The organism is Pseudomonas sp. Pseusp10 (assembly GCF_059492225.1).
Genome location: NZ_CP168528.1, coordinates 6084879 through 6197139, shown reverse-complemented (window position 1 = coordinate 6197139; position 112261 = coordinate 6084879). Strand labels below are relative to the sequence as shown.

Below are 112261 nucleotides of genomic sequence, written 5' to 3'. Positions count from 1 at the left end.
TCGAGGGATCCAATAAGCGCGCATTATGAAATAAGCAGGGGCAACCTTACAAAGTCTTTACTCGTTTTTCTGCTGCGCGGGAAATTAATCGCCCACTTTGCGGGGGATTATTAGCAGGCGAGTAGGAAAAACCGTGGGAATGCAGGCGAAAGCTGACGCTGGCAATGGCCAACGTCAGCATTTCAGCGTTACTTCAAGGCCGCAAAGGCACGCTCGGCGGCATCCAGGGTCAGCTTCAGTTCGGCTTCACCGTGGGCAATCGAGGTGAAGCCGGCTTCGAAGGCGCTTGGTGCCAGATACACGCCACCTTCCAGCATCAGGTGGAAGAAACGGCCGAACAGGGCCGCATCGCTGGCCATCACGTCATCGAAAGTGACGATGTCGTCGGCACCACTGAAGTACAGGCCGAACATGCCGCCGGCTTGTGTGGTCACGAACGGAATGCCTGCCGCATCGGCGCGCTGTTGCAGGCCGTCGAGCAGGCGAGTGGTGTAGTCGGTCAGCTCGGCGTGGAAGCCCGGACGGCTGATCAGGCGCAGGGTGGTCAGGCCGGCGGCCATCGCCAGCGGGTTACCGGACAGCGTACCGGCCTGGTAGACGGGGCCCAGCGGGGCGATGCGCTGCATGATTTCACGCTTGCCACCGAAGCAGCCGACCGGCATGCCGCCACCGATGATCTTGCCGAAGGTGGTCAGGTCCGGGGTTACGCCGTAATAAGCCTGGGCGCCGCCGAGGGCGACACGGAAACCGGTCATCACTTCGTCGAAAATCAGCACTACACCGTGCTTGTCGCACAGGGTCCGCAGGCCTTCGAGGAAACCAGGTGCCGGCGGCACACAGTTCATGTTGCCGGCCACTGGCTCGACGATGATGCAGGCCACGTCCTGGCCGACTTCGGCGAGCATGGCTTCAACGGCGTCGATGTCGTTGAACGGCAGGGTCAGGGTATGTTTCGCGAATGCCGCCGGTACACCGGCCGAGCTCGGTACGCCTTGGGTCAGTGCGCCGGAACCGGCCTTGACCAGCAGGCTGTCGGAGTGACCGTGGTAGCAACCTTCGAACTTGATGATGCTGTCGCGGCCGGTGAAGCCACGGGCCAGGCGGATAGCACTCATGGTTGCTTCGGTGCCGGAACTGACCATGCGCACCATTTCCATCGATGGCACGAGTGAGCAGACCAGGTCGGCCATCTGCGTTTCCATCTCGGTCGGGGCGCCGTAGGACAAACCGTGCTCAAGCTGCTTGCGCACCGCGTCCAGCACGTCCGGGTGGCTGTGGCCGAGGATCATCGGGCCCCAGGAGCCGACGTAATCCACATAGCGCTTGTTGTCTTCGTCGGTGACGTAGGCGCCCTCGGCGTGTTTGAAGAACAACGGCGTGCCGCCGACGCTCTTGAACGCGCGAACCGGCGAGTTTACGCCACCGGGAATGTGTTTCTGGGCATTGGCAAACAGCGTTTCGGAACGAGACATGATCGGGCTCTCAAATCAGATTTTAAGCGACTTAAATAGAAAACAGTTCGTTGAAGGCGCGGGCACGGCGGGTCACTTCGGCCGTGCTCTGGGCGCCGAACAGGCCATGCACCACCGCCAGCAGATCGACGCCGTGGGCCACCAGCGGGGCGGCGTTGTCCAGGGTGATGCCGCCGATCGCGCAGATTGGCAAGTGCAATTGCTTGCGGGCCTGATCAAGCAGTTCGAGGCTGCAGGTCGGTGCGCCGGGCTTGGTGCTCGAATTGAAGAAGCGGCCGAAGGCGACGTAACTGGCGCCTTCTTTTGTCGCTTGTTCGGCCAGCTCGAGTTGCGCGTGGCAAGTCGAGCCGATGATGGCTTTGGAACCGAGCAGAGCGCGGGTCGGTGACAGTGGGCCATCGGTCTGGCCCAGGTGCACACCCACATTGAGGCGGGCGGCCAGTTCGGCGTCGTCGTTGATGATCAACCGTGTCTTGTAGCGTTCGCACAGCTCGCGCAGGGCTTCGGCCTCACGCAGGCGGCGGGCCTCGTCGCTGCTTTTGTCGCGGTACTGCAGCAAGGTGACGCCGCCTTCCAGCGCCGCCTCCACGTACTTGAGCAGCTTACCGTCCAGCAAATGGCTGTCGGTAATGGCGTACAGGCCACGTAGTTTCATCGGACAAGCCTCACCGCATTACAAATAGAAGTTACGAACAGAAATCCAGAGGCAAACGGCGCGGCACAAACTGGCCTTTGCCCAACTGCTCGGCGTCACGCAGGGTGCGCCATGTGTAGTTAAGCGCGGTCTGCACGGCGCTGGCGAGGTTTTCGCCCTGGGCCAGACGACCGGCCAGCGCGCTGGCCAGGGTGCAACCGGAACCGTGATAACTGCCGGGCAGGCGCTGGCAGGTAAAGGTTTGGCGCAGGCCGTCGCGGCTGTACAGGCGATTGTGGATTTCGGTTTCGTCGCCATGGCCGCCGGTGATCAACAGGTGTTTGACGAACGGCAGGAGTTTTTCAGCGCACTCGTCCGCGGTGCCTTCGGGCAGTTCGGCGAGGATACGGGCTTCGGGAAGGTTGGGGGTGGCAATGATCGACAGGGGCAGCAGGCGTTCGCGCATGGCGTAGCCGACTTCGTCCTTGCCCAGGCGTCCGCCACCGCCGGCGCGCAGTACCGGGTCGCAGACCACTGGCAAATGCGGGTGCGCCGAAAGCAGTTCAACCACGGTGTCGACCATTTCCAGTGAACCGAGCATGCCCAGTTTGACCGCCGCGACTTCGGAATCGTTGAGCACGGCATTGGCCTGGGCCAGTACCCACTCACGGTCGAGGACGCGGAAGTCAGTGACATTGACGGTGTCTTGCACGGTCAGGGCGGTGACGGCCGGAGCCGCATGGCATCCCTGAGCGAGCAGGGCTTCGATATCTGCCTGCAAGCCGGCGCCACCACTTGGGTCGTGGCCGGAGAGACAGAGGACAACGGGGCGAGAGCTGTAGATATTCATGGTGCGCGAGCTTACCACCAAACGTCGATTTTCGGGTGTGGTGATACCCAGTCTGCCTGTTCCATTGTGGCAGTGATTTGTTTGCCTCTGATTATGTCCTGGTAGTGCCTCTGGAACGCCCGTTCTAGAGCCTTTGTAGGAAATATTTCAATGGTATTTAATGGCCATCAACGGCTATGCTAGAGTGGATCCAAACCAATAACAGGTGATACCGGTTTACGTCTGCTCAAAAGGAATGGGGGGCTTCCTGACAGAACCGGACAGGCCACGCTGGGGCTTCAATGCGCTATTTGCTGATGTTGCTGTTGTGTTTGCCCCTCCTGGCAAACGCCGTCGAGTTCGATGAGTTCACTCAAAGTCTCCCCTTGGGCCGAACCCTGCAGGTCTATGAGGATGCAGGCGGTCAGGCGACCATCGCGGATATCCGTGCGCAAGCGGCGGCCGGCAACTTCAAACCACACCACAAAGACACGCTCAACGCCGGGTACTCGCGTTCGGTGTTCTGGCTGAAAATCGACCTGCATTACCGACCGACCAATCCGGCTGCGCAACGGACCTGGCTACTGGAACTGGCCTATCCGCCCCTCGATCATCTCGATCTCTATTTGCCCGATGCGGCCGGCAACTATCAGTTGGTCAGGCAGACAGGTGATGCCTTGCCGTTCGCCAGTCGCGAGATTCGTCAGAACAACTATTTGTTCGACCTGACGTTCAAGCCTGATCAGGCCGAAACCGTATTCCTGCGATTGCAAAGCGAAGGCTCGATCCAGGCGCCGGTGACCTTGTGGTCGAGCACCGCGTACCTCGAAGAGCAGCCCGTGCGCCTTTACGTACTGGGATTGATCTACGGCGTGTTGCTGGGGATGCTGGTCTACAACCTGTTCATCTACCTCAGCGTGCGCGACACCAGCTACCTCTACTACATCTTCTATATCGCCTCGTTCGGCTTGTATCAGCTGTCGGTAAACGGTGCGGCCGTGCAGTATTTCTGGCCGGACAACCCTTGGTGGGCCAACGCCGCGACGCCGTTTTTCATTGGCTGTGCGGGACTGTTCGGCAGTCAGTTCGCCCGCAGTTTCTTGCAGATGGCCACCCACAGTCGCTGGCTCGACCGCTTGTTGCTGGCGCTGGTTGGTTTCGGTGCGCTGGTGGTCGGCCTGTCATTGATGACCAGCTACGCTCTGGCCTTGCGCCTGGCCACGGCCCTGGCGCTGACATTCACTGTGGTGATCTTTGCCGCCGGGATCTTTGCCTGGTTGCGAGGCCTGCGCGTGGCGCGGTATTTCATCATTGCCTGGTCGGCGTTTTTGCTCGGCGGTATCGTCAATACGCTGATGGTGCTGGGCTACCTTCCGAACGTGTTCCTGACCATGTATTCCAGCCAGATCGGCTCGGCCATCGAAGTGGCATTGCTGTCCCTGGCGCTGGCCGACCGCATCAACGACATGCGCGAGCAGCAGGCACAAACGCTGTTCGACGCCAGCCAGAAGCTTGAAGTGCTCAACCAGCAACTGGCTCGCAGTAACAAGCTCAAGGACGAGTTCCTTGCCACCCTGACCCACGAACTGCGCACGCCCATGAACGGTGTGATCGGCTCGCTGGAACTGATGCAGACGGTCGAAATGGACCCGGAGCTCGAGCAGTATCAGCAGACGGCTGCGGGATCGGCCCGGGACATGATGCGCATGGTCAACGGCATCCTCACCCTCACCGAATTGCAGGCCGGCAAGCTCAAGGCCTCGACCGACACCTTCAGTTTGCGCGGTATGGTCGAGGCACTGCGCTCGCAGTTCGAGGGCAACGCATCGAGCAAGTCGCTGGACTTCAAGGTCGATGTCGCCACAGGTGTGCCGGATCGCGTGCACGGTGACAACGTCAAGATCGCGCAATGCCTGGAATGCCTGCTGGATAACGCCATCAAGTTCACCCGGGTCGGCGGCCTGGCCCTGCGGGTGACCGGCAAGGCCCTTGAGCCCGACCGGCTGGCGTTGACCTTTGCGGTGATCGATACGGGCATTGGCTTCACTGATTTGGGGGAGGCCACGATGTATCAACGGTTCTTCCAGCTCGATGGTTCGATGACCCGTGAATACGGTGGTCTGGGTGTTGGCCTGGCGATATGCCGACAGTTGGTCGAATTGCTGGGTGGACGCCTGACGCATCGCACCGAGCCAGGACGCGGCAGCCGGTTTCAGCTGGATGTCGAAGTTGGGCTGCCGGTGCCCGAACGTCCGGTGACGCCGTTGATGCCCCGGGATTTTCCGCGCCTGCGCTTGCCTCAGGATTGTGCCGTGCTGTTGGTGGATGACAACGGCATCAGCCAGTTGGTGATGCGCGGCATGTTGCTCAAGCTGGGGTTCCGCGTGCGTACGGCCGATAGCGCCGACGTTGCGCTCGATCTCTTGCAGCGCGAAGTGTTTGACGCAGTGCTGGTTGATTGTCAGTTGCCGCTTCAGGACGGTGAGTCGGTGTGCTGCCAGATCCGCGCGTTGCCGGGTTATGCCGAACTGCCGATGTTCATGATCGCTCTGGGCGGTGACCGTGAGCGCTGCCCAACCGGCGCGGTGATTGATCACTTGAGCAAACCGGTGAAATTCGAAGACTTGCAGGCCGCGCTCTACCGCCGTGTGCTTTGCCCGCGACAGGGCGAAAGCGCCGACAGTTAGGCGGATATGACACTTTGAACGACCGAGGGGCGGTGCTTAACTGAAGTCCCTTGGCCGACCAAAGGAGCCCTGTCATGAACCTGCATCAGTTCGCCGAAACCCACGAAGTCACCAACCAGCCACCGTCACTGGATGGCGCCAACCTGTACCGCATCGACTTGCCGTTGCAGGAGTGGTCGCGGCGGTTCGGGGCCGGTTGGGCCGAATCGCGGATCGACGCCTATGGCGCACTGGCCGGTGGCCCGTTGATGGAAGCCGGGTTCCTCGCCAATCAGAACAAGCCGGTGTTCAACAGCCATGACCGGTTTGGTCATCGCATCGATCTGGTGGAATTTCATCCGGCCTATCACCAATTGATGCGCACGGCGGTCGAGCACGGCTTGACCTCGCTGCCCTGGGCGCACCCGCAGGACGGCGCCCATGTCGCCCGCGCTTGCATGTCATATCTGCACAGCCAGGCCGAAGCCGGCAGTGGCTGCCCGTTAACCATGACCTTCGCCAGCGTTCCGGCCATGCGTCTGCAACCGGACCTGGCGGAAAAATGGCTGCCGAAAATCCTCGCCACCGAATACGACCCGCGCAACGTCGGCATGGCCCACAAGGCCGGGGTCACCATTGGCATGGCCATGACCGAGAAGCAGGGCGGCACCGATGTCCGGGCCAACACCACCAAGGCGTATCCGGTCGGTGCCAGCGGTCCGGGCCAGGCCTATGAGTTGGTGGGGCACAAGTGGTTTTGCTCGGCGCCAATGTGCGACGCCTTCCTGACCCTGGCGCAGACCGACAAGGGCCTGACCTGTTTCCTGTTGCCGCGCCATCGTCCGGACGATACGCGCAATCAGTTCTACATCCAGCGCCTGAAGAACAAGCTCGGCAATTGCTCCAACGCCTCTAGCGAAGTGGAGTTTCGTGGCGCACTGGCGTGGATGATCGGTGAAGAGGGCCGTGGCGTTCCGACGATCATCGAAATGGTCGCCATGACCCGCTTCGATTGCATGGTCGGTTCCAGTTCGCTGATGCGTCAGGCATTGACCCAGGCCAGCCATCACTGCGCCCACCGTTCGGTCGGCGGCAAGCTGCTCAGCGAACAGCCCTTGATGCAGAACGTGCTGGCGGATCTGGCGCTGGAAAGCGAAGCCGCCCTGGCCTTGAGCCTGCGCATGGGCCGGGCGCTGGATCATCTGGACGATTCACAGGAAGCCAAATTCGCCCGATTGGTGACGGCGGTGGGCAAGTACTGGATCTGCAAGCGGGCGCCAGCGATGATCAACGAAGCGGCCGAATGCATGGGAGGCGCGGGTTATGTCGAGGAAAGCATCCTGCCGCGGCTTTACCGCGAGGCGCCGGTGAATTCGACGTGGGAAGGTTCCGGTAACGTGCAATGCCTCGACGTGCTGCGTGCCCTGTCGAAGGAACCGGGCGTGCTCGATGTGCTGTTCAGCGAGCTGGGCGATGGCCATGGTGACAAGCGCCTGGCTGCGCACATCAATCAATTGCAGGCGGCCTTCAAGGACACCGGCGACATTCAGTACCGCGCCCGTCAACTCACTGAAGACATCGCTCTGGGGCTGCAGGCCAAGTTGTTGCTGGAAGCCGGGAATGCGGTGGTCAGTGATGCCTTCATCGCCAGTCGTCTGGAGGGTGGCGGCCGAGTGTACGGCGCATTGCCACGTGGTCTGGACGTGGAAGCCATTGTCGCCCGCTCGACCCCGCAAGCACTGTAAAGAACCTGTAGGAGCGAGCCTGCTCGCGATGACGGAGTAACATTCAACATTTGTGTTGGCTGATACACCGCTATCGCGAGCAGGCTCGCTCCTACAGTTGCTCTGTGGATACCGCAATGATGCATTGCCAACACACCACTGTTCCCGTGAAGCTACGATGCAGGCAAGATGAGGGTCTGCAAGTCAGAACACAGGATGCTGATCGTGACCGAAGCTTTTATTGTCGTTCAAACCGCCGAGCAAGCCGTGGATCGGCTTGCGCACTTGCACAATCGTGCAACCACCGCGCTGAGTCAGGCGCTCAAGCGCTACCTCAAGGATCGCGTCGAGCCTGATGCCGAACAGCGAGCGTTGTTCCGTTATCCCGAGCTGCGCCTGACCTACCATTGCCAGGGTGAAGTCCCACAGACCACCCGCGCCTACGCCAAGGTCCAACTGCCGGGCACCTATAGCGTCACCGTCACCCATCCGTCGGCTTTTCGTAAATACCTGCTGGAACAGCTTGTTCCGTTGATGCACGACTTCACCGTGACCGTGGAAGTCGGTGTCAGCCAGCAGAACATCCCGTATCCGTATGTGGTCGAGCAGGGCGATGAGCTGGGCGGTTCCGGCGTCACCGCAGCCGTGCTGGCGCGGGTGTTCCCGAGTACCGACCTGTCGGCCGCGACCGACGGCATTGCCGACGGCTTGTACGACTGGGAAAACACCGATCCGCTGCCCCTGGCCCTGTTCGATGCCGCACGGGTGGATTTCTCACTGCGCCGGCTGGTGCATTACACCGGTAGCGATTGGCGGCATGTGCAGCCATGGATCCTGCTGACCAACTACCACCGCTACGTCGACCAGTTCATCGTCCATGGCCTGGAGCAACTGCGCAATGACCCGCGTTTCGTGCGCATGGTGCTGCCGGGTAACGTGATCATCGAGAAGAGCATGGATCACGGCGAGGCTTCGGCAATCGCCGCCGGCGTGGTCTGGCACCGCTACCAGATGCCGGCCTATCACCTGATCGCCAGTGACGGCCACGGCGTGACCCTGGTCAACATCGGTGTCGGCCCGTCCAACGCCAAGAACATCACCGACCACCTCGCCGTTTTGCGCCCGCATTGCTGGCTGATGATCGGCCACTGCGGCGGCCTGCGTCAGTCGCAAACCATTGGCGACTACGTGCTGGCCCACGCTTACATGCGTCGCGACGGGATTCTCGACCGGGTCGTACCGCCGAACATTCCGATTCCGGCCTTGGCCGAGGTGCAGCTTGCGCTTCAACAGGCGGCGGCCAATATCACTGGCGAGAAGGGCGACGAGCTGAAGAAGCGCCTGCGTACCGGCACCGTGCTGACCTACGACGACCGTAACTGGGAACTGCGCTGGGCGCAGGAAAGGCCGCTGATCAACCTGTCCCGCGCCGTGGCAGTGGACATGGAAAGCGGCACCATCGCAGCGCAAGGTTATCGTTTGCGGGTGCCGTACGGCACGTTGCTGTGCGTATCGGACAAACCGCTGCACAGCGAAATCAAGCTGCCGGGCTCGGCCAACGCGTTCTATGAGCGCGCGGTCAGCCAGCACTTGAAAATCGGTATCGAGGCGGTGGATCTGTTGCGTACCGAACTCAACTCACTGCACTCGCGCAAACTGCGCAGCTTCGACGAGCCGCCGTTCCGCTAACGGTTGTCATGGTCATTTGGCGGTCAGGGCACTAGCATTAGCAGCCCTGACCGTTAGATGTTTCCTTTCTCATGTCTCGTCCTCCTCAACGTCCCGTTTCCCGCCGCCCTGGCACGAAACCGTCGCCTGCAGCCCCGCGCCGTGTTGCCAAGGCTCCGCCGGCCGAGCCGAAGCTGATCCTGTTCAACAAACCGTTCGATGTGCTGACGCAGTTCAGTGACGGCGAAGGGCGTGCAACGCTCAAGGATTACATCGACGTACCGGGAATCTATCCGGCCGGACGGCTGGACCGCGACAGCGAAGGCCTGTTGCTGCTGACCAACGACGGCCAGCTACAGGCGCGGATCGCCGACCCGAAACACAAACTGGCCAAGACCTATTGGGTACAGGTCGAGGGCGAGCCGGACGCGGAGCAATTGCAGCGCCTGCGTGACGGCGTCGAATTGAATGACGGCATGACCTTGCCCGCCGAGGCGCGGCAACTGGACGAGCCCGAACTATGGCCACGCAATCCGCCGGTGCGCTTTCGCAAAAGCGTGCCGACCAGTTGGCTGGAGTTGGTGATTCGCGAAGGGCGCAACCGGCAGGTGCGGCGCATGACCGCGGCGGTCGGTTTGCCGACCTTGCGCCTGGTGCGGGTCAGAATCGGTGACTGGACGATCGAAGGGCTCGATCAGGGGCAGTGGAAAGAAGTACCGGCGCGCTTATAAGGCGCCGGATTCGATCAGGCCGATCACCACGCTCTTGATGATGAACACGGCCACGCCCAGGCCCAGCACGAAGAACAGGATGAATGAGCCAAAGCGCCCGGCCTTGGACTTCTTCGCCAGATCCCAGACGATGAAACCCATGAAAATGATCAGGATCGTGACCAGACCGGTCATCATCCACTCTTCGAAAACGGCAGGATCCATCGAACATCTCCAGCGCGGGCGCGGCTAAAAGGGCGCGGGGAGTATACGCCTCGCAGGCTGCGTGCAGTATTGACCTGCGTCGGTGTGTCGCAGTCATTCGTCGCCTGTGCCGGCCTCATCGCGAGCAAGCTCGCTCCCACAGGTTTTGTATGGATCACAATACTGCAGTCAACACAAAACCTTGTGGGAGCGAGCTTGCTCGCGATGGCGTCTTCAGCTACGCAGATGAGTCAAAGGCAGTTCGGTGCTATTCAATACCTGGTTCAGCACAAAACTCGAACGCACACTGGTCACCCCTTCAATCCGGGTCAGATGCCCGAGCAGCAGTTTCTGGTAGTGATCCATGTCCGGCACCACGACCTTGAGTTGATAGTCGGCATCCATCCCGGTCACCAAGCTGCATTCGAGCACTTGGGGCAGGGTGCGGATGGCCGCTTCGAAATTCTCGAAACGCTCCGGCGTGTGACGGTCCATGCCGATCAGCACGTAGGCCGTCAGGCTCAGGCCGAGCATTTTGCGGTCGAGCAGGGCGACCTGACGGGAAATGTAGCCGTCGTCTTCCAGTTGCTTGACCCGCCGCGAGCACGGCGAAGGCGACAGGCCGATGCGCTCGGCCAGCTCCTGGTTGGAGATGCGCGCGTCGCGCTGCAATTCCGCCAAAATACTCAGGTCGTAACGGTCGAGCTTGCTCATCAATCGATCCTTTGTCGTAACTATTGCGGAGGATTATGTGTCAGGGGTTAAAAATTGCGCAAGTGATGTTTAATTCAGCAATCTTCGCAATCCTCTGCCGGCGCTCCCAGCCTATTCTTATCACCAGAATCACTGCTCGGACAAACAGTCCAGTGCGGCTCGCCCAATCAGGCCCGCCGCGGCCGCCACCCCCACCGGGGATGTGCCGGCCCCCGAGCTACACACTGTCCAGAAGACGGCGTGAGGTGAGCCGACGTCAAAAGCGTCGAGCCAGGACGAAGTTCTCTAAGGGGAGGCCGACGGGTCTCCCCTTTTTCTTGCCTGAAATTTGTTGCCGGCTCTCAATAAATAAGTTGCGCGACTGATAACCTGATGCAGAACCGGCCTGAGGTTTTCCAGTCTTACGTACAGGCCCTAACCCTCCGTGAGGAAAAGCATGAAGTCGCGCATCTGGCGTTTAGCCGGTGTCGGTTTGCTGTGTGCCAGCGTCGCTGCGCAAACGCTGGCCGATGAACAGCAAAACCGTGGTCATGATGGCGGACAACATGGCCAGGATGGTCGTCAGGGCAACAATCAGGGCCATGGCGGCAACAACCAGCCGCCGCCGCAAAACAGCCAGCAGCAAAATCAGCCCCGTGCGCAGAATGACGGCAACCGCCATGACGAGCACGACGGCCAGAATCAACATCAGAACAACGGACAGTGGCAGAACCGTCCAGCGCCGGATTTCAACAGCCGGGTTCGCTCGCCGCCGCCACCGCCGCAGTTGCCGGCCACTGACATGCCGATCCAGCCCCGTCCCGACACCGTGCACCAGACCCAGCAGCCGCAGCGCGGTTACTACCAGGACCAGCCACGTCGCAACAATTACAACCAGCACTGGAGTGGCTACACAAACGCACCCTCCTATGACAATCACTGGCAGGGGCGCTCGAGTGGCTATGGTAACGGCTGGGGGCCAGGCCCCAGGTATCGCCCCGGTCAGGTGATCGACCGCTTCCCCGAGCGCAACTTCCGCGTACCTTACCGTGGCATGGATTACTACTATTCCGGTGGCTACTGGTATCGCCCGCTGGGCCCGCGTTATGAGGTGGTACAGCCACCGCGCGGGATTCGCGTCAGATACCTGCCCGATTACGCCCAGCAGGTGTGGATCGGCGGGGTGTTGCTGTTCCTGGCGGCCGGTTCGTATTACGCCTACCAGGAGAGCACTCAGGACTACGTCGTGGTCGAGCCGCCAGTTGGCCAATCGCAACCGCCAGCCGGCAGCAATGGTTATGACGTGGAGGCGTATCCGGCCAACGGTCAGTCGCCGGAGCAGGTCAGCCGGGATGGCTACGAGTGTTATCAAGACGCGGTGCAGCAGAGTGGTTTCGATCCACGAACCGCCACCTACCAGCCAGACCCGTCGGTGGTGCAAGCCTACCGACAGGCTCAGGGCAACTGCCTGAGCAGTCGCGGTTATCAGGTGAATTACTGAGCCCGGGCGGCTTTCACCACTTCCCGCGGGTCGGCGTGCACCAGCACTTCGGCGCGCGGGTAGGCGCTGTGAATGGCCGCAGCAGCCTGATCGCTGATACCGTGGGCGACTGACAGCGTCAGTTCCCCCGGCAACTCCAGATGCAACTGCACAAACCACTGGTTGCCGGAGATCCGCGTACGCAAGTCATGGGCACCCAACACACCGGGCACGCTGCATGCCAGTTCCAGCATGTGCTGGCTGACATCCGGCGGCAGTTCTTCATCCATCAACACCGCAAAACTCTCCCGGGCGATCTGCACCGCGCTCCAAAAGATGTAAGCGGCGATGCCCAGACCAAACCAGGCGTCGACCTGATCCCAGCCAAACCCGGCCAGTACCAGCGCCAGCAGAATGCTGCCGTTGAGCAGCATGTCTGAACGGTAATGCAGCGAGTCGGCACGCACGGCGTTGGAGCCGGTTGCCTTGACCACCCGATGTTGCAGCATCAGCAAGGCCAGGGTCAGGGCGAGTGAGAACACAATCACGCCGATACTGATCCACGGCGCGCCGACCGGTTCGGGATGTTTCAGCCGATCGTAGGCCTGCAATGCAATCAGTACCGCACTGCCGCCAATGAACAGCGCCTGGGCCATGCCCGCCAATGACTCGGCCTTGCCGTGCCCGTAGCGATGATCATCGTCGGCGGGGCGCAGGGCGTAATGCACCGCCAGCAGATTGAGCAATGATGTGACGCCGTCGAGTGCCGAGTCGGTGAGCCCGGCGAGCATGCTCACCGAACCGCTCAGCCACCAGGCGATGGCTTTGGCTACGATCAAGGTGCACGCCACCGCCACCGAGGCACGGGTCGCCAGCCGCAGCAGGCGGGCGTGTTCGGAGCTGGAGGTCATAGTGGCCATCGTTTCTTGAGAGTCCTTTCTTGCGCAGGGATTACGCGGCCGGTTGCAGGCCGAACATCGCCAGTTGTTGGGCGCTGCCTTTGCTCTGGATCAGGCGTGGATCGTCCAGCGGGAAGCTGCGGCCCAGTTCGCTTTCCAGAATAGTCTGCAACTTGCGGTTATCGACCTTGCCGTCGGGGCCGATGGCGTCCTTGAGTTTTTGCGGGTCGACCTGGGCGGTCTTGCCCGGCTCGAAGTAAATCGCACCGGTGGCGAAGTCCACGGCAAACGCGATCAGGCCGGGGATGATGTAGAACAGCAGGCCCACGGCGTCGAGCGCGGCGATGGCCGGGTCGATCTTGCCTTCGATCTGGCCACGGCGATCGGGGTAGAAGATCGAACCGCAGGCGGTCACTTGAGTCAGCAAGGTTGCGACCAGAACACCGCCAATCAGGCGAAAGGGAGCACGCATATGAAATCTCCTGAGTAGAACGCCAAGAACGTTACTGGTTAGAGCCCAGACTACGCCAAACAGTTCGCCGTTATACTCGGCCCTCTGTTTTGGAGCCAGCATGATTTCTTTGCCGATCGATGAAGTTTTACCCGCCCTGCGTGAAGCCCTCGCTACACGCCACGAAGCCGTGCTCGAAGCGCCGCCCGGCGCCGGTAAAACCACCCGCGTGCCTTTGGCCTTGCTCAACGAACCGTGGCTGGCCGGGCAAACCATCCTGATGCTCGAACCACGGCGGTTGGCCGCACGCGCAGCGGCGGAACGGCTGGCCAGTGAGCTGGGGGAGAAGGTCGGCGAGACCGTGGGTTATCGCATTCGGCTCGATAGCAAGGTCGGCCCGAACACCCGTATCGAAGTGGTCACCGAAGGCATCCTCACCCGACGCCTGCAGGATGATCCGGCGCTGGAAGGCGTGGGCCTGCTGATTTTCGACGAGTTTCACGAGCGCAGCCTGGACGCTGACCTGGCCTTGGCCCTGAGCCTTAATGGCCGCGAACTGTTCCGTGACGATCAGCCACTGAAAATCCTCTTGATGTCCGCCACACTTGAAGGCGAACGCTTGTCCGGGCTGCTGGACGACGCGCCGATCCTGCGCAGCGAAGGGCGCATGTTCCCGGTGGCGATGCGCTGGGGCCGGCCGTTTCAGACCGGTGAATTCATCGAACCGCGTCTGGTGCAGACCATCCTCGAAGCCTTGAACGACGAGACCGGCAGCGTGCTGGTGTTCCTGCCGGGGCAGGCAGAAATCCGCCGCGTGCATCAGCAACTGGCGGATGCGCTGGGCGATAACCCACAGGTCCTGCTGTGTCCGTTGCACGGTGAACTGGACCTCGCCGCACAACGGGCGGCAATCGATCCGGCACCGGCGGGCAAGCGCAAAGTGGTGCTGGCCACCAACATCGCCGAAACCAGCCTGACCATCAATGGCGTGCGCGTCGTAATCGATGCCGGGCTGGCGCGGGTGCCGCGTTTCGACCCCGGCAGCGGCATGACCCGTCTCGACACCCAGCGCATTTCCAAGGCCAGCGCCACCCAGCGCGCGGGCCGGGCCGGGCGCCTGGAACCGGGCGTGTGTTATCGCTTGTGGTCACAGGATCAGCACGAGCAACTGGCGGCCTATGGCAGTGCGGAAATCCTTTCGGCGGACCTCGCCGGGCTAGCCTTGCAGCTGGGGCGCTGGGGTGTGACGCCGGGGCAACTGGTGTGGCTCGACGTGCCGCCCGCCGCCGCATATGCGCAGGCCCAGGACTTGCTCGAACGCTTGGGCGCACTGGAGGGCGAAGCGCTGACCCGTCACGGTCAGGCCATGGCCGAACTGCCGGCGCATCCGCGCATCGCGCATTTGCTGTTGCGTGGCCAGGCACTGGGTCTGGCGGACATGGCCTGCGACGTCGCCGCACTGCTCGGTGAGCGCGATATCCTGCGTGGCGCCGGAGCGGACCTGCACAGCCGACTGGTGCTGCTGTCTGGCGAAGAACGCGCCGCACGCGGTGCTCAGGGTGGCGTGCAGCGCGCACGGCAACTGGCACGGCAATATCGTGGTTATCTGCGAGGCAAGGCCTTGGATCCGGTCAGCGATCCGGATCACCCGCGTTGGCTCGGTGCATTGCTGGCGCTGGCTTATCCCGACCGCGTCGCCCAGCAGCGGCGGGCCGGTGGTGCGGAATATCGCTTGGCCAACGGACGTGCCGCATTGTTCGCCGAGGCTGACAGCCTGATGAAGCAACCGTGGCTGGTGATTGCCGATCTGGGCAGTCGTCAGGGGCAGCGTGAGGAGCGGATTTATCTGGCGACGGACTTCGATCCGGCGCTCTTCGATTCAGTGCTGGCCGAGCAGGTGCGCTGCGTCGATCAACTGGATTGGGACGAGCGCGAAGGCGTGCTGCGGGCCGAGCGTCAGCGCAAGGTCGGTGAACTGATCCTGAGTCGTGAGCCACTGACGGGCCTCGACGAAACCACCCGCAGCCAGGCACTGGTGAACCTGGTGCGGCGCAAAGGCCTGGAGCTGTTGCCGTGGACCCCGGAACTGCGTCAGTGGCAGGCGCGGGTCGCGCTGTTGCGGCAACTGGACCTCGCCGGCAAAGGCGAGAGCGAGTGGCCTGATGTCAGTGACGCTGCGTTGCTCAAGCATCTGGAGCATTGGCTGATGCCGTATCTGGGCAAGGTTTCCCGGCTCAGTCACTTCGCCAATCTGGACCTGTCGAGCATCGTCCACAACCTGCTCCCATGGCCGTTGCCGCAGCGACTCGACGAGCTGGCGCCGCATCATTTGAGCGTGCCGTCGGGATCGTCGATTCGTCTGGATTACAGTGAGCAGCCACCGATTCTGGCGGTGCGCCTGCAAGAGCTGTTCGGCCTGGCCGAAACCCCGCGCATCGCCGGGGGGCGGCAGGTGGTGAAACTGCACTTGCTGTCCCCGGCGCGGCGGCCGGTGCAGGTGACACAGGATCTGGCCAACTTCTGGCGCAGCACCTACGCCGAGGTGAAGAAGGATTTGAAGGGGCGCTACCCGAAACATTATTGGCCGGATGATCCGCTGGTGGCCGAAGCGACTGCGCGGATCAAACCCCGGAAATAACGTTTAACACTGGACTCTGTGGCGAGGGGGCTTGCCCCCGTTGGGGCGCGAAGCGGCCCCAAAACCTGCTACCGAGTGGTGTCAGATTCTCCGCATCCAATGTATTGCGACTGCTTCGCAGCCGAACGGGGGCAAGCCCCCTCGCCACAGTGGATCACTGTGATCTTTCGGATTTCGCGGTGAGCTGTTCGCGGCAGTAGTCAGCAAACAGCTGCGCCGGTTTGGTCAGTTGCCCGCGCTTGAGCCATGCCGCCACCAGTCCGGAACCGGTGACGTCTTCGGCGATGTCCACGCACACCACTTTCTGCCCGTCGTAGGTGCACTCCGAATGCGGTTTGGTCACCAGGATCGAAAACCCAAAGCCCTGGCCGACCATGCCGCGCACCATCTCGATCGATGGCGAGCTGAAGGCAATGCGTGGGGTCAGGCCCAGCTCATCGAACAGGCTGACGAAGTAGGTCCGGCTCGGCTGCACGTCCAGAAGAATCATCGGCTCCAGGTACAAGTCCCGCAACGACACCTGGGCCTGTTGGGCAAAGCGGTGATCCGCCGGCAGCAGCGCGTAAGGTCGTTGCGCCGGCATCAAGGGTTCGGTTGCGATGGTGCCGTCGAGGTCATGTTCATAGAGGATCGCCAAATCGAACGCGCCGGACGTCAGGCCTTGCACCAGCTCTTGCTGCTCGCCGTCGCGGATGCGGATTTCCACTCCCGGATACAACGCCGAAAACCCGGCGATCAATTGCGGCAGGTACAGCGGCGCGACGGTTTCGAAACAGCCGATATCAATCTGCCCGGACACCACGTCGTTGTCGGCCAGGGCGTTCTGCTCGAACTCCTTGGCCATGCGCAGCAGTTCCTGGGCCTTGCGGTAAAAGCGTGCACCGCTGGGGGTCAACGATACGCCCTGAGCGTGATGGCGAATCAGCAGTTGCACACCGAAGCTGTCTTCCAGCCCTTTGATGGCCGTGGAGATCGAAGGCTGGGCGATGTACAGCTTGCGCGAGGCCTCGGCGACGCTGCCGCACTCGACGGTGGTGATGAAGTATTTCAGTTGACGCAGATTGTAGGCAGCCACAGCAAACCTCGGGGGAGAACGGATCAGGCATCCTGGCAATTTGCGCGCCACCCCTATCCGCTCGGGTAACAATTTGTTGTGGTTGAACAATAACCACATGCTGCGCCAGAAGGGAGATTGGCTACGTAGTTTTTTCTTGGCCTGCGAACACATTTTTACTGGTTTTCCACCGCTTGGGCCTGAGCGACTATCCAATACACAAGAATGTCCTCTGGAGCATCTGAACGTGTTCGAGCTTGAGTATTGGCAACGCAAGGCCGCTTCCCTGCGGTTTCCCAACCAGGCCGTAATCGACGGCCAGCGCCGTGCGGCGCAGTCGGGGCAGACTTTCGCCGCAATCAATCCAGCCACCGGGCAATGCCTGGCCAATGTCGCGGCCTGTGGCGAGGAAGACGTGAACGCGGCGGTGCGCAATGCGCGGCAAGTGTTTGAAGCCGGCACCTGGTCGGCACGTTCGCCGACCGAGCGTAAACAAGTGCTGTTGCGCCTGGCCGAATTGATCCTTGAAAACCGTGAAGAACTGGCGCTGCTCGATTCGCTGAACATGGGCAAGCCCGTCGTGGATGCCTACAACATCGACGTGCCAGGTGCCTCTGGTGTGTTCCGCTGGTACGCCGAGAGCCTCGACAAACTCTACGACCAGATCGCTCCGAGTGCGCAGAACGTTCTGGCGACCATCACCCGCGAAGCCCTTGGCGTGGTGGCTGCCGTGGTGCCGTGGAATTTTCCGCTGGACATGGCCGCGTGGAAACTCGCCCCGGCCCTGGCCGCTGGTAACTCGGTGATTCTCAAGCCGGCCGAGCAGTCGCCGTTTTCGGCCTTGCGTCTGGCTGAGCTGGCGCTTGAAGCTGGTGTGCCTGCGGGTGTGTTGAACGTGCTGCCGGGCCTCGGCGAGCAAACCGGCAAGGCCCTCGGCCTGCACCCGGACGTCGATTGCCTGGTGTTCACCGGCTCCACCGAAGTCGGCAAATATTTCATGCAGTACTCGGCGCAATCGAACCTCAAGCAGGTGTGGCTGGAGTGCGGTGGCAAGAGCGCGAACCTGGTGTTCGCCGATTGTCAGGATTTGGACCTGGCCGCCGAGAAAGCTGCGTTCGGCATCTTCTTCAATCAGGGCGAAGTCTGTTCGGCCAACTCGCGGTTGCTGGTGCAGCGTTCGATTCATGACGAGTTCGTCGAACGCCTCAAGGCCCAGGCCGAGCGCTGGCAGCCGGGCGATCCGCTGGATCCGTCGAGCGCTGCTGGTGCCATCGTCGACAGCCGTCAGACTGCGCGCATCATGAAGTTCATCCAGCAGGCCGAGCAGCAAGGCGCAACCAAGGTTTGTGGCGGTCGGCAGTCGATCTTCAACGGCTCGGACAATTTCATTCAGCCGACGATTTTTACCGGCGTGACGCCGGACATGCCGCTGTTTCGCGATGAAGTATTCGGCCCGGTGCTGGCCGTCACGGCGTTCGACGACGAGGCCCACGCCTTGCACTTGGCCAACGACAGCGTCTACGGGCTGGCGGCTTCGCTGTGGACCGACGACCTCAACCGCGCCCACCGAGTGGCGCGACAATTGCGGGCGGGTACGGTGTCGGTCAACAGCGTCGATGCGCTGGACGTGACCGTACCTTTTGGCGGCGGCAAGCAGTCCGGTTTCGGCCGCGACCTGTCCCTGCATTCATTCGATAAATACACCCAGTTGAAGACCACCTGGTTTCAATTGCGCTGATAACAAAACGGAGAACTGGCGATGACCACACCACGTGAAACCCGCGACTACCAGGCCGCCGACGCTGCGCACCACATCCATGCGTTCGTCGATCAGAAAGCCCTCAACGACGAAGGGCCACGGGTGATGGTCCGTGGCGAACGCTTGCACCTGTGGGACAACGACGGCCGGCGTTACCTCGACGGCATGTCCGGGCTGTGGTGCACCAACCTCGGTTACGGGCGCAAGGACCTGGCGGCCGCGGCGAGCCAGCAACTGGAACAGCTGCCGTACTACAACATGTTTTTCCACACCACCCACCCGCAGGTGATCGAGCTTTCCGAGTTGCTGTTCAGCCTGCTGCCAGGGCACTACAGCCACGCGATCTACACCAACTCCGGCTCCGAAGCCAACGAGGTGTTGATCCGCACGGTGCGTCGTTACTGGCAGGTGCTCGGCAAGCCCGAGAAGAAAATCATGATCGGCCGCTGGAACGGTTACCACGGTTCGACCCTGGCCGCGACGGCACTGGGCGGCATGAAGTTCATGCACGAAATGGGCGGCATGATTCCGCACATCGAGCACATCGACGAGCCGTACTTCTTCGCTCACGAGGGCAACCTGACGCCAGCCGAATTCGGTCTGCGTGCGGCACAGCAACTGGAAGCGAAGATTCTCGAACTGGGTGCGGACAAGGTCGCAGGCTTCATCGCCGAACCGTTCCAGGGCGCTGGCGGCATGATCTTCCCGCCAGAAAGCTACTGGCCGGAAATCCAGCGTATCTGCCGCAAATACGACGTTCTGCTGTGCGCCGATGAAGTGATCGGCGGCTTCGGTCGTACCGGCGAATGGTTCGCCCATGAGTACTTCGGTTTCGAGCCGGACACCCTGTCCATCGCCAAGGGCCTGACCTCGGGTTACATCCCCATGGGCGGCTTGATCCTGTCGAAAAAAATGGCCTCGGTGCTGGTGGAGCAGGGCGGCGTGTTTGCCCACGGCCTGACCTATTCCGGGCACCCGGTGGCGGCGGCAGTGGCGATTGCCAACCTCAAGGCCCTGCGCGATGAAGGCGTGGTGACGCGGGTCAAGGAAGACATCGGCCCGTACCTGCAACAGTGCCTGCGCGAAGTGTTCGGCAAGCACCCGCTGGTGGGTGACATCCAGGGCACGGGAATGGTTGCGGCACTGCAACTGGCGGAAGACAAAAACAGCCGCAAGCGTTTTGCCAACGAGAACGACATCGCCTGGCGTTGCCGCACGATTGGCTTCGAGGAAGGGGTGATCATTCGCTCGACGCTGGGCCGGATGATCATGGCGCCGGCGTTGATTGCCAGTCGTGAAGAGATTGATGAGCTGGTCGGCAAGACCTTGAAAGCGGTGGATCGAACGGCGCAGGAATACGGCCGGCTCTGATCTCAACTGAAGGTCTGCGGACCTTAATCGCGAGCAAGCTCGCTCCCACATTGGCTTTGTGTCTGACACAGACCCCCTGTGGGAGCGAGCTTGCTCGCGATAGCTATTGCTCAAACAACACATTTCCCATGTCTTGCACCCACCCCGTGCATCCCCGCCCACAACGCCCGTTCGCGGTGCGCGCTAACGAGTTTTTTCATCGTTCGCATCCACATATTTCCTCATTTTCCTAATCCCGCCCTTGGGCCAACATCGATCTCGCCAGCCCGCCGAATGCTGCCCGCCGAAGGGTCCCTCAGAGACCACAGGTAGCAGCCGATTCAGGGCTTGCCGTACTGCCCATGACAAAACTAAATCAACAGCTTTGGGAGTGCTCCATGATCAAGTCCTTGCTTACGCGCGTTGCCCATCCACTGGCGATCACCGCCATCGCCGCGACGGTCGCCACCAGCGCCCAGGCCGGCACCCTGTCCATCGGTCATACCACCTGGGTCGGCTACGGCACCCTGTACCTGGCCCAGGACCTGGGCTACTTCAAGGAAAACGGTTTGACCGTCGAATTGCCGGTGGTCGAAGAAGCGGCGATGTACATGGCCGCACAAGCTTCCGGTGAGTTGTCCGGTTCGGCGTCGACCATTGACGAGGTGCTCAAGTACCGTCCGCAATTCTGCTTCAAGGCCGTGGCCGCGCTGGACGACAGCCATGGTGGCGACGGCGTGCTGGTGGGCAAGGACGTCAAGAGTCTGCAAGAGCTCAAGGGCCAGGCCGTGGCGGTGAACGAAGGTTCGACCTCGCAGTTCTGGTTGTCGTATCTGCTGAAAAAGAACGGCATGAAAATGAGCGACATCACCGTGCAGAACATGACGGCCGACGATGCCGCCACCGCGTTCATCGCCGGTCGTGTACCCGCTGCCGTGACCTGGGAGCCGCACCTGTCGATGGTGCGCGACAAGAAACAGGGCAAGGTGCTGGTCGACAGCAGCAGCACGCCGGGTGTGATCGTCGACGTGGTGGCATTGAACTGCACCGTCATCGAAAAACAGCCGGAAGACGTCAAGGCACTGGTGGCCGGTTTGTACAAAGCCGTGCAGTACACCAAGGATCATCCGCAGGAAGCCTACAAAATCATGGCCAAGGGAGTTGGCGGTTACCTGGCCGATCCGAAGGAACTCGAAGCGGCCGCCCAAGGCGTGCGGTTCTACGATCAGGCCATGAGCGAAAAACTGCTGGGTGCGCCGGGCAAACCGGGCGACAGCGCGCCGCTGATCAAGCTGGCCAACGAGACCGCCAGCGAGCTGCAAGGCAAGCCCTACAACGTCAGCAATGACGACCTGATCGACAACCGCTTCGTCACCCCGCTCTAGGAGGTTTGCATGTTCAAGCGCAATTCATGGCTGAGCCGCTGCATCACGCCCAAGACCGGCCTGCCGGTGTCGGTGATCTGGAGCGCGAGTGGTCTGGCCTGGGTGCTGCTGGTCGGCCTGTGGGCCGGCTTGTCCTACGGTGGCGTGGTGCCGGGCATGTTCCTGCCCACACCGGGCGCGGTGGTCGAGGCCGCCGTACGCCTCGGTCGCGACGGCACCCTCGGCCAGCATGTGTGGGCCAGCGTCGAAGTGGTGATGGTCGGTTTCATCGTGTCGTCCCTGGTGGCCGTGCCGCTGGGACTGTTGATGGGCAGCTTCCGTATCGTCCAGGCGTTCTTGGAGCCGATGGTCAACTTCATTCGCTATTTGCCGGTGACCTCGTTCGTACCGCTGTTCATCCTGTGGATCGGCATCGGTCTGGAACAGCGGGTTTCGGTGATCATCTTCGGCGTGTTCTTCCAGCAACTGGTGATGATCGCGGACGTGTCCAAAGGTATTTCCAAGGACCTGATCAATGCCTCCTATACCCTCGGTTCGAACCGTCGTGATGCGGTGCTGCACGTGATCGCTCCAGCTTCGCTACCCGGCGTGCTCGATACCCTGCGAGTGACCATGGGCTGGGCCTGGACTTACCTGGTGGTGGCTGAACTGGTCGCCGCTTCCAGTGGCCTGGGTTACCTGAGCCTCAAGGCCATGCGTGGCTTCCAGGTGGATGTGATTTTCCTCGCCATCGCGATCATCGGCCTGCTGGGCCTGGTCACCGATCAACTGTTCCGTTTTCTCCGTCTGAGGATCACCGCATGGGCTCAGTAACCGCCGCCACTCATCGTTTTGTCGCTCCTCAGATTGCCCCGGTGAACGCACCACGGCTGCAAGTGGACAAGGTCAGCCTGCGTTACAAGAAGCCCGATGGCGGAACCTTTACCGCGTTACAGGAGGTGTCGTTCGAGGTGCCGGACCAGCAATTCGCTGTCCTGGTGGGGCCTTCGGGCTGCGGCAAGTCGAGCCTGCTGTACCTCACGGCCGGCCTGGCCGAACCGACCTCGGGCGAGATTTACGTCGGCGGCCAACAGGTGGAAGGCCCCGGTGCGGATCGCGGCATGGTGTTCCAGAGCTACACGCTGTTCCCATGGCTGACCGTGCGGCAGAACGTCGAGTTCGGCCTCAAGCGTCGCGGCATGCCGGCGGCGCAACGCAAGGACATCGTCGACTACTACGTCAATGAAGTGGGCCTGAGCGGCTTTGCCGACAATTATGCCAAGCAGTTATCCGGCGGGATGATGCAGCGTGTCGCCATTGCCCGCGCGCTGGCCAATGACCCGCAGATCCTGCTGATGGACGAACCCTTCGGCGCCCTCGACAGCCAGACGCGCCTGCAAATGCAGCAGTTGTTGCTGCGGGTGTGGGGCAACAGCAAGAAGACCGTATTGTTCGTGACCCACGACATCGACGAGGCGATTCTGCTCGGCGACCGGGTCTATGTCATGGGTGCCAGGCCTGGGCGGATCAAGCAGATCCTCGATGTGCCGATCGAACGTCCGCGGAACCTGGACATGGTCATGGAGCGCTCGTTCATCGAGATGAAGCGCGAGATCTTCGGGCTACTGCATGATGATCTGGAAGAGGTGCATTAAACCTGATTCGAGCCGATGCACCATCCCTGTGGGAGCGAGCTTGCTCGCGATAGCGATTTGTCATTCAACAATGATGTCGACTGACACGAAGCCATCGCGAGCAAGCTCGCTCCCACAGGTTTTGCATCTGACTTGAATGAGGTGTTAAGGCGCAGCCGGCAACAGGAACCGGGCAATCACCGGCAAGTGATCGGAGATACGCAATGTATCGTCTTGCCTCACCATGGCTTCGACCCGTTTGATCCGCGGACTGTAGAACAGGTAATCGACGGTCCGGTCCGGGCCGTTCAGCCCGGGATCGTTCGGGTAATGCGTCAGCCAGCGCTCGCGGTCGATACCACTGGCTTCGTTGTTGGTCGGGATCATCGGGTACTTGTCCCACAGCACATGCAACGCACTGTCGGCGGAGTAGGGTGTGCGTTGCACATCGGGCAGGCGTCGATACTGGCCCAGCGGCAACAGGTTGAAATCCCCACCGATCAGCCACGGCGTGCCACGGCTTTCGAATTTATCGAGGGCCCTGGCCACGGTGTTCACCTGGTCTTGCAGGGCATTGTCGGCTTGGGTGGCGCGGTCCAGATGGGTATTGAGCACTGCCAGCTGCCCGCCATCACTCAACGGCAAGTAGCTCACCAGCAAGGCGTCTCTGGGTTTGAACTGGCGGCTGACCGGATTGCCCGAGGCGACGGGCAGTTGCAGACGTTCGGCATGTTCGATCTGGTAACGGCTCAGGGTTGCCAGTTGCCGACCGACGCTGCCGAAAATGTGCGGGTTCGGCACGAAGTCGGCCTTCCAGTCGAAGGCGCTGGTGCCACACGGATACAAGTCGGCGAGCCGTTCCTGCAGCAGTTTGAACTGGTGCTGGTAATCGCTGGCCTTGGCGCCGTCGTCCAGCTCCTGCAACAGCACGATGTCCGGTTGTTCGTCGCGAATCACCCGCGCCACTTCGTCAAGGCTGAAGGCCATGTCTTCCGCTGTGGGGCGTTCGTCGTTGCCGGCGGCCAGGTCATTCCAGAACACGTAACGCTTGCCGGCCAGGTACTGGACGTTCCAGGTCATCACCTTCAGCGCCTGCCCGGGGACCAGGGTGGGTGCCTGGGCACTGCAACTGACTGGCAAAACTTCTTTGGTGTCGGGGCGCCAGGTCAGGCTGTAGATCATCACGGCGGTCAGACCGGTCACGATCAGCAGGCCCAGCAGGGTGTAGCGCAGTAGACGGGTCATGGCTCGGCTTATTGGCGTTACAAAGTTGTTCCCGAGCATACCCGAGAGCGATGGTTGCGCCCTAGGTCAGAGCGAGCTGTCATTTCTCTCAGGCAACGGGTTGATCAGCATGAACAAACGGAACAGCACCACGCTGGTAAACAGCTGCAGGAAACTGTGGGCGCTGTCGATCAGCAGCGAAATCACCGGGTTTTGCGGTTCCGGATACACCGCCAGGGTCGCCCCCTTGAGCAACCACAACGGCCCCATCACACACAGAATGCACAGCAGGATGCGCAGAAAGTGACCTTGGGTCATGCGCAGGCTTTCCTTCATGGCCGCCAGCGGCGCCAGGCCTCGCAACACCAGCAGATACTCACCAAACGCCAGGGTCACCATCAGGTAGATACCCGGCAGGAAGTACAGCGACAGGCCGAGCAGAATCAGCACGGTATTGAGCGCCGTCAGCAGGGCGAAGCGTGGCCACAGGCTTGCCGCCATCGCCAGCAGGTCGCGGTTGCGCGGCGACTCGCCCCGGCTGCGGGCGTCGAGAAACAGAATCAGCGCGGCGGTGTACAGCGGGTACACCAGCAGGCCGACAATCACGCTGATGCCGGGGAAACTGTCCGGCTCCGTGGAGTGGTCGACCACTTGTTGCAGCAGCGCCTCAAGAATCACCAGCGGCAGGCACAGTTGCACGATCTGGCCCAGATTGCGCTTGAAAAAATACAGCGAGTCACGCAGGACATCTAACGGATTCATCAGTTGGTATCGCAGGTTGGAAGCAGTGGCTCACTTTAACCGATCAAACGCTCGGGGACGCAAACGTAAACGTTCGGTAAAGGTCATTGAAACATCTTGTTTCAGCCTCCATTAAGGTTGAGCACCTTATCCTCAGTGGATAAAGGCAACGATTTTCCCGGCAATCTACGAGGTCGCCATGAACAGCGAAGAACAAACCCTGATCGATGGACTGTTTTCCCGGCTGCAACAGGCCGAAACGGACTCAGCCCCGCGCGACGCCCAGGCCGAGGCGCGGATCAAGGAACACCTGACGCGCCAGCCTGCGGCAGGCTATTTCATGACCCAGGCGATTCTGGTGCAAGAGGCGGCGATCAAGAGCCTCGATGAACAGAACCAGCAACTGACCCGGCAAGTCCAGCAATTGCAGGCCGAGCTGCAACAGGCCAAGGCTCAGGCAACCCCGGCTCCGGCACCGGGTAGCGGTGGCTTTTTGTCGAGCATCTTTGGCGGCAGCTCTCGTGAGCCACAGCCGGCACCCACCCAGAGCGCACCACCATCGAGCGGTGGCTGGCGTGAGCCGGGGCGCTCGTCGTTTGGCGCACCACCGCCCCAACAGAACTTCGGCGCCCCGCAGCAAAACTTTCCACAGCAGGGCTATGCACCCCAGCAACAGGCCCCGGCAGCGGCCGGCAGCAGTTTCCTCGGTGGCGCATTGAAAACCGCGGCCGGTGTCGCCGGTGGTGTGATGCTGGCTCAAGGCATCAGCAGCCTGTTCCATCACAATCAGCAACCGGAAATCGTTGAAGTCATCAAGGAAGAGCCGGCCCAGGTCAACGACCAGGGCAACAATGGCTGGGGCGATGACCAGCGCATGGCTGGTAACGACTCCTACAGCAACGATCAGAGCGGGTTCAGCGACGCTGACTACAGCGATGACTCGTTATTCGGCGGCGACGACGATTCCTTCGTCTGACACACCTGTGGCGAGGGAGCTTGCTCCCTCGCCACATAGCCGATTATTCGCGGAACAATCCTTCAGGCTGGCATACTGGGCGACTTCTCGGGCCTGGTGCCTGATTCAGCCTTTGAGGAAAGCCGGTGAAAAAAATCGCAGTGTTCGCCGATGTCCAGAACCTCTACTACACCGTGCGTCAGGCCTATGGTTGTCACTTCAACTACGCCGCGCTGTGGGCTGACATCAGCAAACAGGGCGAGATCGTCGAAGCCTACGCCTACGCCATCGACCGTGGCGACAGCAAACAGCAGCAGTTCCAGCAGATCCTGCGCAACCTCGGCTTCACCGTGAAGCTCAAGCCTTACATCCAGCGCAGCGATGGTTCGGCCAAGGGCGACTGGGACGTGGGCATCACCCTCGACATCATGGATGCCGCCGATCATGTCGACGAAATCGTGCTGGCCTCCGGCGATGGCGATTTCGACATGCTGCTCGAACGCATCATCAGCAAACATGGCGTGCAAGCGGTGGCCTACGGCGTACCGGGCCTGACCGCCAACTCGCTGATCCGCGCCGCCAGCCGCTACGTGCCAATCGAAGGCGCGTTGCTGCTCAAGAATTGATTTTTACGGAGTTGAACCAGGTTTGGAACGCATAGCAGTCATCGACTTTGAAACCACCGGGATCTCCCCGAGCAGCAGCTGCCGGGCCACGGAAATTGCCGTGGTGATCCTTGAGCAGGGGCGCATCGTCGAGCGTTACCAAAGCCTGATGAACGCCGGCGTGCGCGTCCCGGCCTTCATCGAGCAGCTCACCGGCATCAGCAACGCCATGCTGCACACCGCGCCGTCGGCGGAGCAGGTGATGAACGAAGTGAATGAATTCGTCGGCACCACACCGTTGCTCGCGCACAACGCGGCATTCGACCAGAAGTTCTGGGACTTCGAACTGGGGCGAATCAAACGCACCCGCTTGCAGAACTTTGCCTGCTCGCTGCTATTGGCCCGGCGCCTGATGCCCGCCGCGCCGAACCACAAACTCGGCACCCTCACCACGTTTGCCAACCTGCCCCACACCGGCAAGGCTCACCGGGCCCTGGCCGATGCCGAGATGGCCGCCAACCTGACGGCGCACCTGGAGAAAGAGTTGCTCCAGAAGCATGGCCTGCGCGAGCTGTCCCATGACTTGCTGTGCAAGTTGCAGAAGGTCCCGGCGGCAAAAGTGGGCGAGCATCTCAAGCGCTATCGCGGGTTCTGAATACACCGCAAACCCCCTGTAGGAGCGAGCCTGCTCGCGATGAACCCGAGAACAGTGCGGGGTGTCAGGTTTCCCGCGTTATCGTTGGCGACCATCGCGAGCAGACTCGCTCCTACAGGTTCCGCGTTCGATCAAAGCTTGCCATTCCCTTCGATATGCCCCAACGGCACCCGCTTTTCTATCGCACTGGACAGCACGATCGACGTCTTGCTGAACCCGAACGTGGCGATCCGGTTGATCAGCTCTTCCAGCTCCGGCATCGAGCCCACCGCGGCTTGCATGATCACGCACGGGTCGCCGGTCACCCGATGGCATTCGGTCAGTTGCGGGATCTTGATCAGGTCGTCGTAGGCTTTCTGGTTGCCGTGCTGGTTCAGGCGCAGTTCGATCACGCACTGGATCGGCAGGCCCAGTTTGGCCATGTCGACCTTTGCCTGATAGCCGGTGATCACGCCGTTGGCTTCGAGCTTGGCCACGCGCTCGGCCACGGCCGGGGCGGACAGGTTGACCTTGCGCGCCAGGTCCGCGTAGGACGCGCGACCGTTTTCCAGCAACGCGCTGAGCAGCATGCGGTCGTATTTGTCCATGGGACGACTCCTGAAAATGACTGGCTTTCGAAAACACGGTTTATCGCAAGAAACTCCGTGTTTTGAAAAGTGTACCGGTGCGATAAACAGGTTTTGTAACTTATTTTCCGCTGTTGGCCTTTCTAGAATAGCCGTTCACTTGTCTTGCCTGCGAGCTGCCCCCATGCCTGCCCCACGTCGCTTTCCCTTGCCACTGATCGCCGCCTTCTTCGCGCTGTACGTGATTTGGGGTTCGACCTACCTGGTGATTCGCATCGGCGTGGAATATTGGCCGCCGCTGCTGCTCGCCGGGATCCGTTTCGTCATCGCCGGGACCATGATGTACGCCTTCCTGCGCTGGCGCGGGGCGCCGGCGCCGACCTGGGCGCAGTGGAAAGCCGCCGGGGTCATCGGCGTGTTGCTGCTCGCCTGTGGTAATGGTGCGGTCAGTGTCGCCGAGCACACCGGTGTGGCTTCCGGTGTCGCCGCGTTGGCGGTGGCGACGGTGCCGCTGTTTACCTTGCTCTGTGGGTATTTCTGGGGCGCGCGTAATACCCGTCTCGAATGGGCCGGGATTGTGCTCGGGTTGATCGGCATTGCCATGCTCAATCTTGGCTCCAACCTGCAATCGAGTCCGTTGGGCGCGGCGTTGCTGATATTCGCGGCGGCAACCTGGGCCTTTGGCTCGGTGTGGAGCAAACACTTGCCGTTGCCCCAAGGCGCGATGGCCAGTGCCGTGGAAATGCTGGTGGGTGGCGTGGTGCTGCTGATCGGCAGTGCGGTCAGTGGTGAACACCTGGAGAAAGTGCCGCCGATCGAAGGCTGGGCAGCCTTGGCGTACTTGACCGTCTTCGGTTCGATCATCGCCTTCAACGCCTACATGTACCTGTTGAAACACGTGCGTCCGGCGGCGGCCACCAGTTATGCCTACGTCAACCCGGCGGTGGCAGTGTTGCTGGGGATCGTGTTCGTCGGTGAAACCATCGGCATCGAAGAAGCCCTGGCGATGGCGGTGATCATCAGTGCCGTGGTGCTGATCGGATTACCGCAGTGGCGTCGGGCGCCGGTTAAGCCTGTGGTGACGGTGGTGCCGACAGAATCCCGTGTGAATTAGGGTAAACTGCGCGCCATTGCATCTCGTTTTGCACACTTGTTTTGAACAACCCGCGCTGATTTTTCCTACGGTACTCCCATGACTTTCGCCACCCTTGGCCTGATCGAACCCTTGCTGCGCTCCCTCGAGACGCTCGGCTACCAGACTCCGACGCCGGTTCAGGCGCAGGCCATTCCGGCGGTGCTGGCCGGTCGCGACCTGATGGCCGCCGCCCAGACCGGCACCGGCAAGACCGCCGGTTTTGCCTTGCCGCTGTTGCAACTGCTGGCCATGGAAGGGCCGAAAGTCACCGCCAACTCGGTACGCGCGCTGATCCTGGTGCCAACCCGCGAGCTGGCCGAGCAGGTTCACGAAGCCGTACGCCAGTACGCCGAGAACCTGCCGTTGCGCACGTATGCGGTATACGGCGGCGTCAGCATCAACCCGCAAATGATGAAGCTGCGCAGCGGCGTCGACCTGTTGGTGGCGACCCCGGGCCGCTTGCTCGACCTGTTCCGCCAGAACGCGCTGAAGTTCAACCAGTTGCAAACCCTGGTGCTGGACGAAGCCGATCGCATGCTCGACCTGGGCTTTTCCGAGGAGCTGGCGAACATTTACCGCGCGCTGCCGAAAAAACGCCAGACGCTGCTGTTCTCCGCGACCTTCTCCGACGACATCCGCCTGCTGGCCGGGCAGATGCTCAACGACCCGTTGAGCATCGAAGTCAGCCCGCGCAACGTCGCGGCCAACACCGTCAAGCAATGGATCGTGACGGTGGACAAGAAGCGCAAGCCGGAGCTGTTCGTGCACCTGATGCGCAAGGGCAAGTGGAAGCAGGTGCTGGTGTTCGCCAAGACCCGCAACGGTGTGGACGCGCTGGTGGAGAAACTTCAGGGCCTGGGCATCAATGCCGACGGCATCCACGGCGACAAACCCCAGGCGACCCGTCAGCGCGCACTGGACCGTTTCAAGGCAAGTGAAGTGCAGATCCTGGTCGCCACCGACGTCGCCGCCCGTGGTCTGGACATCGAGGACTTGCCGCTGGTGGTCAACTTCGACCTGCCGATCGTGGCCGAGGACTATATCCACCGCATCGGTCGTACCGGCCGCGCGGGTTCGACCGGTGAGGCGATTTCCCTGGTGTGCGCCGATGAAGTGAATCTGCTGTCGGCCATCGAGATGCTGACCCGCCAGACGCTGAAACGTCAGAACGAGCCGGACTTCGAACCTGAGCACCGGGTGCCGGATACCGATGCCAGCGGCCAGGTCGTCAAGAAGCCGAAGAAACCGAAGAAGCCTAAGGCTTCCGGCGGTGGCGGCAAGCGCAATCTGGGTAAATGGGTGGACAGCGGGGAAGTTGCTCCGGCGGAGCCTTCGATCAAGCCCGTGCGCAAAGTGCCGGTGTTCAATACCGGGCCGCGTAAGCGCAAACCTTAAAATACGCAGCGTTAATTAAGCCGCCTTCGCGAGCAAGCCCGCTCCCACAGGGGATTTGTGCACGACACAGATCCCCTGTGGGAGCGGGCTTGCTCGCGAAGGGCGCGCCTCGGTCTTCAAGCCTGGCGCTTCAGCCACTCCACCATCCCCAACCCCGCCGTTCGCCCACTGGCGAAACACGCGGTCAGCAGATAACCGCCTGTCGGCGCTTCCCAATCAAGCATTTCCCCGGCGCAAAACACGCCAGGCATTTGCTTGAGCATCAATCGCTCATCCATCGCCTCGAACAGCACACCGCCAGCGCTGCTGATGGCCTCGTCCAGTGGACGGGTTTTCACCAGTGTCAGGGGCAATGCCTTGATCGCATTCGCCAGCAAGGCCATGTCGGCAAAGCACTCGACGCTGGTCAGTTCACGCAATAGCGCCGCTTTTACCCCATCGATGCCCAACTGACTGTGCAGGTGTTTGGCCATGGAGCGCGATCCCCGGGGCTTGCTCAACGCCGCCTGAACTTTATCCACAGGCCGGCCGGGCAGCAGGTCCAGATGAATCGTTGCCGAACCGTGCCGGTTGATTGCTTCGCGGATGGGGGCCGACAGGGCGTAGATCAAACTGCCCTCGATCCCGGTGGCGGTGATCACACATTCGCCGAGTCGGGGCACGTCATCGTTGAGACCGATGGCGATATTTTTCAGCGGCGCGCCGGCGAATTTGCTGACCATCAATTCGCTCCAGGCCTGCACCTCGAAGCCGCAATTGCTCGGTTGCAACGGCGCCAGTCCTACGCCGTGCTGCTCCAGTGGCAGCATCCATGCGCCGTCCGAGCCCAGGCGCGACCAACTGCCGCCACCGAGGGCCAGCAGGGTGGCATCGGCTTGAACGGTCTTCTCGCCTTCCGGGCTGTCGATGCGCAATCCGCCAAGCTCGTCCCAGCCCAACCAGCGGTGGCGGGTGTGGATAACTACGCCGCTGTCGCGCAGGCGCTTGAGCCAGGCGCGTAGCAGCGGCGCGGCTTTCATGTCAGTGGGGAATACCCGGCCGGAGCTGCCGACGAAGGTTTCGATACCTAGCTCGTGAATCCACTGGCACAGCGCTTCGGCACCGAAGCCGCGCAGCAGCGGGGCGATCTGCGGGGCGCGTTCGGCGTAGCGCGAGAGAAACGCCGGGTAGGCTTCGGAGTGAGTGATGTTCATGCCGCCGACCCCAGCCAGCAGGAATTTTCGCCCGACCGAAGGCATACCGTCGTACAGGTCGACCTTGATCCCGGCCTGGCTCAACACTTCAGCGGCCATCAAACCGGCAGGGCCGCCGCCGATGATGGCGACGCGGGAAGGGGAAGCGGTTGAGGGCTGGGTCATGATGAGAGCTGCGGCATGGCTGGATAAGCCGCGCATTCTAGCAGCCCGAATCCCTGTGGGAGCGAGCTTGCTCGCGATGACGTCGGCACACTCAACGCCTATGTATCTGACACACCGCTATCGCGAGCAAGCTCGCTCCCACATTTGAGCTGTGGTGTTTTCAGAGGTGGTTAAAAAACAATCAGGATTCTGCAACCCATGGCCCGTGAGGGCTGTAAGCCCTTTCACTCAGGTTATCCACAGGCAGTTCCACAGGCATTGTGGGTAAAGCATCCACAGCTCAGTGACAACCTGATGACTGCCAGACGCGCTGCGCGCTGTGATGGAGGATGCCGTGACGGCGGGCCAGGGCCTGGCGGTCCTTGCTGTAGCCGCCGCCGATCACCCCGACCAGCGGAATGTCGCGGCCCAGGCAATGGCGCATCACGCTTTCATCGCGGGCGGCGACGCCTTCGTCTGTCAGCTTCAGATAACCCAGGGCGTCGTCCTTATGCACATCGACCCCGGCGTCATACAACACCAGATCCGGCTGGTAGAGCGGCAGCAGGTAGTTGAGTGCATCGTCCACCACTTTCAGGTAATCGGCATCGCCCATGCCGTTGGGCAGCGCAATGTCCCAATCACTTTCGGCTTTGCGTGCGGGAAAGTTCTTCTCGCAGTGCAGGGAAACGGTCACCGCCTCTGGAGTGTTGTGCAGTATTCGTGCAGTCCCGTCGCCCTGATGCACGTCGCAATCGAAGATCAGCACCCGATTCACCCGACCACTTTCCAGCAGGTAATGGCTGATCACCGCCAGGTCGTTGAAGATGCAGAACCCGGCCGGGTAGTCGTAGTGCGCGTGGTGGGTGCCGCCCGCCAGGTGACAGGCCAGGCCATGTTCCAGCGCCTGCTCGGCCGCCAGCAACGAGCCACCGACCGCCCGCACCGTACGCCGGGCCAGGGCTTCGTTCCAGGGCAGGCCGAGGCGGCGCTGGTCTTCGCGGGACAATTCGCCACTCATGTAGCGTTCGATATACGAAGGGTCATGGGCGAGGGCGAGAATGTCTGCGGGACACAATTCCGGGCGCAACAGGTCGGCGTCGCGGGTCAGGCCACTGTCCACCAGGTGATCGCGCAGCAGGCGAAACTTGTCCATGGGGAAGCGGTGGTCCGCCGGAAACTCGGGGCTGTAGTCTTCGTGATAAATCAGCGGGAGCGGCATGATGATTTCATTCAGGAATGAGAGAAGGATCCTACCAGCGTTGTAGACTTGCGGCATGCAATCGGAGGGCGGGGAGCAATGGAGCCAATACTGGAACTTGAAAGCGCTCGGCTGCTGTTGCGCCAGTGGCGTGATGAAGATTTGCCGGAGTTTGCGGCGATGTGTGCCGATCCGCAGGTCATGCGCTACTTCCCGGCGATCATGAGCCGACTGGAAAGCGCATCATTGATCGGGCGAATCCGTGGTCATTTCGCCGAGCATGGTTATGGTCTCTGGGCCTTGCAGCGAAAAGATTCCGGCCAGTTCATCGGGTTTACCGGGCTCAGCGTGGTCGGATTCGACGCGCCTTTCACCCCCGCCACGGAAATCGGTTGGCGCCTGGCCCGTGAGCACTGGGGGTTGGGTTATGCCAGCGAAGCGGCGTGGACCGCTCTGCGCTGCGGGTTCGACCGCTTGCCGCTGAAAGAGGTCGTGGCCTTCACCACGCAAACCAATCTGCCCTCAGAGAAAGTCATGCAGGCCATCGGCATGCACCATGATCCGGAAAATGACTTCGATCACCCGCGGCTCGAAGCCGATCATCCGTTGCGTCGGCACGTGCTGTATCGCATCAGCCGCGAGCAATGGCTGCAAACCTTGCATGGATAACCTGACACGGACGTTTACAATGGCCCTCATGGGCAGAGTCCAGAAACTGAATCGAGCGTTGCAGCCAAGGCTGCGCGGCAATGTTTTGCGTGAGGAGCATCTGAATGAGCCAAGTGTTGGATGATCTGGTCGACCTGCTGACCCTGGAACCGATCGAAGAAAACCTGTTCCGTGGCCGTAGCCAGGACCTGGGCTTTCGTCAGCTGTTCGGTGGTCAGGTGCTTGGCCAGTCGCTGTCGGCGGCCAGTCAGACGGTTGAAGAGGCGCGCCATGTGCATTCGATGCACGGCTATTTCCTGCGTCCGGGTGATGCCGGGTTGCCGGTGGTGTATCAGGTAGACCGAGTGCGTGACGGTGGCAGTTTCAGCACGCGCCGGGTGACGGCTATCCAGAAGGGCCACCCGATCTTTACGTGCAGTGCGTCGTTCCAGTACGACGAAGAAGGCTTCCAGCACCAGAGCGAAATGCCGCAAGTGGTCGGTCCGGAAAACCTGCCATCGGAGCTGGAGATCACCCAGCAGCGCGCGCACCTGATCCCCGAGAAAATGCGCGAAAAACTGCTGTGCCCGAAGCCGATCGAATTTCGCCCGGTGACCGAGAAAGATCCCTACAACCCGCTGCCCTCCGACCCGGTCAAGTACGTCTGGTTTCGTGCCGACGGCGCTTTGGCCGACTCGCCGGCGCTGCACAAGTATTTGCTCGCTTACGCATCGGACTTTGGCTTGTTGACCACCTCGATGCAGCCCCACGGCAAGTCGGTGTGGCACAAGGACATGCAGGTCGCCAGCCTCGATCACGCACTGTGGTTCCATCAGGATCTGCGCGCCGATGACTGGTTGCTCTACGCGATGGACAGTCCGTGGGCCGGCAACTCCCGTGGATTCTCCCGGGGCAGTGTGTTCAATCGTGCCGGGCAACTGGTGGCTTCGGTCACCCAGGAAGGCTTGATCCGTCACCGTAAGGATTGGGCATGAGTCTGGCCGACGTGCGTCACTGGGTGTTCGACATGGACGGCACCCTGACCGTGGCCGTGCACGACTTCGCGGCGATTCGCGTGGCGTTGGCAATCCCTGCCGAACACGACATCCTGACCCACCTCGCCGCACTGCCGGCCGATGAGGCCGCTGCCAAACATGCGTGGCTGCTGGAGCATGAGCGGGACCTGGCCCTCGGTTCACAACCGGCGCCGGGAGCGGTGGAGCTGGTGCGCGAGCTGGCCGGGCGCGGTTATCGCCTGGGCATTCTCACGCGCAATGCCCGGGAGCTGGCGCATGTCACGCTGGAGGCCATTGGCCTGGCCGACTGCTTTGCGCTGGAGGATGTGTTGGGCCGCGATGATGCACCGCCCAAACCGCATCCAGGCGGGCTGCTGAAACTGGCCGAAGCGTGGAAAGTGCCGGCGAGCGAGATGGTAATGGTGGGTGATTACCGCTTCGATCTCGATTGCGGGCGAGCGGCGGGTGCGCGCACGGTGCTGGTGAATCTGCCGGATAATCCGTGGCCGGAATTGACCGATTGGCATGCGGCGGATTGTGTCGAATTGCGGCAGATGCTGTCAGCTTGACGAATTTGTTGTCTGCCAAACCGCCATCGCGAGCAAGCTCGCTCCCACATGGATCTGGATGAACTCAAAGGTATTTGGAACACCAGAGAACCACTACTGTGGGAGCGAGCTTGCTCGCGATGGCGTCAATTCAGGCAGCCTGAAACTCACTGCCCAAACAACGCCTTCTGCCCCTCCGGCGACGTAAACATCCCGTCCCCGTTATGCCCGACTCCGGGTACTTCAATCAGTTGCTGATTCAACCCTTGCGGTTGCAGCCGCTTCAGATAGTCAAAGTAAAAACGCCCGCGGGCCAATCGATAAGGTCCCTGTGCCTTGGCTTCGCAGCTTTTATCCAGCGCCGGATGATTCGGGTCGGTGTCCTGCTGGCCCAGTAGATAAACGATGTCGCGCTTGAGGTACTTTTCCTGCAGTTGAGCGGGAGTTTGTCCTTCGGCGTAAGCGGGCAAATCCGTCAGCCCATATTTCCAGCGATTGAATTGCGGGCAACCGGCGTGGCTGAATGCCACCGGCCGGCGTTCATCGAAATAGGCGTAGGACGAGGGGTTGGCGATCACGTACCGCACCTCCACGCCTGCGGCTTCGAGGGCCGGCTGATCATGACCGAGCAACGCATAGCGCTGAACCACCTGCGCGCCGCCTGAGTGCCCGGCGATGATGATTTGCTTCACATCCGGAAACTGCTGGCGGTCACCCAGGCGGGCGATGATTTCGTCGAGCGCGGCGTAGGAACTCAGCCGAAACGGTGCCGTGGATTCGCCGCCAGCCATCCATTCATTGCCTTGCCAGCGCAAAACGGTGTCGGCCACCGGATGGACCGCAACATCGGTTTCATTGAGGAATTGCGGGGCGATCACCAGGGTCGTTGCACTTTGCCCGGCCAGTTCGGCCGCGTGCTCACCGCTTTGCAGATAGGTTTGCGCGTTGCGCAGGCGACCGTGGAGGATGATCAGCACCCGTTCGATTTTTGCCGGGGCAGGGCTGATGCCCACCGCGATTTCACCTGATTTCAACAACAGGCGCCCTGAGCTGAGGTCTTTGACCCCATGCTCGGCGGCCTGGGACGTTGCGCAAGTAAACAGAACAACCAACAACCACTTCTTCATTACAGATTTTTCGTCGCAAAGGTATCGCACTGGCTTACCTGGCCTTGGGCGAAACCGGTTTTGAACCAGCGCACCCGTTGCGCCGACGTACCGTGGGTGAACGAGTCCGGGACCACACGGCCCTGACCCTGTTGCTGCAAACGATCGTCGCCGATGGCGTTCGCTGCATTCAGTGCTTCTTCGATGTCGCCCGGTTCCAGCCAGTTCAGGCGCTTCTGCGCATTGTTGGCCCAGACGCCGGCCAGGCAATCGGCTTGCAGTTCCTGGCGAACCAGCAAACCGCCGTCGCCTTCCATCTGCCGGCCTTGTTGGCGTGCGGCCTGAATTTTCGCGGACACCCCGAGCAAGGTCTGCACATGGTGTCCGATTTCGTGGGCGATCACGTAGGCCTGGGCGAAGTCGCCCGCGGCGGAAAAACGTTGGGACATCTCCTGGAAGAACGCCATGTCCAGATAGACCTTCTGGTCGGCCGGGCAATAGAACGGGCCGGTCGCCGAGGAGGCCAGACCGCAGGCCGAATTCACGCGGTTGCTGAACAGCACCAGGGTCGGGTCTTTGTATTGGCGGCCGGCCTGCTGGAATATCGCGCCCCAGGTGTCCTCGGTGTCGCCGAGGATCGAACGCACGAATTCCGCGCTTTCATCATTGACTGGTGGTGCCTTGCGACTCTGGTTGGTGGCGGGTGCCGATTGCTGGCCCATTTGCCCGGTCAGTTGCCCGAGGATTTGCAGCGGGTCCTGGCCAGTGATCCAGCCGATGCCGACGATCAGGAGGATCGCCGCCAGGCTCAGGCCCTTGCCACCGCCGAAGCGCACCCCGCCGCCGCCACTGCCGACATCATCACCACGGGCATCGACCACGTTGTCGCTGCGTCGGCCTTTTCTCCATAGCATGTGGGAATCCTCTTCTGTTCCGGGTAAAGCATCCGTGCGATGAGTGTTGCTGCCAAGTGGGAGCGGCGCCACTCCGGTCGTCAGACTACCGGTTGTGCGACTGGTTCCGAATTTTGCTTCGTGGGGCTTCTCTTCTAGAATCAGCCAAATTTTGTTTGGGACCTACCATGGCTGGCAGTCAGATCGAACGTGTCTTCAGCGTGCTGGAAAGCCTGACCGGTGAACCGCAGGGTTTGCCGATGCAAACGCTGGCCGAGCAACTGGAAATCCCTAAAAGCGCGACTCATCGGTTGCTCGCCGAACTGATTCGCCTGGGTTACGTGCGGCAGAATCCGGACAACCTGCGCTATCACCTGTCGACCAAACTGGTGGCCATGGGCTTTCGATACCTGTCCGGCAGCGGTGCGGATATCGTTCAGCCGGTGCTCGATCGTCTGGCCGGGGAAACCGGTGAGCTGGTGCGTCTGGGGGTGATCCAGGGTGAACGACAGGTCTGGATCGCCAAGTCCCAGGGCGCCCGCTCGGGGCTGCGCTACGACCCCGACATGGGGCGCGATGCGCCTTTGTTCTACACGGCTTCCGGGCATGCGTGGCTGGCGTGCATGAGCGATGCCGAGGCGCTGTCTCTGGTCGAGCGGCAAGGGGCCGAATTGCCTCGGGACGTCGGGCCTAATGCACCGCGTTCGAGTATTGAGCTGCTGGAGCGTTTACGCCTGGCGCGGGAGCAAGGCTACGCGTGGGTCGAGGAAAGTTCGGCGGTGGGCACCTCGGCGATTGCCGCCGTGGTCCGTCATCCACTGGATGGGCGGGTCATTGGCGTGCTCAGTATTGCCGGGCCAAGCGCGCGAATGCCCGGTGCGCGTTTGCATGAGTTGGCGTCGACCCTGTTGAAGTACACCGAAGAGCTTTCGCTGGCGAGCCAGGCGTCAGAGTTGTTCAGTTGAACGCGATGTCCGCTTGAATAAACAGTGTGCGGTATTCGCACACTTTCTTGAGTCGTCGATGTCATAAAATGGAACCGGATTCTAAATTATTCAAGCCTCGCCTCCACTCATAAAAGGACCTCGTCTTGACGTCGCCCAGCAGCACCCCGCTTTCCGGCGTCAATCAGCCCTTCAAAGGGATCCTGCTGATCGTTGTCGCGACTTTCCTGTTTTCCAGCCATGACGCTTTATCGAAGTACCTTTCCGGGTTCTATCCGATTGTCATGGTGGTGTGGGCGCGCTATGTGGTTCACACCCTGCTGATGGCGGGGATTTTTCTGCCGCAATCCGGGTTGCGTGTCCTGCGCACCAAACGACCGATGCTGCAGTTGTTCAGGGCGTTGTGCCTGTTGGGCACCAGCCTGTTCTTCACCACGGGTTTGCAGTACATCCCGCTGGCCGAAGCCACGGCGGTCAACTTTCTTGCGCCAGTGCTGGTGACGGCGCTATCGGTACCGTTGCTGAAGGAGCGGGTGACGCGTGGTCAGTGGATCGCGGTGATTTGCGGATTCATCGGTGTGCTGATCATCGTGCACCCGGGAGGGGAGTTGTTCACCCCGGCGGTCTTGCTGCCGCTCTGCTCGGCGCTGTTTTTCTGCTTCTATCAACTGCTCACCCGCAAGCTCAGCGAAGTCGATAGCCCGACCACCAGCAACTTCTTTGCCGGCCTGTGTAACACCCTGGTGATGAGCGCGCTGGTGCCGTTCTTCTGGCAACTGCCGAGTCTGATGCACGGGGCGATGATGCTGGCGCTGGGCGCGTGCGGGATGACTGCGCATCTGTTTCTGACCCAGGCGTTCCGCCATGCCGCGCCGGCCTTGCTGGCGCCATTCGGCTATTGCCAGATTGTGTTTGCCGGGTTGTTGGGCTGGCTGCTGTTTGCGCACACGCCGACCCTGACCACCGTGGTCGGTATTGCGGTGATCTGTTGCAGCGGACTGGCGGCAGCGTGGCAGCAAAGCCGTCGCTGAAAGAGAGGCGTCAGGCCTGAAATCAGGCCTGACGCGGTAGGGCGTATTACTCAGTGATGGTCGGAATCTTGCGCGGTGCCATGAAGTACATCCAGGTCAGTGCGATGAAATACATCGCCGGAATCAGGGTGAACAGCACGGTGTAATTGTTGTTGGTGACGGTCAGGATGTGGCCGACCAATTGGGTCATGAACATCCCGCCAATCGCTGCGCACATGCCGCCGAAGCCGAATACCGTGCTCATCATGTGCTTGGGCGTGTAGTCCATCACCAGGCTCCAGATGTTCGCGGTCCAGGCCTGATGCGCGCCGATGGCCAGGGAGATGGCGAATACGGCAACCCACAGATTGCTGGAGCCGGCGGCCATGATCACGCCGATGATGCAGCAGGCGAACAGGAACATGGACATCAGTCGCGCCTTGATCGGGTTGACTCCGCGACCGATCAGGAACGAGGAGAGGATGCCGCCGCCGACACTGCCGAAGTCGGCGGTGAGGTAGATGATGATCAGCGGGATACCCATCTGGGTCACGTTGATGCCCAGGTTGTATTGCTGGTTGAGGAACGGCGGTAGCCAGTACAGGTAGAACCAGAACACCGGCGCGGTCATCGAGTAGGCGAGGGCGAAGGCCCAGGTGCCACGCATGCGCAGGATTTTCGAGAACGGTACGCGGGTTTGTTCCGGTTCGACTTCGTTCTGGATGTAGTCCAGTTCCGACTGTTTGACGCTTGGGTGATCCTCCGGGTTGAAGTACTTCAGCCCCCAGAACAGCAACCAGATTCCGCCCAGTGCCGACATGCACAGGAACGCGGCTTGCCAGCCCCAGACGTGCAGGATCAGTGGCAGCAGCATTGGCGTGAACATCGCGCCGACGTTGGTGCCGGCGTTGAAAATGCCGGTGGCTACGGCACGCTCGCCGGCCGGAAACCACAGCCGTGTGGTTTTCACGCAAGCCGGGTAGTTGGCCGCTTCGGTCAGGCCGAGGATGAAGCGACAAACCATGAAGCCAACCGCCGAAGTGGCCAGGCCGTGGGCGCCGGTCGCCAGACTCCAGAGCAGCACCGCGCAGAAGAACACGCGCTTGACACCGACCCGGTCGATCAAACGGCCTTGCAACACGAAACCGATCGCGTAACCGACCTGGAACCAGAAGTTGATGTTGGCGTAGTCCATCGCCGTCCAGCTCATTTCCTTGGCCAGGATTGGCTGCATCACGCCGAGGGCGGCGCGGTCGATGTAGTTCAGGGTGGTGGCGAAAAACACCAGTGCCAGCATGCCCCAACGGGTTTTGCCGACCGCCATGGCGCCGCGGATTTTGTCGCCGATGCCACCGGCAGTGATGTTCATGGCCGGAGCCATGCGTGAGCTTTGGGAAGGAATCATGTGTACCACCCGTTTTTTGAATTTGTTATTTGGTGTTTTGGACATCGCGGCCGGTGCTGCGTGTCCGGACTTAATGTGAGGACGATGTTGGGCAGTGGACAAAAAATCGTCAATTCGCCAACCACCATTGTGTTCGATAATCGAACACAAAACTAACTGGGTAGTACACTTTAAATTGCTCAATGGGCAACCCGGCTCAATAATCCGCTCACTCTTTTAAAAGCGGCGCAAATTCCCTGTAGCCGAAGCCTCCACCGGGAGCCTAAATATGCAGCGTTCCATTGCCACCGTGTCTTTGAGCGGCACCCTGCCGGAAAAACTCGAGGCCATTGCCGCCGCCGGATTCGACGGCGTCGAGATATTCGAGAACGACCTTCTCTACTACGACGGCAGCCCGCGGGAAATTAAACAGATGTGCGCCGATCTCGGGATCGCCATCACCCTGTTTCAACCGTTCCGCGATTTCGAGGGCTGTCGGCGTGATCGTCTGCCGCGCAATCTGGAACGCGCCGAGCGCAAGTTCGACCTGATGCAGGAGCTGGGCACTGACTTGGTGCTGGTGTGCAGCAACGCCTCGGCCGAGTCCATCGGTGATCAACAGATTCTGGTCGACGACTTGCGGCTGCTGGCTGAGCATGCCGGGGCACGCGGCCTGCGCATCGGTTACGAAGCGCTGGCCTGGGGGCGGCATGTGAACACGTATCAACAGGTGTGGAACATCGTGCGTCAGGCCGATCACCCAAGCCTTGGCGTGTTGCTGGACAGCTTTCACACCTTGTCGCTCAAGGGTGATCCAGGTGCTATCGCCGAGATTCCCGGCGACAGGATTTTCTTCGTGCAAATGGCCGACGCGCCGATCCTGGCCATGGACGTGCTGGAGTGGAGCCGGCATTTTCGCTGCTTCCCGGGCCAGGGGGAATTCGACTTGCCGGGGTTCCTCGCACCGATCATCAAGAGCGGGTACACCGGGCCATTGTCGCTGGAAATCTTCAACGATGGCTTCCGCGCAGCCCCGCCACGAGCCAACGCCGCCGACGGCTTGCGCTCGTTGTTGTACCTTGAAGAGAAAACCCGCGAGCGTCTGGCGCAGCAAGACAAGCCTGCGGCCAACCCCGGGATTCTGTTCGAAACACCCAAGGCCAGCGAGTACAACGGCATCGAGTTTCTGGAGTTTGCCGTGGACGAAAGCCTCGGCGCCAAGCTCTCCCATTGGCTGGAGCGACTGGGGTTCGTCAAGGCCGGGCAGCATCGCTCCAAGAGCGTCAGTCTGCTGCGCCAGGGCGATATCAACCTGATCCTCAACTCAGAACCTTACTCCTTCGGCCACAGCTTTTTCGAAGCCCACGGTCCTTCGTTGTGCGCCACCGCCGTGCGGGTCAAGGACAGCGCGAGCGCATTGGCCCGAGCCGTGGCCTACAAGGGCCAGCCCTATCGCGGACTGGTCGGCCCCAACGAATTGGAGCTGGCGGCGGTGCGTGCACCGGATGGCAGCCTGATTTATCTGGTGGATCAGCACGCCGACGTTTATGGCACTGACTTCAATCTGTACCCGCAAACTCCGGTCAGCGGCGGCCTCAAACGCATCGACCACATGGCCATGGCACTACCGGCCGACAGCCTCGACAGCTGGGTGCTGTTCTATAAGAGCCTGCTGGATTTCGAGGCGGACGATGAAGTCGTGCTGCCCGATCCCTATGGTCTGGTCAAGAGCCGTGCGTTGCGCAGCCGCGACAGTTCTATCCGCCTGCCGCTGAACATTTCCGAGAACCGTAACACCGCGATCTCACACGCGCTGTCGAGTTATCGCGGCTCCGGTGTGCATCACATCGCGTTTGATTGTGATGACATCTTTGCCCAGGTCAGCCGTGCGAAAGAGGCGGGCGTGCCGCTACTGGATATCCCGCTCAACTACTACGATGACCTGGCGGCGCGGTTCGATTTCGACGACGAGTTCCTCAGCGAACTGGCCTACTACAACGTGTTGTACGACCGCGACGCCCAGGGCGGTGAACTGTTTCATGTGTACACCGAGCCGTTCGAGGGGCGATTCTTCTTTGAGATCATCCAGCGTAAAAACGCTTATGCCGGCTACGGCGCGGCCAACGTCGCGGTGCGCCTGGCGGCCATGGCCAAATCCCGTAGCGGCGCACTGCGCCAGGCGAAGTTGTAGGAAATTCGTAAACGCGGGATTAAACGTGGGCTGCGCGGCTTCCTTCACCGTGTCGCGCAGCCCATAATCGCCAGCCTGTGCAGTGATGGCCGTGAGCCCGCAATGACAATGAACTCAGAACTCCCCGCAGCCTCCGTAGAACCGGGTGTCGAGCCGCGCAAGAGTCGCAAGAACAATCCGGAAAAGACCCGCGAGAACATCCTGCAGGAGGCGATCGTCGAATTCGTCCAACAGGGGCTTTCCGGTGCTCGCGTGGATGCCATCGCCGAGCGCATCCACACCTCCAAGCGCATGATCTATTACTACTTTGGCAGTAAGGAGCAGCTCTACGTCGAGGTCCTGGAGAAGCTTTACGGCGATATCCGCAGCACCGAAAGCCGCCTGCACCTGACCGAACTGGCGCCGGTGGAAGCGATTCGGCGGATGGTCGAGTTCACCTTCGATCACCATGATCGCAACGTCGATTTCGTGCGCATCGTCAGTATCGAAAACATCCACAACGCCGAGTATGTGAAGCGTTCCGAGGCGATCAGGGCGATGAACAACACCGTTCTCGATTCCCTCGATGTGATTTTGCGTCGTGGCGTAGAAGAGGGTGTCTTCCGCGCCGGCCTGGTGCCGCTGGATGTGCATCTGCTGATCAGTTCGTTCTGCTTTTATCGCGTCTCGAACCGCCATACCGTAGGTGAGATTTTCCAGATCGACTTGCCGGATGAGCGCATCAAGCAGCGTCATCGCGAGATGATTTGCGAGGCGGTTCTGCGGTACCTGCAGGCGTGACTCAGCTGTGTGAATCGCCTTTGCAGGAGCCGGCCTGTTGGCGATGGATGCAAGAGCGCCGCGTTCAGCCAGGCAGCCCGCATCATCGTTAACGTCCATCGCGAGCAAGCTCGCTCCTACAAGTTGCGTCAGTCATTCATGCTCTGGAAATGCTCAAGCATTCGCTGGGCATCCGGTACCACGCCGCTGAACAATTCGAACGCCTTCACCGCCTGAAACACCGCCATGTTGCCACCGTCCAGCGTCCGGCAACCGAGGACGCGGGCGTTGCGCAGCAGTTCGGTTTCCAGCGGGAAGTAGACGATTTCCGCCACCCACAATTCGGCCCGTAGCAGCTCGACCGGCACCGGCATGCCCGGCAGTTTTTTCATGCCCATCGGCGTGGTGTTCACCAGGCCGTCAGCCTGGGCCATGGCGCTCGGCAGGTCATACCCGGCCACCGCCAGAGCGACACCGAAATGCTGATTGAGGTTGTCGGCCAGATCCTGGGCGCGGCGGATGTCCACGTCAAAAATGCTCAGCTGCTGTACGCCTTCGCTCAACAACGCGTGGGCCACCGCCGCACCTGCGCCGCCGGCGCCCATCTGTACGACACGTTCAACGGCAACGCCCTTCAAGCCCCGGCGAAAACCCTCGGCAAAGCCCAGGCAGTCGGTGTTGTGGCCGATGCGTTTGCCATCCTTGAGCACCACCGTGTTGACCGCGCCGATACCGCGGGCCTCCGGCGAGAGTTCGTCGAGCAGCGGGATGATCGCCTGCTTGCATGGAAAGGTGATGTTCAGCCCGGTGAAGTTCATCCGTTCGGCAGCCATCAGCAGGTCGGGCAGGGCGTTGCTGTCGAGTTTCAACTGATCAAGATCTATCAGGCGATAGAGGTAGCGCAGCCCCTGAGCATCGCCTTCATGTTCGTGCATGGCCGGTGTGCGGGAAGCCTGGATGCCGGCACCGATCAGCCCGGCCAGTATCACGTGGTTCTGAGTCACGGCGATTACCCCTTCAAACGATGACTGAAGTGTTCCAGCGCCAGGCGATAGCCGTGACTGCCAAAACCGGCCATCACCGCCGTCGCAATGGCGGATACGAACGAGTGGTGGCGAAATGGCTCACGGGCATGCACGTTGGACAGATGGACTTCAATCACCGGCAGTTCGCTGGCGACCAGGGCATCGCGGATGGCGACCGAGGTGTGAGTCCATGCAGCAGGATTGATGATGATCCCGGCGCAGCGACCGCGGGCGGCGTGAATCCAGTCGAGCAGTTCGCCTTCATGGTTGGTCTGGCGAAACTCCACTGCCAGGCCGAATTCTTCGGCGGCACGTGCGCACATGGTCGAAATGTCTGCCAGGGTTTCGTGGCCGTAAGTCGCGGGTTCACGTGTGCCGAGCAGGTTCAGGTTCGGGCCGTTGAGCACCAGAACGATAGGGGACATCGGAATCTCTCCACTTATTATTTTTGGAATCGGCCGAGTGTTTCAGCCTGTGGAGATAAATTGTACTAACTGGTTAATTTGGTCAATTGAAGTGAAGGCATGCTGGCTGTTTGTGGGCGGTGATCGGACGCTTTCGCAGGTCAGCGCGGCAGGTGCTCCACGAGGAAATCGATAAACGCCCTCAATCGCAACGGCACATGGCGACTTTGCGGGTACAGCAAGGTAAACGGCCGCGAGCGCCCGCCATAGGGCTTGAGAACTTCCACCAGCGAGCCGTCGGCCAGTTCCTTTTCCACGATAAAACGATAGGTCTGAAACAACCCCGCCCCGTGTTTGGCCAAGGTGACACCGCCCAGTACATCATCGGAACAACTGAGGTTGCCCTCGGCCAGAATCTCCCGGGGCACGCCTTCATCGTTGAACAACCAGGCAATGCGCCGGCCGCTGCTGGGCAATTCGTACTGAATGCATTCGTGCTGTTCGAGATCGTCGAGGGTCTGCGGAGTGCCGGCCCGTTTCAGGTAATCAGGGCTGGCGATCATCACCAGGGCGGCATCTTCCAACTGGCGGGCGATCAGGCCGGAATCCGGGATGGCTCGCACGCGAATCGCCATGTCGTAGCCTTCGCCGACGAAGTCGATGTTGCGATTGCTGATATGCGACTCGACCTTCACCGCCGGATAGCGCGCGCGGAACCCGGGCAACAGCGGCAGGATTCGATGATGCGCGTAGGTCGTCGGAATACTGATGCGCAAAGTACCGGACGGCACTTGCTGCTGACCCATCACCTCGCGCTGAGCCTCGACCAGTTGCGCCAGGGCCTGGCGACATTCTTCGTAATAACGGCGACCACTGTCAGTGAGCTTCACGCTACGCGTGGTGCGCGCGAACAGGCGCACGCCCAGGCGTTCTTCCATGCGCGACACCGATCGGCTCACGGCAGCGGGCGTGACACCTGCCACCAGCGCCGCGGCAGTAAAACTGCCAGCCTCGGCGGCCAGGCAAAACAGCTCAATGCTGCCCAACTGAAGATCGTCGAATTGTCGCTGCATGATTGATTACACCGGGGATCAAATGAAGAAGCTGGATCAGTATTTATCAGGTGCCCGCGCTGTAAAGAAAGGATTTCTTACCAAATCGCGTAGTGTTCCGCAGGTCCGGGAATTGCCAGGACGCTAGCCTGAGGACGGAAGAAATGATTCGGCCGCCAATTCCAGTGGTCGGTTTTTCCAGGGAGTGTCGGGTCCTCGGATCCATTAACCTAACGGATGGGTTAACATGAAGGTATGCAGTTTCAAAGGACTGTCGGTAGTGATCATGTTGCGAGACGAGCATTGTCCGCCTCATGTGCATGTGGACGCGGGTACGTGGAGTGCGATCGAGTTATGAAAACGATAAAAGCCAAGGTTCAGGCCGATAACCCCGTAACGGAAAGTAGCCTGGGCAGAGCCATTGAACGTGGCGAATTACGCAGAAAAAACAGCCTGCAAGCGACAGCGGTTACCTACCTGGCTCCCTGTCTGGCCGTCTGCTTCGAAGACGGCAGCGGCGTTTTGTTGCCCGTGGCCAACTATCCGGAGTTCGATGATTTCGAAGTCGGTGATTTCGCCAGCCTGACCGTCGGCCATGCGGGTACTGCACTGTGCCATGACGGCAAGGACCTGCATGTATCTATTGCCGGGATGATTTCTGCGAGCAAGCCGCTGATGGCCATGGCGGCCTCGGTCGTCGCTTCGCGCAATGGTCGCCAGAGCAGCGCCGCAAAGTCTGAAGCCGCGCGGGCCAACGGCAGGAAAGGCGGGCGCCCGCGCAAGGTCGATGTTGTCGTGTAAGTGCCCACAAAAAAGCCGTCGTGAAGACGGCTTTTTTGTGCCTGGCAGGCGCCATCAACGGCGGGTCAGCATCACCCCGGATTCCATGTGATGGGTCCACGGGAACTGGTCGAACATTGCGCATCGGGTGATGCGGTGGGTGTCGTACAGTTGGGCGATGTTGGCTGCCAGGGTCTCCGGGTTGCAGGAGATGTACAGGATGTTGTCGAAGCGTCGGGTCAGTTCGCAGGTGTCCGGGTCCATGCCGGCGCGGGGCGGGTCGACAAACACACTGCCGAACTCGTAGCTCTTGAGGTCGATGCCGTGCAGGCGACGGAACGGACGCACTTCATTCAGGGCTTCGGTCAGCTCTTCGGCGGACAAGCGCACCAGGGTGACGTTATCCACCGCGTTTTCGCTGAGATTGCTCAGCGCCGCGTTGACCGAGGTCTTGCTGATTTCGGTGGCCAGCACTTTACGTACACGGGTAGCGAGCGGCAGGGTGAAGTTGCCGTTGCCGCAATACAACTCCAGCAAATCATCGGCGCGATCCCCGAGCACATCGTACGCCCAGTTGAGCATCTTCTGGTTCACGGTGCCGTTAGGCTGGGTGAACGCGCCTTCCGGCTGGCGGTAGCTGAAGGTGCGGCCGCCGACGTCCAGTTGCTCGACCACGTAATCGTGGCCAATGACTTCGCGCTTGCCCTTGGAGCGGCCAATGATGCTGACGTTCAGGTCCGCGGCCAGTTTCGAAGCCGCGGCGTGCCAGTGCTCGTCCAGCGGGCGGTGATAACACAGGGTGATCATCGCATCGCCGGCCAGGGTGGTCAGGAACTCGACCTGAAACAGCTTGTGGCTCAGGGCGGCGCTGGCTTGCCATGCAGCCTTTAGCTGCGGCATCAACTGGTTGATGCGCAGGCTGGCAATCGGGAACTCTTCGATCAGGATTGGCGTACGTTTGTCTTCCTGGGAAAACATCGCGTAATGACGCTCGCCGGCCTCGCGCCACAGGCGGAACTCGGCGCGCAGGCGGAAGTTCTGCAGCGGCGAATCGAAAACGGCTGGCTCGGGCGCATCGAACGGGGCCAGCAGGTCACGCAAGCGCGTGACCTTTTCTTCGAGCTGAACGGCGTAGGCCTGGGAATCAAAAGTCATGCGTTGAACCAACCCAGCTTGATCACGAACAGAATCGACAGGATCACCAGCGCCGGGTTCAGTTCACGGCCACGACCGGACATCAGCTTGATGGCGGTCCAGGAAATGAAACCGAAGGCGATGCCATTGGCGATGGAGTAAGTGAATGGCATTGCCAGCGCGGTGATCACCACAGGCGCGGCAACAGTGATGTCGTCCCAGTCTATTTCGGCCAGGCCGGATGTCATCAGCACGGCGACGAACAGCAGCGCCGGTGCGGTGGCGAAGGCTGGAACGCTGGCGGCCAGTGGCGAGAAGAACAGCGCCAGCAGGAACAGGATCGCCACCACGATGGCGGTCAGGCCGGTGCGGCCACCGGCACTCACACCGGCGGCAGATTCGATGTAGCTGGTGGTGGTCGAGGTACCCAGCAGCGAACCGGCCATGGCCGCGGTGCTGTCGGCGATCAGGGCGCGGCCCATTTTCGGCATGTGGCCGTCTTTGCGCATCAAACCGGCACGCTTGGCCACACCGATCAAAGTGCCGGAGTTATCGAACAGGTCGACGAACAGGAACGCAAAAATCACGCTGACCAGACCGATGTCCAGTGCGCCCTTGATGTCCAGTTGCAGGAAGGTCGGGGCCAGCGATGGCGGCATCGACATCACGCCGCCGAACGGAGTGAAGCCCATCACGATTGAAACGATGGTCACCACCAGAATGCCGATCAGCACTGCACCGCGCACTGCAAGGGCTTCAAGCGCGACGATCAGGGCAAAACCGAGGGTGGCGAGGATCGGAGCCGGTTGTTTCAGGTCACCGAGGCCGACCATGGTCGCCGGGTTGCTGACCACGATACCGGCGTTGTGCAGTGCGATCAGCGCCAGGAACAGGCCGATGCCGGCAGCGATCGCCGAGCGCAGTGGCAACGGGATGCTGTTGATGATCCATTCACGGATGCGGAAGATCGACAGCAGGAAGAAGCACACCGCCGAGATGAACACCGCGCCCAGTGCAACTTGCCAGGTGTGGCCCATGTGCAGGACCACGGTGTAGGTAAAGAAGGCGTTCAGGCCCATGCCCGGCGCGAGGGCGATCGGGTAGTTGGCGATCAGGCCCATGGTCGTGGAGCCGATGGCGGCTGCCAGGCAGGTGGCGACGAACACCGCGCCCTTGTCCATGCCGGTCTCGCCGAGGATGCTCGGGTTGACGAACAGAATGTAGGCCATGGCCAAAAAGGTCGTGACGCCCGCCAGAATCTCGGTCCGCACGTTGGTGTTGTGTGCCTTGAGTTGAAACAGCCTTTCCAGCATGTCTGCTCCCCGTGGCGCGCCGGGCGCCGTGAATGTATCGACCTCAACAGCAAAGCACAGGCAGCAGAACGCGCCTGGAAATTACTATGGGCCGGAAAAAGCCGCGCATCATACCAGTAGCTTGGGAATATGGCTGCTTATGGCGGTGATCGTCGTCGATGTTTTGCGACAAAGCCAAGTGCGCCATACTGCGCGCTGGTTTTTCAGGGGGGAAAGGTACTGCATGAAAAGGCGTCTGGTTAGCGTGTTCGGCGTATTGATGGCGTTGCTTCTCGGGACCCAAACGGCCGTGGCGGCCTCGGCTGCGCCACTGACGCAATTGAAAGTGCTCAAAGTCGCGTCGCCGTCCTGTGGCGTTGAAAACATCGACGAAGGGCAAACCCGGACTCGCTGCGATCACAATGGCCCGAACATCACGGTGTACGTGCTGGAAGTGGGCTATGGACGCGAGGCCCATGTCGCCCTGGACGGTTTCGAAGTGAATGGCACCCGCACACCGGTCTGCGCGTTCAAGAATGGCAATCTGACCAGTTGTACGCCTGGCGAGAAAACCGTCGGCTATTTGTATGCCCTCGATCTGGCTGGCAAGCAGGAAGGCACTCTGACCTTCAGCAATACCTCGATCAATGCGCCCGGCAATACGATGTCGACGCAGCTTTACATCCAGTAGCCACATGTCCCGAACAAGGCGCGGGAAAGCTGACTACGCTTAAAAGATCATTCCGTGGACAGTCCCCGATGACCTTTAGAGCCTTGATAGCCCTCGCCGAGGGTACCGATGACCTGCAAACCGTGACCCTGATCGACGTACTGCGCCGCGCCAAAATAGAAGTGGTGGTGGCCAGTATCGAAGGGCGGCGCATGCTTACCTGCGCCCGCGGCACTCGGCTGACGTCCGATGCGATGCTGGTGGACTTGCTGGCGCAGCCTTTCGACCTGATCGCCTTGCCGGGTGGCGCGGTGGGTTCGCAGCACTTGGCAGCACACCAACCCCTGCAACAATTGATCAAGGACCAGGCGGCAGCCGGTCGCCTGTTCGCCGGCATCGCCGAAGCGCCCGCCGTGGCGCTGCAAGCCTTTGGCGTTTTGCGTCAACGGCGCATGACCTGTCTGCCATCCGCCAGCCATCAACTGTTGGGCTGTAACTTCGTCGATCAACCGGTAGTGGTCGATGGCAACTGCATCACCGCCCAGGGCTCGGCTGGCGCATTGGCATTTGCCCTGGCGCTGGTGGAACAACTCTGCGGAAAAGCCACACGTGCGGCGGTGGCGGGGGAGTTGTTGGTTTAGACTTTCGCTTCTTCCTTCTCTTCATCTTTAGCCACGTGCATGCGATCGCGGCTGGCCAGGGTCGGGAATAGTTTGACCCACACCCCGGTCACCACCAGCGTGCCGATCCCGCCCATGACCACGGCTGGCACGGTGCCAAACCAGTGGGCGGTCAGGCCCGATTCGAATTCACCCAACTGGTTCGAGGCACCTATGAACAAGCCGTTCACAGCGCTGACCCGGCCACGCATTTCGTCCGGGGTTTCCAGTTGAACGAACGAGGCGCGGATCACCATGCTGATCATGTCTGCCGCGCCCAACACCACCAACACCGCCAGGGAAAACCAGAACGAGGTCGACAGGCCGAAGGCGATGGTTGCCACGCCGAAGATGCCCACGGCGGTGAACATCACCCGACCGACATTGCGTTCCACGGCAAATCGCGCCAGGAACAGCGACATCAGCAGCGCACCCACGGCCGGTGCCGAGCGCAACAGGCCCAGCCCCCATGGACCGGTCAGCAGAATGTCCTTGGCGAACACCGGCAGCAGCGCCGTGGCGCCCCCCAAAAGAACCGCGAACAGGTCGAGGGAGATCGCCCCGAGAATGTCCGGACGACTTCGGATAAAGCGAATGCCCGCGAGCAGTGAATCCAGTGTGGCCTTGCCCTTGTTCAGCGGCGTCTGCCGGGCCGGCAGGTTGAGCATCAGCGAACAGGCGATGACATACAGCAGCACCGTCGGGCCATACACCCAGACGCTGCCGAAGGCGTAGAGCAAACCGCCGAGGGCCGGGGCGACGATGGTGGCCGATTGCTGGGCCGATTGCGCGGCGGCCACCGCACGGGGAAACAGCGCGCTGGGCACGATGCTTGGCAGTAGGGCCTGGGTGGTCGGCATTTCAAAGGAGCGAGCGGCACCGAGCAGGAAGGCCAGGATAAAGATCATCTCCCGGGTGACATGGTCGGTCGCGCTGCCGATGGCCAGCGACAGGGCGATCAGTGCCTGCAAGGACTGGCAAATCGCCGCAACCTTGCGCCGGTCATAGCGGTCGGCGACGTGTCCTGTGTGCAGCATGAACAGCACGCGGGGGGCGAACTCGACCAGGCCGACCAGACCCAGGTCGAGCACGTCGCCGGTCAATTGATACAGGTTCCAGCCGATGGCCACGGTGAGCATCTGGAAGCCGCTGGCGGTAAATATCCTGGCCAGCCAGAACGCGAGAAAAGGGCGATGGTGACGTAACAGCAAGGGCTCTTGGCTGGGCATCTGCGGGGAAATCTGGGGGAGAGGGGAACGGCGAGATTATCACCAACCTGTAACAGGAAGTTGCCATTACAAAAAATTTAGTTAGCCAGACATCGATATCGAGAACACTGCCATTAACTGTGGGAGCGAGCCTGCTCGCGATAGCGGTGTGACATTCAGCGATGATGTTGACTGACAGACTGCTATCGCGAGCAGGCTCGCTCCCACAGGAATGTATTTCAGCTCGTGACCAAGGCCATGAGGCAACTTGTCACGCGGCAAAAGACCACGCGGTTCATCCCCGAAATTGGGACTACTCTTTCAACGTTGATTGATCCAGATCAAAACCCGCAAAAGGAATTGATCCGGCGGCCGCAAGGCCATACTCCCTGCGTTGTGATGCGTGCAAAAAAAGAACAAACAGAGATTCGCCACACTCCATATCCGTGGGGGCCGTGGGTGCAGGCTTCCAGCCAGCAGCCGTACTACCTGACAGAGGAAGACTTATGTTCGGTTTAGAGGCACTTGATCTCGCCCGAATTCAGTTCGCGTTCACCATCTCGTTCCACATCCTGTTTCCGGCCATCACCATCGGCCTGGCGAGTTACCTGGCGGTACTCGAAGGCCTGTGGTTGAAAACCCATAACGACACCTACCGTGACCTCTACCATTTCTGGTCGAAGATCTTTGCCGTCAACTTCGGCATGGGGGTGGTTTCCGGCCTGGTGATGGCCTATCAGTTTGGTACCAACTGGAGCCGCTTCTCGGACTTCGCCGGTTCCGTGACCGGGCCGTTGCTGACCTATGAAGTGCTCACGGCGTTCTTCCTCGAAGCCGGATTCCTCGGCGTCATGCTGTTTGGCTGGAACAAGGTCGGGCGCAAGCTGCACTTCTTTGCCACGGTCATGGTCGCCATCGGCACGCTGATCTCGACCTTCTGGATCCTGGCTTCCAACAGCTGGATGCAGACCCCGCAGGGCTTTGAGATCGTCAACGGTCAGGTCATACCCACCGACTGGCTGGCGGTGATCTTCAACCCATCGTTCCCATATCGCCTGATGCACATGGCCACGGCAGCCTTCGTCGCCACGGCCTTCTTCGTCGGTTCCTCCGCGGCCTGGCATTTGCTGCGCGGCAAGGACAACCCGGCGATCCGCAAAATGCTTTCGATGGCCATGTGGATGGCATTGATTGTCGCGCCGATCCAGGCGGTCATCGGTGATTTCCACGGCCTCAATACACTTGAGCATCAGCCAGCGAAAATCGCTGCGATCGAAGGCCATTGGGAAAACAAGGGCAACGAGGCAACTCCGCTGATCCTGTTCGGCTGGCCGGACATGAAGGAGGAGAGAACCAAATTCGCCGTCGAAATCCCGTACCTGGGCAGCCTGATCCTCACGCACTCCCTGGATAAACAGGTGCCGGCGCTCAAGGAGTTCCCACCTGAAGACCGGCCAAATTCGACCATTGTGTTCTGGTCGTTCCGGATCATGGTGGGCCTAGGCTTCCTGATGATTTTCACCGGTTTGTGGAGCTTGTGGCTGCGCAAGCGCGACACCCTCTACACCTCGCGGCCGTTCCTGTACCTGGCGTTGTGGATGGGGCCGTCAGGCCTGATCGCGATCCTCGCCGGCTGGTTCACCACGGAAATCGGCCGTCAGCCGTGGGTGGTCTACGGCCTGATGCGTACGGCGGATGCGTCGTCCAACCATAGCTTCATGCAGATGAGCATCACCCTGATCCTGTTTGTCGTGGTTTATTTCGCGCTGTTTGGCGCCGGTCTTGGCTACATGATGCGCCTGGTGCGCAAGGGGCCGAAGATCGACGAAGGCAAGGAAACCAACGACGGCGGCCCCGGCCAGAAACGCACACCGGCCCGTCCGTTGTCCGCCGCCGACGACGATCACGCCGATGCCGGCCACAGCCTGACGAAGGAGATTTGAATCATGGGTATTGATCTTCCGCTGATCTGGGCCGTGATCATCATCTTCGGCATCATGATGTACGTGGTCATGGACGGTTTCGACCTGGGCATCGGCATTCTCTTCCCGTTCATTCCGGGCAAGACGGATCGCGATGTGATGATGAACACCGTCGCCCCGGTCTGGGACGGCAACGAGACCTGGCTGGTGTTGGGGGGCGCAGCGTTGTTCGGTGCCTTTCCGCTGGCCTATTCGGTGGTGCTCTCGGCGTTGTACCTGCCGCTGATCCTGATGTTGATCGGGTTGATCTTTCGCGGTGTGGCCTTCGAGTTCCGCTTCAAGGCCAGGGACGACAAGCGCCACCTGTGGGACAAGGCGTTCATCGGTGGCTCGCTCACTGCGACCTTCTTCCAGGGCGTTGCGCTTGGCGCGTTCATCGATGGCTTGCCGGTGGTCAACCGGCAGTTCGCCGGTGGCTCACTGGACTGGTTGACGCCGTTCACGATGTTCTGTGGTGCGGCGCTGGTGGTGGCCTATGCGTTGCTCGGATGCACCTGGCTGATCATGAAGACCGAAGGCAAGTTGCAGGAACAGATGCATGACCTGGCACGGCCATTGGCCTTCGTGCTGTTGGCGGTGATCGGCGTCGTCAGCATCTGGACCCCGCTGGCCCACGCAGAAATCGCCGCACGCTGGTTCACCATGCCGAATCTGTTCTGGTTCATGCCGGTGCCGATTCTGGTGCTGGTCACGATGTACGGCCTGATCCGCGCCGTGGCCCGCAATGCGCACTACACGCCGTTCCTGCTGACCCTGGTGTTGATCTTCCTCGGTTACAGCGGGTTGGGCATCAGCTTGTGGCCGAACATCATCCCGCCGTCGATCTCGATCTGGGACGCTGCCGCGCCGCCGCAAAGCCAGGGCTTCATGCTGGTGGGAACGCTGTTCATCATCCCGTTCATCCTGGGCTACACCTTCTGGAGCTACTACGTGTTCCGCGGCAAGGTCACCCATGAAGACGGTTACCACTAGCCCTATAGAAAACCTGTGGGAGCGAGCTTGCTCGCGATGGCGTCCTGACAGACGCCATCGATCTAACTCGGAGGATTTATCAATGAACGGCAAACATTCCCTGCACGACATTGAAGAAGCCGAAAAAAAGCCGCTGTGGCAGCGGCTCGGCTGGTTGGCCCTGATCTGGGTCGGCAGCGTGGGCGCCTTGTTCATCGTCGCCAGCCTGATGCGTCTGTTCATGAACGCTGCCGGCCTGACCACGCACTGACATCTCTCCCGTGGCCTCAAGGCACGGATTTACGACCCTCCGACCGGAGGGTTTTTTTTGCCTGTTACTTGCGCGCCTTGAGAATCACGAATTTCGGATTGGCCGCCACTTGCTCGACACCACGGAACAATCGCGCCAGCTTGCTGTGGTAACCCAGGTGACGATTGCCGACGATATACAGCGCGCCACCCACGACCAGCGCTTCGCGCGCCTGCTGGAACATCCGCCAGGCCAGGAAGTCGCCCACCACTTGTTGCTGGTGAAACGGTGGATTGCACAGCACGACGTCAAGCGATTGCGGTTCCTGGCCGGCCAGGCCATCGCCGGCACGCACGATCACTTCCCGTTCACCCAGCGCTGCACGCCAGTTCTCGGACGCCGATTGCACGGCCATGAACGATTCGTCCACCAGCGTGTAGTGGGCCTCGGGGTTTTGCAGGGCGCTGGCGATGGCCAGAACGCCGTTGCCGCAACCGAGATCGGCGACCCGCGCCGAGCCGAGGTTTTTCGGCAGGTGTGGTAAAAACGCCCGGGTGCCGATGTCGAGGCCTTCGCGACAAAACACGTTCGCGTGGTTGATCAGTTCGATGGCCGGTTCGTCGAGTTGATAGCGGGTCGGGAAGGGGGAGGCGGCGGGCACTTTGGTTTCAGCTGTTGCGATCAACAACCGGGCCTTCTTCACCGCCAACGAGGCTTGCACCGGGCCGATGTAACGCTCCAGCAAATCCCCCGCTGCCCGGGGCAGATGCTTGATCATGGCCGCGGCAACCACTTGGGCGCCGGGTGCCAGTTGGCCTTGCAGGCGGATCAGTTGTTCTTCCAGCAGCGCCAGGGTTTTCGGTACACGGATGAGCACCCGGTCGAACGGCCCGACAGGGGCTTCGCTGGCGGGGACGCTCGGCACCGCATCAAACGCCAGGCCGTTGCGCACCAGGTTTTTTTCCAGTCCCTGGAAGGCCAGGAACGAGTCGCCGCTGCTGACCACCTGCACCTTGCCCGCCAGGCTGGCCGCCAACGCACCGAAACTGTCATTGAGCACCAACACTCGGGTGTCCGACGCTGGTTGTTGTTCGGCCAGATGATTGAGCAGGTATTCATCGGCCGCATCGAAAGCTTGCAGCGGTTCGTTCTGCTGTTCGGGCTGGCGGATCAGGTCGAGGCTGGCGAAGGGTGTTTCGAGCAAAGGCATGGGGCGGGGCTCTGGGTAATCAACGGATGTCCCGCTGCCCGAAGGCGTTGGAGCGGGCGGAGCTGTCCGAGTGTACTTCGTCGTGTAGGTCTACACGCCATCACTCAGGAAGGACCGCAAATGGTACGTTTTTTTTGACTGGATTACCCGCAGGTTTTCCCGCAATAGGGCGCTTTCAGATGGCTCCGGAGCGGGTCGCGGCGATGACTGCCGCAATCTTGTTGTTGACGCCGAGCTTCTCGATAGCCCTGTGCACATGAAAGTTGACTGTGCGTTCACTCAAATTGAGGATCCTGGCAATTTCATAGGCCGTCTTGCCATCGGCCGACAGTTTCAATACTTCGAGTTCCCGTCGTGACAAGGGAGGCGCCTGAGGGCGAGCCGGTTTTTTCGGTTGCATCCCGATCGCCAGAGCGTGCAGATGGCGACTGATGAACACCGAGAATCCAAGGTTCTCGTACAGCTCATAGGCTGAAATCGGGCAGTGGCTTCTGGCCAGACTGAGAATACTGCTCAGACCGGTTTTCTCATCGTGGATGGCATGGGACCAGCCATGCTGCAAGCCTTGTTGCTGCAGCAACTGCCATAGCCATGGCGTCCTGGAAAAAAGCTCTTCACTCCAGAGAACAGGCAACATTGAGTGATTGCAGTGCGCCACTATTGGGTCTATTTGCGTGATGCTGTTTTTTTTATATTGAAAATTCCACTCATGGGGAAAATTGTTCAGGTTTACCGTAGTGGCTTCGGCCCCGACTGAGTTCGAGGTAATTGAAAAGCCACAAAATTTATATCCAAGGTTTCTAGCAAAGTTGAGTGCGATTCGGTAGGCAGTATTGATCTCTTGTGTGTGTGACAATTGTTTGAGCTGTGACTCCTTCCAGATTTCCATACAATGATCTCCATTCGTGTGTGTTTCGGGTGCACATTGGATCCAAAATTCGGCACGTCACGGAGTGTAGGACAGTTCCTACGGCGATGCTTCGACAGTTTTGCTCTTTTGACTGTTGGAAAAGTGTGTTCCAGGTTCTTAGGCACTGGATCAGTTATAAATGCCATATGTCATTTTATACTTGCAGCTGTGTGTCGCATTTAGTCATCGATCATTAATGCCACTACAAATTGTCGGTGGTTACGCTGCTTTCTTTGCGGGACACTGGGGTATCTGTTGATTGGAGCCTTCCATGTCCGTCAGTGAAGAAAAATTTACGCGCCAGACTTTGCTCGAGGTTCATCCGTTGACCCCGAACCTGTTTACCCTGCGTGCCACGCGGGATGCAGGGTTTCGTTTTCGGGCGGGGCAGTTTGCCCGATTGGGCGTCACCAAGGCTGACGGCAGTACGGTATGGCGCGCTTATTCCATGGTGTCCTCTCCCTTTGACGAGTTCCTCGAGTTCTTTTCCATTGTTGTACCGGGCGGTGAGTTCACCAGCGAACTGAGCCGCCTGGGTGTTGGCGATTCATTACTGGTCGACCGCCAGGCCTTCGGCTACCTGACGCTGGACCGTTTTGTCGATGGGCGCGATCTGTGGTTGTTATCCACAGGCACGGGCGTGGCGCCGTTCCTGTCGATACTCCAGGACTTCGAAGTCTGGGAGAGATTCGAGCGGATCATCCTGGTCTACAGCGTTCGTGAAGCCCGGGAACTGGCTTATCAGGAGCTGATCGCGGGGCTGGCGCAACTGGAGTATCTGGCTGAGTACGCACACAAACTGCAATTCATCGCCACGGTCACTCGTGAGCAGCATCCTGACGCATTGAACGGGCGGATCACCACACTGATTGAAAACGGCGAACTGGAGTGCGTCGCGGGTGTTGCGCTGACGCCTGAGCATTCACGGGTCATGCTGTGCGGCAATCCGCAGATGATCGATGACACGCGCAAGCTGCTTAAGCAGCGTGACATGCACTTGAGCCTCAGTCGGCGACCGGGCCAGGTGGCGGTGGAAAACTTCTGGTAAGAAAACGGCGCCTCAAAGGCGCCGTTTTGTTCGTTATTGCGGTCAAGGCCGGTTGTTCTGGGCCTTGAGCAGGTCGCGGATCTCGCCCAGCAGCTCTTCTTCCTTGGTTGGAACCGGTGGCAGGCTAGGGGCCACGGCCTCTTCGCGCTTCAGGCGGTTGATGGCCTTGACGCCCATAAAGATCGCGAAGGCGACGATGACGAAATCGATGATGGTCTGGATGAATTTGCCATAAGCCAGCACCACTGCCGGGGTGGCGCCTTCCGCTGCCTTGAGCGTTATGGCCAGATCACTGAAGTCCACGCCCCCGATCAGCATCCCGATTGGAGGCATGATCAGGTCACCGACAAACGACGTAACGATCTTGCCGAAGGCCGCACCGATGATGATGCCGACGGCCATGTCGACCACGTTGCCTTTGACCGCGAAGGCCTTGAACTCATTTAGCACGCCCATAGGTTATTTCCTTGTTACAGATGAGGTTGATGAACGCAGTGTAAATCAGCAAATTGAATCTTGCTCAAATCAACTGCCTGCTGTGCTTGCCCACAGTCGACCTGGGCGGTGCTGAAAAACTCACCGATTGATCTCAACCGAGGGGCGGCCAGGCCTTCTGTGGCGGTTTGCATACAAGGTTTTTTCAGCGATATGGCGTCTTTTGTGTGAGAGAACCAGAGTTCAGAGGCCGTCCGGAGCCGGGACGTTGAAGTTGATCTGGCAGTTGTTGGTCAGACGGCTGCATTGAGAGTTAGTTAACTGTTTTGTTAGTTTGGGGGTGGTAAGTTGCATATTACTCGGAATTGATAGCTGCATTTTGTGTGAGTATTTTTTGGGGTTGTGCATCAAGTATGTAAATTAATAAAGTTTGTATAGGTTTTTAAGTCATGCAGTAAGGTGTGTCCCTAGAGTTTGTTGAGCGTGCAGAGAAAAAACTTATACAGATTTTAGTAGTGTGGGCGTATGTCAATATGTCTGAGTTTACTGAAATAATTTGAAACTATTAAAGGGGTTGCAAAATATCTAGCCTCACTCGCGCGCCTCAGCTGAGCTATCATCGCGTTTTTTCCGGGAGTTCCGATGGCCAAGGCCAAGCGCATGTACGGCTGCACCGAGTGCGGCTCAACCTTCCCCAAATGGGCCGGCCAGTGCGGTGAGTGCGGGGCCTGGAACACGCTCACCGAAACCATGGTGGAAAGTGGCGGGGCCGCCGCCCCCAGCGGGCGTACCGGCTGGGCCGGCCAGCAGGCACAGATCAAGACCCTGGCCGAAGTCAGTGTCGAAGAAATTCCGCGCTTCTCCACTGCTTCCAGTGAGCTGGACCGGGTTCTGGGTGGCGGTCTGGTGGATGGCTCAGTGGTACTGATCGGTGGCGACCCTGGCATCGGCAAGTCAACCATTCTGTTGCAAACCTTGTGCAACCTCGCCAAGAGCATGCCGGCACTGTACGTCACCGGTGAAGAATCCCAGCAGCAAGTGGCCATGCGTGCACGGCGCCTGGGGCTGCCTCAGGATCAACTGCGGGTCATGACCGAAACCTGTATCGAAGCCATCATCGCCACTGCCCGCCAGGAAAGGCCCAAGGTGATGGTGATCGACTCGATCCAGACGATCTTTACCGAGCAACTGCAATCGGCACCGGGTGGTGTATCCCAGGTGCGTGAAAGCGCGGCATTGCTGGTGCGTTATGCCAAACAGAGCGGTACGGCGATTTTCCTGGTGGGCCACGTCACCAAGGAAGGCGCGCTGGCTGGCCCTCGGGTGCTGGAACACATGGTCGACACCGTGCTGTATTTCGAAGGCGAGTCCGATGGGCGCCTGCGTCTGCTGCGGGCGGTGAAGAACCGTTTCGGTGCAGTCAATGAACTGGGTGTGTTCGGCATGACCGACAAGGGCCTGAAAGAAGTCTCCAATCCGTCGGCGATTTTTCTGACCCGTGCCCAGGAAGAAGTTCCGGGCAGTGTGGTGATGGCAACCTGGGAAGGCACGCGGCCGATGCTGGTGGAGGTACAGGCGCTGGTGGACGACAGTCACCTGGCCAACCCGCGGCGAGTCACGCTGGGGCTGGACCAGAACCGGCTGGCGATGTTGTTGGCGGTGCTGCACCGTCACGGTGGCATTCCGACCCACGATCAGGACGTGTTTCTCAACGTGGTCGGTGGGGTCAAGGTGCTGGAAACGGCTTCTGACCTGGCACTGATGGCGGCGGTGATGTCCAGTTTGCGCAACCGGCCGCTGCCCCATGATCTGCTGGTGTTTGGTGAAGTCGGGCTTTCCGGTGAGGTGCGTCCGGTGCCGAGCGGTCAGGAGCGTTTGAAAGAAGCCGCCAAGCACGGCTTCAAGCGGGCCATCGTGCCCAAGGGCAATGCGCCGAAAGAGGCGCCGGCGGGGTTGCAGGTTATTGCCGTGACTCGCCTGGAACAGGCGCTAGACGCACTGTTCGAGTGACTTGCAGGTGGAACACAAACCTGTGGGAGCGAGCTTGCTCGCGATAGCATTGGTTCAGACGATCTCTTTATTGACTGAACAGCCGCCATCGCGAGCAAGCTCGCTCCCACAATGATTTTCGCTGATGGCTAGATTTCGATCAGCGCACCGAGTTCTCGCTCCAGCTCCTGCGGATCAGCGAGGTTGAGCTCGATCAGTCGCCGCAGGCGCTCGATGGACTCCAGGCTGATGTGCAGGCAGACAAAGCCAAGTTGGCCATGGTCGTCGTGGGCCAATTGCACATCCATGGTGATGTCGGCCTCTTCGCTCAGATGTATATCGACTAAAAAATCCCGTTGTGGATTGCCCAACCACGGATCGGGTCGCTCGATCAGCAACCCCTTGAGCGACAGGTCAATCAACTTCACCGGCCAAGTGGATTCGCCCTGACTCAGCTCGGTTCGGGCATCGAACGCAATACGTTTGAAGCGGCGACGTTCGGCAGGGTGCTCGCTCATGGCGCGATCCTCGTAGATGTACGCTGACTATAGACCTGCATTCTTGAAGGCGGCCAGCACGCGCAGGTGTCTAGACCAATGTCGGGGTATGGTCTTTGCCGTCAGGAGCGCTAAACTCGGGGTGGCTGTCTTTCTTGTCCACTCTGGCTGGAATAATAAAATGAAAAATAATAATAGCCCGCTACGCCATCTGCCTTGGCTGGTGCTGGCAATCGTAGGTGCGTGCGCCCTGGGCGTCGTGGCATTGCGCCGAGGCGAGGCAATCAACGCCTTGTGGATTGTGGTCGCTGCCGTGGCCATCTATCTGGTCGCCTACCGCTACTACAGTCTGTTCATCGCTAACAATGTCATGCAACTCGATGCGCGACGGGCCACTCCCGCTGTGCTCAACAATGACGGTCTGGACTACGTTCCGACCAACAAACACATTCTTTTTGGTCACCATTTCGCGGCCATCGCCGGCGCCGGGCCCTTGGTCGGTCCGGTATTGGCAGCGCAGATGGGCTACCTGCCCGGCACGCTGTGGCTGATCGCCGGCGTGGTGCTGGCCGGTGCGGTTCAGGACTTCATGGTCCTGTTCATGTCCACCCGCCGCAACGGCCGCTCCCTGGGTGACATGGTCCGTGAAGAAATGGGCCGCATCCCCGGTACCATCGCGCTGTTTGGCTGCTTCCTGATCATGATCATCATCCTCGCCGTGCTGGCGCTGATCGTGGTGAAAGCCCTGGCCGAAAGCCCTTGGGGCATTTTCACGGTGATGGCGACCATTCCGATCGCGATGTTCATGGGCGTGTACATGCGCTACATCCGCCCGGGTCGCATCGGTGAAATCTCCGTCATCGGCGTGCTGTTACTGCTCGGTTCGATCTGGCTTGGCGGGCAGATTGCCGCGGATCCGGTGTGGGCCAAGGCGTTCAGCTTCACCGGTGTACAAATCACCTGGATGCTGATCGGTTACGGTTTTGTCGCAGCGGTGTTGCCGGTGTGGCTGATTCTGGCGCCACGTGACTACCTGTCGACCTTCCTGAAAATCGGCACCATTGTCGCCCTGGCCATCGGCATTCTGATCACCATGCCCGAGCTGAAAATGCCGGCGCTGACCCAGTTCATCGATGGTACCGGTCCGGTGTGGAAGGGCGGGCTGTTCCCGTTCCTGTTCATCACCATTGCCTGTGGCGCGGTCTCGGGTTTCCATGCGCTGATCTCTTCCGGGACTACGCCGAAGCTGCTGGATAACGAAACCAACGCCCGCTACATCGGTTACGGCGGCATGCTGATGGAATCGTTCGTAGCGATCATGGCGATGGTCGCCGCCTCGGTGATCGAACCGGGTGTGTACTTCGCCATGAACAGCCCGGCCGCTGTGGTTGGCGGTGATGTGGTGGCGGTTGCGACAGCAGTCAGCAACTGGGGCTTCGCCATCACGCCGGAAGCGCTGCAAGCCGTGGCCCATGACATCGGTGAAACCACCATCCTGGCCCGTGCCGGTGGTGCGCCGACCCTGGCGGTCGGTATCGCACAAATCCTGCACAGTGTTCTGCCGGGTGAAAACACCATGGCGTTCTGGTACCACTTCGCGATCCTGTTCGAAGCGCTGTTCATCCTGACCGCGGTCGACGCCGGTACCCGTGCCGGGCGTTTCATGCTTCAGGACTTGCTCGGTTCGTTCGTGCCAGCCCTGCGCCGCACTGAGTCCTGGACCGCCAACCTGATCGCCACCGCCGGTTGCGTGGCCATGTGGGGCTGGTTGCTGTACCAAGGGGTGATCGACCCGCTGGGCGGCATCAACACCTTGTGGCCGCTGTTCGGTATCTCCAACCAGATGCTGGCCGGTATCGCGCTGATGCTCGGCACCGTGGTGCTGATCAAGATGAAACGCCAACGCTACATCTGGGTGACCTTGCTGCCGGCAGCCTGGCTGCTGATCTGCACCACCACCGCAGGCTTCATCAAGCTGTTCGATGCCAACCCGGCGATCGGCTTCCTGGCCCTGGCCAGGAAATACAGCGATGCGCTGGCCAATGGTCAGATCCTCGCCCCGGCCAAGGACATCACGCAGATGCAGCACGTGATCTTCAACGCCTACACCAACGCAACGCTGACCGCGCTGTTCCTGTTCGTGGTGTTCAGCATCCTGTTCTATGCGCTCAAGGTCGGTATTTCCGCCTGGGGCAGCAAGGAGCGTACGGATAAAGAATCGCCATTCCAGGCGCTGCCGGAAGCGTGATCGAGGATTTGCACCATGTTCAATGACCTGAGTCGCCTCGGTAAATACCTCGGTCAGGCTGCGCGCCTGATGGTCGGCATGCCCGACTACGACAATTACGTCGAGCATATGCAGACCAAACACCCGGACAAACCGGTGATGAGCTATGAGATGTTCTTTCGGGAGCGTCAGGAAGCCCGTTACGGTGGCAAGGGTGGGCCGAAGTGCTGTTGATCCGGTTGTTGGATTAACAGCAAGCCCTGTGGGAGCGGGCTTGCTCGCGAAAGCGGTGTGTCATTCAACATTCATGTCGACTGACACGACCCCTTCGCGAGCAAGCCCGCTCCCACATTTGTTTTGTGTTGTGTTTTCATCTTGTGAAAAAGGAGATCCAGTTTGTCCTCTCCAATCCCGGTCACGATCCTCAGCGGCTTCCTCGGCGCTGGCAAGACCACTCTATTGCGTCACCTGCTAAAGGCCGAGCACGGTCTGAAAATTGCCGTGATCGAGAACGAATTCAGCGACGCCGGCATCGACACCCAGTTGTTGGGTGATGAACCGGTCCAAGTGATGACACTCTCCAACGGCTGCGTCTGCTGCACCATCCATACGGACCTGACCAAAGCGCTTTATCTGTTACTCGAGCGTCTGGACCAGGGCGACATCGCCTTCGACCGCCTGGTGATCGAATGCACCGGCCTGGCCGACCCGGCGCCCGTGGCGCAAACCTTTTTCATCGACGAAGAGTTGCGCGAGCGCTATATCCTCGACGGCATCATCACGTTGGTCGACGCGGCACATGCCGACTTGCACCTGACCCAGACCATCGCCCAGGCGCAGATCGGTTTTGCCGACCGCTTGCTGGTGAGCAAGCGCGATCTGGTGGACGAGCCGATCTTTACCGCATTGAGCGAACGCCTGACCCGCATCAACCGGCGTGCGCCGATCCGCGTGGTTGACCACGGCAAGATCGACCTGGCCGAATTGCTCGACGTGCGTGGTTTCAATCTCAACGCTGACCTCGGTGGCGGTGTGAGTTTGCGACCGGTCAGCCAGGCACCGTCCATCGACCGTATTTCCAGCCTGGTGCTGCGCACTGAAAAACCGCTGGATATCGATAAACTCAGCGAGTTCATGAACGAGCTGCTGGAGGAGCATGGCAAGCAGTTGCTGCGCTATAAGGGCGTGTTGAACATCCTCGGCGAGCCGCGGCGGATGGTGTTTCAGGGTGTCCTGAAGTTGTACGGATTCGATTGGGACACGGAGTGGGCTGACGATGAATCGCGTGAAAGCGTGATCGTGTTTATTGCTGACGATTTGCCGGAAGAGAAGATTCGTGAGGGGTTTGCACGGGTGGCAGCGGATTAAAGTCAGAAATTGCAGCGAGTCTTAAGCCGCGATCGCGAGCAGGCTCGCTCCCACATTTGAAGCGCAGCCCCCTGTGCGAGCCTGCTTCGCGATGGCGGTCTAACCTGCGGCACAATGTTGGCCCAGTGCCGATGCAGGGCTCAGCAACAAATCTTCCAGATAATCCAGATGCCGGTTGAGCGCGGCTTGCGCCGTCGCGGCATCTCCTCGCGCCAGTGCATCCAGAATCTCCATGTGCACTTGCCCCGCGCAATAATCCTTCTGCTGCAGATCAAACTGTGCAATCGCCAACGACGTCAGCGGCACCAGATTGCCCAGAAAGTGCGCTAGCGGTGCATTCCCCGCCATTTGCGCCAGCTGCAGATGAAACTCTCCCGACAAACGAATCGCCCGGCCACGCTCAGCGCATTGACGCTCGCTATCGACCAGCGCCCGCAGCTGCTTCAGGTCTTGCGCGCAGGGTCGCTGACACGCCAGCCGCACCAGCATGATCTCGGTCAGCCGCCGGGCATGCAGTGTCTGCCGGGTCTGCTCGGCATCAAGCTCGGCGACGCGGGGACGATGGTTGACTCGAAGGATGATGATCTGCTGATGGGACAGTCGCGTCAGCACATCACGCATGTCGCTGCGCCTTGCACCGAACATCTGCGCCAGGCTTTCTTCGGTAAAGCGACTGGCCGAATGGATGCGCTGTTCGAAAATGGCATCGAGGACCCGCGAATACAGATCATCCACCGAAGGGCGGACGGGCAGGGTAGTGAGCGTTTGTGGCGAAGCGAAGCTGTTCATGGCCAATCTCCAGTTCGAAGAGGTTTCAACTGCCGAGGTTGTCTTCCGGGATGTTCAGTTCGATGCCCATGCGCTGGCCTTCGCGCAAAATGTGCCGACGCATCTCGGCGCTGGCCTGGGCGCTGTTCTTGCTGCGGATCGCACGCACCACGGCTTCATTTTCTTCAAGGCGTTCGGCCAGGTGCTCCGGGGAGTTGCGCAACACTTCGGCGCTTTGCTTGAGGGCATTGCTGGTTTGCTGGACCACGCTCTGGAAGATCGGGTTCGACGTCAGCGTGAACAGCTCTTCGTGGAACGCGATGTAGGCGTTTACGCCGGCTTCACTATCATTGGCCTCCAGGGCTTCGCGCATGTCCATCAGGGTCAGGCGCAGTTGCCCGACTTCCTTGCTGCTGATGGACTGCGCCACAAGGCCGACGATGAACGGCTCCAGGGTGTAGCGCAGTTGCAGCACGTCTTCCAGGCTCGCTGCCGCCACTGCGCTGTCATGCACCTGGCTGTCGGCGAGATTGGCCTCAAGCACCACCACGCCTTTACCCGGCATCGAGCGCACCAGTCCGAGGGTTTCCAGAACGATGACGGCCTCACGCAGGCTCGGACGGCTGATACCCAGTTGTTCGGCCAGTTCACGTTGTCCCGGCAGCATTTCGCCGGAGCGCCACTGACCTCGGGCCAGCGCGGCCCGAAGTTTTTCTACGACTGAATTTACGACGGTCGACGAGGTAATCACTGTTCGCTCCATGAGCATTAAAAAGTGTTGAAGGTGTGCCGACGAGGCAGCCGGCACACCGTTGATTCAGAATTCCTGCTGATGGGCCGGTGCCACCGGTTTTCGCGGCTGGAAGGTATAACCCACCTGACCGGAAAGTACTTTGTTCGCCCGCTGCACGTCGATGTCCTTCTCCCAGCGGGCGATGGCCACGGTGGCGACGCAATTGCCGATCAGGTTGGTCAGTGCGCGGCCGATGCCCATGAACCAGTCCACCGCGAGCACCAGGACCAGGCCGACCACCGGAATCGCCGGGATCGCCGTCAAGGTTGCCGCCAGAATCACCAGGGCCGAGCCGGGAATCCCGTGGGCACCTTTGGAGGTGATCAGCGACACCAGCAAAATGGTCAGCAGGTCAGTCATGGCCAACGGCGTGCCGGTGGCGTTGGCGATGAACACGATGGCCAGGGTCAGGTAGATCGAGAAACCGTCGAGGTTGAACGAGTAGCCGGTGGGAATCACCAGCCCGACGGTCGAACTGCCGATGCCCAGATGCTCGAGTTTGCGCATGATTTGCGGTAGCACAGCGTCGGACGAAGCGGTGCCCATTACGATCAGCAATTCCTCGCGCAGGTACTTGAGCAGCGGCCACATCTTCAAGCCAGAGAGCCGCATCACCAGGCCGAGAATCAGGGCCACGAAGGCTACACAGGTCAGGTAGAACAGGCCGACCAGGCTGCCCAGGTGTTGCAGCGAGTCCAGGCCATATTTGCTGGTGGTGAAGGCGATCGCACCGAATACACCGATCGGCGCCAGGCGCACGATCATGCCCATGATGCGGAAGATCACGTGGCTGAGTTCATTGATCAGCCGCGAAATACCCGATGCCGCCTCGCCCACCAGATTCAGCGCACTGCCGAACAGCACGGAGAACAACAGGACCTGCAGGATGTTGTTATCGGCAAAGGCACCGATCACCGACGTCGGAATCAGTTCCATCAGGAACTGCGTGGTGGTGTGCATGTGCTGGCCGCGTTGGGCAATATCGCCCATGTCTGCCGCGGAAAGCTGCTCCAGGTGAATGTTCGCACCACTGCCGATGCCGGTGCTGAAGGCGAACACCAGACCGATCACCAGGGCGATGGTGGTCAGCACTTCAAAGTAGATCACCGATTTGAGGCCGATACGGCCAACCTTCTTCAGGTCGCCGGCACCACTGATGCCGCTGACCACTACGCAAAACACAATCAAGCCAATGAGCATTTTGATCAGCTTGATAAAACCGTCACCGAGCGGTTTGAGCTGAGCGGAGTATTCGGGAAGGGTCAGCCCGCAGACGATGCCGAGCACCAGTCCGAGAACCACTTGGAGGAAGATTGAACGCGAGCACCATCTGAGCATGGGAGGAATCCTGGTCGGTGTCCTGGCTGCCGTACGCTGCGCGTATCAGCTTCAGGACTTAATTATTGTGGTCTTACCGGTATGTCCAGTGCAGGCGCAGTCTAGGCGCTGTTTTTGGGTCTTCGCAAGTAAAAATTAGAAAATTGGCATGACCGGTCTTACCAGTTGATGGGTAAGCCCGGTATAGAGCCTTTCACCCCGGCAGAATAAAAAACGGGCGAAAAAAAACCGGCCATCTCTGGCCGGTTTTTATAGCTACGGTGTGGCGGGCTGATTAAGCGCCGTACACCGGCAGCTTCTTGCAGATGGCCTTGACCTTCTCACGAACGGCATCGATCACCGCTTCGTTGTTCAGGTCAGCCAGGATGTCGCAGATCCAGCCGGCCAGTTCCTTGCACTCTGCTTCCTTGAAGCCACGAGTGGTCACAGCCGGAGTGCCGAAGCGCAGGCCGGAGGTGACGAACGGGGAGCGAGGGTCGTTTGGCACCGAGTTCTTGTTCACGGTGATGAACGCTTTGCCCAGAGCGGCGTCGGCGTCTTTACCGGAGATTTCCTGCTTGATCAGCGACAGCAGGAACAGGTGGTTTTCAGTACCGCCGGAAACCACGTCGAAACCGCGCTCGATGAACACGCTGGCCATGGCCTGGGCGTTTTTCACCACTTGTTGCTGGTAAGCCTTGAACTCAGGCTGCAGCGCTTCCTTGAAGCAGATCGCCTTGGCTGCGATCACGTGCTCCAGCGGGCCACCCTGGGCACCCGGGAATACCGCGGAGTTCAGCTTTTTCTCGATGTCGGCGTTGGCGCGAGCCAGGATCAGGCCGCCACGTGGACCGCGCAGGGTCTTGTGGGTGGTGGTGGTCACCACGTCGGCGAATGGAACCGGGTTCGGGTAGACGCCAGCGGCGACCAGACCGGCCACGTGGGCCATGTCGACGAACAGGTAGGCACCAACCTTGTCGGCGATTGCACGGAAACGCGGGAAATCGAGGATCTGCGAGTAGGCAGAGAAACCGGCCACGATCATTTTTGGCTTGTGCTCTACAGCCAGGCGCTCGACTTCGTCGTAGTCGATCAGGCCGTTGGCGTCGATGCCGTACTGGATGGCGTTGTACAGCTTGCCGGAGGACGAAACGCTGGCGCCGTGGGTCAGGTGACCACCGTGGGCCAGGCTCATGCCCAGGATGGTGTCGCCAGCAGACAGCAGGGCCAGGTAAACGGCACTGTTGGCTTGCGAACCGGCGTGCGGCTGAACGTTGGCGTAGTCGGCGCCGAACAGCTCTTTGGCACGGTCGATAGCCAGCTGCTCGACGATGTCTACGTACTCGCAACCACCGTAGTAGCGCTTGCCCGGATAACCTTCGGCGTACTTGTTGGTCAGTACCGAGCCTTGAGCTTCCATCACCGCAGGGCTGGTGTAGTTTTCCGAAGCGATCAGCTCAATGTGCTCTTCCTGGCGCTGAGCTTCTTGCTCCATGGCGGCAAAGAGATCGGCGTCGTACTTGGCAATAGTCAAATCACGGCTGAACATGGCGGTCCTCAAGGATCGGGGGCGGAAAAGGGGGGCATTCTAACTCAATGGGTTTTAGATGGCATATGAAACGGCATCATGTCGCAGACAAGTGGGCTTCATGACGGGATCAGCGGTGATCGTGTCGGCCTCATCGCGAGCAAGCTCGCTCCCACAGTAGATCTTTGGTATTCACACATGGTGCGTACACCCCAAAAACCTGTGGGAGCGAGCTTGCTCGCGATGAGGCCAATTGCCGCGCCGCAAACCTCAGTCGAACATGAAGAGGGCATCATTGCTGAACTGCCCTTCGAACTGGCCCGCCGGCATCGGGCGCCCGAACAGGTAACCCTGCACCTCGTCGCAACCGTGCTCGCGCAGGAAATCCAGCTGCTCGTGGGTTTCCACACCTTCGGCGATCACCGCCAGGTTAAGGCTGTGGGCCATGGCGATGATTGCCCGGGCGATCTGCGCATCCTGCTCACCCGACGGCAAGCCGTCGACGAAGGTGCGGTCGATCTTCAGTACGTCGATCGGGAACTGCTTGAGGTAGTTGAGCGATGAGTAACCGGTACCGAAATCGTCGACCGCAATGCTCAGGCCGAGGTTTTTCAGGCCGTCGAGGATCTGCATCGCCTCGCTGACTTCGCGCATCAGGATGCTTTCGGTGAGTTCCAGTTCCAGGCACGCCGGCGACAGGCCGGTTTCCTTGAGGATGGTGGCGATTCGTGTGCCGAGCTGGCCGTCGGAGAACTGCCGCGCCGAGATGTTCACCGACACCTTCGGCACCCGTACCCTGGCCTGATGCCAGGCCTTGAGTTGGCGACAGGCCTCGCTGATCACCCAGTCGCCGACATCCACCACCAGCCCGAGCTCTTCGAGCACTGGAATGAAATCCCCCGGCGGCACCAGCCCGCGACGCGGATGACGCCAGCGCAACAAGGCTTCGGCGCCAGTCAGGCGCTTGCCGTCGCCGCTGAACTGCGGCTGGTAATACAGCACGAATTCGTTCTGCTCCAGGGCATGGCGCAAGTCGCTTTCCAGCTCCAGACGTTCCAGCGCACTGGCGTTCATGTCCGCCTGATAGAACTGGAAGTTGTTCTTGCCGCGCTCCTTGGCGTGGTACATCGCGGTGTCGGCGTTCTTCATCAACTGGCTGAGTTCGTTACCGTCCTGCGGGCTCAGGGCGATGCCGATACTGGCCGTGACGAAGAACTCGCGGCCTTCGAGCACGAAGGGTTTCACCAGGCTGGCAAGAATCTGTTCCGCCACATGAATTGCCCGGGTCAAGGCGACTTCACGGTTAGCTCGCGGTTGCAGGAGCAAGGTGAATTCGTCGCCGCCCATGCGCGCCACGGTGTCGTCATCGTCGACGCAACCGAGCAGGCGTGTGGCCATTTCCTTGAGCATGCGGTCGCCGGCGGCGTGGCCCAGGGAGTCGTTGATCGGCTTGAAACGGTCGAGGTCGAGGAACATCAGCACCACCCACGACTTCTGCCGTTCGGCCGATTGCAACGCCGTGTGCAGGCGATCCTGGAACAGCGATCGGTTGGGCAGGTGCGTCAGGGCGTCGTAGTAGGCGAGACGGTGAATCCGCTGCTCGCTGGCCTTGCGCTCGCTGATGTCGCTGAAGAAACACACATAGCTGGCCAGGTCGCCTTCGTCGTCGAGTACGGCGGTGATTCCGACCCAGGCCGGGTAATGCTCGCCATTACGGCGCTTGAGCCAGACTTCGCCTTCCCAGGTGCTGTGCTGGCTCAATTGTTTGAGCACATACCGCAGGTGGGCTTCCTGCTGATCGTCGACAGTCAGCATGTTCGGCAACTGGTCGAGGACTTGCTCCACGGCATAGCCACTGACTCGACTGAAGGCTTCGTTGGCCTGGACGATGTAGCCGGCCGGGTCGGTGATCAGGATCGCCGAGGTCGAGTGTTCGAATACCGTGGCCGCCATGCGCAGGTCTTTTTCGGCCCGGCGTTGCTGGCTGATGTCGCGACCGACGCCGAGCACGCCTTCGAACGTGCCGTGTTCGTCCCAAACCAATACCAGGCGCAGTTCGATCGGGATCTTGCGTCCGTCGGCCCGCAGGCAGTCGAACAGGAACAGTTGGGTTTGCACCTGGCTGCGTAACAGCGCCAGGTGGTCCGGTTGATCCAGCGCTTTGCTGACCCGGTCCATCAGGTGGTAGATGCCGGTCAGTTGTTGCGGGTTGGCGATGGTCGATTGCCAGCCGTTCTGGAAAATCCACTCGGCGTCGTAACCCAGCACGGCTTGCACCGAGGGGCTGACGTAATTGAGATTCAGGCGGCTGTCGGTGGAGAAGATCACATCGCTGATGCTTTCGGCGAGCATGCGGTAGCGCTGCTCGCTGTCGCGCAGGGATTCGCTGGCCTCGATCTGGTCGGTGATGTCCTTGGCCACGCCGATGATCCGCGTGACCTGGTCCTCTCTGTCCCGTGCCAATGCCTGCTCGCGAATCTCGAAACGTCGCCACTGGCCGTCCCGATGGCGGAAGCGCAACTGGCACTGCATCAACTGGTGATAACCGGCCTGGCGCTGGACCTGGCGGGAGCGGTGGTAATAGTCGGCGTCTTCGGGGTGCAGGAGGATTTCCCAGAAGTACTCGCCCATCTGGTGCAGCTCGGTGCGGTTGTAACCCAGCGTCTGGCCCAGATGGTGGTTGCTGAAGATCATGCGCTGGCTGATCACATCCTGCACATACAGGTGATCCGGCACCGTGCGCACCACGTCCGACCAGAACCCTTCGCGCTCCTGCAATGACAGTTCGATGAGCTTGCGGCTGGTGATGTCGGTGATGCTCAGGATCACCGCGTCATAGTCGTCCGGGGTTTGCGGCAGACGCAGCACGAGCCACAGGTGCTGGTCGCGACCGCTGGCGTCCTGGAGCTTGATTTCCAACTCAAACTGTTGCTGGCGGTTGAGCATCGCGTCGAGCACCTGGTTGCCGATGGCGGTGCCATCCTGCGGATTGCCGTCGACCAGCAGTTTCCAGGCGTTGTCGGTGCTATCGACATTCAGCAGTTGCAGCGCGACCTGGTTAACCTCGGTGATCCGCAGTTCCTTGAGCAATTGCCGGCGTTGCTCCGGGATCGCCAGCCACGCTTGCAGTTGCTCGCTGTCCTGCAGTTGTGCCTTGTCGAAAAAGACCTTGAGCCCCGACATGTCGAGCACGCACAAAGCCACGCCGGTGCCTTCGAAAATGTCCTGGTAACGTCGGCGACCTTCATTCAACTGGCGCTGACGCCGGCGCATGTTCAGCAAGGCGATGAACGGCAGCATGGAAAACGCCAGGCCCAGCAGGCATTTGCCGATGAACGCCGGCAGCAGTTCTTCCAGCACTCGCTGACGGTCGAACAAACCGCGCAGTTGCCAATCGCTGCTGCTCAGCGGAACCGTCAGCACGCTGTTGGCGACATCGTCCTCGGTCAGCGTACCCGGATTGACCGAGGGCAGCCCTTTGTCGCGGCTGACGATCTGATGATTGATGCGGTTCTCCACCAGCCAAAACGGGCGGTCGCCAGCCTCGCTCTGCTTGGTCAGGGACGAAAAGAAGGTGGGCGTCAGGCGCAAGGCCCAGTAGCCGCGGGAACTGCCGCTGGCCTGATGCAACAATAAATGCACCACAGAACCGTCGGTGGCATTGCTGAAGTAGTGCGCCTGGGCGTGGCTGCGGCGTACCAGTTCACCCAGGTAGTCGCTGTCATCGCTGTCGGGAGCGCTGTCACTGAGGACTCTTCCCGAAGGGCTGAGCAAAGCCAGGCTACGCAGATCAGGCAGCGACTGTTGCAGTTTGCGCAGCAGCGCCTGCAGTTCATCGGCGTCTTGCGGTTGCTCGACGATCGGCAACAGGTTGAGGGCGATCTGCGCGTTGAGTGCCATCTTCAGGCTGACCTGCGCGGCCAGATCGGCGGTGTAGTCGATGGTGTACTGACGCTGGTTTTTCTGGGTTTCGCGCAACTGGTCGAGCAACTGCCAGAACAGCAGGGCCAGCAGCAATAATGCGAGTGTCGCCAAGGTGCCCTTCAAGGTCCCGCGCAGGGGGGAGCCAGGCGCTGTGGCCGGCGCACTGGAAGTCAGAGGCGGAGGGACATTGGACAAGCTGTAATCCTGCGGTTTGGCTGGACTGGCGCGACGTGCACTATAAGCCGGACGCCCGAAGGGCGGCTAGCATGCCCTGAGTTGTGGCGAAGTGCCAGCCCCAGCCCGTCGGCTGGACTGCCATCTGTCATTAAGGTAGCTTTGCGGGTTACGCGGGAGCGTTCCAGCTCCTAGGCTTTTTCAGCGCGCCTGTATTGGAAACTCTCAATCGGACGACGCGCACAGCCTGGCCAGGCATCGCCTGTACCCTATTCATTCATCAGTCACTGACCCTAGGTTCTCCATGGCTCAATACGTATTCACCATGCATCGGCTGGGCAAAGTTGTTCCGCCGAAGCGGGAAATCCTGAAAAACATTTCTCTGTCGTTCTTCCCCGGCGCCAAGATCGGCGTGCTTGGCCTCAACGGTTCGGGTAAGTCCACGCTGCTGAAAATCATGGCCGGCGTCGACACCGAATTCGAGGGCGAAGCCCGTCCGATGCCGGAGCTGAACATCGGCTACCTGCCGCAGGAGCCGATTCTTGATCCGACCAAGACCGTGCGTGAAGTGGTCGAGGAAGCGGTCAGCGTGATCAAGGATGCCCAGGCACGCCTGGACGAGGTCTACGCGGCCTATGCCGATCCGGATGCCGACTTCGACAAACTGGCCGCCGAACAGGCCAAGCTCGAAGCGATCCTGCAAGCCAGCGACGGCCACAACCTGGAGCGTCAGCTGGAAGTCGCCGCCGATGCGCTGCGTCTACCGGCCTGGGATGCCAAGGTCGAACACCTCTCCGGTGGTGAGAAGCGTCGTGTGGCCCTGTGCCGTCTGTTGCTGTCCGCACCGGACATGCTGCTGCTCGACGAACCCACCAACCACCTGGACGCCGATTCCGTTGCGTGGCTTGAGCACTTCCTGCACGATTTCCCGGGTACCGTGGTAGCGATCACGCACGACCGTTACTTCCTGGACAACGTTGCTGGCTGGATTCTGGAACTCGACCGCGGCGCGGGCATTCCTTACGAGGGCAACTATTCGGGTTGGCTTGAAGCCAAGTCCGATCGTCTGGCTGCCGAATCCAAGCAGCAATCGGCCCACGAAAAAGCCATGAAGGAAGAACTGGAGTGGGTGCGCAAAGGCGCCAAGGCCCGCCAGTCGAAATCCAAGGCTCGTCTGCAACGCTTCGAAGAAATGCAATCGCAGGAATTCCAGAAGCGCAGCGAAACCAACGAGATCTACATCCCGGCCGGTCCACGCCTGGGCGACAAGGTCATCGAATTCAAGAACGTCACCAAGGGCTACGGCGACCGCGTGCTGATCGACAACCTGTCGTTTTCCATGCCTAAAGGCGCCATCGTAGGCGTGATCGGCGGTAACGGTGCCGGTAAGTCGACCCTGTTCCGTATGTTGATGGGCAAGGAAACTCCGGATTCGGGCAGCATCGAAGTCGGTGAAACCGTGCAACTGGCTTGCGTCGACCAGAGCCGCGAAGACCTGGACGGCAGCAAGACCGTGTTCCAGCAGATCTCCGACGGTTCCGACCAGATCCGCATCGGCAACTACGAAATCCCGTCGCGTACCTACGTCGGTCGCTTCAACTTCAAGGGCGGCGATCAGCAGAAGTTCGTCAAGGACCTGTCCGGCGGTGAGCGCGGCCGCTTGCACCTGGCCCTGACCTTGAAAGAGGGCGGCAACGTCCTGCTGCTCGACGAACCGTCCAACGACCTCGACGTTGAAACCCTGCGTTCCCTGGAGGAAGCCCTGCTGGACTTCCCGGGCGCCGCCATTGTGATCTCCCACGACCGGTGGTTCCTTGACCGCGTCGCGACGCACATCCTGGCGTACGAAGACGACTCGCAAGCGGTGTTCTTCGAGGGCAACTACACCGAGTACGAAGCCGACCGTAGAAAGCGCCTCGGCGATGCGGCTGCCCAGCCGCATCGTGTACGGCACAAGAAACTGGCCTGATTTCGGGTTGGTTGCATAAAGAGCGGAGCCTTCGGGCTCCGTTTTTTTTTGCGTTTTTTCAGTGAGACCGAGCAGCGGCCTTCGCGAGCAAGCCCGCTCCCACAGGGTTTTGTGAAGGGCACACCTCTGAATTCAACACCGACCTCCTGTGGGAGCGGGCTTGCTCGCGAAGGCGGTATTCCTGATGGTGCAGGAATTGAGTCGTGGCTCCCCATTCAGGTGCAATATCAGGCCAAAAAGCACTCTGCTTTATATCCTGTGCACCATTTAATTTCATAAATGCGACATTTTGCTCTGTTCTTGTGCGCGAATCGTTTGTTACAGTCCGGCCCAATCTCTCCCAACGACAATAAATTTGCCGAGACTTTTCCATGATCGAATCCGTCGAATCCTTCCTTGCGCGCCTGAAAAATCGCGATCCGGACCAGCCTGAATTTCACCAGGCCGTGGAAGAAGTACTACGCAGTCTGTGGCCGTTTCTTGAAGCGAATCCGCATTACCTGACCTCGGGCATTCTGGAACGCATCTGCGAGCCGGAGCGGGCGGTGGTGTTTCGCGTGTCGTGGGTCAACGATCAGGGCAAGGTCCAGGTCAATCGTGGTTTCCGCATCCAGATGAACAGCGCGATCGGCCCGTACAAGGGCGGCTTGCGTTTTCACCCGTCGGTGAACATGGGCGTCCTGAAATTCCTCGCCTTTGAACAGACCTTCAAAAACTCCCTGACTTCATTGCCCATGGGCGGCGGCAAGGGCGGTTCGGACTTCGACCCCAAAGGCAAAAGCGACGCGGAAGTCATGCGCTTCTGCCAGGCCTTCATGAGCGAGTTGTACCGCCACATTGGTGCCGACGTTGACGTGCCGGCCGGGGACATCGGTGTGGGCGCGCGGGAAATCGGTTTCCTGTTTGGCCAGTACAAGCGCCTGAGCAACCAGTTCACCAGCGTGCTGACCGGCAAAGGCCCAAGCTACGGCGGCAGCCTGATTCGCCCGGAAGCCACCGGTTTCGGTTGTGTGTACTTCGCCGAGGAAATGCTCAAACGCCGCGGTTTGGCAGTCGAGGGCAAGCGCGTGGCGATTTCCGGTTCCGGCAACGTTGCGCAATACGCGGCGCGCAAGGTCATGGACCTGGGCGGCAAAGTGATTTCGCTGTCCGACTCCGAAGGCACGTTGTATTGCGAAAGCGGTTTGACCGAGGAGCAATGGCTGGCGGTGCTGGAGCTGAAAAACGTACAGCGCGGGCGCATCCGTGAACTGGCCGGCCGTTTTGGCCTTGAGTTCCGTGCCGGTCAGTTGCCATGGAGCCTGAGCTGCGATATCGCGTTGCCGTGCGCGACGCAAAACGAACTGGACGCTGAAGCCGCTCGCACCTTGCTGCGCAACGGCTGCATCTGCGTGGCCGAAGGCGCGAACATGCCGACCACCCTTGAGGCGGTGGACCTGTTCATCGAGGCGGACATTCTGTTTGCGCCGGGCAAGGCATCCAACGCCGGTGGTGTGGCGGTGAGCGGGCTGGAGATGTCGCAGAACGCCATGCGCCTGGCGTGGACCGGTGGAGAAGTGGACAGCAAGCTGCACGCGATCATGCAGTCGATCCACCACGCTTGCGTGCATTACGGCGAAGAAAATGGCCGGGTCAACTACGTCAAGGGCGCGAACATCGCCGGCTTCGTCAAGGTCGCCGATGCCATGCTGGCCCAAGGCGTGGTTTAGGCGAAGCCTACGCCGGTTCGATACGAATCACTTCGATCAATTGATCCCCGGCGGGGCGCTGCCACAGCACTTCATCGTTGAGTCGTGCACCGAGCAGTGCCCGACCCAGCGGCGACCCCCAATTGATCAGGCCGTGGGCAGCATCGGCCTGATCTTCACCCACCAGTTGTACCCGGCGTTCGGTGGCGTGTTCATCGGCGTAAGTCACCCAACTGCCGATCTGCACCTTCTCGGTCGAAGTCGCGGCGGGTACCACCTGAGCGCTGCTCAGGCGCTGCTTGAAGTAACGCAAATCACGCTCGAGATCCGCCAGGCGCTGCTTGTCAGCCTGCTCGCCCTTGGCCGATTGTTCGGCGTGCAGGGTTTGCAATTCTGCGACTTTACCCTGCAACAGATTCAGGCCTTGCGGCGTGACGTAATTGGGCTGCGCGCTGACCTGCCGTTCGACAGGCTGATCGGCTTGCGCGGCGGCGTTATCTTCATTGACGAAGGCACGGCTCATGGAACTCTCCCGATATAGGGTTTGGGTCATGGTCGCAGGCATTTGGATTCAGCAAATGTCTGAAAGCGACTTACGGCGAGTGATAGGCCCGGGTGGCGTTCTGATCCTTCTGCTGCCAGGCCGATACGCGGCTGATAAGGAAAGTCTAGAAGTGGATGCGTCGGGTGGTTGTGAAAGGTGTGTGATCAATCCGTCGGAAACGACGATTCCCTGTGGGAGCGAGCTTGCTCGCGATGAGGGACTGACATTCAACAAGTGTGTTGGCTGAACGGCCGCTATCGCGAGCAAGCTCGCTCCCACAGGGATGTGCGGTACGTTCGGGTCAGTAGTGATACCACTTCAGCTCAAGCATCACTTCGTTCTCGGGCGTCGCCAAATGGCTGAACTCGCGCTGGGCGCTCAAGCGCAGTCCGAGATTGCGGGATATTTCCCATTGCTGATTCAGACTCAGGCCACGACGCACTTCACCATTGGTGAAAAAGTCGCCCTTGGCTTCCAGGCTCAAGTTGCCCAGCGGGTTTTTCCACAGCACACCACTGTTGAAACCGGCGGCCGGGGCAATGAATGCGGCGAAGTCGTTGTTGTGCTCGATACGCACGGTGCCCAGGGCAAAGCCGAGCAGATCGTCGTCCAGTTGCCAGGTACCGCCGCCGCCACCGTTGATGTGGCTGACCAGGGTTTGGTCATCATGCTTGCCCGGTACCCGTTCCAGACCGCCGGTGACTTGCCATGACAGCGGCTGCAGCAACTCGTTACGCGGGGTCAGGGAGCGAATGGTCGCCAGGTCCAGTCGCTGCACTTGCCAGTCATTGCCTTCGTACTGGCGCAGTTTCAATTGTAGGATTTCAATCTGCGCGCCAAGGGGAAAGCTTTCGCTGTTGTCATTGAGGTCGTGATAAGCCATGCGCAAGCCGTACTCGCCAAAGGCTTTATCTCCACGGATGCCAAGGCCGAGCTGCCAGGTGCGGGACTCGTGACCGTCTTCAGGCAGGCCAGGTTGCGGGATATCCAGCTCCGGCGCCGGGTTCTGGTTGATCGCCCGCAGCAGTTCGAAGCTGCGCTGGGCGCGCACGGGGTCGCGTTCCTGACCATTGGCGCGGTAACGCTCCAGACGATAGGCCGCATCGATGATCAGCGCCTGGCGTTCGCGGGGTTGTGCCTTGAACGCCGGGGCTTGCAATTGTTTCTGGTCGGCGCTGACTTTCAGCACCCATTGCTGCTCTTCGGGGTTCAACGGCTCGGCGCGACTGAGCAACTCGCGTTCCCGGGACGGACGATACTGGATGGATTCCACCAGACCGGCATTTTTCACGGCTTTGACGGTGTCGGTCGGAATGGCTGTGAGCGGGAATTGCTCGGTCAGGCGCAGGCTCGGGCGGGCCACCTGCAGCAGTTCCAGCAAGCGGTATGAGCAGTTCTCGTCGAAGAAGAAATAGTCGAATTTGATCTGTTTCAGCTCCCAGACGTGCTCGACCATGCGCGCGGTTTCTTGCCGGGTCAGGTTCAGGCGGTATTCCCACAGATCGCGGTTTTCCAGGCTGCGATATTCCGAGAGTTTTTCCTGATAGGGCACCAGCGCGAACAGGCCGGGATAACCGCCCATCAGGCCTTTCCAGGCATAGAGGATGCTGTTGTCCGAGCCTTCGATGTAGGCACCGAAGTTGATGGCATAGCTGAGCAGCGAAGTCTTGTCGCTCTTTACATCGGCCTGGTCGATGCGCAGCAGGGTGTGGCCGAACATCGAGGACGGGCTGTTCAGGTAAGCCGCCGGGAAGATCATCACCGCGCTGTCGGGCGAGACGTCCTTGAACCATTGCTTGAACCCGGCGCAGTCCGGTGTCGGCAGGCCGTTCAGGCCGAGTTGTTCTGTCAGCCAGCGGGTGCGGGCCGGGTAGACGCATTGCGCGTGTTGTTCACCTGCACTGGTCGGGGCGTACAAGGCTTGTACGGTCGCCGCCAGTTCATGGTCCGGATGTTCGTTGCCATCGGCGGCGAGGAAGAATTTCCTGTCGCTGACATAGCTGCGCCAGCCGCCGAGCTTGGCGGTTTCGTAATGGCCCAGGGATATCCAGAAAGGGTCGTTGGCCAGTTGCTGCAAACGTTGTGGGTCGATGTGAGGCGCGGCGGACAGCGGGGCGCAGGCACACAGCGCCAGCCAGGCAAGGCGTTTGGGCATAGGTGGCAACTTAAGTCGAAAAAAACAAAGACCCAACGAGGTGGATGCCTTTTACCTGTAGGAGCTGGCTTGCCAGCGATGGTCCTTAACGATTACGCGTGTTTACCGGATAAACACAGCGCCTTTGAAATCATCGCTGGCAAGCCAGCTTCTACAGTAGTCAGCAACATTACCCGAGGAGGGACAGGTCCAAAATACAAAACCCGCTTCCCGGAAGAAGCGGGGCGGGTCGAGCTTATGCCTGGGTGGCGTACTTGGCCAGTCGAGGGTCGGCTTTGAGCACGGCCAGGGTATTGGTATGCACGTCTTCGGCGGTAACGTCAGCCTTGCTGAAGATCTGCTGGAAGTGCTCGTGAGTGACGGCGGCGAAGTGCGCACGGTCTTCCGGCGCCACGCCCAGTACCACGGCGTAGGTGGTCAGCGCTTCGCCCTGACCTTTGGCCATGTCCTCGGACAGCTCATTCATCATGCCATTCATGGCAAACCAGGATTTGCCGCCATAGGTCAGCGACGCGTTGGTTGCGCAACCGTTGGTGCCGGAGGTCATACCGAAGGTTGCGTTGCCGGAAGTGCCGTTGGTGGTGGATGCCAGGAAGTGAGCCGGAGTACCACGCTGACCTTCGAACAGCATGTTGCCCCAACCGCAATCCGGGCCGCCCGGGGCCTGAGCCATGGCGTTGATGGATACAGCGGTGAAGAGAGTACCAAGAAGAATCCGTTTCATAGCGTTGTTCTCTTTTATGTGCGTACCAATAGACAAAGGGTCTGGCCCGTCTGGTGCCAGTGGGCCGGGCATTAGTCCAGCCGCGCAGTCTGGAGTTTAGGCACGATCATGGGGTTCCGTGATTTTTTGCAAAACATTCATGGGAAACCGCGGCGCAAGCCCGGGCCGCCTGGGGTTTGCGGATTGTCTATGCACAGGTCTGCGGCACTCCTTGCCAGTCGGGCATGGGCAGCGCCAGAATGCTGCAATCTGCCCCGCCTGATTGTTAAGGAAGCCCGATGCCTGATCCTGTTGCTGCCAGCTTGCGTCTAGCGCCCGAAGCGCTGACCCGTCCGTTTTCCGCTGAACAGTTCAGCTTCTCTACCACCAATGATCTGGAGCCCTTTCGCGGTGTGCTTGGCCAGGAACGTGCGGTCGAAGCCTTGCAGTTCGGTGTGGCCATGCCACGCCCCGGTTACAACGTATTCGTCATGGGCGAGCCCGGCACTGGCCGGTTCTCGTTCGTCAAACGCTACCTCAAGGCCGAAGGCAAGCGCCTGCAGACCCCGGCGGACTGGGTCTATGTCAACAATTTCGATGAACCGCGCGAACCACGTGCCCTGGAATTGCCGTCGGGCACTGCCGGTAACTTCATTGGAGATATCAACGGTCTGATCGACAACCTGCTGGCGACGTTCCCGGCAGTCTTCGAGCATCCGTCCTACCAGCAAAAGAAAAGCGCCATTGATCGCGCCTTCAACCAGCGCTACGACAAGGCCCTGGACGTCATCGAGCGTCTGGCACTGGAAAAGGATGTCGCGCTTTACCGCGACGCCAGCAATATCGCCTTCACCCCGATGGGCGACGGCAAGGCATTGGACGAAGCTGAATTCGCCCAGTTGCCGGAAACCGAGCGCGATCGCTTCCACGAGGATATTTCCGTGCTGGAGGAGCGCCTGAACGAAGAGCTCGCCAGCCTGCCGCAATGGAAGCGTGAGTCGAGCAACCAACTGCGCCACCTCAACGAAGAAACCATCACCCTGGCCTTGCAGCCATTGTTGTCACCGTTGTCGGAGAAGTACGCCGAGAACGCCGCGGTGTGCGGTTATCTGCAAGCCATGCAGGTGTACTTGCTCAAGACCGTGGTCGAGCAATTGGTGGACGACAGCAAGACCGACGCTGTCGCCCGCAAACTGCTGGAGGAACAGTACGCGCCCAGCCTGGTGGTCGGTCACTCGGCCAGCGGCGGCGCGCCGGTGGTGTTCGAGCCGCACCCGACCTACGAAAACCTGTTCGGTCGCATCGAATACAGCACCGACCAGGGCGCGCTGTACACCACCTATCGGCAACTGCGACCGGGTGCCTTGCACCGGGCCAACGGTGGTTTCCTGATCCTTGAAGCGGACAAAATGCTCAGCGAGCCGTTCGTGTGGGATGCGCTGAAACGCGCCCTGCAATCGCGCAAGCTGAAAATGGAATCGCCGCTCGGTGAACTGGGCCGCCTGGCCACCGTGACCCTGACGCCGCAACATATTCCATTGCAGGTCAAAGTCGTCATCATCGGTGCCCGTCAGCTCTATTACACGCTGCAAGACCTCGATCCGGACTTCCAGGAAATGTTTCGCGTCCTGGTGGATTTCGACGAAGACATCCCGATGGTCGACGAGAGTCTGGAGCAGTTCGCCCAGTTGCTCAAAACCCGTACTTCCGAAGAAGGCATGGCGCCGCTGACCGCTGATGCGGTGGCGCGCCTGGCGACTTACAGCGCGCGTCTGGCCGAGCACCAGGGGCGCTTGTCGGCGCGTATCGGTGATTTGTTCCAACTGGTCAGCGAGGCGGACTTCATCCGCCATCTGGCCAGCGATGAAATGACCGATGCCGGGCACATCGAACGGGCACTCAAGGCCAAGGCCACGCGGACCGGGCGGGTTTCGGCGCGGATTCTCGACGATATGCTGGCCGGGATCATCCTGATCGACACTGCTGGCGCGGCGGTCGGCAAGTGCAACGGCTTGACCGTGCTGGAAGTCGGCGACTCGGCCTTTGGTATTCCGGCGCGGATTTCCGCCACGGTGTACCCGGGCGGCAGCGGCATTGTCGACATCGAGCGCGAGGTCAACCTCGGCCAGCCGATTCACTCCAAAGGCGTGATGATCCTCACCGGGTATCTGGGCAGCCGTTACGCCCAGGAATTTCCGCTGGCAATTTCCGCGAGCATTGCCCTGGAGCAATCCTACGGTTATGTCGATGGCGACAGTGCTTCCCTGGGCGAGGCCTGCACCCTGATCTCGGCCTTGTCGAAAACCCCGCTCAAGCAGTGCTTTGCCATCACCGGTTCGATCAACCAGTTCGGCGAAGTGCAGGCGGTGGGCGGAGTCAACGAGAAGATCGAGGGCTTCTTCCGTCTGTGCGAAGCCCGCGGGTTGACCGGCGAGCAGGGGGCAATCATTCCTCACGCCAACGTCGCCACGCTGATGCTCGACGAGAAGGTGCTGGCGGCAGTGCGTGCGGGGCAGTTCCATGTCTACGCGGTCCGTCAGGCCGACGAAGCCTTGAGTTTGCTGGTCGGCGAGCCGGCCGGCGAGCCGGACGAGAATGGCGAATTCCCTGAAGGCAGCGTGAACGCACGAGTAGTGGAGCGCCTGCGGGTTATCGCGGAAATGGTCAGTGAAGATGATCTGAAGGAAGCCGAGAAGGAATTGGCGCAAGAGGCGTTGGCAGAAACCAAACCGGCTTGATACCTATTTGATTTGAAGCCAGGCAACTCCATTGTGGGAGCGGGCTTGCTCGCGAAAGCGTACTGTCAGCCAGCATTAATGTTGAATGATGTACCGCTTTCGCGAGCAAGCCCGCTCCCACATTTTGTATATGGAATCCCCCAAAAACGCCGTCGAAATGACGTCAATATTCACACGGTGACCGCTCGGCACCTTCTGGTCTCGCCTGGCTTACAGGCCAGACTTTTCTTCTATTCTCAGCTCAGGGATATCGACAGTAATCACAGGATCGAAACAGCCTTCACATGGGGGCTGAATACCGGATCTACCGAGGGTCGCCGCCATGTCGCGCAACCTCTGCCTTACCCGTCAATGCCTGGGCCTTGTGACCCGTATCGAGTGTGCCATCCGTCCATTGGCGGGAGATACGGGCATGTGGACTCTGCTGTTCGCCGCCGGAATGGCCGGTGAACAACCTTCGGCCATCAAGGCCCAAGGCCCGTTTCACGGTCCATTCGTCGCTGAATCAATCCTCGACACCATCGTTGAAAGCCTGACCTTGCACGGCTACGAGTTGGCCGATGATCCGCAAATCTGGTGCCTGCACCTGCAAGCCCAACTGCGGGAAATCAACGGTGGTCGCTGCCGAAACGTGGGCGGCTTCGAGTTTCACCCCGAGCACTGAGTCGCACTATTGATCAAGGCGCGTCATGTCGGCCTTGTCGAGTTTGACCTCGAAACCATATTGCACCGTGGCGAGGTCAGTGCGCCGATAGGTTTCCAGGCGCGTAGGCTGCCCGTAGAAGTAATGCACGGCAAACTGTGCCGGCCCTTGTGCGCTCGCGCCATGGCTGACTGATAGAATTTCCTTCAAGTAATTGCCAGTGTCGTCCTTGGCGAAAAAGCGCCAGTCCTGGGCGGGAAATTCCTTCAAATCAACCACCAGAGCATTGGCTTTGAGCTCAAGGCCTTTGGGCAGTTGGCGGGCATCGACGGTTTTTTGCTCGACTGTGGCCAGGAACAGCGGTATCGAGCCCACCGCATAGGCCGGTGTTTCCGGAAACAGATTCAGATCGTAGGTAATGGTGCCGCGCAGGGGATCGATCTGGTACGCCTGGGGCGGCAACTCGATCGGCTCGTCGCGTTTGCCGCTCGCGTCTTCGGTAAAGAAACTCACCGGACTTTCTCCGGGGTTGAACGATGTGCCGAGCAGTTCATCGTTGAAGCTGCGCAGATGAGTGAATTCGATTCGCGCCGCGCTGGGGTCGTCGACCGATTGATTGATGCTGACGTTCTTTTTCAGTTGATCCTCACTCAGCGTTGCCCCTTTCAGCCAGTCCACCGCCTGGTCGTCATAGACCACCACGGGCAGGTTCAGGGGCTGGATGGACTTGTCCGTGGTAATGGCGTCGAAGCGACGGATCGGCAGGTCGAGGTCCTTGCGGGTGACCGTGACGGCGGAAAAGTCCAGCATGCTGACTTCGAGCGTTTCGATCGTCCCGTTGAAGTACACCTTCGAATAATGTCGAGCCTGCTGTTTTTCAAAGTTGCGTTGTTCTTCGTCGAGCTGTTTTTCCAGGGTCTCGCTCCAGCTCTTTTGCTGCTGCATCTTGGCCAGCTGCTGCTGATAGAAGGCAATTTGTACCTCGGTTTCGTTGATTGAGCCGGCGCGCGAGATGAATTGCCCGGTGCTGTCCTTGGCCTGGACGATCAGCGGGTTCAGCGGCGTTTCACTGACTTCGGGGGCCAGCGGCGCGCTGTTGTTGTATTCGATTTCCGCGTAGTTGTTCGTCAATGTGAGCAGGGTGACGCTCAGGTTGTCATTGGTGCGAGTCTGGCCTACGTCCTTTTTCGTCAGGTCGAAGCTGTAGAGGCGGCGTGGCGCGATGACTTCGACTTTGCCTTGCAGGCTCACCGGTTGCGGTTGCTGCTTTCTGTCGATGTCGAGGCCTTCGATGAAGGGATAGGCCACGGTCAGGTCATCGGGGTTGGTCAGGTTGGAACTCGAAGGACTCAGCTGGATGCCGGGGTCGGTTTCCGACCATTCCGGCTGGAACGCAATCACTCGTTTGTTACTCAGGGTGACCGACTGCCATTCCAGGCCATGGGGAAACAAAAACGCGGCAGGAACGCTGAACGTGAAGGGAAACACCGGTTGCAGATCGGTCAGGTAGTCGGAGCTGGAGTCCTTCTGCAGCACGAACAACCCGTTGATGTAGGTGTCGACCAGGGCCTGCGGGCTCGGGTAGTGCTTGAGCATGGCGAGGGCGTCTTCGCCGTATTCGGTTTCAACCGGTTTGCTGTCGAGCTTGAGTTGTGCGCGTTCGAGCAGCAGCAGTGAGCCGCCCAGCTCCGACACGGCATCCTTGAGTTTCGGATCCTGGATGGCGTCCAGCGACTTTTCGAACTGCGCGGTTTTTTCTTCGAGGCTGACCTGACGTTTTTCATCGCTGGGTGAGCAGCCGCTTAGCAGCAGCGCCAGGCAAATTCCGGCACTCGTCAAAGGCAATCGCACATCCATTTCCAGTCTTCCTGTCCGACATCACTGAGCAGTCAATGATTTGGACACTAGCAGAAAAACTTTGATACACCGGCGCAGGTGGCGGATTTTTCGACGGTTTCTGACTGCTTCTGGGTATAGACGGGCGGCTGGTATACTCGCGGCCATTTTTAAGTCCGCATGTGAGATTCAATGGAACGCTTTATCGAAAATACAATGTACGCCTCGCGCTGGCTGCTGGCGCCGATCTATTTCGGCCTGTCCCTCGGGTTGCTGGCGCTGGCACTGAAATTCTTCCAGGAAGTCTTCCACGTCATTCCGAACGTGTTTTCGATGGCCGAATCGGACTTGATCCTGGTGCTGTTGTCGCTGATCGACATGGCCCTGGTGGGCGGTTTGCTGGTGATGGTGATGATTTCCGGCTACGAGAACTTCGTCTCGCAACTGGACATCGACGACAGTAAGGAGAAGCTCAATTGGCTGGGCACCATGGACTCTTCGTCGCTGAAGATGAAGGTGGCTGCGTCGATCGTGGCGATCTCGTCCATTCACCTGCTGCGCATCTTTATGGACGCCAAGAACGTCGATCCTGAGCATCTGCAGTGGTACGTGATCATCCACATGACTTTCGTAGTATCGGCATTCGCCATGGGTTACCTGGATAAGCTGACCAAGCACTGATTTCAACTTCCATTGTGGGAGCGTGGCTTGCCCGCGATGGCATCACCTCGGTCTAACGATGAACCGCAGTGATGCCATCGCGGGCAAGCCACGCTCCCACAGGGTTGCAAAACAGACGGGCGGCGTCGTTTGTGGCTTGTGCTTTGATGCGTCGAGGCCTATCCCTGTAACTATGTTGGCTCGCCACTGCGTGAGGTGCGTTCATGACCCTGCAAGAGTTGAATGCGTATGCCATCGCCGGGAAGGTCGATGAGCTGAACCTGATCTCCATGGAGGGGGGCATCTACCTGCTGGAAGCAAGGATGCATGGCGCGGCGTACCCCCTGAGCGATACGCACGGCCATATGGTGAGCCTGCGTTCGGTGGAGCACGCCCGTGATGTGCTGCGCTCCTTTCCCAAGTTGCATTTCAACCTTGTGCATACGGTCGTGCATGACGAAATGTGCGGGCTGGTTGCCGATGTGGAGGAAAACCTGAAGGTGCCGATCGCCTGACGCCCCTCATCAATGGCATGACATCTGTGCTAGTCTGCTGGCCCTTTTGGTTCCGGGCGCTCCGGGACGCGCTGTGCACGCATGGCAAGTTCCCGAGCCGTCCGCACAGCGGAGCAGTGTCATGTCCGAAGTAAATCTGTCCACCGACGAAACCCGCGTCAGCTACGGTATTGGCCGTCAGCTGGGCGATCAACTGCGCGACAACCCGCCACCAGGCGTAAGCCTGGACGCGATCCTGGCAGGTCTGACCGACGCGTTCGCCAGCAAGCCAAGCCGTGTGGGTCAGGAAGAAATGTCCGCCAGCTTCAAAGTCATCCGCGAAATCATGCAGGCCGAAGCTGCAGCCAAGGCTGAAGCGGCCGCTGGCGAAGGCCTGGCTTTCCTGGCTGAAAACGCCAAGCGTGAAGGCATCACCACTCTGGCTTCCGGCCTGCAGTTCGAAGTTCTGACCGCTGGCGAAGGCGCCAAGCCATCCCGTGAAGACACCGTGCGTACTCACTATCACGGCACCCTGATCGACGGCACTGTGTTCGACAGCTCCTACGAGCGCGGCCAGCCTGCGGAATTCCCGGTTGGCGGCGTGATCGCCGGCTGGACCGAAGCCCTGCAACTGATGAACGCCGGCAGCAAATGGCGCCTGTACGTGCCGAGCGAACTGGCTTACGGCGCTCAAGGCGTTGGCGGCATCCCGCCGCACAGCGTACTGGTGTTCGACGTCGAACTGCTCGACGTTCTGTAAGACCTGGCCCGATATAACGTCGGGCTGATGTGGGAGCGACGGTGCGGCGATCCGACTTGCTCGCGATGGCGGTGTGTCAGTCAATGTATCTGTGATGGAACATCCGCTATCGCGAGCAAGCTCGCTCCCACAGTTTTTTACGGTGATTCATATTTCGATCTTGTGGTGCCGTTCACTGTGCGGGCGCAATGCCCGGGCATAGCAGAACAGAAACAGATTGCGCACCAGTTCCTTGAGCACCACCGGCTCGCTGGAACTCAGGCTGCTGACGTCCAGGTCACCCTGATCCTGCAGTTCGTTCAAGGCTTCCTCCTCAAGCACGGCACAGACTTCCCCGGTTTCCCGATGCAGGATCCTGAGGTAAGGGTGTGGTCGGTCCAGCCAGGCATCGATCAAATAAGTCATGGTTCTCATCTCCACTGAGGGTTTTATGAGAATAATTCTTATTCATCAAATAGCAAGGGCCTATTGGCGGTTTGCACTTTTTTCCAGGTAAAGATTGCGTCAAGTCAAAACGACTGGCGTTTGGCTATTGTGAGGAGTTACTAGGCGAAGCGGGGGGGGAGGCACCATCCCACGCCGGGCGCGGGATGGAATACAGCAGGTTCAGACTTTTCTGACGAACTCGGACTTGAGTTTCATCGGGCCGATGCCGTCGATCTTGCAATCGATGTCGTGATCGCCATCGCACAGGCGGATGTTCTTGACCTTGGTGCCTACCTTGACCACCAAAGACGTGCCCTTGACCTTGAGGTCCTTGATCACGGTGATGGTATCGCCGTCCTGCAGGACATTGCCGACCGAATCCTTTTTCACTGCGTCATCGGACGCCGCTTCGGCTTCACCGCTGGCGGACCATTCGTGGGCGCACTCGGGGCAGATCAGCTGGGCGCCATCTTCATAGGTGTATTCGGAATTGCATTTTGGGCAGGGTGGCAGCGTGCTCACTAAGGCTCCTTGGATTCAGGATCGCTAAAAAGCGCACATTATATAGGGTTTTAAGCAGGAGAGGGCGGAAGGTGCGATGTGTTACCTGTGGGAGCGAGCCTGCTCGCGATAGCGGTGTGTCAGTCAGCATCAAAGTCGACTGTCAGATCGCAATCGCGAGCAGGCTCGCTCCCACAGGGTTTTGCAGTGTTTTCAGTGTGTACGCGCGACCGCGAACTCGCTCAGTTCAACCAGTGCATCGCGGTATTCGCTGGCAGGCAGCACTTCGAGGCACTTGATCGCGCGGGTCACATAATTGCGGGCCAGTTGCGCGGTGTACTCCAGCGAACCCGAGGCCTCCACGGCTTCGCGGATGCTTTCCAGATCTTCGATTCCGCCTTTCTGGATCGCCTTGCGCACCAGGGCGGCCTGTTCCGGCGTACCTTCGCGCATGGTGTAGATCAGCGGCAGGGTCGGCTTGCCTTCGGCCAGATCGTCACCGACGTTCTTGCCCAGGGTTTCAGCGTCGCCTTTGTAGTCAAGGAGGTCGTCGACCAGTTGGAAGGCCACGCCCAGGTGATCACCGAATGTACGCAGGGCTTCGGCCTGTTCCGGCGTGGCTTCGCACAGGGCCGCAGCACTATGGGTCGAGGCTTCGAAGAGCATCGCGGTCTTGCCGCGGATGACTTCCATGTAGGTTTCTTCGGTGGTGCTGGCGTCACGCACCTTCGACAGCTGCAACACTTCGCCTTCGGCGATGATGCGCGTGGCCTGCGAAAGGATCTTCATCACTGGCATGGAGCCCAGCTCGACCATCATTTCGAAGGAGCGCGAATACAGGAAGTCACCGACCAGCACACTTGGCGCGTTGCCCCACATGGCGTTGGCGGTCGAGCGGCCACGGCGCATGCCGGACATGTCGACCACGTCGTCATGCAGCAGGGTGGCGGTGTGCAGGAACTCGATGGTTGCAGCCAGCAGGCGCAGTTCGTCGCCTTCGCGACCCAGGGCCTTGCCACACAGCAGTACTAATAAAGGACGCAGGCGTTTGCCGCCGGCCGAGGTGATGTAATCACCGATTTTCGATACAAGCGGCACGCGCGAAGTCAACTGCTTCTTGATGATGTCGTCGACGGCGCTAAAATCGTCCGCCACCGCGCGGTAGAAAGCTTGGGGTTGCATCAGCGACAGTCCGCTCCAGAAGGGTTGCGCGGCATGCTAGGACCCACGTCCGGGCCTGTCAAGGCGCGATGGACGGCCCCTTGCAAGGCGCTCGTGCCTTGCGTACAATCGCGCACCCTGAACTTCCTGGGCAGCACCTGCCTTACGCAATTGCAAACGGGCCTCCAGCCCCATGCAGCCATGCCAGCCAATACCTCTTCTTATAAAGAGCTGGGTGAGCAGGATTATCGGAGAAATACCATGTCTTATGCAGTAATCGTTACTGGCGGCAAGCAGTACAAAGTCGCCCCAGGTGAATACCTGAAGATCGAAAAACTGGAAATCGCTACCGGCGAATCCGTTACCTTTGATCGCGTTCTGTTGGTTGCCAACGGTGACGACGTGAATATCGGCGCTCCAGTTGTTGCTGGCGCTACCGTTGTGGCTGAAGTGATCTCCCAAGGTCGTCACGATAAAGTCCGCATCATCAAGTTCCGTCGTCGTAAGCACCACATGAAGCGTATGGGCCACCGCCAGTGGTACACCGAGATCAAAATCACCGGTATTCAGGCTTAATTTCAGCCTAATTCCTCACTAGGAGAATTGAACTCATGGCACACAAAAAAGCTGGTGGTAGTACCCGTAACGGTCGCGACTCAGAAGCCAAACGCCTTGGCGTGAAGATGTATGGCGGCCAGGCTATCAAAGCAGGCAACATCATCGTGCGTCAGCGCGGCACCCAATTCCACGCTGGCTACGGCGTTGGCATGGGTAAAGATCACACCCTCTTCGCTAAAGTCGAAGGCGTGATCAAGTTCGAAGTAAAAGGCGCCTTCGGTCGTCGTTACGTGAGCGTAGTCGCGGCTTAATTGCGCGATCGCTGGAAAAGCCCTGTCTCGCGACGGGGCTTTTTCGTTTGTGGGGTGAGTCTCTTGCAAAGCTGTTTGCATGGGCTGTCGGCGTACGATGCAGGTGTCGTGGTTTGGGGTCGCTGCGCTCATTTTTGCAAGAGTCTTATGTCTTGATTGTTTTTCGGCTCGTCCGTATGGCGAGAGGCGTTTGTTATGAAGTTTGTTGATGAAGTATCGATTCGAGTAAAGGCTGGTGACGGCGGCAATGGCTGCATGAGTTTCCGTCGCGAAAAATTCATCGAAAACGGTGGTCCTAACGGCGGTGATGGTGGTGATGGCGGTTCCATCTACATGATGGCCGACGAAAACCTCAATACCCTGGTGGACTACCGTTACACCCGGCACTTCGATGCCGAGCGTGGCTCCAACGGCGGTAGCACCGACTGCACCGGCAAGAAGGGGGAGGATCTGATCCTGCGTGTGCCGGTTGGTACCACGGTGATCGACTCCGCCACTCAGGAAGTGATCGGCGACCTGACCAAGGCTGGTCAGAAACTGCTGGTTGCACACGGTGGCTGGCACGGCCTGGGCAACACTCGTTTCAAATCCAGTACCAACCGTGCGCCACGCCAGACTACGCCAGGCAAGCCGGGCGAGCAGCGTGACCTGAAACTGGAAATGAAAGTGCTCGCGGACGTGGGGCTGCTGGGCTTGCCGAACGCCGGTAAGAGCACCTTTATTCGTTCGGTGTCGGCCGCCAAGCCGAAAGTTGCCGACTATCCGTTCACTACGCTGGTGCCGAACCTGGGTGTGGTTAGCGTCGATCGCTGGAAAAGCTTCGTGGTTGCGGATATTCCGGGCTTGATCGAAGGCGCTTCCGATGGTGCGGGTCTGGGTATTCGCTTCCTCAAGCACTTGTCGCGTACTCGCCTGCTGCTGCATCTCGTCGACATGGCGCCGCTGGATGAAACCAGTGCCCCGGACGCTGCAGAAGTCATCGTTAGTGAGCTGACCAAGTTCAGTCCGTCTCTGGCGGAGCGCGATCGCTGGCTGATCCTGAACAAGTGCGACCAGATCCTTGATGAGGAGCATGATGCTCGCGTCAAGGAAATCGTCGATCGCCTGGAATGGACGGGTCCGGTTTACGTGATCTCGGCGATTGCCAAGCAGAACACCGAGCGCCTGTGCCACGACATCATGCGTTACCTGGAAGATCGTGCCGATCGCCTGGCCAACGACCCGGCCTACAAGGAAGAGCTGGCTGAGCTCGATCAGCGCATCGAAGACGAAGCTCGTGCCCAGTTGCAGGCGCTGGACGACCAGCGTGCCCTGCGTCGCAGTGGCGTGAAGTCGGTCCACGACATCGGCGACGATGATTGGGATGAAGAAGATGTGGATGATGAAGACGGTCCGGAAATCATTTACGTGCGTGACTGATTCGTTGCGATAAACTTAAGCGCCGCTCAATCGAGCGGCGTTTTGGTATCTGGAAATCGATTGTTGGTCACGAATAACCACGAATAACGTCACGGGCAGTGCTAGGTCGCGCTGCCCTCAAGCTAAGGTTGAAGATGATGCGGAGCAAGGTGACAGGTGCGCAGCGTTGGGTCGTGAAGATCGGCAGCGCTTTGCTGACGGCGGACGGCAAAGGCCTGGATCGCGCGGCAATGGGTGTCTGGGTTGAGCAGATGGTGGCCTTGCATGAGGCGGGTGTCGAGTTGGTGCTGGTGTCCTCCGGGGCGGTAGCGGCCGGCATGAGCCGTTTGGGCTGGACCTCGCGACCCAGTGCTATGCACGAGCTTCAGGCCGCTGCTGCAATCGGCCAGATGGGGCTGGTGCAGGCCTGGGAGTCGAGCTTTGCCGAGCATGGCCGGCATACCGCGCAGATTCTCCTGACCCACGACGACCTGTCCGACCGCAAGCGCTACCTGAATGCCCGCAGTACCCTGCGTGCGCTGGTCGAGCTGAAGGTTATCCCGGTGATCAACGAGAACGACACCGTGGTCACCGACGAAATCCGTTTTGGCGACAACGACACCCTGGCAGCGCTGGTGGCGAACCTGGTCGAGGCGGACTTGCTGGTGATCCTCACGGATCGCGATGGCATGTTCGACGCCGATCCGCGCAACAATCCGGATGCCCAGCTGATTTACGAGGCGCGTGCCGATGATCCGGCGCTCGACGCGGTGGCGGGCGGTACGGGCGGAGCGCTGGGGCGTGGTGGTATGCAGACCAAGCTGCGTGCTGCGCGTCTGGCGGCTCGTTCTGGGGCTCATACCATCATCGTTGGTGGACGTCTTGAGCGTGTGCTGGATCGCCTCAAGGCGGGCGAACGCATCGGCACCTTGCTGTCGCCGGAGCGCGGCATGCTGGCGGCACGCAAGCAGTGGCTGGCCGGTCATCTGCAAACCCGTGGCACCCTGGTGCTGGATGCGGGGGCGGTGACGGCGTTGTCCGAGGGTAACAAGAGCTTGCTGCCGGTTGGGGTGAAGCTGGTGCAGGGTAGCTTCCGTCGCGGTGAGATGGTGGTGTGCGTGGCGCCGGACGGTCGTGAGATTGCTCGGGGCCTGGCCAACTACAGTGCGCTGGAGGCGCAAAAAATCATCGGTCAGTCGTCTGAGGCGATTGTCGGTCTGTTGGGTTACATGGCGGAGCCGGAACTGGTTCACCGCGATAACCTGATTCTGGTTTGAAGGAATACCTGGATGCGCATGGCAAAAGGATTGTTGGGGCTGCTGTTGGCGCTGCCGCTGCTGGCTTCGGCCGAGGAGATCGGTCAGGTCTCGACGGTGTTCAAGTTCGTCGGGCCAAATGACCGGATCGTGGTCGAGGCTTTTGATGACCCCAAGGTCGAGGGTGTGACCTGCTATCTCTCGCGCGCCAAGACGGGTGGCGTGAAGGGTGGTCTTGGATTGGCTGAAGATCGTGCCGAGGCGTCTATCGCTTGCCGACAGGTCGGGCCTATCAGCTTCAAGGGCGAGCTCAAGGATGGCGACGAGGTGTTCAAAGAGCGCACATCGCTGGTGTTCAAGACCATGCAGGTGGTGCGCTTCCTCGACAAGAAGCGCAATACGCTGGTGTATCTGGTGTACAGCGATCGCTTGATCGAGGGCAGCCCGCAGAATGCGGTGACGGCGATTCCGATCTTGCCGTGGGCGCACGCCCAATAATTTGACGCAAAAACAAACTGTGGGAGCGAGCTTGCTCGCGATAGCGGATATCCAGCCAGCACAAGTGCTGAATGTTAATCCGTCATCGCGAGCAAGCTCGCTCCCACAGTTTTTTATGTGCCCATCAAATCGCAGGCAATAAAAAACCGACCCTGAGGTCGGTTTTTTAATGAACGAGTCGCTTAGGCAGCAGCGGCAACGTTCAGGGCCTTAACGTGGCCATTCAGGCGGCTCTTATGACGAGCGGCCTTGTTCTTGTGGATGATGCCTTTATCGGCCATACGGTCGATAACTGGCACAGCCAGAACGTAAGCGGCTTGAGCTTTGGCAGCGTCTTTTGCGTCGATGGCTTTAACTACATTCTTGATGTAGGTACGAACCATGGAACGCAGGCTGGCGTTGTGGCTGCGACGCTTCTCAGCCTGTTTTGCACGTTTTTTGGCGGAAGGTGAGTTGGCCACCGTCGAGCTCCTCGAAAGACTTTTTAGGAAATAGCAAACAAAATAGGCCGCGAATCATGCCGATGAGTTGAAGTCTTGTCAAGGGCGCTTGAAACGTTCCGCTAAGTGGTAGGCGTGGTGCGACGGGATATTTCTTTCCGGCGTGTGACCTGTAAACTCGCGAGCTTTGGCTCTGTGCTGTTGCGGCGCGGAGTATCGCACAAGTAGGCGCGTAGTTCGCCTGCTGTTTATCGACAGGCACAAACTCTTTCCATGAATCTGCTCAAATCGTTGGCCGCCGTCAGCTCTATTACAATGCTTTCCCGGATTCTGGGGTTTGTTCGTGACACCCTCATTGCGCGCGCATTCGGCGCGGGAATGGCGACCGACGCCTTCTTTATCGCCTTCAAATTGCCCAATCTGCTGCGGCGGATCTTTGCCGAGGGGGCGTTTTCCCAGGCGTTCGTGCCGATTCTTGCCGAATATAAAAGCCAGAAGGGTGAAGAGGCGACCCGAACCTTCATTGCCTACGTTTCGGGCCTGCTGACGCTGGTGCTGGCGCTGGTCACGGTGTTGGGCATGATCGCCGCGCCGTGGGTCATCTGGGTGACAGCACCGGGTTTTACCAATACCCCGGAAAAGTTCGAACTGACATCAAGCCTTTTGCGGGTGACCTTTCCCTACATCCTGCTGATTTCCCTGTCGTCGTTGGCCGGCGCGATCCTCAACACCTGGAACCGCTTTTCGGTGCCAGCCTTTGTGCCGACCTTGCTCAACGTCAGCATGATCATCTTTTCGGTGTTTTTGACGCCGTACTTCGACCCGCCGGTGATGGCGCTCGGCTGGGCGGTTCTGGCGGGCGGCCTGGCGCAATTGCTCTATCAGCTGCCGCACCTGAAAAAGATCGGCATGCTGGTGCTGCCGCGCCTGAACCTGCGCGACACCGGCGTCTGGCGCGTCATGAAGCAAATGCTGCCGGCCATTCTCGGGGTATCGGTGAGTCAGATTTCGCTGATCATCAACACTATTTTTGCCTCGTTCCTGGTCGCCGGTTCAGTATCCTGGATGTATTACGCCGATCGTTTGATGGAGCTGCCATCCGGCGTGCTGGGCGTGGCGCTGGGGACGATTCTGCTGCCGACCCTGGCCAAGACCTATGCCAACAAGGATCGTCACGAGTATTCGCGCATCCTCGACTGGGGCCTGCGCCTGTGCTTCGTCTTGGTGCTGCCTTGCTCCCTGGCATTGGGGATTCTGGCGGAGCCGCTGACGGTTTCACTGTTCCAGTACGGGCAGTTCAATGCGTTTGATGCATCGATGACTCAGCGTGCCCTGATCGCTTATTCGGTCGGTTTGCTCGGAATTATTGTGATCAAAGTGCTGGCCCCTGGCTTTTATGCGCAACAAAACATCCGTACACCGGTAAAAATTGCGATTTTCACCCTGGTAGTCACCCAGCTGTTCAACTTGATGCTGATCGGGCCGCTGGCTCACGCGGGCCTGGCCCTGGCGATCAGTGCCGGCGCCTGCCTCAATGCCGGGTTGTTGTTCTATCAGCTGCGCAGACAGCAGATGTACCAGCCGCAACCGGGCTGGGCAAAGTTCGGTTTCAAGTTGCTGGTCGCGGTGGCCGTGATGTCCGCGGTACTGTTGGGTGTGATGCACTTCATGCCAGCCTGGGACCAGGGGTACATGCTCGAGCGCTTCTTGCGACTGGGGGCGTTGGTGGCAGCGGGTGTGGTGGCTTATTTCGGCATGTTAGTGTTGATGGGGTTCCGTTTGCGCGACTTCAATCGCAAGGCGCTGGAATAGAGGTTCTGGCCTCGATAAACACGGGCGAGCCGGCGGTTTTGTCGGCTCGATCACTTTGGGTTGCGGTGTTGCCTGTCGTCGGCCGCCGGGTGTGGTTATAATCGACCACTTTATGAGCAAGAAGCGCGTTATGCAGCTGGTTCGAGGCCTCCACAATCTGCGCCCTCAGCATCGGGGCTGTGTCGCCACTATTGGCAACTTTGACGGTGTACACCGTGGCCACCAGGCTATCCTGGCGCGGCTGCGTGAGCGCGCGCTCGAGTTGGGCGTGCCCAGCTGCGTGGTGATTTTCGAGCCGCAACCGCGAGAGTTCTTCGCTCCGGAGACCGCACCGGCCCGTCTGGCCCGCTTGCGGGACAAGCTGCAGCTGCTGGCGGCAGAAGGCGTCGATCGTGTGCTGTGCCTGGCGTTCAACCAGCGCCTGAGCAAGCTCAGCGCCAGCGAGTTCGTCGATACCATTCTGGTGGATGGCCTTGGCGTCCAGCACCTGGAGGTCGGGGATGATTTCCGTTTCGGCTGTGACCGCGCGGGAGATTTCGATTTCCTGCAACAAGCCGGAATCGTTCAGGGCTTTACCGTCGAGGCGGCGCAAACCGTTGAACTGGACGGTATTCGCGTCAGCAGCACTCAGGTCCGCAATGCCCTGGCCGCAGCTGATTTTGCCTTGGCCGAGCGATTGCTAGGTCGGCCGTTCCAGATTACCGGGCGGGTGCTGCACGGCCAGAAGCTGGCTCGCCAGTTGGGTACGCCCACGGCCAACATACAACTCAAGCGCCGTCGCGTTCCGCTTTCCGGGGTTTACCTGGTCAACGTCGACATCGACGGCAAGACTTGGCCAGGCGTCGCCAACATCGGCGTGCGGCCAACGGTACAAGGTGATGGCAAGGCCCACCTCGAAATACATCTTTTAGATTTTGCCGGCGATCTGTATGACCGGCGTTTAACGGTGGTTTTCCACCACAAGCTGCGTGAAGAGCAGCGTTTCGCCTCTCTGGAGGCGCTGAAAACGGCGATCAATGCGGATGTCGCCACCGCCCGTGCACTAGCCGCACCTAGCGCCCATCGCTAATGAAGAGCCTTAAATGACCGACTATAAAGCCACGCTAAACCTTCCGGACACCGCCTTCCCAATGAAGGCCGGCCTGCCACAGCGCGAACCGCAAATCCTGCAGCGCTGGGACAGTATTGGCCTGTACGGAAAGTTGCGCGAGATTGGCAAGGATCGTCCGAAGTTCGTCCTGCACGACGGCCCTCCGTACGCCAACGGCTCGATTCACATCGGTCATGCGCTGAACAAGATTCTCAAGGACATGATCATCCGTTCGAAGACCCTGTCGGGTTTCGACGCGCCTTATGTTCCGGGCTGGGACTGCCACGGCCTGCCGATCGAGCACAAAGTCGAAGTGACCCACGGCAAGAACCTGGGCGCGGACAAGACCCGCGAACTGTGCCGGGCCTACGCCACCGAGCAGATCGAAGGCCAGAAGTCCGAGTTCATCCGTCTGGGCGTGCTGGGCGACTTCGCCAACCCGTACAAAACCATGGATTTCAAGAACGAGGCCGGTGAAATCCGTGCCCTCGCCGAAATCGTCAAGGGCGGTTTCGTGTTCAAGGGCTTGAAGCCTGTGAACTGGTGCTTCGATTGCGGTTCGGCCCTGGCTGAAGCGGAAGTCGAGTACGAAAACAAAAAGTCCTCGACCATCGACGTGGCCTTCCCGATTGCCGACGAAGCCAGGCTGGCTGCTGCATTCGGTCTGCCAACCCTGGGCAAACCGGCTTCGATCGTGATCTGGACCACCACCCCGTGGACCATCCCGGCCAACCAAGCGCTCAACGTTCACCCGGAATTCAACTACGCCTTGGTCGACGTCGGCGACAAGCTGCTGGTGTTGGCTGAAGAGCTGGTCGAGTCGTGCCTGGCGCGCTACTCGCTGGAAGGTTCGGTCATCGCGACCACCACCGGTAAAGCGCTGGAACTGATCAACTTCCGTCACCCGTTCTACGACCGTCTGTCGCCGGTTTACCTGGCCGACTACGTTGAACTGGGCGCCGGCACCGGCGTGGTTCACTCTTCGCCAGCCTACGGCGTGGACGACTTCGTGACCTGCAAGAAGTACGGCATGGTCAACGACGACATCCTCAACCCGGTACAAAGCAACGGCGTTTACGTGCCGTCGCTGGAATTCTTCGGCGGCCAGTTCATCTGGAAGGCCAACCCGGCCATCGTCGACAAGCTGACCGAAGTCGGTGCGCTGCTGAACACCACCATCATCGAACACAGCTACATGCACTGCTGGCGCCACAAGACCCCGCTGATCTACCGCGCCACCGCGCAGTGGTTCATCGGCATGGACAAGCAGCCGACCACCGGCGACACCCTGCGCCAGCGTTCGCTCAAGGCCATCGAAGAGACCCGGTTCGTTCCAGCCTGGGGCCAGGCGCGCCTGCACTCGATGATCGCCAACCGTCCGGACTGGTGCATTTCCCGTCAGCGTAACTGGGGCGTGCCGATCCCGTTCTTCCTGAACAAGGAAAGCGGCGAGCTGCACCCACGTACCGTGGAGCTGATGGAGGAAGTCGCCAAGCGCGTCGAAGTCGAAGGCATCGAGGCCTGGTTCAAGCTGGACGCCGCCGAGCTGCTGGGCGATGAAGCGCCGCAGTACGACAAGATCAGCGACACCCTGGATGTCTGGTTCGACTCGGGCACCACGCACTGGCACGTTCTGCGCGGTTCGCACCCGATGGGCCACGAAACCGGTCCACGCGCCGACCTGTACCTGGAAGGCTCGGACCAACACCGTGGCTGGTTCCACTCGTCGCTGCTGACCGGTTGCGCCATCGACAACCACGCACCCTATCGCGAGCTGCTGACCCACGGCTTCACTGTCGATGAGTCCGGCCGCAAGATGTCCAAGTCTTTGGGCAACGTGATTGCGCCACAGAAAGTCAACGACACCCTGGGTGCCGACATCATGCGTCTGTGGGTCGCTTCGACTGACTATTCGGGCGAAATGGCGGTTTCCGAGCAGATCCTGCAGCGCAGTGCGGACGCCTACCGGCGTATCCGTAACACCGCGCGCTTCCTGCTTTCGAACCTGACCGGCTTCAACCCGTCCACCGACCTGCTGCCGGCCGAAGAAATGCTGGCACTTGACCGCTGGGCCGTGGACCGTACCCTGCTGCTGCAACGCGAGTTGCAAGATCACTACGGCGAATACCGCTTCTGGAACGTGTACTCGAAGATCCACAACTTCTGCGTGCAGGAGCTGGGCGGCTTCTACCTCGACATCATCAAGGACCGCCAGTACACCACTGGCGCCGACAGCAAGGCCCGCCGTTCGTGCCAGACAGCGCTGTTCCACATCTCCGAGGCGCTGGTGCGCTGGATCGCGCCGATCCTGGCGTTCACCGCCGACGAACTGTGGCAGTACCTGCCGGGCGAGCGTAACGAGTCCGTCATGCTCAATACCTGGTACGAAGGCCTGAGCGAACTGCCGGAAGGCTTCGAGCTGGGGCGCGCCTACTGGGACCGCATCATGGAAGTGAAGGTTGCGGTCAACAAAGAGATGGAAATCCAGCGCGCAGCCAAGGCTGTCGGTGGCAACCTGCAAGCCGAAGTGACGCTGTTCGCCGAAGACTCGCTGACTGCTGACCTGGCCAAGCTGAGCAACGAACTGCGTTTCGTGCTGATCACCTCAACTGCCAGCGTTGCACCGTTTGTGAAGGCACCAGAGGACGCGGTCGTTACTGAAGTCAGCGGCCTGAAGCTGAAGATCGTCAAGTCGGCCCACGCCAAATGCGCCCGTTGCTGGCACTGCCGTGAAGACGTCGGCGTGAACCCGGAACATCCGGAAATCTGCGGTCGTTGCGTGGATAACATCAGCGGCGCTGGCGAGGTTCGTCACTATGCCTAATGCTGTTGGCCGTTTCGGACGGCTGAGCTGGCTCTGGTTGAGTTTGCTGGTTCTGGTCATCGACCAGGCCAGCAAGCTCTACTTCGAAGGCAAGCTCCAGATGTACCAGCAGATCGTGATCATCCCCGATTACTTCAGCTGGACCCTGGCCTACAACACTGGCGCGGCCTTCAGCTTTCTGGCTGACAGCTCCGGCTGGCAGCGCTGGCTGTTCGCATTGATCGCTGTCGTGGTCAGTGCGGTGCTGGTGGTTTGGCTCAAGCGTCTGGGGCGCAACGAGACCTGGCTGGCGGTTGCGCTGGCACTGGTGCTCGGCGGGGCGCTGGGCAATCTGTATGACCGCATTGCCTTGGGCCATGTGATCGATTTCATTCTGGTGCATTGGCAGAACCGCTGGTATTTCCCGGCGTTCAACTTTGCCGACAGTGCAATCACTGTAGGCGCTGTCATGCTGGCACTGGATATGTTCAAAAGTAAAAAGACCGGAGAAGCCGTTCATGACTGAACAGGTATTGGTTGAGCAACGCATCGGCCAGAACACGGAAGTCACCTTGCATTTCGCATTGCGCCTGGAGAACGGCGACACGGTGGACAGCACCTTCGACAAATCCCCGGCGACTTTCAAGGTCGGTGACGGCAACCTGTTGCCAGGTTTCGAAGCGGCCCTGTTCGGTTTCAAGGCCGGTGACAAGCGTACGCTGAGCATCGAGCCGGAAAACGCCTTCGGCCAGCCTAACCCGCAAAACGTGCAGGTTATCCCGCGTTCGCAGTTCCAGGACATGGAGCTGTCGCAAGGTTTGCTGGTGATCTTCAACGATGCGGCCAATACTGAATTGCCGGGTGTGGTTAAAGAGTTCGACGATGCGCAAGTGACCGTCGACTTCAACCACCCGCTGGCAGGCAAGACACTGACCTTTGACGTGGAAATCATTTCCGTCAAAGCGCTGTAAGGCATCATGGGGCAGCTACTGTTGCCACCTGACCCTGTGGGAGCGAGCTTGCTCGCGATGAGTGCCTGACATTCAATATTGATATTGACTGACACTCCGCCATCGCGAGCAAGCTCGCTCCCACAGTTTGTTTTTCATTGTTTTCGCGCGCAAGACACGAGGCACAGCATGCAAATCAAACTCGCCAATCCCCGTGGCTTCTGCGCCGGTGTGGACCGGGCGATCGAAATCGTCAACCGCGCCCTGGAAGTCTTTGGGCCGCCGATCTACGTGCGCCATGAAGTGGTTCACAATAAATTTGTCGTCGAAGACCTGCGCTCCCGTGGTGCGATCTTCGTCGAAGAGCTGGACCAGGTGCCGGACGACGTCATCGTGATCTTCAGCGCCCACGGTGTTTCCCAGGCTGTGCGCAGCGAAGCGTCTGGCCGTGGGCTCAAAGTGTTCGATGCCACGTGCCCACTGGTGACCAAAGTCCACATCGAAGTGGCGCGCTACAGTCGTGACGGCCGTGAGTGCATTCTCATCGGCCACGCCGGTCACCCGGAAGTCGAGGGCACCATGGGCCAGTACGATGCCAGCAATGGCGGCGCGATCTACCTGGTTGAAGACGAGAAAGATGTCGCGGCCTTGCAGGTGAACAACCCTGAAACGCTCGCCTTCGTGACCCAGACCACATTGTCGATGGACGATACCAGCCGCGTTATCGACGCTCTGCGTTCGCGCTTCCCGGCCATCGGTGGGCCGCGCAAGGACGACATTTGCTACGCCACGCAAAACCGTCAGGACGCGGTCAAGCAACTGGCCGACGAGTGCGACGTGGTGCTGGTGGTCGGCAGTCCGAACAGCTCCAACTCCAATCGCTTGCGCGAATTGGCAGAGCGCATGTCCACTCCGGCCTACCTGATCGACGGTGCCGAAGACCTGCAAAAGAGCTGGTTCGATGGCGTCGAGCGTATCGGCATCACCGCCGGCGCATCCGCCCCGGAAGTCCTGGTGCGCGGCGTGATCCAGCAGTTGCAGGCCTGGGGTGCCACCGGTGCCGATGAACTGGCCGGTCGCGAGGAGAACATCACGTTCTCGATGCCTAAAGAACTGCGCGTTCGCTCGTTGACCTGAGGTTTCTCCTTTTTTCGCATAACGGATGCTCAGCCTTGTCGCTACGCAGGCTGACGCGACCGGTCCGGGCCAACACCACTTGATGTTGGCTTACCGGTTCGCGAACAGCGCAAACGTGTAGCGTCCCTCCAATCAGTGACTCGCCCTGACCTCTGAACCGTATATAGCTTCCGACCGGTCCGTTCCCCACTATCGACACTCGTGCGCCGCTCTGGCGTTCGGCCAGCAGCGGATTGTTGCTGTCCATGTCCCCCTTGCCGCTGATATCCAGAATGATTCGCCAGCCCTGGCTCCAGTCTCCATTGATGCCGTGAATCACCACGGCCTGGTTGCGGACGATAGCTTCGGTCCGGGCGGTGCGAATACCACTGAAAAGAGCCTGTGCCGCTTGCTGTCTTTGGTTCGACTCGATCAGCGTTGCGAACGCCGGAGTAACCAGATGCAGAACAATTCCTGTAATTGCCAGTCCCATGAGCAGTTCGATCAGGCTGAAGCCTTGTTGCCGCATGACATTTCCCTCCGTGGCGTGCTGTGGCTCGCGCAATCCGTGCGCGAGAAATGGCAACGCACAGCATCGTTCGAACGTTGTGCTGCGCAACAGCAGGTATAGCCGAAGGAAACAGAAGGACCCGATGGAGCTTCGTACAAAAGGTTTCACACTGATCGAGTTGCTGGTCGCGCTCGCGATTCTTCTGATCCTGCTGACTATGGCCGTCCCGGCGTTTACTCGCTCGACGCAAACAACCAGGGCTGATACCGAAATCGCTGACCTGCGACGCGCCCTGAATTTTGCCCGGCTCGAAGCCATCGATCGGGGCAATGCAACACGGGTGCGCCCGACGGCCGGAGGGGATGTCTGGAGTGGGGAACTGACGATTTACGACGGTACTGGCGCTTTGGCCAATGTATTACGGGTTGTTCCGGCGATGAGCAGCGGCACAACTCTGGCGCTAACCTCAGGCGTCACTGCCATCGATTTCAACAGTATGGGCGGATTGTCATCACCGTCCTCGGAGGTGGTGATCAGCTATGGGCGGGGAGCACAAAGCAGGACGCTGACCGTATGTTTGAACGGACGAATTCTATTGGGTGGAAGTTGCGGATGAGGGCATGGAGGCAAGGCACGCAGGAGGGCATGACGCTGGTCGAAGTCCTGGTGGCGTTAGTCATTTTGGGAGTGGGGCTGCTGGGCGCAGCGGCGTTTCAGCTCAATGCGCTGAAGTATACGGACAGCGCGCGCATGACCAGTCAGGCCAGTTTTATCGCTTACGACATGATGGACCGCATTCGCGCCAATGCCGCTGCGGACTACACCATTGCACCTCCGGCTTCGGGCAATCCGGACGTTACCCGGGATCAGGACCTGTTTGACTTCAACGCCAACATTGTCAGTTCACTCGGCGCATCCGCGACAGGTAGCGTCACCGTCAATCAGCAGGTGTACACCATCACGATTACCTGGGACGACTCACGGGCTGCGAATGCTGCCGATTCGCGGCGCAGCTTCGTCCTGAGCAGTCGCGCGGCCATTGATCCGGTGGTGATCCCGTGAGTCGCTGCAGCAGAGGTTTTAGCCTGGTCGAGTTGCTGATCGCCCTGGCATTGAGCCTGATCGTGGTGCTGGGCGTGGTGCAGGTTTTCATCGCGGCCAAGAACACTTATCTCAGCCAGAACGCGGCCGCGAACATGCAGGAGGACGCACGTTTCGTGTTGAGCAAAATGATTCAGGAAGTTCGCATGGTCGGGATGTTCGGTTGCCTGGAAACGATCACCGATTCAAGTAAGAAAGGTGATTTCCATGCCAGTCAGTTAACGCCGATTCGTTGGGACAGCGGCGGCCGCAAGTTGACGCTGGTTACGGCGGATGTCGGCGGCAATGGCGACAAACCGGACTGGACCGTGCTTTCCGATTGTCGAGACAATTCGACGGCCTACAGCGAAGGCCGGACGCCAGCGGCAGGGCAGCAGGCATTTCCGATCCGGCGTCTGACTTACAGCTTCAGCAACAACGAATTGCTCATGAAGGGCGGGGCCGCAGCATCTCAGGTATTGGTGGATAACGTCAGCGCTTTCGACGTGAGCTTCGGCTTGGCCAGCACGGCCACTGATCTGGCTGCATCCCGCTACAGCAGCAACCCGCCGGACCCCGCGCTGATTCGTAGCGTTCGCCTGAGTCTGACCCTCTTCGATCCGAACCACCGGGTGAGCGATCAAACCTTCAACGTGGTTGCCGCTCTGCGCAACCGCTTGCCATGAGGGAGTGCCATTGAATCGTTCTTTCATGACGTATTACACCCAGCGCGGCATGGCATTGCTCGTCAGTCTGGTGTTCTTGCTCCTGCTGACACTGATTGGCCTTTCATCGATGCAGAGCGCGACCCTGCAGGAAAAAATGGCCGGTAGCGTCGCCCTGCGCAACCAGTCGTTTCAGAGCGCCGAGGCAGCATTGCGGGTGGGCGAGAGTGGAGTACAACGGGAAAATTATGCGCTACCTGTTTGTAGCGGCCTCGTTCAATGTGCACCACCGTCCGAGTCCTCGACTATTACCGCAGCCGGTTTCAACGCCACTTCCGGAGTGACCTGGATCGCATCGGGCAACGGTTTTTATGGCGTGCAAAACATCGGTGTCAGCCGGAATGCGGTGAATGTGCCAATCAATACCCCGGCGACCTTGTATCGGGTAACGGCAGTCGGCATCGCGGGTCATTCGCGCAGTGTGGTGGAGAGTATCTATGCGAAGTACTGAGCGACCTGTCAGGTTATGGTCACACCTGTTCGGTGTCCTGGTCGCGCTTGACCTGTCGATGTCGGCGCACGCAGCCACGCCAGCGGATTCGCCAGCGCTGAACCGGCCAACCTGTCTGGCGAATGGCAACTGGTACGGTTTTTACCACAGTAATCAGGGATTGAAAGCCGTCTGCCTGAAGCTGCCCGATACGATCAGCGTTAAGATGCTCGACAGCAACAACGATGGAGTGGTCGACAACAGCGATGCGCTCTCCGATGGCGTGATCTTTATCGGAGAGCATTCAAACCAGGACGCCGGCGACAATGGCGGGGCCGTGAACGATTCCACTGGCGACGATACGCCGGGGATGGAAAAATCCGGCGGCAGCCGTCGCATCATGTGGCGACAAATACAGTAAGTGAGAGTTGAGGCATGCGTAGTTCCAACCGCGGTTTTACCCTGATCGAAATCATGATCGTGATTGCGATCATCGGGATTGTCATGACCATTGCTGCCCCGAGTCTCACCGAATACCTGAACAAGGGCCGTCGCGCAGAAGTAGCCGGTCTGCTCTCGGAGCAGGCGCAACTACTGGAGCGCTTCTACTCTCAGAAAAATGTCTACACCGATGCGACGGGGCTCAGTGCTGGCAATGATTACTACAGCATCACACCGACCCTGACCGACCAGACCTTTCTGCTGACGGCGGTGCGCAAGGCTGACTCGAGCATGGCCACTGACAAGTGCGGTGATCTGACCATCACCAACACTGGTGTGCTCGGTATGGTCAACGCGAAATCCGGCCTGACTAGCAAAGACTGCTGGGGGCGCTGAGTTTCTTTTCGGGTGCCTTTTGCACCCTCTGTCTATTTAACGATTGGATCAGAACATGACCAGGCAACAGCAAGTGGTGATTGTCGGCGGTGGGGTGATTGGCTTGCTGACGGCCTTCAATCTCGCCTCCGAAGTGCAAAGCGTTGTGCTGCTGGATCGCTCGAACGTTGGTCAGGAGTCGTCCTGGGCCGGTGGCGGCATCGTTTCGCCGCTTTACCCGTGGCGCTACAGCCCGGCGGTCACCGCGTTGGCTCACTGGTCCCAGGACTTTTATCCACAGCTGGGCGAGCGCTTGTTTGCCGCCACCGGCGTTGATCCTGAAGTGCACACCACCGGTCTGTACTGGCTGGATCTGGATGACGAGGCTGAAGCCTTGGCATGGGCCGCCCGGGAAAGTCGCCCGCTTAGCGCGGTGGATATTTCGGCAGCACATGACGCCGTGCCGGTTCTGGGCAGTGGTTTTTCCCGGGCGATCTATATGGCCGACGTCGCCAACGTGCGTAATCCGCGTCTGGTGAAGTCACTCAAGGCCGCGTTGCTGGCGCTGCCGAACGTGACGATCCATGAGCAGTGCGAAGTCAACGGGTTTGTTCGTGACGGCAACAAAGTGGTCGGCGTGCAGACCTCCACAGGTACTGTCTCGGGCGATCAAGTTGTCCTGACGGCGGGGGCCTGGAGCGGTGATCTGCTCAAGCTTCTTGATCTGACGCTACCGGTCGAGCCTGTGAAAGGGCAGATGATTCTCTACAAGTGTGCGGCGGATTTCCTGCCGAGCATGGTCCTGGCCAAGGGCCGTTATGCGATTCCCCGGCGCGACGGGCACATACTGATCGGCAGTACGCTGGAGCATGAGGGCTATGACAAGACGCCGACCGGGTCGGCGCTGGAAAGCCTGAAGGCGTCCGCGGTGGAGTTGATCCCGGCGCTGGCTGATGCCGAAGTGGTGGGGCACTGGGCCGGATTGCGCCCTGGATCACCCGAGGGCATTCCTTACATCGGCCCGGTACCGGGGTTTGACGGGCTCTGGCTCAACTGTGGGCATTACCGTAACGGACTAGTGTTGGCGCCAGCGTCATGTCAGTTGTTTGCCGATGTGATGCTGGGTCGTACGCCGATTATCGATCCGACGCCTTATGCGCCTGCAGGGCGGCTCTGACTGCTGGACAGTTGTTATTTGTCAGATCGCCATCGCGAACCTGCTCGCGATGGGGTCTCAATCCAGTCCCAACTTCTTGAGCCGGTAGCGCATCGACCTGAATGACAGATTCAACCGTTGAGCTGCCGCCGTGCGGTTCCAGCGGGTTTCCTCCAGGGCCTGGAGCAGCAGTTGGCGTTCGACGTTTTCCAGATAGGCTTCCAGATTGTCGATCCGGGTCAGGTCCGGCACGCCACCCTCAGCCCCACGGTTGCCTTCAGCCAGGCGCAGGTCACCGGCTTCGATCTGTTTGTTCTCACACAAGGTGTGCGCCCGTTCGAGCATGTTTTCCAGTTCCCGCACATTGCCCGGGAAGCGATAGCTTTTCAGCGCATCGAGGGCTTGGGGGTGGAGTCTGGCTGCAGGTTGACCGGTATCGGCAGCCAGGCGCTTGAGTATGTGGCTGGCTAGCATTTCGATATCATCGCGGCGCTCGCGCAAAGGCGGCACCCGGAGTTCGATCACGTTCAAACGGTAGTAAAGATCATGACGAAATCGTCCGGCGGCGACTTCGGCGCCAAGATCCTTGTGCGTGGCGCAGAGAATGCGTACATCTACCGCCTCTTCCTGCTGCCTGCCGACGCTGCGTACGGCTTTCTCCTGAATCGCACGCAGCAGTTTAACTTGCATGGCCAGCGGCAGGTCGGCCACTTCGTCGAGGAGCAGGGTGCCACCGTGAGCTGTCTGGAACAGGCCGGGTTTGTCTTCGATGGCGCCGCTGAAACTGCCTTTGCGATGACCGAAAAACTCGCTCTCCAGCAGCTCCGAAGGAATCGCCGCGCAGTTGATCGCAATGAACGGCTGATTGGCGCGGGGGCTTTGATCGTGGATCAGGCGCGCGACCAGCTCCTTGCCGCTGCCGGACTCTCCGCTGATGTATACCGTCGCATGGCTGCTGGCCAGTTTGGTGATGTGTTTGCGCAGGTTGCGCATGGGCAATGAGTCACCCAGTAAGCGACGATCGATACCGACCCCGCGGGCAGGAACCAGCAGGGCGCTGGTGACCAGTTCACGCAGACGCGCAAGGTCCACCGGTTTGGTCAGGAAGTCGAATGCCCCGGCCTTGAGCACATTGATCGCGTTTTCGAGACTGTCATAGGCGGTGATCATCGCCACCTGGACCTGAGGGTGGTGTAGCTGGATGTGCTGCACCAACTCCAGGCCGGTACCATCCGACAACTGCATGTCGGTCAGGCATAGATCGAAGGTTTCGCGATTTAGCAGGGATTGCGCTTCGCCGACGTTGCGGGCGTTGAACGTCTCCAGTTTCATCCTTCCCAGGGTGATTTCCAGGAGTTCGCGAACGTCCGGTTCATCATCGACGATCAAGACTTTTTGTCGTGGTCTCGTGTTCAACGTGGGTTCCGTCCGTGAGCATAGGTAATGCAAAAGCAGCCGCTTTCCTGGCGTCTCTTGAAGTCTAGGCGGGACAGAGTGCTTTCGCCCGGCTGGCCGGACGGATAAAGCCCCAGGCCCCTGATATGGGGGGCTGGGGCTTCGTTATCGAGTATTTCCAGTAATTTCAGGTCAAACCTTAGCGGCGACAGTTGCTCGCGGCACAGCAAGTGCAGGACGTTTTCGAATACCCGGTTCATTCGCAGAGAGTGATCTTGAATAATCTGAGTCAGACGTCGATCGATGCCTTTCAGTTCCTTGGGGGCGCGCGATAGTTCTCAATCGGCCGTCATTTCGGGTGAGGTGTCAGCGGCCTCTGGAACCTTTGTCTTGCTCGAGATGAGCCTGGCTGCAATACCATTGCTGGTCCAGTCTCAGTGCGCGGTCGCGCGGCAGGTGAACGCCACAATGGGCGCAACGGACCATGGGCGCCGCTTCCCGTTCGGCAGGGGGCTTGGGGGTGGAAGCCTGCCCCTTGAGTTTGCGCCAGAACCATACTGCAGCGGCAATCAGGGCAATCCAGAACAATAAACGAAGCATGGTGAGCTGCTTTTCGAATGATGGTCCGGCAGTTTAGCCAAGGACCTGTCAGGCGCACAGTGTAATAAATCGCTGAAATAAAAAAGGGAGACTCGAAAGTCTCCCTTTTTGTACAACCCGAGGTATCAGTCGAACACGCCGAAGGTCATGTAGCTGAACCACGAGCGGTCGCTGTTGTTGCCTTGCGCTTCGTGATCTTCTTCTTCGATCGCGTCGCCATTGCCGTCTTTAGGCTTGAGCTCGCTCGGGATCGCGTCCTTGGCGTCCTGGAACTGCCTCTGTACGTCCTGGTTGGCGCGGGTTTCGCCCGGTGGCAGCGGCGGACGGGACTCGATCAGGCCCAGGGTCGCCTTGCTCAGCCACGAACGGTTGTCGGCTTCGGCCACGGTCGGTACGAATTGACCGTCCACCAGCGTCGGGTGGTTCGGGTAGTTGAGCTTCAGGGTTTCCAGGCTGGTGGCCGCCAGTTCGTCCAGGTGCAGGCGCTGGTAGGACTCGGTCATCACCGCCAGGCCGTCGCCGACCGAAGGGGTTTCCTGGAAGTTTTCCACTACGTAACGACCGCGGTTCGCGGCGGCGACATAGGCTTGACGGGTCAGGTAATAGTCGGCCACGTGAATTTCGTAGGCCGCCAGCAGGTTGCGCAGATAAATCATGCGCTGCTTGGCGTCTGGCGAGTAGCGGCTGTTCGGGAAGCGGCTGGTCAGCTGGGCGAACTCGTTATAGGAGTCGCGGGCGGCGCCCGGGTCACGCTTGGTCATGTCCAGCGGCAGGAAACGCGACAGCAGGCCGACGTCCTGGTCGAAAGAAGTCAGGCCCTTGAGGTAGTAGGCATAATCGACGTTCGGATGCTGTGGGTGCAGGCGAATGAAGCGCTCAGCAGCGGACTTGGCCGCTTCTGGCTCGGTATTCTTGTAGTTGGCGTAGATGAGCTCGAGTTGCGCCTGGTCGGCATAGCGACCGAACGGATAACGCGATTCCAGAGCCTTCAGCTTGGCGATGGCACTGGTGTAGCTACTGTTGTCCAGGTCTTTTTGAGCCTGTTGGTACAGCTCGACTTCACTGAGGTTTTCGTCTACGACTTCCTTCGATGAGCAAGCAGCGGTCAATGCGAGGATGGCGATCAGCAGCAGGTGTTTCACTTGCATGGCGGCTTGCGTCCCTATGACGGCCGCTGTCTTGGGCGTGGCCGTCCTGTTATGATGAGCGCCCCGTTGAATAGCCTCGGGGCAAAAGACGCCGTATTTAACCACAAGCGCGCAGCCGAAACCAAAGGCTGTGCCGACGCCTAGTCTGAGCATGTCCGATAAAATTGAACTTCGCGCAGAGGTGCCGTCCGAATTGGGCGGCCAACGCCTCGATCAAGTCGCCGCACAACTATTCGCTGAGCACTCGCGCTCGCGCCTTTCCGCCTGGATCAAAGACGGCCGCCTGACTGTGGATGGGGCGGTTATCCGCCCGCGAGACATCGTTCACGGTGGCGCCATCCTTGAGCTGACTGCCGAGCAGGAAGCTCAGGGCGAATGGGTCGCTCAAGACATTGCCCTGGACATCGTCTACGAAGACGACGACATCCTGGTGATCAACAAGCCTGCGGGTCTGGTGGTGCACCCGGCTGCCGGTCACGCCGACGGCACCTTGCTCAACGCCTTGCTGCACCACGTGCCGGACATCATCAATGTGCCCCGCGCCGGTATTGTGCATCGCCTGGACAAGGACACCACCGGTCTGATGGTGGTGGCCAAGACCATTCAAGCGCAGACGCAGCTGGTTACACAGTTGCAGAGCCGTAGCGTCAGCCGGATCTACGAATGCATCGTGATTGGTGTGGTGACCGCTGGCGGCAAGATCAACGCGCCGATCGGTCGTCACGGCCAGCAGCGCCAGCGCATGGCCGTGATGGAAGGTGGCAAGCAAGCCGTCAGCCATTACCGCGTGCTTGAGCGCTTCCGCTCCCACACTCACGTGCGGGTGAAGCTGGAAACCGGTCGTACGCACCAGATTCGCGTGCACATGGCGCACATCAACTACCCGTTGGTCGGAGATCCTGCCTACGGTGGTCGTTTCCGGATTCCACCGGCCGCCAACCCAACCATGGTCGAATCCCTGAAAAACTTCCCGCGTCAGGCGCTGCATGCGCGTTTCCTGGAACTGGATCATCCGACCACCGGTAAGCGCATGAGCTGGGAATCGCCGTTGCCGGAAGATTTCGTCTGGCTGCTGACCCTGCTCAAGCAAGACCGCGAGGCGTTCATCGGATGAGTGACTGGCTGATTCCTGACTGGCCCGCGCCGGCTAGGGTCAAAGCCTGTGTGACCACCCGTGCGGGCGGCGTCAGTGTGGCGCCGTTCGACAGCCTCAACCTCGGCGATCACGTCGACGACAACCCTGAAGCGGTTGCCGAGAATCGCCGTCGTCTTACCGATCATTTCTCCATTCAACCGGCCTGGCTGCAGCAGGTTCACGGCATTGTCGTGGTCCATGCCGATCCGGCCCGGGTAGACACTGCCGATGCCAGTTGGACATCAACGCCGGGCGTCGCCTGCGCAGCGATGACTGCGGATTGCCTGCCCGCGCTGTTTTGCGACCGTGCCGGGACGCGTGTCGCGGCAGCCCATGCCGGTTGGCGCGGGCTGGCGGCGGGTGTGCTGGAAGCGACCCTCGACAGTCTGGCCGTACCTCCCGACGAGGTGCTGGTCTGGCTCGGCCCGGCCATTGGCCCGCAAGCCTTTGAAGTCGGTCCGGAAGTGCGCGAAACCTTTGTGCAGCAGTTGCCGCAAGCGGCAGAGGCCTTTGTGCCGAGCCATAACCCCGGCAAGTTCATGGCCGACATCTATATGCTGGCACGTCTGCGTCTGGCTGCTCGTGGCATCACTGCCGTCTATGGTGGCGGTTTCTGCACCGTTACCGACCCACGCTTCTTTTCTTACCGCCGCAGTCCTCGCACCGGTCGATTTGCCTCCTTGGTTTGGCTCGAACGCTAGACTTGTCTGACCTGCATCAACGTCACGACGCTTGAAACTCCCAGAATCGACCACATCTATTGCGGTATCTGGCAGGTTTCTTCATTCAGGATGTTTTATAGGTCCGGCCTGCTCAAAAGGAAGGTGACCCATGCGTATAGACCGTTTAACCAGCAAATTGCAGTTAGCGTTGTCCGATGCCCAATCCCTGGCTGTCGGCCACGATCATCCGGCCATTGAACCGGCGCACTTGATGCAAGCCTTGCTCGAGCAGCAGGGCGGCTCGATCAAGCCCCTGTTGATGCAGGTGGGCTTCGACGTCAACAGCCTGCGTAAAGAGCTGACCAAAGAGCTCGACCAGCTACCGAAAATCCAGAATCCGACCGGCGACGTGAACATGTCGCAAGATCTGGCACGCCTGCTCAATCAGGCCGATCGTCTGGCCCAACAGAAAGGTGACCAGTTCATCTCCAGCGAGCTGGTACTGCTCGCCGCCATGGACGAGAACAGCAAGCTCGGCAAACTGTTGCTCGGCCAGGGCGTGAGCAAGAAAGCCCTGGAAAATGCGATCAACAACCTGCGCGGTGGTGAGGCCGTCAACGACCCTAACCACGAAGAAGCGCGACAGGCACTGGATAAATACACCATCGACCTGACCAAGCGCGCCGAAGACGGCAAGCTGGATCCGGTGATTGGCCGTGACGACGAGATTCGCCGGACCATCCAGGTGCTGCAACGCCGCACGAAGAACAACCCGGTGCTGATCGGTGAGCCTGGCGTGGGTAAAACCGCCATCGCCGAAGGCCTGGCCCAGCGCATCATCAATGGCGAAGTGCCGGATGGCCTCAAGGGCAAGCGCCTGTTGTCCCTGGACATGGGGGCGTTGATTGCCGGTGCCAAGTATCGCGGTGAGTTCGAAGAACGGCTCAAGGCGTTGC

Annotated in this window: 105 protein-coding genes and 1 pseudogene (1 of these 106 running past the window's edge); 63 read left to right on the top strand and 43 right to left on the bottom strand. The window is 60.0% G+C overall.

The features are described from left to right. Positions 1-188 precede the first annotated feature (188 nt). Genes hemL through ACEN8Z_RS28170 form a run of 3 tightly spaced genes read right to left on the bottom strand, consistent with a single transcriptional unit; the run spans position 189 to position 2956 of the window. On the bottom strand, positions 189-1472 hold the full coding sequence (hemL, locus tag ACEN8Z_RS28180; RefSeq protein WP_007975850.1) for a glutamate-1-semialdehyde 2,1-aminomutase: 1284 nt from the start codon (positions 1470-1472) through the stop codon (positions 189-191). A 31-nt stretch (positions 1473-1503) separates the two neighbouring features. Further along, entirely contained in the window at positions 1504-2127 is a 624-nt protein-coding gene (gene thiE / locus ACEN8Z_RS28175) for a thiamine phosphate synthase (RefSeq protein WP_442097826.1), read from the bottom strand. Positions 2128-2158: 31 nt separating this feature from the next. Beyond that, on the bottom strand, positions 2159-2956 hold the full coding sequence (locus ACEN8Z_RS28170) for a hydroxymethylpyrimidine/phosphomethylpyrimidine kinase (RefSeq protein WP_108231173.1): 798 nt from the start codon (positions 2954-2956) through the stop codon (positions 2159-2161). Between the two features lie 281 nt (positions 2957-3237). On the opposite strand from ACEN8Z_RS28170, the gene ACEN8Z_RS28165 reads away from it, so the two are divergent. The 4 genes from ACEN8Z_RS28165 (at position 3238) to ACEN8Z_RS28150 (ending at position 9724) form a co-directional block, all read left to right on the top strand. Continuing rightward, complete coding sequence (locus ACEN8Z_RS28165) at positions 3238-5622, top strand: 7TM diverse intracellular signaling domain-containing protein (RefSeq protein ID WP_495596335.1); 2385 nt, start codon at positions 3238-3240, stop codon at positions 5620-5622. 74 nt (positions 5623-5696) lie between these two features. After that, a complete protein-coding gene (locus ACEN8Z_RS28160; RefSeq protein WP_495596334.1) occupies positions 5697-7346 on the top strand; it encodes an acyl-CoA dehydrogenase family protein in 1650 nt (549 codons plus the stop codon). Between the two features lie 168 nt (positions 7347-7514). Then, entirely contained in the window at positions 7515-9014 is a 1500-nt protein-coding gene (gene amn / locus ACEN8Z_RS28155) for an AMP nucleosidase (RefSeq protein WP_495596333.1), read from the top strand. 71 nt (positions 9015-9085) lie between these two features. Next, complete coding sequence (locus ACEN8Z_RS28150; RefSeq protein ID WP_458373869.1) at positions 9086-9724, top strand: pseudouridine synthase; 639 nt, start codon at positions 9086-9088, stop codon at positions 9722-9724. On the opposite strand, the gene ACEN8Z_RS28145 is transcribed toward ACEN8Z_RS28150, so the two are convergent. After that, positions 9719-9928: a DUF2788 domain-containing protein gene (locus ACEN8Z_RS28145; RefSeq protein WP_495596332.1), complete on the bottom strand. Its 210-nt coding sequence runs from the start codon at positions 9926-9928 to the stop codon at positions 9719-9721. The genes ACEN8Z_RS28150 and ACEN8Z_RS28145 overlap by 6 nt on opposite strands. A gap of 213 nt (positions 9929-10141) precedes the next feature. Then, a complete protein-coding gene (locus ACEN8Z_RS28140; protein WP_007937367.1) occupies positions 10142-10621 on the bottom strand; it encodes an Lrp/AsnC family transcriptional regulator in 480 nt (159 codons plus the stop codon). A 436-nt stretch (positions 10622-11057) separates the two neighbouring features. Between ACEN8Z_RS28140 and ACEN8Z_RS28135 the strand changes: the two genes are divergently transcribed. Beyond that, positions 11058-12101, top strand: coding sequence for a DUF6515 family protein (locus ACEN8Z_RS28135; protein ID WP_495596331.1), 1044 nt, complete (start codon positions 11058-11060; stop codon positions 12099-12101). On the opposite strand, the gene ACEN8Z_RS28130 is transcribed toward ACEN8Z_RS28135, so the two are convergent. Continuing rightward, positions 12095-12991, bottom strand: coding sequence for a cation diffusion facilitator family transporter (locus ACEN8Z_RS28130; protein WP_442097816.1), 897 nt, complete (start codon positions 12989-12991; stop codon positions 12095-12097). The genes ACEN8Z_RS28135 and ACEN8Z_RS28130 overlap by 7 nt on opposite strands. A gap of 40 nt (positions 12992-13031) precedes the next feature. After that, positions 13032-13451, bottom strand: coding sequence for a periplasmic Zn2+ metallochaperone PmcY (gene pmcY / locus ACEN8Z_RS28125; RefSeq protein WP_008022979.1), 420 nt, complete (start codon positions 13449-13451; stop codon positions 13032-13034). 100 nt (positions 13452-13551) lie between these two features. Between pmcY and hrpB the strand changes: the two genes are divergently transcribed. Beyond that, a complete protein-coding gene (hrpB, locus tag ACEN8Z_RS28120; RefSeq protein ID WP_495596330.1) occupies positions 13552-16068 on the top strand; it encodes an ATP-dependent helicase HrpB in 2517 nt (838 codons plus the stop codon). A gap of 154 nt (positions 16069-16222) precedes the next feature. Here hrpB and ACEN8Z_RS28115 read toward each other — a convergent pair whose 3' ends face one another. Beyond that, the gene (locus ACEN8Z_RS28115) at positions 16223-17143 is read right to left on the bottom strand and encodes a LysR family transcriptional regulator (RefSeq protein ID WP_495596329.1); all 921 of its coding nucleotides are present in this window, start codon (positions 17141-17143) and stop codon (positions 16223-16225) included. A gap of 226 nt (positions 17144-17369) precedes the next feature. On the opposite strand from ACEN8Z_RS28115, the gene ACEN8Z_RS28110 reads away from it, so the two are divergent. From ACEN8Z_RS28110 to ACEN8Z_RS28090, 5 genes are all read left to right on the top strand, one after another. Continuing rightward, a complete protein-coding gene (locus ACEN8Z_RS28110; protein ID WP_495596328.1) occupies positions 17370-18860 on the top strand; it encodes an aldehyde dehydrogenase in 1491 nt (496 codons plus the stop codon). Between the two features lie 21 nt (positions 18861-18881). Further along, a complete protein-coding gene (locus ACEN8Z_RS28105) occupies positions 18882-20252 on the top strand; it encodes an aspartate aminotransferase family protein (RefSeq protein WP_495596327.1) in 1371 nt (456 codons plus the stop codon). 377 nt (positions 20253-20629) lie between these two features. Continuing rightward, positions 20630-21616: an ABC transporter substrate-binding protein gene (locus ACEN8Z_RS28100; protein ID WP_007994022.1), complete on the top strand. Its 987-nt coding sequence runs from the start codon at positions 20630-20632 to the stop codon at positions 21614-21616. A 9-nt stretch (positions 21617-21625) separates the two neighbouring features. Beyond that, on the top strand, positions 21626-22429 hold the full coding sequence (locus ACEN8Z_RS28095; RefSeq protein WP_007975817.1) for an ABC transporter permease: 804 nt from the start codon (positions 21626-21628) through the stop codon (positions 22427-22429). Next, on the top strand, positions 22417-23250 hold the full coding sequence (locus tag ACEN8Z_RS28090; protein ID WP_007994023.1) for an ABC transporter ATP-binding protein: 834 nt from the start codon (positions 22417-22419) through the stop codon (positions 23248-23250). Before ACEN8Z_RS28095 ends, ACEN8Z_RS28090 begins: the two co-directional genes overlap by 13 nt. A 144-nt stretch (positions 23251-23394) precedes the next feature. Here ACEN8Z_RS28090 and ACEN8Z_RS28085 read toward each other — a convergent pair whose 3' ends face one another. Beyond that, positions 23395-24474, bottom strand: coding sequence for an endonuclease/exonuclease/phosphatase family protein (locus tag ACEN8Z_RS28085; RefSeq protein ID WP_495596326.1), 1080 nt, complete (start codon positions 24472-24474; stop codon positions 23395-23397). 66 nt (positions 24475-24540) lie between these two features. Further along, a complete protein-coding gene (locus tag ACEN8Z_RS28080) occupies positions 24541-25215 on the bottom strand; it encodes a YciC family protein (RefSeq protein WP_495596325.1) in 675 nt (224 codons plus the stop codon). Positions 25216-25393: 178 nt separating this feature from the next. On the opposite strand from ACEN8Z_RS28080, the gene ACEN8Z_RS28075 reads away from it, so the two are divergent. The 3 genes from ACEN8Z_RS28075 to ACEN8Z_RS28065 all read left to right on the top strand — a co-directional run bounded on the left by ACEN8Z_RS28075 (position 25394) and on the right by ACEN8Z_RS28065 (position 27409). Further along, complete coding sequence (locus tag ACEN8Z_RS28075; protein WP_495596324.1) at positions 25394-26170, top strand: DUF2076 domain-containing protein; 777 nt, start codon at positions 25394-25396, stop codon at positions 26168-26170. Positions 26171-26295: 125 nt separating this feature from the next. After that, positions 26296-26775, top strand: a complete 480-nt coding sequence (locus ACEN8Z_RS28070; RefSeq protein WP_007990686.1) for a LabA-like NYN domain-containing protein — start codon at positions 26296-26298, stop codon at positions 26773-26775. A gap of 22 nt (positions 26776-26797) precedes the next feature. Further along, positions 26798-27409 (top strand): 3'-5' exonuclease, encoded by a 612-nt coding sequence (locus ACEN8Z_RS28065; RefSeq protein ID WP_495596323.1) that lies wholly within the window; start codon positions 26798-26800, stop codon positions 27407-27409. A gap of 131 nt (positions 27410-27540) precedes the next feature. Here ACEN8Z_RS28065 and ACEN8Z_RS28060 read toward each other — a convergent pair whose 3' ends face one another. Next, the gene (locus ACEN8Z_RS28060) at positions 27541-27996 is read right to left on the bottom strand and encodes an Lrp/AsnC family transcriptional regulator (RefSeq protein ID WP_429518514.1); all 456 of its coding nucleotides are present in this window, start codon (positions 27994-27996) and stop codon (positions 27541-27543) included. Positions 27997-28159: 163 nt separating this feature from the next. Between ACEN8Z_RS28060 and yedA the strand changes: the two genes are divergently transcribed. Next, positions 28160-29089 (top strand): drug/metabolite exporter YedA, encoded by a 930-nt coding sequence (gene yedA / locus ACEN8Z_RS28055; RefSeq protein ID WP_495596322.1) that lies wholly within the window; start codon positions 28160-28162, stop codon positions 29087-29089. Positions 29090-29167: 78 nt separating this feature from the next. Further along, positions 29168-30505 carry an RNA helicase RhlE1 gene (gene rhlE1 / locus ACEN8Z_RS28050; protein WP_495026944.1) on the top strand — a complete coding sequence of 446 codons (1338 nt, stop codon included), beginning with the start codon at positions 29168-29170 and terminating at the stop codon, positions 30503-30505. Positions 30506-30621: 116 nt separating this feature from the next. On the opposite strand, the gene ACEN8Z_RS28045 is transcribed toward rhlE1, so the two are convergent. Further along, positions 30622-31863, bottom strand: a complete 1242-nt coding sequence (locus tag ACEN8Z_RS28045; RefSeq protein ID WP_495596321.1) for a TIGR03862 family flavoprotein — start codon at positions 31861-31863, stop codon at positions 30622-30624. Positions 31864-32143: 280 nt separating this feature from the next. Further along, positions 32144-33064: a histone deacetylase family protein gene (locus ACEN8Z_RS28040; RefSeq protein WP_495596320.1), complete on the bottom strand. Its 921-nt coding sequence runs from the start codon at positions 33062-33064 to the stop codon at positions 32144-32146. Between the two features lie 78 nt (positions 33065-33142). Here ACEN8Z_RS28040 and ACEN8Z_RS28035 point away from each other — a divergent pair, with 78 nt between their 5' ends. The 3 genes from ACEN8Z_RS28035 to ACEN8Z_RS28025 all read left to right on the top strand — a co-directional run bounded on the left by ACEN8Z_RS28035 (position 33143) and on the right by ACEN8Z_RS28025 (position 35276). Next, positions 33143-33712: a GNAT family N-acetyltransferase gene (locus ACEN8Z_RS28035; RefSeq protein ID WP_495596319.1), complete on the top strand. Its 570-nt coding sequence runs from the start codon at positions 33143-33145 to the stop codon at positions 33710-33712. A gap of 104 nt (positions 33713-33816) precedes the next feature. Then, a complete protein-coding gene (tesB, locus tag ACEN8Z_RS28030) occupies positions 33817-34686 on the top strand; it encodes an acyl-CoA thioesterase II (protein WP_007995359.1) in 870 nt (289 codons plus the stop codon). Then, entirely contained in the window at positions 34683-35276 is a 594-nt protein-coding gene (locus ACEN8Z_RS28025; RefSeq protein WP_008052432.1) for an HAD family hydrolase, read from the top strand. Before tesB ends, ACEN8Z_RS28025 begins: the two co-directional genes overlap by 4 nt. A 146-nt stretch (positions 35277-35422) precedes the next feature. On the opposite strand, the gene ACEN8Z_RS28020 is transcribed toward ACEN8Z_RS28025, so the two are convergent. Together ACEN8Z_RS28020 and ypfJ are read right to left on the bottom strand one after the other, a co-directional pair. Then, positions 35423-36382 (bottom strand): alpha/beta fold hydrolase, encoded by a 960-nt coding sequence (locus ACEN8Z_RS28020; protein ID WP_495596318.1) that lies wholly within the window; start codon positions 36380-36382, stop codon positions 35423-35425. Further along, complete coding sequence (gene ypfJ / locus ACEN8Z_RS28015; RefSeq protein WP_495596317.1) at positions 36382-37275, bottom strand: KPN_02809 family neutral zinc metallopeptidase; 894 nt, start codon at positions 37273-37275, stop codon at positions 36382-36384. Before ypfJ ends, ACEN8Z_RS28020 begins: the two co-directional genes overlap by 1 nt. A gap of 167 nt (positions 37276-37442) precedes the next feature. Here ypfJ and ACEN8Z_RS28010 point away from each other — a divergent pair, with 167 nt between their 5' ends. Beyond that, positions 37443-38219 carry an IclR family transcriptional regulator gene (locus tag ACEN8Z_RS28010; protein WP_116264096.1) on the top strand — a complete coding sequence of 259 codons (777 nt, stop codon included), beginning with the start codon at positions 37443-37445 and terminating at the stop codon, positions 38217-38219. 125 nt (positions 38220-38344) lie between these two features. Continuing rightward, positions 38345-39229 (top strand): DMT family transporter, encoded by an 885-nt coding sequence (locus ACEN8Z_RS28005; RefSeq protein WP_007995364.1) that lies wholly within the window; start codon positions 38345-38347, stop codon positions 39227-39229. Positions 39230-39275: 46 nt separating this feature from the next. Here the strand turns inward: ACEN8Z_RS28005 and ACEN8Z_RS28000 are convergent, their stop codons facing one another. After that, the gene (locus ACEN8Z_RS28000) at positions 39276-40613 is read right to left on the bottom strand and encodes an MFS transporter (protein ID WP_495596316.1); all 1338 of its coding nucleotides are present in this window, start codon (positions 40611-40613) and stop codon (positions 39276-39278) included. Between the two features lie 268 nt (positions 40614-40881). Between ACEN8Z_RS28000 and quiC the strand changes: the two genes are divergently transcribed. Both quiC and ACEN8Z_RS27990 read left to right on the top strand, forming a co-directional pair. Next, positions 40882-42783 carry a 3-dehydroshikimate dehydratase QuiC gene (quiC, locus tag ACEN8Z_RS27995; protein WP_495596315.1) on the top strand — a complete coding sequence of 634 codons (1902 nt, stop codon included), beginning with the start codon at positions 40882-40884 and terminating at the stop codon, positions 42781-42783. Between the two features lie 102 nt (positions 42784-42885). Beyond that, complete coding sequence (locus ACEN8Z_RS27990; protein ID WP_008004259.1) at positions 42886-43563, top strand: TetR/AcrR family transcriptional regulator; 678 nt, start codon at positions 42886-42888, stop codon at positions 43561-43563. 128 nt (positions 43564-43691) lie between these two features. Here the strand turns inward: ACEN8Z_RS27990 and ACEN8Z_RS27985 are convergent, their stop codons facing one another. The 3 genes from ACEN8Z_RS27985 to ACEN8Z_RS27975 all read right to left on the bottom strand — a co-directional run bounded on the left by ACEN8Z_RS27985 (position 43692) and on the right by ACEN8Z_RS27975 (position 46044). After that, a complete protein-coding gene (locus ACEN8Z_RS27985) occupies positions 43692-44546 on the bottom strand; it encodes a shikimate dehydrogenase (protein ID WP_495596314.1) in 855 nt (284 codons plus the stop codon). Positions 44547-44551: 5 nt separating this feature from the next. Continuing rightward, positions 44552-44992, bottom strand: coding sequence for a type II 3-dehydroquinate dehydratase (aroQ, locus tag ACEN8Z_RS27980; protein WP_495596313.1), 441 nt, complete (start codon positions 44990-44992; stop codon positions 44552-44554). A 140-nt stretch (positions 44993-45132) separates the two neighbouring features. After that, positions 45133-46044, bottom strand: a complete 912-nt coding sequence (locus tag ACEN8Z_RS27975; RefSeq protein ID WP_442100754.1) for a LysR family transcriptional regulator — start codon at positions 46042-46044, stop codon at positions 45133-45135. A gap of 226 nt (positions 46045-46270) precedes the next feature. Here ACEN8Z_RS27975 and ACEN8Z_RS27970 point away from each other — a divergent pair. Continuing rightward, a pseudogene (locus ACEN8Z_RS27970) lies at positions 46271-46369 on the top strand (DUF4160 domain-containing protein); the annotation flags it as partial. 8 nt (positions 46370-46377) lie between these two features. Next, the gene (locus tag ACEN8Z_RS27965) at positions 46378-46824 is read left to right on the top strand and encodes a DUF2442 domain-containing protein (RefSeq protein ID WP_495596312.1); all 447 of its coding nucleotides are present in this window, start codon (positions 46378-46380) and stop codon (positions 46822-46824) included. A 54-nt stretch (positions 46825-46878) separates the two neighbouring features. Here the strand turns inward: ACEN8Z_RS27965 and trmA are convergent, their stop codons facing one another. Beyond that, positions 46879-47958: a tRNA (uridine(54)-C5)-methyltransferase TrmA gene (gene trmA / locus ACEN8Z_RS27960; RefSeq protein ID WP_495596311.1), complete on the bottom strand. Its 1080-nt coding sequence runs from the start codon at positions 47956-47958 to the stop codon at positions 46879-46881. Next, the gene (locus tag ACEN8Z_RS27955) at positions 47955-49250 is read right to left on the bottom strand and encodes an NCS2 family permease (protein ID WP_008004270.1); all 1296 of its coding nucleotides are present in this window, start codon (positions 49248-49250) and stop codon (positions 47955-47957) included. The genes trmA and ACEN8Z_RS27955 overlap by 4 nt, the downstream gene beginning before the upstream one ends. A 223-nt stretch (positions 49251-49473) precedes the next feature. Here ACEN8Z_RS27955 and ACEN8Z_RS27950 point away from each other — a divergent pair, with 223 nt between their 5' ends. Continuing rightward, positions 49474-49920: a YolA family protein gene (locus ACEN8Z_RS27950; RefSeq protein WP_108231206.1), complete on the top strand. Its 447-nt coding sequence runs from the start codon at positions 49474-49476 to the stop codon at positions 49918-49920. A 68-nt stretch (positions 49921-49988) separates the two neighbouring features. Beyond that, on the top strand, positions 49989-50540 hold the full coding sequence (locus ACEN8Z_RS27945; RefSeq protein ID WP_108231207.1) for a DJ-1 family glyoxalase III: 552 nt from the start codon (positions 49989-49991) through the stop codon (positions 50538-50540). On the opposite strand, the gene ACEN8Z_RS27940 is transcribed toward ACEN8Z_RS27945, so the two are convergent. After that, positions 50537-51787 carry an MFS transporter gene (locus ACEN8Z_RS27940; protein WP_008004277.1) on the bottom strand — a complete coding sequence of 417 codons (1251 nt, stop codon included), beginning with the start codon at positions 51785-51787 and terminating at the stop codon, positions 50537-50539. The two genes, ACEN8Z_RS27945 and ACEN8Z_RS27940, sit on opposite strands and share 4 nt — an antisense overlap. Positions 51788-52272: 485 nt before the next feature. Between ACEN8Z_RS27940 and ACEN8Z_RS27935 the strand changes: the two genes are divergently transcribed. From ACEN8Z_RS27935 to ACEN8Z_RS27925, 3 genes are all read left to right on the top strand, one after another. Continuing rightward, positions 52273-53709 carry a cytochrome ubiquinol oxidase subunit I gene (locus tag ACEN8Z_RS27935; protein WP_495596310.1) on the top strand — a complete coding sequence of 479 codons (1437 nt, stop codon included), beginning with the start codon at positions 52273-52275 and terminating at the stop codon, positions 53707-53709. A 3-nt stretch (positions 53710-53712) separates the two neighbouring features. Next, complete coding sequence (cydB, locus tag ACEN8Z_RS27930; protein WP_008004281.1) at positions 53713-54720, top strand: cytochrome d ubiquinol oxidase subunit II; 1008 nt, start codon at positions 53713-53715, stop codon at positions 54718-54720. An 82-nt stretch (positions 54721-54802) separates the two neighbouring features. Beyond that, positions 54803-54970, top strand: coding sequence for a DUF2474 domain-containing protein (locus ACEN8Z_RS27925; protein ID WP_015096916.1), 168 nt, complete (start codon positions 54803-54805; stop codon positions 54968-54970). Between the two features lie 64 nt (positions 54971-55034). On the opposite strand, the gene ACEN8Z_RS27920 is transcribed toward ACEN8Z_RS27925, so the two are convergent. Together ACEN8Z_RS27920 and ACEN8Z_RS27915 are read right to left on the bottom strand one after the other, a co-directional pair. Then, complete coding sequence (locus ACEN8Z_RS27920; RefSeq protein ID WP_442100769.1) at positions 55035-56159, bottom strand: methyltransferase; 1125 nt, start codon at positions 56157-56159, stop codon at positions 55035-55037. A 175-nt stretch (positions 56160-56334) separates the two neighbouring features. After that, positions 56335-57048 (bottom strand): helix-turn-helix transcriptional regulator, encoded by a 714-nt coding sequence (locus ACEN8Z_RS27915; RefSeq protein ID WP_495596309.1) that lies wholly within the window; start codon positions 57046-57048, stop codon positions 56335-56337. A gap of 292 nt (positions 57049-57340) precedes the next feature. On the opposite strand from ACEN8Z_RS27915, the gene ACEN8Z_RS27910 reads away from it, so the two are divergent. Continuing rightward, positions 57341-58117, top strand: a complete 777-nt coding sequence (locus tag ACEN8Z_RS27910) for a ferredoxin--NADP reductase (RefSeq protein ID WP_495596308.1) — start codon at positions 57341-57343, stop codon at positions 58115-58117. 42 nt (positions 58118-58159) lie between these two features. Here the strand turns inward: ACEN8Z_RS27910 and mscL are convergent, their stop codons facing one another. Further along, on the bottom strand, positions 58160-58573 hold the full coding sequence (gene mscL, locus ACEN8Z_RS27905; RefSeq protein ID WP_008004290.1) for a large-conductance mechanosensitive channel protein MscL: 414 nt from the start codon (positions 58571-58573) through the stop codon (positions 58160-58162). 621 nt (positions 58574-59194) lie between these two features. On the opposite strand from mscL, the gene radA reads away from it, so the two are divergent. Beyond that, entirely contained in the window at positions 59195-60562 is a 1368-nt protein-coding gene (gene radA, locus ACEN8Z_RS27900; RefSeq protein ID WP_495596307.1) for a DNA repair protein RadA, read from the top strand. Positions 60563-60690: 128 nt separating this feature from the next. Here the strand turns inward: radA and ACEN8Z_RS27895 are convergent, their stop codons facing one another. Continuing rightward, positions 60691-61059 (bottom strand): PilZ domain-containing protein, encoded by a 369-nt coding sequence (locus ACEN8Z_RS27895; RefSeq protein ID WP_495596306.1) that lies wholly within the window; start codon positions 61057-61059, stop codon positions 60691-60693. A gap of 160 nt (positions 61060-61219) precedes the next feature. On the opposite strand from ACEN8Z_RS27895, the gene ACEN8Z_RS27890 reads away from it, so the two are divergent. The 3 genes from ACEN8Z_RS27890 (at position 61220) to yjiA (ending at position 64633) form a co-directional block, all read left to right on the top strand. Further along, positions 61220-63286 (top strand): carbon starvation CstA family protein, encoded by a 2067-nt coding sequence (locus tag ACEN8Z_RS27890; RefSeq protein ID WP_442100778.1) that lies wholly within the window; start codon positions 61220-61222, stop codon positions 63284-63286. Positions 63287-63301: 15 nt separating this feature from the next. Beyond that, entirely contained in the window at positions 63302-63499 is a 198-nt protein-coding gene (locus tag ACEN8Z_RS27885; protein WP_007895266.1) for a YbdD/YjiX family protein, read from the top strand. A gap of 162 nt (positions 63500-63661) precedes the next feature. After that, positions 63662-64633, top strand: coding sequence for a GTPase (gene yjiA, locus ACEN8Z_RS27880; RefSeq protein ID WP_495596305.1), 972 nt, complete (start codon positions 63662-63664; stop codon positions 64631-64633). 99 nt (positions 64634-64732) lie between these two features. Here the strand turns inward: yjiA and ACEN8Z_RS27875 are convergent, their stop codons facing one another. The 5 genes from ACEN8Z_RS27875 to ACEN8Z_RS27855 form a co-directional block, all read right to left on the bottom strand. Continuing rightward, complete coding sequence (locus tag ACEN8Z_RS27875) at positions 64733-65422, bottom strand: GntR family transcriptional regulator (protein WP_495596304.1); 690 nt, start codon at positions 65420-65422, stop codon at positions 64733-64735. Positions 65423-65447: 25 nt separating this feature from the next. Further along, on the bottom strand, positions 65448-66152 hold the full coding sequence (locus ACEN8Z_RS27870) for a FadR/GntR family transcriptional regulator (protein WP_442099936.1): 705 nt from the start codon (positions 66150-66152) through the stop codon (positions 65448-65450). A 66-nt stretch (positions 66153-66218) separates the two neighbouring features. Next, positions 66219-67532, bottom strand: coding sequence for a C4-dicarboxylate transporter DctA (locus tag ACEN8Z_RS27865; protein WP_495596303.1), 1314 nt, complete (start codon positions 67530-67532; stop codon positions 66219-66221). Between the two features lie 274 nt (positions 67533-67806). Beyond that, positions 67807-69060, bottom strand: a complete 1254-nt coding sequence (gene glyA / locus ACEN8Z_RS27860; RefSeq protein WP_180204536.1) for a serine hydroxymethyltransferase — start codon at positions 69058-69060, stop codon at positions 67807-67809. Between the two features lie 249 nt (positions 69061-69309). Then, complete coding sequence (locus ACEN8Z_RS27855; RefSeq protein ID WP_495596302.1) at positions 69310-73158, bottom strand: sensor domain-containing protein; 3849 nt, start codon at positions 73156-73158, stop codon at positions 69310-69312. 283 nt (positions 73159-73441) lie between these two features. Between ACEN8Z_RS27855 and ettA the strand changes: the two genes are divergently transcribed. Further along, the gene (ettA, locus tag ACEN8Z_RS27850; protein ID WP_008004307.1) at positions 73442-75106 is read left to right on the top strand and encodes an energy-dependent translational throttle protein EttA; all 1665 of its coding nucleotides are present in this window, start codon (positions 73442-73444) and stop codon (positions 75104-75106) included. Positions 75107-75477: 371 nt separating this feature from the next. Beyond that, a complete protein-coding gene (gene gdhA / locus ACEN8Z_RS27845; protein ID WP_495596301.1) occupies positions 75478-76815 on the top strand; it encodes an NADP-specific glutamate dehydrogenase in 1338 nt (445 codons plus the stop codon). Between the two features lie 7 nt (positions 76816-76822). On the opposite strand, the gene ACEN8Z_RS27840 is transcribed toward gdhA, so the two are convergent. The 3 genes from ACEN8Z_RS27840 to ACEN8Z_RS27830 form a co-directional block, all read right to left on the bottom strand. After that, the gene (locus tag ACEN8Z_RS27840) at positions 76823-77317 is read right to left on the bottom strand and encodes a GreA/GreB family elongation factor (RefSeq protein ID WP_495596300.1); all 495 of its coding nucleotides are present in this window, start codon (positions 77315-77317) and stop codon (positions 76823-76825) included. Positions 77318-77639: 322 nt separating this feature from the next. Beyond that, a complete protein-coding gene (locus ACEN8Z_RS27835; RefSeq protein ID WP_495596299.1) occupies positions 77640-79493 on the bottom strand; it encodes an Lnb N-terminal periplasmic domain-containing protein in 1854 nt (617 codons plus the stop codon). Between the two features lie 235 nt (positions 79494-79728). Next, positions 79729-80217 (bottom strand): DUF3015 domain-containing protein, encoded by a 489-nt coding sequence (locus tag ACEN8Z_RS27830; RefSeq protein ID WP_007970900.1) that lies wholly within the window; start codon positions 80215-80217, stop codon positions 79729-79731. A 278-nt stretch (positions 80218-80495) separates the two neighbouring features. Between ACEN8Z_RS27830 and ACEN8Z_RS27825 the strand changes: the two genes are divergently transcribed. Together ACEN8Z_RS27825 and ACEN8Z_RS27820 are read left to right on the top strand one after the other, a co-directional pair. Continuing rightward, positions 80496-82934, top strand: a complete 2439-nt coding sequence (locus ACEN8Z_RS27825; protein ID WP_495596298.1) for a Lon protease family protein — start codon at positions 80496-80498, stop codon at positions 82932-82934. A 322-nt stretch (positions 82935-83256) separates the two neighbouring features. Beyond that, entirely contained in the window at positions 83257-83598 is a 342-nt protein-coding gene (locus ACEN8Z_RS27820) for a PA4575 family protein (RefSeq protein ID WP_007996446.1), read from the top strand. A gap of 6 nt (positions 83599-83604) precedes the next feature. On the opposite strand, the gene ACEN8Z_RS27815 is transcribed toward ACEN8Z_RS27820, so the two are convergent. After that, a complete protein-coding gene (locus tag ACEN8Z_RS27815) occupies positions 83605-85434 on the bottom strand; it encodes a hypothetical protein (RefSeq protein WP_495596297.1) in 1830 nt (609 codons plus the stop codon). A gap of 171 nt (positions 85435-85605) precedes the next feature. Here ACEN8Z_RS27815 and ACEN8Z_RS27810 point away from each other — a divergent pair, with 171 nt between their 5' ends. The 3 genes from ACEN8Z_RS27810 (at position 85606) to bamJ (ending at position 87327) form a co-directional block, all read left to right on the top strand. Continuing rightward, a complete protein-coding gene (locus ACEN8Z_RS27810; RefSeq protein ID WP_128605940.1) occupies positions 85606-86094 on the top strand; it encodes a TIGR00645 family protein in 489 nt (162 codons plus the stop codon). Between the two features lie 203 nt (positions 86095-86297). Beyond that, the gene (locus tag ACEN8Z_RS27805; protein WP_495596296.1) at positions 86298-86588 is read left to right on the top strand and encodes a DUF6482 family protein; all 291 of its coding nucleotides are present in this window, start codon (positions 86298-86300) and stop codon (positions 86586-86588) included. 121 nt (positions 86589-86709) lie between these two features. Continuing rightward, a complete protein-coding gene (bamJ, locus tag ACEN8Z_RS27800; RefSeq protein ID WP_108231230.1) occupies positions 86710-87327 on the top strand; it encodes a BamJ family beta-barrel-assembly machinery protein in 618 nt (205 codons plus the stop codon). Positions 87328-87474: 147 nt separating this feature from the next. Here bamJ and ACEN8Z_RS27795 read toward each other — a convergent pair whose 3' ends face one another. The 3 genes from ACEN8Z_RS27795 to ACEN8Z_RS27785 form a co-directional block, all read right to left on the bottom strand. Next, on the bottom strand, positions 87475-87732 hold the full coding sequence (locus ACEN8Z_RS27795) for a PA4570 family protein (RefSeq protein ID WP_495596295.1): 258 nt from the start codon (positions 87730-87732) through the stop codon (positions 87475-87477). A gap of 201 nt (positions 87733-87933) precedes the next feature. Next, entirely contained in the window at positions 87934-88275 is a 342-nt protein-coding gene (locus tag ACEN8Z_RS27790) for a zinc ribbon domain-containing protein YjdM (protein WP_008028840.1), read from the bottom strand. A 192-nt stretch (positions 88276-88467) separates the two neighbouring features. Then, positions 88468-89436, bottom strand: a complete 969-nt coding sequence (locus ACEN8Z_RS27785; RefSeq protein WP_495596294.1) for a polyprenyl synthetase family protein — start codon at positions 89434-89436, stop codon at positions 88468-88470. 240 nt (positions 89437-89676) lie between these two features. On the opposite strand from ACEN8Z_RS27785, the gene rplU reads away from it, so the two are divergent. From rplU to ACEN8Z_RS27760, 5 genes are all read left to right on the top strand, one after another. Continuing rightward, positions 89677-89991: a 50S ribosomal protein L21 gene (rplU, locus tag ACEN8Z_RS27780; protein ID WP_003176051.1), complete on the top strand. Its 315-nt coding sequence runs from the start codon at positions 89677-89679 to the stop codon at positions 89989-89991. A 35-nt stretch (positions 89992-90026) separates the two neighbouring features. Then, the gene (gene rpmA, locus ACEN8Z_RS27775) at positions 90027-90284 is read left to right on the top strand and encodes a 50S ribosomal protein L27 (protein WP_003281574.1); all 258 of its coding nucleotides are present in this window, start codon (positions 90027-90029) and stop codon (positions 90282-90284) included. 195 nt (positions 90285-90479) lie between these two features. Beyond that, positions 90480-91703, top strand: a complete 1224-nt coding sequence (gene cgtA / locus ACEN8Z_RS27770) for an Obg family GTPase CgtA (RefSeq protein WP_007970919.1) — start codon at positions 90480-90482, stop codon at positions 91701-91703. A 137-nt stretch (positions 91704-91840) separates the two neighbouring features. Next, positions 91841-92959 carry a glutamate 5-kinase gene (proB, locus tag ACEN8Z_RS27765; RefSeq protein ID WP_033052220.1) on the top strand — a complete coding sequence of 373 codons (1119 nt, stop codon included), beginning with the start codon at positions 91841-91843 and terminating at the stop codon, positions 92957-92959. A gap of 12 nt (positions 92960-92971) precedes the next feature. Further along, positions 92972-93436: a CreA family protein gene (locus ACEN8Z_RS27760; protein WP_108231236.1), complete on the top strand. Its 465-nt coding sequence runs from the start codon at positions 92972-92974 to the stop codon at positions 93434-93436. Positions 93437-93618: 182 nt separating this feature from the next. On the opposite strand, the gene rpsT is transcribed toward ACEN8Z_RS27760, so the two are convergent. Continuing rightward, positions 93619-93897, bottom strand: a complete 279-nt coding sequence (gene rpsT, locus ACEN8Z_RS27755) for a 30S ribosomal protein S20 (protein ID WP_007970922.1) — start codon at positions 93895-93897, stop codon at positions 93619-93621. A gap of 252 nt (positions 93898-94149) precedes the next feature. Between rpsT and murJ the strand changes: the two genes are divergently transcribed. The 6 genes from murJ to ispH all read left to right on the top strand — a co-directional run bounded on the left by murJ (position 94150) and on the right by ispH (position 101668). Further along, positions 94150-95688, top strand: a complete 1539-nt coding sequence (gene murJ / locus ACEN8Z_RS27750) for a murein biosynthesis integral membrane protein MurJ (RefSeq protein ID WP_495596293.1) — start codon at positions 94150-94152, stop codon at positions 95686-95688. Positions 95689-95818: 130 nt separating this feature from the next. Next, positions 95819-96757 (top strand): bifunctional riboflavin kinase/FAD synthetase, encoded by a 939-nt coding sequence (gene ribF, locus ACEN8Z_RS27745; RefSeq protein WP_007996427.1) that lies wholly within the window; start codon positions 95819-95821, stop codon positions 96755-96757. Positions 96758-96770: 13 nt separating this feature from the next. Further along, a complete protein-coding gene (ileS, locus tag ACEN8Z_RS27740) occupies positions 96771-99602 on the top strand; it encodes an isoleucine--tRNA ligase (RefSeq protein WP_495596292.1) in 2832 nt (943 codons plus the stop codon). Next, a complete protein-coding gene (gene lspA / locus ACEN8Z_RS27735; protein WP_495596291.1) occupies positions 99595-100107 on the top strand; it encodes a signal peptidase II in 513 nt (170 codons plus the stop codon). Before ileS ends, lspA begins: the two co-directional genes overlap by 8 nt. Continuing rightward, positions 100100-100552 carry an FKBP-type peptidyl-prolyl cis-trans isomerase gene (gene fkpB / locus ACEN8Z_RS27730; protein ID WP_116264059.1) on the top strand — a complete coding sequence of 151 codons (453 nt, stop codon included), beginning with the start codon at positions 100100-100102 and terminating at the stop codon, positions 100550-100552. Before lspA ends, fkpB begins: the two co-directional genes overlap by 8 nt. A 168-nt stretch (positions 100553-100720) precedes the next feature. Continuing rightward, positions 100721-101668, top strand: coding sequence for a 4-hydroxy-3-methylbut-2-enyl diphosphate reductase (gene ispH, locus ACEN8Z_RS27725; protein WP_007996419.1), 948 nt, complete (start codon positions 100721-100723; stop codon positions 101666-101668). Here the strand turns inward: ispH and ACEN8Z_RS27720 are convergent. Beyond that, complete coding sequence (locus tag ACEN8Z_RS27720) at positions 101637-102176, bottom strand: GspH/FimT family pseudopilin (protein ID WP_495596290.1); 540 nt, start codon at positions 102174-102176, stop codon at positions 101637-101639. The two genes, ispH and ACEN8Z_RS27720, sit on opposite strands and share 32 nt — an antisense overlap. 124 nt (positions 102177-102300) lie before the next feature. Between ACEN8Z_RS27720 and ACEN8Z_RS27715 the strand changes: the two genes are divergently transcribed. Genes ACEN8Z_RS27715 through thiO form a run of 7 tightly spaced genes read left to right on the top strand, consistent with a single transcriptional unit; the run spans position 102301 to position 106386 of the window. Further along, entirely contained in the window at positions 102301-102774 is a 474-nt protein-coding gene (locus ACEN8Z_RS27715; protein WP_495596289.1) for a GspH/FimT family pseudopilin, read from the top strand. After that, positions 102771-103220: a type IV pilus modification protein PilV gene (gene pilV / locus ACEN8Z_RS27710; protein ID WP_495596288.1), complete on the top strand. Its 450-nt coding sequence runs from the start codon at positions 102771-102773 to the stop codon at positions 103218-103220. The genes ACEN8Z_RS27715 and pilV overlap by 4 nt, the downstream gene beginning before the upstream one ends. After that, positions 103217-103924 carry a PilW family protein gene (locus ACEN8Z_RS27705; protein ID WP_495596287.1) on the top strand — a complete coding sequence of 236 codons (708 nt, stop codon included), beginning with the start codon at positions 103217-103219 and terminating at the stop codon, positions 103922-103924. The genes pilV and ACEN8Z_RS27705 overlap by 4 nt, the downstream gene beginning before the upstream one ends. A gap of 25 nt (positions 103925-103949) precedes the next feature. Continuing rightward, on the top strand, positions 103950-104414 hold the full coding sequence (locus tag ACEN8Z_RS27700) for a pilus assembly PilX family protein (RefSeq protein WP_495598203.1): 465 nt from the start codon (positions 103950-103952) through the stop codon (positions 104412-104414). After that, on the top strand, positions 104401-104814 hold the full coding sequence (locus ACEN8Z_RS27695) for a hypothetical protein (protein ID WP_495596286.1): 414 nt from the start codon (positions 104401-104403) through the stop codon (positions 104812-104814). The genes ACEN8Z_RS27700 and ACEN8Z_RS27695 overlap by 14 nt, the downstream gene beginning before the upstream one ends. Before the next feature lie 14 nt (positions 104815-104828). Continuing rightward, positions 104829-105230 carry a type IV pilin protein gene (locus ACEN8Z_RS27690; RefSeq protein ID WP_116264051.1) on the top strand — a complete coding sequence of 134 codons (402 nt, stop codon included), beginning with the start codon at positions 104829-104831 and terminating at the stop codon, positions 105228-105230. A 55-nt stretch (positions 105231-105285) separates the two neighbouring features. Next, positions 105286-106386 (top strand): glycine oxidase ThiO, encoded by a 1101-nt coding sequence (gene thiO / locus ACEN8Z_RS27685; RefSeq protein ID WP_495596285.1) that lies wholly within the window; start codon positions 105286-105288, stop codon positions 106384-106386. A gap of 57 nt (positions 106387-106443) precedes the next feature. Here thiO and ACEN8Z_RS27680 read toward each other — a convergent pair whose 3' ends face one another. From ACEN8Z_RS27680 to ACEN8Z_RS27670, 3 genes are all read right to left on the bottom strand, one after another. After that, positions 106444-107781 (bottom strand): sigma-54-dependent transcriptional regulator, encoded by a 1338-nt coding sequence (locus tag ACEN8Z_RS27680; RefSeq protein WP_495596284.1) that lies wholly within the window; start codon positions 107779-107781, stop codon positions 106444-106446. Between the two features lie 345 nt (positions 107782-108126). After that, positions 108127-108360: a PP0621 family protein gene (locus ACEN8Z_RS27675; RefSeq protein ID WP_495596283.1), complete on the bottom strand. Its 234-nt coding sequence runs from the start codon at positions 108358-108360 to the stop codon at positions 108127-108129. Positions 108361-108485: 125 nt separating this feature from the next. Next, positions 108486-109508: an outer membrane protein assembly factor BamD gene (locus tag ACEN8Z_RS27670; RefSeq protein WP_007996400.1), complete on the bottom strand. Its 1023-nt coding sequence runs from the start codon at positions 109506-109508 to the stop codon at positions 108486-108488. Between the two features lie 151 nt (positions 109509-109659). Between ACEN8Z_RS27670 and rluD the strand changes: the two genes are divergently transcribed. From rluD to clpB, 3 genes are all read left to right on the top strand, one after another. After that, complete coding sequence (gene rluD / locus ACEN8Z_RS27665) at positions 109660-110622, top strand: 23S rRNA pseudouridine(1911/1915/1917) synthase RluD (RefSeq protein WP_007990414.1); 963 nt, start codon at positions 109660-109662, stop codon at positions 110620-110622. After that, a complete protein-coding gene (gene pgeF, locus ACEN8Z_RS27660) occupies positions 110619-111344 on the top strand; it encodes a peptidoglycan editing factor PgeF (RefSeq protein WP_495596282.1) in 726 nt (241 codons plus the stop codon). Before rluD ends, pgeF begins: the two co-directional genes overlap by 4 nt. Positions 111345-111474: 130 nt before the next feature. After that, positions 111475-112261, top strand: partial view of an ATP-dependent chaperone ClpB gene (gene clpB / locus ACEN8Z_RS27655; RefSeq protein WP_495596281.1) — the 5' portion only. 1778 nt of this gene lie beyond the right edge of the window; only the first 787 of its 2565 coding nucleotides appear in the window; the start codon lies at positions 111475-111477; its stop codon lies beyond the right edge, outside the window.

Coding starts and splice junctions, on each gene's coding strand:
- hemL (WP_007975850.1), bottom strand. CDS start 1,472: ATGTCTCGTTCCGAAACGCTGTTTGCCAATGCCCAGAAACACATTCCC.
- thiE (WP_442097826.1), bottom strand. CDS start 2,127: ATGAAACTACGTGGCCTGTACGCCATTACCGACAGCCATTTGCTGGAC.
- ACEN8Z_RS28170 (WP_108231173.1), bottom strand. CDS start 2,956: ATGAATATCTACAGCTCTCGCCCCGTTGTCCTCTGTCTCTCCGGCCAC.
- ACEN8Z_RS28165 (WP_495596335.1), top strand. CDS start 3,238: ATGCGCTATTTGCTGATGTTGCTGTTGTGTTTGCCCCTCCTGGCAAAC.
- ACEN8Z_RS28160 (WP_495596334.1), top strand. CDS start 5,697: ATGAACCTGCATCAGTTCGCCGAAACCCACGAAGTCACCAACCAGCCA.
- amn (WP_495596333.1), top strand. CDS start 7,515: ATGAGGGTCTGCAAGTCAGAACACAGGATGCTGATCGTGACCGAAGCT.
- ACEN8Z_RS28150 (WP_458373869.1), top strand. CDS start 9,086: ATGTCTCGTCCTCCTCAACGTCCCGTTTCCCGCCGCCCTGGCACGAAA.
- ACEN8Z_RS28145 (WP_495596332.1), bottom strand. CDS start 9,928: ATGGATCCTGCCGTTTTCGAAGAGTGGATGATGACCGGTCTGGTCACG.
- ACEN8Z_RS28140 (WP_007937367.1), bottom strand. CDS start 10,621: ATGAGCAAGCTCGACCGTTACGACCTGAGTATTTTGGCGGAATTGCAG.
- ACEN8Z_RS28135 (WP_495596331.1), top strand. CDS start 11,058: ATGAAGTCGCGCATCTGGCGTTTAGCCGGTGTCGGTTTGCTGTGTGCC.
- ACEN8Z_RS28130 (WP_442097816.1), bottom strand. CDS start 12,991: ATGACCTCCAGCTCCGAACACGCCCGCCTGCTGCGGCTGGCGACCCGT.
- pmcY (WP_008022979.1), bottom strand. CDS start 13,451: ATGCGTGCTCCCTTTCGCCTGATTGGCGGTGTTCTGGTCGCAACCTTG.
- hrpB (WP_495596330.1), top strand. CDS start 13,552: ATGATTTCTTTGCCGATCGATGAAGTTTTACCCGCCCTGCGTGAAGCC.
- ACEN8Z_RS28105 (WP_495596327.1), top strand. CDS start 18,882: ATGACCACACCACGTGAAACCCGCGACTACCAGGCCGCCGACGCTGCG.
- ACEN8Z_RS28100 (WP_007994022.1), top strand. CDS start 20,630: ATGATCAAGTCCTTGCTTACGCGCGTTGCCCATCCACTGGCGATCACC.
- ACEN8Z_RS28095 (WP_007975817.1), top strand. CDS start 21,626: ATGTTCAAGCGCAATTCATGGCTGAGCCGCTGCATCACGCCCAAGACC.
- ACEN8Z_RS28090 (WP_007994023.1), top strand. CDS start 22,417: ATGGGCTCAGTAACCGCCGCCACTCATCGTTTTGTCGCTCCTCAGATT.
- ACEN8Z_RS28085 (WP_495596326.1), bottom strand. CDS start 24,474: ATGACCCGTCTACTGCGCTACACCCTGCTGGGCCTGCTGATCGTGACC.
- ACEN8Z_RS28080 (WP_495596325.1), bottom strand. CDS start 25,215: ATGAATCCGTTAGATGTCCTGCGTGACTCGCTGTATTTTTTCAAGCGC.
- ACEN8Z_RS28075 (WP_495596324.1), top strand. CDS start 25,394: ATGAACAGCGAAGAACAAACCCTGATCGATGGACTGTTTTCCCGGCTG.
- ACEN8Z_RS28060 (WP_429518514.1), bottom strand. CDS start 27,996: ATGGACAAATACGACCGCATGCTGCTCAGCGCGTTGCTGGAAAACGGT.
- yedA (WP_495596322.1), top strand. CDS start 28,160: ATGCCTGCCCCACGTCGCTTTCCCTTGCCACTGATCGCCGCCTTCTTC.
- rhlE1 (WP_495026944.1), top strand. CDS start 29,168: ATGACTTTCGCCACCCTTGGCCTGATCGAACCCTTGCTGCGCTCCCTC.
- ACEN8Z_RS28045 (WP_495596321.1), bottom strand. CDS start 31,863: ATGACCCAGCCCTCAACCGCTTCCCCTTCCCGCGTCGCCATCATCGGC.
- ACEN8Z_RS28040 (WP_495596320.1), bottom strand. CDS start 33,064: ATGCCGCTCCCGCTGATTTATCACGAAGACTACAGCCCCGAGTTTCCG.
- ACEN8Z_RS28035 (WP_495596319.1), top strand. CDS start 33,143: ATGGAGCCAATACTGGAACTTGAAAGCGCTCGGCTGCTGTTGCGCCAG.
- tesB (WP_007995359.1), top strand. CDS start 33,817: ATGAGCCAAGTGTTGGATGATCTGGTCGACCTGCTGACCCTGGAACCG.
- ACEN8Z_RS28025 (WP_008052432.1), top strand. CDS start 34,683: ATGAGTCTGGCCGACGTGCGTCACTGGGTGTTCGACATGGACGGCACC.
- ACEN8Z_RS28020 (WP_495596318.1), bottom strand. CDS start 36,382: ATGAAGAAGTGGTTGTTGGTTGTTCTGTTTACTTGCGCAACGTCCCAG.
- ypfJ (WP_495596317.1), bottom strand. CDS start 37,275: ATGCTATGGAGAAAAGGCCGACGCAGCGACAACGTGGTCGATGCCCGT.
- ACEN8Z_RS28010 (WP_116264096.1), top strand. CDS start 37,443: ATGGCTGGCAGTCAGATCGAACGTGTCTTCAGCGTGCTGGAAAGCCTG.
- ACEN8Z_RS28000 (WP_495596316.1), bottom strand. CDS start 40,613: ATGATTCCTTCCCAAAGCTCACGCATGGCTCCGGCCATGAACATCACT.
- quiC (WP_495596315.1), top strand. CDS start 40,882: ATGCAGCGTTCCATTGCCACCGTGTCTTTGAGCGGCACCCTGCCGGAA.
- ACEN8Z_RS27990 (WP_008004259.1), top strand. CDS start 42,886: ATGACAATGAACTCAGAACTCCCCGCAGCCTCCGTAGAACCGGGTGTC.
- aroQ (WP_495596313.1), bottom strand. CDS start 44,992: ATGTCCCCTATCGTTCTGGTGCTCAACGGCCCGAACCTGAACCTGCTC.
- ACEN8Z_RS27975 (WP_442100754.1), bottom strand. CDS start 46,044: ATGCAGCGACAATTCGACGATCTTCAGTTGGGCAGCATTGAGCTGTTT.
- ACEN8Z_RS27965 (WP_495596312.1), top strand. CDS start 46,378: ATGAAAACGATAAAAGCCAAGGTTCAGGCCGATAACCCCGTAACGGAA.
- trmA (WP_495596311.1), bottom strand. CDS start 47,958: ATGACTTTTGATTCCCAGGCCTACGCCGTTCAGCTCGAAGAAAAGGTC.
- ACEN8Z_RS27955 (WP_008004270.1), bottom strand. CDS start 49,250: ATGCTGGAAAGGCTGTTTCAACTCAAGGCACACAACACCAACGTGCGG.
- ACEN8Z_RS27950 (WP_108231206.1), top strand. CDS start 49,474: ATGAAAAGGCGTCTGGTTAGCGTGTTCGGCGTATTGATGGCGTTGCTT.
- ACEN8Z_RS27945 (WP_108231207.1), top strand. CDS start 49,989: ATGACCTTTAGAGCCTTGATAGCCCTCGCCGAGGGTACCGATGACCTG.
- ACEN8Z_RS27940 (WP_008004277.1), bottom strand. CDS start 51,787: ATGCCCAGCCAAGAGCCCTTGCTGTTACGTCACCATCGCCCTTTTCTC.
- ACEN8Z_RS27935 (WP_495596310.1), top strand. CDS start 52,273: ATGTTCGGTTTAGAGGCACTTGATCTCGCCCGAATTCAGTTCGCGTTC.
- cydB (WP_008004281.1), top strand. CDS start 53,713: ATGGGTATTGATCTTCCGCTGATCTGGGCCGTGATCATCATCTTCGGC.
- ACEN8Z_RS27925 (WP_015096916.1), top strand. CDS start 54,803: ATGAACGGCAAACATTCCCTGCACGACATTGAAGAAGCCGAAAAAAAG.
- ACEN8Z_RS27920 (WP_442100769.1), bottom strand. CDS start 56,159: ATGCCTTTGCTCGAAACACCCTTCGCCAGCCTCGACCTGATCCGCCAG.
- ACEN8Z_RS27915 (WP_495596309.1), bottom strand. CDS start 57,048: ATGGAAATCTGGAAGGAGTCACAGCTCAAACAATTGTCACACACACAA.
- ACEN8Z_RS27910 (WP_495596308.1), top strand. CDS start 57,341: ATGTCCGTCAGTGAAGAAAAATTTACGCGCCAGACTTTGCTCGAGGTT.
- mscL (WP_008004290.1), bottom strand. CDS start 58,573: ATGGGCGTGCTAAATGAGTTCAAGGCCTTCGCGGTCAAAGGCAACGTG.
- radA (WP_495596307.1), top strand. CDS start 59,195: ATGGCCAAGGCCAAGCGCATGTACGGCTGCACCGAGTGCGGCTCAACC.
- ACEN8Z_RS27895 (WP_495596306.1), bottom strand. CDS start 61,059: ATGAGCGAGCACCCTGCCGAACGTCGCCGCTTCAAACGTATTGCGTTC.
- ACEN8Z_RS27890 (WP_442100778.1), top strand. CDS start 61,220: ATGAAAAATAATAATAGCCCGCTACGCCATCTGCCTTGGCTGGTGCTG.
- ACEN8Z_RS27885 (WP_007895266.1), top strand. CDS start 63,302: ATGTTCAATGACCTGAGTCGCCTCGGTAAATACCTCGGTCAGGCTGCG.
- ACEN8Z_RS27875 (WP_495596304.1), bottom strand. CDS start 65,422: ATGAACAGCTTCGCTTCGCCACAAACGCTCACTACCCTGCCCGTCCGC.
- ACEN8Z_RS27865 (WP_495596303.1), bottom strand. CDS start 67,532: ATGCTCAGATGGTGCTCGCGTTCAATCTTCCTCCAAGTGGTTCTCGGA.
- glyA (WP_180204536.1), bottom strand. CDS start 69,060: ATGTTCAGCCGTGATTTGACTATTGCCAAGTACGACGCCGATCTCTTT.
- ettA (WP_008004307.1), top strand. CDS start 73,442: ATGGCTCAATACGTATTCACCATGCATCGGCTGGGCAAAGTTGTTCCG.
- gdhA (WP_495596301.1), top strand. CDS start 75,478: ATGATCGAATCCGTCGAATCCTTCCTTGCGCGCCTGAAAAATCGCGAT.
- ACEN8Z_RS27840 (WP_495596300.1), bottom strand. CDS start 77,317: ATGAGCCGTGCCTTCGTCAATGAAGATAACGCCGCCGCGCAAGCCGAT.
- ACEN8Z_RS27835 (WP_495596299.1), bottom strand. CDS start 79,493: ATGCCCAAACGCCTTGCCTGGCTGGCGCTGTGTGCCTGCGCCCCGCTG.
- ACEN8Z_RS27830 (WP_007970900.1), bottom strand. CDS start 80,217: ATGAAACGGATTCTTCTTGGTACTCTCTTCACCGCTGTATCCATCAAC.
- ACEN8Z_RS27825 (WP_495596298.1), top strand. CDS start 80,496: ATGCCTGATCCTGTTGCTGCCAGCTTGCGTCTAGCGCCCGAAGCGCTG.
- ACEN8Z_RS27820 (WP_007996446.1), top strand. CDS start 83,257: ATGTCGCGCAACCTCTGCCTTACCCGTCAATGCCTGGGCCTTGTGACC.
- ACEN8Z_RS27815 (WP_495596297.1), bottom strand. CDS start 85,434: ATGGATGTGCGATTGCCTTTGACGAGTGCCGGAATTTGCCTGGCGCTG.
- ACEN8Z_RS27810 (WP_128605940.1), top strand. CDS start 85,606: ATGGAACGCTTTATCGAAAATACAATGTACGCCTCGCGCTGGCTGCTG.
- ACEN8Z_RS27805 (WP_495596296.1), top strand. CDS start 86,298: ATGACCCTGCAAGAGTTGAATGCGTATGCCATCGCCGGGAAGGTCGAT.
- bamJ (WP_108231230.1), top strand. CDS start 86,710: ATGTCCGAAGTAAATCTGTCCACCGACGAAACCCGCGTCAGCTACGGT.
- ACEN8Z_RS27795 (WP_495596295.1), bottom strand. CDS start 87,732: ATGACTTATTTGATCGATGCCTGGCTGGACCGACCACACCCTTACCTC.
- ACEN8Z_RS27785 (WP_495596294.1), bottom strand. CDS start 89,436: ATGCAACCCCAAGCTTTCTACCGCGCGGTGGCGGACGATTTTAGCGCC.
- rplU (WP_003176051.1), top strand. CDS start 89,677: ATGTCTTATGCAGTAATCGTTACTGGCGGCAAGCAGTACAAAGTCGCC.
- rpmA (WP_003281574.1), top strand. CDS start 90,027: ATGGCACACAAAAAAGCTGGTGGTAGTACCCGTAACGGTCGCGACTCA.
- cgtA (WP_007970919.1), top strand. CDS start 90,480: ATGAAGTTTGTTGATGAAGTATCGATTCGAGTAAAGGCTGGTGACGGC.
- proB (WP_033052220.1), top strand. CDS start 91,841: ATGCGGAGCAAGGTGACAGGTGCGCAGCGTTGGGTCGTGAAGATCGGC.
- ACEN8Z_RS27760 (WP_108231236.1), top strand. CDS start 92,972: ATGCGCATGGCAAAAGGATTGTTGGGGCTGCTGTTGGCGCTGCCGCTG.
- murJ (WP_495596293.1), top strand. CDS start 94,150: ATGAATCTGCTCAAATCGTTGGCCGCCGTCAGCTCTATTACAATGCTT.
- ribF (WP_007996427.1), top strand. CDS start 95,819: ATGCAGCTGGTTCGAGGCCTCCACAATCTGCGCCCTCAGCATCGGGGC.
- ileS (WP_495596292.1), top strand. CDS start 96,771: ATGACCGACTATAAAGCCACGCTAAACCTTCCGGACACCGCCTTCCCA.
- lspA (WP_495596291.1), top strand. CDS start 99,595: ATGCCTAATGCTGTTGGCCGTTTCGGACGGCTGAGCTGGCTCTGGTTG.
- fkpB (WP_116264059.1), top strand. CDS start 100,100: ATGACTGAACAGGTATTGGTTGAGCAACGCATCGGCCAGAACACGGAA.
- ispH (WP_007996419.1), top strand. CDS start 100,721: ATGCAAATCAAACTCGCCAATCCCCGTGGCTTCTGCGCCGGTGTGGAC.
- ACEN8Z_RS27720 (WP_495596290.1), bottom strand. CDS start 102,176: ATGCGGCAACAAGGCTTCAGCCTGATCGAACTGCTCATGGGACTGGCA.
- ACEN8Z_RS27715 (WP_495596289.1), top strand. CDS start 102,301: ATGGAGCTTCGTACAAAAGGTTTCACACTGATCGAGTTGCTGGTCGCG.
- pilV (WP_495596288.1), top strand. CDS start 102,771: ATGAGGGCATGGAGGCAAGGCACGCAGGAGGGCATGACGCTGGTCGAA.
- ACEN8Z_RS27700 (WP_495598203.1), top strand. CDS start 103,950: ATGACGTATTACACCCAGCGCGGCATGGCATTGCTCGTCAGTCTGGTG.
- ACEN8Z_RS27695 (WP_495596286.1), top strand. CDS start 104,401: ATGCGAAGTACTGAGCGACCTGTCAGGTTATGGTCACACCTGTTCGGT.
- ACEN8Z_RS27690 (WP_116264051.1), top strand. CDS start 104,829: ATGCGTAGTTCCAACCGCGGTTTTACCCTGATCGAAATCATGATCGTG.
- thiO (WP_495596285.1), top strand. CDS start 105,286: ATGACCAGGCAACAGCAAGTGGTGATTGTCGGCGGTGGGGTGATTGGC.
- ACEN8Z_RS27675 (WP_495596283.1), bottom strand. CDS start 108,360: ATGCTTCGTTTATTGTTCTGGATTGCCCTGATTGCCGCTGCAGTATGG.
- ACEN8Z_RS27670 (WP_007996400.1), bottom strand. CDS start 109,508: ATGCAAGTGAAACACCTGCTGCTGATCGCCATCCTCGCATTGACCGCT.
- rluD (WP_007990414.1), top strand. CDS start 109,660: ATGTCCGATAAAATTGAACTTCGCGCAGAGGTGCCGTCCGAATTGGGC.
- pgeF (WP_495596282.1), top strand. CDS start 110,619: ATGAGTGACTGGCTGATTCCTGACTGGCCCGCGCCGGCTAGGGTCAAA.